Origin of the sequence: Pseudomonas gorinensis (assembly GCF_042015035.1) — a bacterium.
GTDB classification, from domain to species: Bacteria; Pseudomonadota; Gammaproteobacteria; order Pseudomonadales; family Pseudomonadaceae; genus Aquipseudomonas; species Aquipseudomonas gorinensis.
The window spans coordinates 461374-576716 of sequence record NZ_CP167125.1; the positions used below are offsets into that span (position 1 = coordinate 461374).

Sequence of the window (115343 nt, forward strand, 5' to 3'; positions counted from 1 at the left end):
TCGCGCCGAACTACGAAAGCCTGCTGCTGCTGCGCACCGTCCAGGGCCTGGCGGGTGGGGCGTTGCCGCCGATGCTGATGACCGTGGCGCTGCGCTTCCTGCCGGCCAACGTCAAGCTGTATGGCTTGGCCGGCTACGCGCTCACTGCCACGTTCGGCCCGAGCCTGGGCACGCCGTTGGCGGCGCTGTGGACCGAGTATGTCGGCTGGCAGTGGGCGTTCTGGCAGATCATCGGGCCGTGCCTGCTGGCGATGGCCGCCGTGGCCTACGGCCTGCCACAAGACCCGCTGCGCCTGGAGCGTCTCAAGCAGTTCAACTGGCGCGGCCTGCTGCTGGGGTTCCCGGCGATCTGCATGCTGGTGATCGGCCTGTTGCAGGGCAATCGCCTGGACTGGTTCGAGTCGGGCCTGATCACCTTCCTGCTGTGTGGCGGCACGGTGTTGCTGGTGCTGTTCCTGCTCAATGAATGGTCGCAGCCAATACCGTTCTTCAAATTGCAGATGCTTGGCCTGCGCAACCTGTCGTTTGCCCTGATCGTGCTGGCCGGGGTGTTGATGGTGCTGACCTCGGTGATCATCATCCCGTCGAGTTTCCTCGCCCAGGTCCAGGGTTATCGGCCCCTGCAAACCGCGCCGCTGATGCTGCTGATGGCGCTGCCGCAATTGATTGCGCTGCCGCTGGTGGCGGCGTTGTGCAACCTGCGTTGGGTCGATTGCCGCTGGGTGCTGGGCATCGGGCTGGGCATGTTGGTGCTGTCCTGCCTGGGCAGCACGCACTTGACCTCGGCGTGGATTCGCGACGACTTCTACGGCCTGTACCTGCTGCAAATCTTCGGGCAGCCCATGGCGGTGTTGCCGTTGCTGATGCTCTCTACCGGCAGCATCCAACCGGCGGATGGGCCGTTTGCCTCGGCCTGGTTCAACACCGTCAAAGGCCTGGCTGCCGTGATTGCCACCGGCGTGCTGGATGCACTGACCACCCAGCGCCTGCACTTTCACTCGACCATGCTGGTGGACCGCCTGGGCAACTCGCCCCTGGCCGATGGCGACGCGTCGGGGCTTGCCCACCGCCTGCACGAGCAGGCCGTAGTGCTCACGTCTTCGGATCTCTATTACGTCATGGCCGCTGTTGCGGCGGCGTTGATCCTGCTGATTTTCTGGATGCCCACGCGGATTTTTCCGCCTCGCGCACCGACCTAGCCACAAGGACTTCTCATGAAACGCAAAGACAAAATAGCCGTCTCTGTCATCGCCGTATTCGCCGTCGGCGTGTTGGTGTACCTGGTCGCGCCGGGGCTACTGGGCAACAAGCGCCAGGCCACCAACGACGCCTTCGTTGCCGCCGACTTCACCCTGGTGGCGCCGCGCGTGGCCGGCTTTATCAAGGAGGTGCTGGTGGAAGACAACCAGCGCGTCAAGGCCGGCCAGTTGCTGGCGCTGATCGACGACCGTGATTTTCGCGCCGCCGCCCAGGCCGCCGATGCCGACACTTTGGTCGCCCAGGCCCAGCTGAAAAACGCCAGCGCGACCCTGGAACGTCAAAGCTCGGTGATCGCCCAGGCCCAGGCCACCGTGGCCGCAGACCGTGCCGAAGTGGCCTTCGCCGAACACGAACTGAACCGTTACAACCACCTCGCCGGTGTGGGCGCGGGTACTGTGCAGAACGCCCAGCAAGCCAAGACCCGTATTGACCAGGCCAACGCACGCCTGGCCAGTGCCACGGCGGTGCTGGCGGCCGAACGCAAGCAGGTGGAAATCCTCACGGCCCAGCGCGACGCCGCCGAGGGGGGGCTCAAGCGCGCCCAGGCCGCGTTGGAAATGGCCAGCTATCAGCTGTCCTACACGCGCATCGTCGCGCCGGTGGATGGCATGGTCGGCGAGCGCGCGGTGCGGGTGGGCGCCTATGTGACGCCGGGCAGCAAGATCCTCGCGGTGGTGCCGTTGGCCGAGGCCTACGTGGTGGCCAACTTCCAGGAAACCCAGCTTTACCATATGCACGCTGGCCAAGCCGTGCAGGTACGTGTCGACAGCCTCGACGGCGAGTTGCTCAACGGCCACCTGGAAAGCCTGGCGCCTGCGACCGGGGTGACGTTCGCCTCGGTCAAACCGGATAACGCCACCGGTAACTTCACCAAGGTGGTGCAGCGCATCCCGGTGAAGATCGTCCTCGAACCGAATCAGCCGCTGACCGAGCGCCTGCGGGTCGGCATGTCGGTGGAAGCCAGCGTCGACACCCAGCCGGTCACGCAGCCGCGTGAGGTGGCCCAGCAATGAGATCGTTTGCCTGGCTCACCTTAAGCCTGCTCAGCCTGGGCGCCTGCACCGTCGGCCCGGATTTCCAACGGCCCCAGGGCCCTCACGTCACGCAATGGAATGAGCCCCAAGGTCGTCAGGCCGCCAGCCGCGCAGTCACCGGCCCGCTGGAGGAGCGCTGGTGGGACGTGTTCCACGACGAGCAACTCTCGGCCCTGACGCGTCGTGCCCTCACCGATAACCTCGACCTGAAACTGGCCAGCAGTCGCTTGCAACAAAGTCGCGCGGTGCGCCAGGTGACGACCGCCGAGCGTTACCCCCGTGTCGATGCAACAGGGGCTTACCAGCGCAAACGCAATAGCGGCGAAGGTTTGAACGACCCCTCCGGCGAGAACGGCCGTTCGGCGTTCAACCAATGGGACGCAGGCTTCTCCGCCTCCTGGGAGCTGGATTTCTGGGGGCGGGTCAAACGCGAAACCGAAGCCGCCGACGCCACCCTGCAAGTCGCCGAAAACGACCGTCGCGCCGTCTTGCTGTCGGTGCTGGCCGAGACCGCCCAGGACTACATCCAACTGCGCGGCGTGCAAAATACCCGTGCTGTCACCGAGCAAAACCTCGACGTCGCTCGCCACAGCCTCAAGCTCTCGCAACTGCGCCTGGCCGACGGCGTGGCCACCGACCTGGACGTGGCCGAAGCCGCCGCCCAGGTCGCGGCCATCGAAGCGCGCCTGCCGGATTTGCAACAGCGCCAGGACCAGTTGATCAACGCCCTCAGCCTGTTGATGGGTGAGCCGCCCCAAGCCCTGCATGCACAATTGTCCAAGGATGCTGCGGTGCCGCAGACCCAACGCCAGGTCGCCATCGGCCTGCCCTCGGAACTCGCCGAGCGCCGCCCGGACATCCGCCAGGCCGAGGCCCGCCTGCACGCCGCGACCGCCAGCATCGGAGTGGCCAAGGGCGACTTTTACCCGCGCATCACCTTGTCCGGCAGCCTCGGCTCCCAGGCCATGCAACTGTCGGATTTCGGCTCCTGGGGCTCCCGTGCGTTTGCCTTCGGCCCGCAATTGAGCCTGCCGCTGTTCAACGGCGGGCGCCTGCAAGGCATGTTGAACCTGCGCGAAGCCCAGCAACAGGAAGCGGCGCTGGCTTATCAGCAAACGGTGCTGCGCGCCTGGCATGAGATCGACGATCAACTGACCCGCTACAACGCCAGCCAACTACGCCGCGACAGCCTGGCCGAAGCCGTGCGCCAGAACCAGATCGCCCTGACCACCGCGCAGCATCAGTACGTCGAGGGCGTGGTGGATTTCGTCAACGTACTCACGGTGCAAAGTGCACTGCTGGCCACGCAGGAGCAGTGGGTGGAGAGTTCTACCGGGGTGTCGTTGGCGATGGTGGGGTTGTATAAAGCGCTGGGTGGGGGCTGGGAGTCGGTGTATCCGCTGGTGCAGGCTCAGCGCTGAAAATTGGACTATCCGATGTAGGACTGTTCGTGATTTTTGCTGCAATCATCTTTGGTAAGCCATGATCGTTAAACTTTCAGGCCGATTATTTCCTGTGAGCTTTTCTGATGTCGGTATCGAAAATCCGCGAAGCCTAGCCCCAGGGCTGATCCTCTGCGCCTTCTTGCCTTGCGTACCTGTTTCTTCTAAGACTGCAAAAGCATGAAGGTGACATCGTCTTCTGTTGAGCAACCGTCCAGGGTTTGCCCTGCAATGGCTTTGAGCTGGTCTGCGGCTGACAGTTCGGCCCAAAATCCATCTGTTGCCAGAATCCAAGTCGTCCCCCTAACCGTTTCCACGGAGTTAACCGCTGGCTCATGGGGCCTGCGATAACTCATGCAGTTGAGCAGTGTTTTGCGGGAGGAGCTTTCGGCGATGACTGCGTGGCTCAGGTCTCCTTTCCAGTTGGGGCCGCAATGGGGTGAAGTTAGCCAAATCATGCGCTGATCTTTTCCCAGATAGCCAAGGCAACAGTCACCAGCGTGGATCGTAATGGCCGTTTGACCCATCACCAGCAACACAAGGTAGCTGGTGGAGGCCAATGGAAAACCTGGGCAAAGGTTTGAGTGCGCCTCTCCCAGTGCGTGGAGTACCCATTCAGTCGCTTTGTCTGGGCATGATGTAACTGTCGGTTCTGCGCGAGAAAACGACTCAAGCAGATAATGAGTCAAGGCTCGCGCCAATTCGCCACTGGCTGGCTTGGAAGTGCCATCAGCGATCACGTGGAGATACGCTCCTGTGCTTTGAGCCGAACCGATGACATCGCGGTTTTCGGTTCTTTCAGTTCCTTGCTGACTGAGGCTCAACTGTAGGATCAAGCGGTCACTCCCAATCCCACGAGCGTCTTCAGGCGCTCGTAAATCAACGTTTCCCGATCAGCGTCCTGAGTGCTGCTTTGGATGACGTCCTGAAACGCTGACAGTCTTATCAATGCGGTGAATTGATTGCTCACGAAATGTCGGAGCTCAAAAGGCGCTCGCTTCACTTCTTCGATAAGTTCTTCCCTGCCGTCCAGCAAAGCGATGATGTCTTCGATGTCATTGGACATCAGTACGTCGTCATGACCTCGGCCCTGATACGCCTGAAGTTTTGCGGCGAGAAACCATGGTGCCGCAAATATCTTGATACGTGTTCCTTTGGGGAGTGTGTAGTCGATGGAGTTTTCTAGCCCGCCGACAAACCACGTATTGGAAAACCCCAATACTTTTGCATCGGTCGGCATGAAATCCACTTTCAAACCGCCGAGTCGTAAACGACAGGTGACGGAGTCCTGGCCGGTATTTTTGAAGCCTCTGGGTTTCAGGTTTTCTTCCAACCGATACCAGTCAGGCGTGCCTGTCAGATGAATGACCAGGTCCACGTCATCCGTGCCGCGAATTGATTCAAGGGTGTATTCGTCGGTGATGAGTAAAACAGTGGTGCATCCGCCGACAAAAGCGACTTGTTCACGCAGCTCATCACCCAACGCCTCAGCGACCTCTTCAAGCATTTGCAGCATCATGATTCTGTTGGACGTCACAAGATCCACTCCCGCAGCATGGCATCGGCCACCTTGGCTTCGCGCGGCCCGCCAATGCGGATGGCATCGACGAGTGCCAGGAAATGATAAAGCAGCTCATCTTTTTTCACTGCGCCGGGGACGGTCTTATACAAAGGCGTTATTTCTTGGCCTTTGCTCTTTCCATATGCGTCCGGCCAGACGGGAATGAGGTCGCCGCCGCTCATTACTTTTCCCGCCAGGACTGGCGCGGCGAAGGCTGTCGGAATACCGCGAACGATAGGGCCTGGTTTAACCGGGAAAATATAGCGAATGCTGTACGTGACTAAATCAAGCAGTGCCTTGCTTCTTACCAGAGGAATTCCGTCGGTGTGGCTCGTATAGATCAAGCCAATTTCCCTGCAACGATTCAGGGATGAGGAAACCTCTGTTTTGCTTAGGCCCAACGCTGAGGACAGCGATCTCACAGAATAGGTTTGTGAGCTGTGTCCTTCAAAGTCTTCGTCTATTCCATCCCAGCCCCGCCAGTCATCAATTGACGAAAGTTGAACAGTTTCGAAGTTTTGAATGTAATCCGGAAGATTTTGAAACCCGAGGCTCGCGCTCTCTTTTTCCACAGAGAACACTCGTTTTTTTACGCGCTCCCCTTTGGCCTGTAGTCCCAGGCTGATCAGTTTGAACAGGATGACGATGTCTTGACTTTTCATGGGGCTCCAAAAGCGAATGTCCTCTGTCCGCGGACAGAGGACACTTTCTTGCATAGAATTGACACCCCTGTCAACGGTTTTGCAAAAACACCACATACCCCCGAAACCACTCACTCCCCTGCAAATACCCAGGCGCCTCCCACTCCCCACCCTGTATCAAGCCGATCTTGAACGGCAGCCCCATCCGGTTCATCCGTGGCAAATACGCCGCGTAATCCGGGATGCTCTGGCGTCCCTGGTACGTCTGCACCACCACTTCGTCCACCACGCCCTTGAGCTGGGCGATGGCGGCGGGGTCGGCGTTGCTGCTCCAGTCCATCAGGCCGGTGATGCTCAGGCGCAGCTCAAAGGGCAGGCGTTGGCGCAGGTCGCGCAGGAAGTCGGCGTATTCGTGCAGGTATTGGGTGCGGGCGTCGAAGTCGATCTGGATGCCGACCACGGGGTTGCCTGCGTCGCGCCAACGTTGTACCTGGCCAAGCAGCTGGGTGTAGATCTGTTCGGGCCAGTGCAGGGTGTGGGCGCGGTAGACCACCCAGACTTCGCCGCGGGTGAGGCGCGGTACGCTGATGCCTTGGGCGATCAGTTGCACACCGCGCTGGGGTGCGCGGCGGGTGGAGTTGATCTGGCCCTGGAGGATGTACAGGGTCTTGGCCTGCTTGAGTACCGGCTGTGGCGTGACGCCGCTCCACAGCCAGAAGGCGTCATAGTCACGGGCATCGACGGCGCCGAATGCCGGGCTTGCCAGCAACAGCAGGCCCAGCCACAGGTGTTTCACCAGTAGTACTGCAGCGATTTGCCCCACTGGGTGTCGGCGAAACCACTTTTCAGCTGGCGGAACCAGGCTTTGCGCACGGCGGGTTCGACGTCCTGGCCGCCGCAGCTGTTGTAGCCGGCCGGCGCGTAGCAGTTGATGGCGCGGAACAGCGCGTAGGCCTTGTCGTTTTTGGGCGCCTTGGCGTTGCCGATGACCTGCTTGTAACCGTCGAGCCGCGAGAAGGTTTCACCCTTGAAGTCTGAGGCGGTGCTGCCCAGGCTGCCGGCCGCGCGGGCCTGCTCCAGAGGCATGCCGTCCAGGCCGTTGCGCAGGATGAATTCGCCGAAGCAGTTCAGGGCCTGGGGGTTCTTCGCCTCGGTCTGCAAGGTCGCTGCGGTTTGCGCGATGCTCGGGCAGGCGTAGCCGGATTCGGCCTTGTCGCCGTTCCACTGGAACAGCTTAAGCGTCTGGCTGGCGCTGTAGACATAACCCAGGCTGGTGCCCAGCTTGTCCTCGGGGGCCTGGGCCGGCAGTTGCTTGAGGTCCTCGGCGAACGTGGCGAACTGGCCGTGCAGCAGGTCTTTGTAGAGCAGCACGAATTGCGCGGTCTGGCGTTCCAGCGGATCGCTGGCCTGGGCGATCTGCTGGCGCAGCAGCTCAGGCCCGGCGACGTTGCGCAGCAGGATGTAGCGCACCTGCCTGGTACTGATCGGCGAATCGCTGGCGAACACCTTGGCCAACTGGCCGCTGCGCTCGTAGTTCATGGCCAGTGCCAACTCCAATTGGTCGCGTTGCAGCGGCAGTTTTGCCAGTGGCAACAGTTGCAGCCACAAGGCCTCGGCGCCTTTCCAGTCTTGCTTGGCTTCCAGGGCCAGGGCGCGCAGGGTCTGCTGGCTGAAGGCGAAGTAGTTCAGGTTCGACGGCACGCTCTGCGGCAACTGCTTCAAGGCGGCGTCCGGTTGATGCTCGATGTACAGCGCGCACACTGCCAGCAAGTACTCATAGAGCGCTGGCTCGCTGGCGAACGCGGCCTTTTGCTTCTCGAGGTCTGCGCGGCTGAGGGCCGGCTGGTTGCCGCCGCGCATCACCATCAGGTCGCTGACGAGCTGGATCATCGGGGTCTTGACGGTATCGCTGTTGACCATCAACAGCTTGAGGTCGGCTTCTTCTACCAGCTCATCCTCAGACACATTGCGCTGCTCGTCGGTGGCCGTCAGTGCCCAGGCGAACGCGTCGGCGAGCTTGGTGTTGTCGTCGGCCAGCCAGTACACCCGGCGCAGCAACCCGTGGGCCGAGGCCGCGTATTCGCCCTGTGGATAAGTCTTCAGGTAGGCGTTGAAGCCCTGCTCGGCCGTGGCCAGTGCGGGCTTATCCACACGGTCCAGGTGCGGCACGCCGTCTTCGTCATAGGTGTCGGCCTGGGCCTGGTTGAGCGCTGTGCGGGCGGTCATGTACAGCGCGGCTTCCTTCAACCACGGCGATTGGGCATTGCCGACGCCAGCAAAGCCTTGCGCGGCCTCGGCGAAGCGGCCGCTGTAGAAATCAGCGGCGGCTTGCAGGTAGGTGCGAAACAGTTGGCCGTCGGCGGACTGGATCTGCTGCGGCTCGGCGATCACCGGGCCATCCCAGGTGCAGGTGGTGAGCAGTTGCAGTCGCGCTTTGGCCAGCAGCGCGCGCTCGGTCGCCGGTATGTCGGCCTTGACCACTTGGCGGATAAACGCCGTGGCGCTGTCATCGTCGTTGCTGCGGCAGCGGCTGCCCTCGCCACTGAGGAACGCTTCGCCGGCGGTTTTGTACTCCTCGCGCTTGACCCCCAGGGAAGTCAGCAGGGTGTCGAGCTCGGCGGTAGGCGAATCGTCCGAGTCGGGCTCAGTCTCTGCGCTGGAGGCAGCGGCCAGGCGATACACCGGAAACGGCACCGGGCCGAAACCCTGGGACAGGTCATCTTCGCTCAGCGCCTTGGGCGCCAACGGCGCGGCCTTTTTGTCAGCCAGCAGCAAGCGCAGGTTGGCCCGGCTGTCATTGCCTGGGCTGAGGAACGGCAGGTTGTTGCACGGGTCCAGGCTGTCACGCGAGACCCGCCAGTCGGGGTAGCACGAATCGTCGGAGCTGGCCTGGGCCTGTAGGGAAATACCGGCCAGCAGAGCCAGTGCCAGGGGTGACAGAAAACCGATGCGCATGACGTGTCCTTGATCCTGAATCCTTGGGGGTGGCAATCATAGCGTGATCCGACAAAAGCATCGGTGAAGCCCTACACAAATTACTGACTTATCCGATTGGGGCGGTGGCAATTTAACCGTGCTGACATAGACTGCAATCATGGTCAGGGAGGATCGTATGGAGCGGTTACGAAGAGGGACGTTGAGTTTTATCTGCCTGATGGGCGTTGCGCCGATGGTCATGGCGGACGATCCGTTGTTGGACCACCCGCTTGCGGCGTCGACCAGCGCCTCCAGTGACGCCCGGGGTGTGCTGCGCGCTCGCGACCAGGCGGTGCTGGCCAGCGAATTGTCGGGGCGCATTGTTGAACTGCCTTTCAGCGAAGGTGAGTCGTTCAAGAAGGGCGACACCCTGGCGCGTTTCGATTGCTCGGCCTACCAGGCCCAATTGAACGCCGCCCAGGCTGCCAGCCGGGGTGCCAGTGAAGAACTGGCCCACAACAAACAACTGGCGGCGCTCAACTCCGTCGGGCGTTTTGAAGTGGCCCGCGCCGAAGCCAAGCTCACTGAAGCCCAGGCCCAATCCCAGGTTTACCAAGTGCAGGTCAAGCGCTGCAGCGTGCTGGCGCCGTATGACGGCCAAGTGGTGCAGCGCAAGGTCCAACGCTATGAAAGCGTCTCGGCGGGGGCGCCGTTGCTGGAAATAGTCGACAACCACAGCCTGGAAATTCACCTGCTGGTGCCGTCGCGCTGGATGGGCAAACTCAAGCCGGGCCAGACGTTCAATTTCACCCCCGATGAAACCGGCCAGGCGTTCACCGCCACGGTCAAACGCCTCGGCGCGCGCATCGATGAGGGGAGCCAGACGCTGCTGCTGGTCGCCACCTTACCCAATGCCAGCGGGCTGCTGGCGGGCATGAGTGGCACGGCCCATTTTGCGCAATTGCAATGAACGCACCGATGCCGGGCCACGCTGAGCGCGTATTTGCGCAGTTTCTCGACCTTGAACGCCAGACCCGTGCCGCGCGTACTATCGAGCAACTGGCCTACAGCCTGGTCAACGACAGCCAGCCCCTGTTCGGCTATCGCCACACCGCGCTGTTGATCGCCGGCAAAGTGAGGGCGGTGACGGCGGTGAGCAGCGTCGATTCGAATGCGCCGTTCGTGGCGTTTGTCGAGCAGGCGGTGGCGCAGTTGCACAAACTGGCGTTGAGCCAGACTGCGCGGGTGGTCCTGGCTGAGCAATTAAGTGGCGCGGTGCAAGCCGATTGGCAGAGCCTGTCCGCCGGGCACGTGTTCTGGCTGCCGTTGATGGATCCCCAGGGCCGGGTGTTCGGCGGCCTGTGGCTGGCGCGGGATACCCCGTGGAGCCCGGCCGAACAAGTGCTGCTGGCGCATTTTGGCGACACCTGCAGCCATGCCTGGCACGCGTTGCAGCCACGCCAGCCGTGGCGCCTGCGCCTGACCCGTAAACGCTGGATAGCGGTGCTGGTGGCGTTGTTGCTGATGCTGTTGATCCCGGTGCGCCAATCGGTGCTGGCGCCCGCCGAAGTGGTGCCGCAGGCCGGGCAAGTGGTGGCGGCGCCGCTGGATGGCGTCATCGCCGAGTTTTTGGTCAAGCCCAATCAGTCGGTAAAAACCGGCGACCTGTTGCTGCGCTTCGAAAGCACCACGCTGACGGCGCAGGCCGATGTGGCGGCGCGTGCTCTGGGTGTCGCTGAAGCGGAGCTCAAGGCCAATTCCCAGCGCGCCTTTGCCGATGCCGAATCCAGTTCGAAGATCGACCTGCTGGCGGCCCGCGTCGAGCAAAAACGCGCCGAACGCGACTATGCGCGTGAACTGCTCAAACGCAGCGAAGTGCGTGCCGAGCGCGACGGTATCGCTGTATTCGCTGATGCTGACCGCTGGACCGGCAAACCGGTGCAGACCGGCGAGCGCTTGTTGCAGATTGCCAACCCTGCCCAGGCGGAATTGCGCATTGAGCTGGCGGTGGGCGATGCCATTGCCTTGGCGCCCAATGCCCAGGTAGCGCTGTTCCTCGACAGTGACCCACTGCAACGCCATCTCGCCACCCTGCAACGTGCCGCCTATGAAGCGCAGCCCACGCCGGGCGGGCAATTGGCCTATCGCCTCGATGCACAATTCGATGGCGCGCCACCGCGTATCGGCCTGCGCGGTACGGCGAAGCTGTATGGCGACCGCGCGCCGTTGGCCCTGTACCTGCTGCGTCGGCCGTTGGCGGGCCTGCGCCAGAGCGTCGGCCTCTGATGAACCTGCCCACACTGCGCGAAGACCTGCAACTGTCCAGTGCCGGCGCGGCGCTGGACGGTTCGCCACGCTGGACCCTGGCCGACCCGGTGCGCGGGCGCTATTTCAAACTCGGCGCCACCGCCATTCGTTTGCTGCGCCACTGGTCCCTGGGCGATCCAGAGAAAGTCTTGCAAGCCGCCAACCGTGAACCGGGTTTGCCCTTGGGCATCAGCGAAGTGGAGGAGCTGCTGAGCTTTTTGCGCGCCCATGACCTGATCACCGGCCTTGATCCGCAGCAGCGCGCCAGTTACCTCTATAAAGCGGCCGCACAAAAGCAGAGCCTGTGGCAGGTATTGCTGCATCAGTACCTGTTTTTCCGCATTCCGCTGTGGCGTCCGGACGCTTTTCTCAACCGGACATGGCCCTGGCTGGCGCGCTTCGGTCCGGGCTTGCTGCGGTACGGCCTGCCGGCAGTTCTGGGCCTGGGCGTGTTTTTGGTCGCGCGCGACTGGCAGCGCTTTCTGGCGACGTTCCCGCACTTGTTCAGCCTCGGCGGCGCCTTGGCGTTTGGTGTGGTGTTGTGCTTCGCCAAGTTGTGCCATGAGTTCGGCCATGCCTATATGGCCAAACGCGCTGGCTGTCGGGTTCAGAGCATGGGTGTGGCGTTCATGGTGCTGTTGCCGATGTTCTACACCGATGTGAGCGACGCCTGGCGGGTCAATGATCGCCGTGCGCGGTTGATGATCGGTGCCGGCGGGGTGATGGCCGAGTTGCTGCTGGCTTGTATCGCCTTGCTTGCCTGGGCGCTGCTGCCGGATGGCCCGGCGCGCACCGCGGCGTTCATGTTGGCCAGTGCCACGTGGCTGACGACGTTGGCGATCAACCTCAACCCGTTCATGCGTTTTGATGGCTACTTCTTGATCAGCGATTTATGGGGGGTGGATAACCTGCAAGGCCGCGCCTTTGCCCTGTGCCGTTGGCGCCTGCGTGAACTGTTGTTCGGGTATGGCGAGCCGGCGCCGGAGCCGTGGTCGCCGACGATGCAACGACGCTTGTTGGCGTGGGGCTACCTGGCGTGGCTGTGGCGGGCGGCGCTGTTTCTGGGGATTGCCCTGGCGGTGTATCACCTGTTCTTCAAACTGCTCGGGATCTTCCTGATGCTGGTGGAGTTGGTCTGGTTCATCTTCCTGCCGATCTTCAAGGAATGGCGCGAATGGTGGAGTCGTCGCAGCCAGGCCCATGCGCCGCGTGTGCTGTTGAGCAGCCTGGGGTTGGTGTTGATCGGGCTGGCGCTGGTGGTGCCGTGGCGCAGCGCCGTCGAGCTGCCGGCCATGCTCGAAGCCGGGCGCGTCAGCGCGTTGCACGCGCCGGTGGCCGCGCGGGTCAAGCAGTTGCGGGTAGCGGATGGGCAAACCGTCACCCAGGGCCAGGTCTTGTACGAACTGGAGTCACCGGATTTGGACGCGCGGCAAAGCATCGTGCGCCGTGAAGTGGAGATTTTGCAGCTGCAGATGCGCCGCCAGGCCGGGCGCAGTGAAACGGCTGCGGATGCCGGGATCAACGATCAGCGTCTGTCCCAGGCCCTGGCCGAATACCGTGGGCTGGCCGCCCAGCGCGAACGCCTGCTGTTGCGCGCGCCCCATGCCGGCAGGGTGCGCGATGTGCTGCCGCAATTGAGCGTCGGCCGCTGGCTGTCGCCCAAGGACTCACTGGCCCAGGTGGTGGAAGAGGGCGCACGCCTGCGCGGTTACCTGGCCGAGGCCGAACTGTGGCGGGTGGCGCCGGGTTCCACTGGACGGTTTATCGCCGATGACCCGATGCACGTGGCCATCCCGGTGGTATTGACCGACATCGACGCCAACGGCGTGGCCTATCTGGACCAGGAGGCACTGACCTCCGATCACCATGGGCCAATTGCCGTGCGCCGCGACGAAAATCAGCGACCGGAGCCGGTGCAGGCTCAATACGGTGCGCGACTGAAAAGCGTTGAAACGATCCCTACCCCCCATCAACCGCTGCGCGGAGTGGTGATGCTGCAAGGGCGCAGTGAGTCGGTACTGGGCGTGGCCTGGCGACGGGCGGCAGCGCTGGGGGTACGGGAAAGTGGGTTCTGACAAGCGTCAGGAGGACGCCAGCCGCGTAGCGGTAAGCCGCATAAACCGTTGAAACCCCGTGTGCGCCGGGCCTTTGCGCAACATCCCGAAGAGTGTGGGCAGGCAGGATGGTCAGGTGACCCCCAGCCGGTAACACAACGCCTGGCGGGTGCAAAACAGCAAGCGAAACCGAGGCTTTTGTCCTAGAGTGGCGCTTGTTTGCGCATGCGCAGGGTTTGCCTTGAAAAGAGGCAGTTTCAGAGGAATTGAGGTGCGACGGTCCGTGGTAGAACAAGACGACAAAGTTGGGTTTTTTCCCGCAGTCAGTCGCCTCTCGGCTGCCTGGGCGGGTGCCGGTTGGCTCAGCCGGCTATGGTGGGTGCCGATTCTGGCGCTGGCCATGGCCGTACGTTTTTATGGCCTGACAGCAGCGGCGATCTGGGGTGACGAAGGTTCGAGCCTGCTGCTCAGCGAATACGCGGTGGACGACCTGTGGTTCCACGCGGCCCATGATGTGCACCCCCCGTTGTATTTTTTCATGCTGCGCGGCTGGATCGGCCTGTTTGGCGACGGCATCTGGTCGATTCGCGGCATGAGCGCGATTCCCGGCGTGGTCGCGGTGGGCCTGGGTATCTGGCTGACGCGGCTACTGTCCACCTATCGTGCCGCCGTGCTGGCGGGTGTGCTGCTGGCGCTGTACCCCACTGCCGTGCGATACAGCCAGGAAGTGCGTATGTACTCGCTGCTGGCCGTGTGGCTGCTGGCTGCGACGCTGGCGCTGGTGTATTGGGTACGCCGCCCCGAGCGCACGCGCTACCTGGCGGCCTATGTGCTGCTGATGGCGGCCGGTTTCTATACCCATTACTTCATGGCCTTGTGTGTAATGGTGCATTGGGCCTACCTGGGGTTGTTGTACTCGTCCCAGGCACCTGGCCGACGGTTGCTCCTGCGCCCAGCGTGGTGGTGCGCCAATGTCCTGATTGTGGTGCTGTACTTGCCCTGGTTGCCCAACCTGGTGGACCTGGTGCAGCACGTCGAACAGCTCAAGACCGGGGGGGATATCGGCTGGGAAGACCCGGTCACGCTGATCTCCGTCCCGTCGATGATCTGGCAGTTCATGCTCCAGGACGAGGGCATCGGTTTCTGGACACCATTGTTCTGGTCGTTCCCGCTGCTACTGATCGCCGTCGTGGGGGTGACCGCCTGGCGTGATCGCGAAGCCCATCGGCCGGCCGGCCTGCTGGCGCTATTCTTCCTGCTGCCGCTGTTGCTGGTGTATGCGGTATCGTTTATTTCCCCGGTGTTCATCGAGCGCTACCTCACGGCGTATGCCCTTGGCTTGCCGATCATGGTGGCCCTGGCCATCGACCGCCTGCCCAAACGCCTGTCACGCTGGGGCGCCGCGTTCCTGGTGCTGTTTATCAGCGTGGAACTGCTGGGGCTGAAGAGCAATGCAACCGTGGACGACCGCGATAATTTCAACGTGCCGGTGGAGTTCGTCAACCGTAACTATCAGGAAGGCGACCGCATCGTCCTTAGCGACATGCTGTGGTACTTGAGCTACGTGTATTACGACCAGACTGACGCCCAATTGCAGCTCTATACCCCGCCCAAACCGGATGGCACGTCGACCCGGCCTAACGCGTATGGCTTCGGTACGCTGGTGGACCAGGACGGCGGGCGTATCTACCTCGATAGTCTGTCGGTTTTACCGGCGGATACGCGCCGCGTCTGGCTGATCAGCAGCACTGATTTGCCGGACGATTTTGCGCCGATTCCCACCGATTGGCGCGAACTTTTGCGCCAGGATGGCGGTGGAGCCAGGGCACGACTGTTCGTGCTTTGCCGCGGGCCAGAGCCTTCGCAGCCGGAGGGCTGTCGCTAATCGCGAATTGGCATTGAGAAAATGCCGAAATAGTGGCAAATGAACACTAGTTGACCCTGCAATCCTCTACTACGCTTCCACCATAAATGGATTTGTCCTACAAAGTGGTGAAAGGATTGCAGTATCACTTTATCTCCGGTCTGCCGCGTTCCGGCTCGACCTTGCTCTCTGCAATCCTGTTGCAGAACCCACGCTTTCGCGCCGGCATGAGCAGTCCCATAGGGTCGTTGTTCAATGGTGTGCTGGCGCAGTGCAGCGCCGGCAGCGAGTTTGGCTCGGTCATTGATCCGGACACCCGCCGCCGCCTGTTGCGCGGCTTGTTCGATGCTTATTACGGCGACAAACCCTCCACCCCGGTGGTGTTCGACACCAACCGCCAGTGGTGCGCGCGCATGCCCGCCCTGCATGACCTGTTTCCCCAGGCCAAGGTCATTGCCTGTGTGCGCAACGTGGCGTGGATCATGGACAGCCTGGAACGCCTCTATCGCGCCAATCCGTTCGAGAACACCAAGCTGTTCAACGACGACATCGAGCGCAACACCGTATACAGCCGTGTCGAAACCCTGGGCCAGCGCAATCGCCTCGTGGGCTATGCCTGGTCGGCCCTCAAAGAGGCGTACTACGGTGAAAACGCCGGGTCCATGTTGATCGTCGACTACGACCTGCTATCCCAGGCGCCCGAGCGCGTGATGCGGCTGGTCTACGAATTTATTGAGCAGCCGTGGTTCGAGCATGACTTCGACAACCTCAGCTATGACGCGCCGGACTTCGACGAGGCTCTGGGCGTCAGCGGGTTGCATCGGGTCAAGCCCAAGGTCGCTTTGCAGCCTCGGCGTACGATCCTGCCGCCGGACCTCTTCGAGCAGTTTGCGCATATGGATTTCTGGCGGGATGGCAGCCTGAGCGCCGCCAATGTAATTCGCACCAAAGCCGATGCCGCGATCGGCTGATCGCGGTTTTTTTCATTGCGGGTATCAGCATTCGACAAACGGGTGAGCAGCATGTGGTGGAGCAAAGGTAAGGCACGGCAGACAACAACAGGCGCCAACCCCCTGGCGACGCCGATGATCATGTTCCTGGAACCGCGCATGTTGTTTGACGGCGCGGTGGCCGCCACTGTGGCCGATGCCGCCCAGGCGGACAGCCATGCCACTGCCGACGCGGCCGCCAAGGCGCCGACGACCGAGCACGCCACCGCCAGCAAAGACACCCATGGGCAAACCGACGCGCCGGCCACACCGGCGCCGGTTGCCGTTCCGGGGCAGACCGTAGTGTTCGTCGACGCCCGGGTCAAAGACTCCGCCAACTTGCTCAAGGGCGTCGCCCCCGGCACCGAGGTGGTGCAGCTGGATGCCAGCAAAGACGGTCTGCAGCAGATTGCCGATTATCTGGGCAGCCACCAGGGCGTGAGCTCGGTGCAGATCCTCGCCCACGGCAACACCGGCGATTTGTGGCTGGGCAGCACCTATTTGTCGGCCGACAACATCGCGGCCCGCAGCGAAGTGCTGGCGCAGATCGGCCAGGACATGAATGTGGGCGGCGACATTCTGATCTACGCGTGCAACACGGCAGGGGACAGCAAAGGGCTCAACTTCGTCGACTCCCTGGCGCAATTGACCGGCCGTGATATTGCCGCGTCCAGCAACCGCACCGGCGAGGGTGGCGATTGGACGTTGGAAATTGCCACCGGCTCCATCGAGAGCCATACCGCGTTGTCGTACCAGGCGATGTCGGCGTACCAGTACGGGTTGGCCACGATCACGGTGGTCAACAACGGTGACAGTGGCGTCGGCTCATTGCGCCAGGCTCTGAGCGATTCGGTGTCCGGCGATACCGTCACGTTCAGTACCACCATGACGGTTAACCTCAACTCGCAATTGGTCATCAGCAAAAACGTCACCATCGCCGGTGATCTGAACCACGACGGTGTGGCGGATGTGACCCTCAGCGGGCAGTACAAGACTCAGGTGCTGAGGGTGGGCAGCGGTGTGACGGCGACGCTGGATGGCTTGGTCATCACCCAAGGCCTGGCGGCGGGGAATGGCGCAGCGGCGGGTGTCGACGGCACGGCGGCAATGGGCGGCGGTATTGTCAACCTCGGCAACCTGACCTTGAACAATGTCAGGGTGACCAGCAACGCGGCCTCGGGCGGTGGCGGGGGCGGTGGGGTCACCGCGCCCTACGTTGGCGGCGCGGTGGGTGGTGGTGGCGGCGGCGGCGGTGCTCTTGGCGGCCAGGCCGGCGGCCATGGCGGCACTTCGGGCTTCGGTACCGGCGTTTATGGTGGGACGTCCGGTAGCGCCAACACCGGTGGCAATGGTGGCGGCTACAACCCGAACTATATGGGCGGCCGTGGTGGCAGCAGCAGCGGCGGCGCGGGTGGCGTGGGGGCAGCCAACTACAGCAATGGCGGTGCCGGCGGCACCGCAAACAACGGCACTATTTCCATTGGCGGCGGCGGTGGCGGTTCCGGGTGGGACAAGCCTGGCCGGGCAGGGGCTTCGGCCAGTGGCGGTATCTACAACGCCAGCTCCGGCACCCTGACGGTCGTCGGCACTTCGGTGATCTCCAATAACATCGCGGCCGGCGGAGGTGGCGGTGGTGGCGGTGGCCTGGGGGGGTCAGCAGACTCGGGCGGCGCGGCGGGCAAAGGCGTTGGTGCGATCTGGAACAAAGGCACGCTGTTGATGACGGCCGCCAACTTTGCGGCCATGAGCGGCAACGTCGGTGGCAGCGGTTCCGGTGGCCCGGCGTTGGGTGGAGGCAGCACGGGTGCCTCCGTGGCTGCCGTGAACAATATCTTCAACGACGGCGGTACAGTGAACACCGCCTACGCACCGACGCCGTCCGCGACCATCGTAGTGGCGAACGCGGCCCAGCACATTGGCAGCACTTCGCAGGTGACCATTACCTTCAACCTGGCCGTCACCGGTTTCACCAACGCCGACCTGACGGTCTCCAACGGCACCTTGAGCAGCGTCATCTCCAATGATGGCGGCCTCACCTGGACGGCGACGTTCACCCCAGATGCGAGCGTGACCAGCGCGAGCAACCATATCGTGCTGGACAATACCGGTGTCACCGGCGTGTCGAATGGTCTGGCGGGCAGCGGTACCTCCACCTCCAATAACTACGCCGTCGATACGGTACGGCCGACGGCGACAGTCGCCGTGGCCAGCCCCGGGCTGAACCTCGGTGGCTCCTCCGTGGTGAACATCACCTTCAGCGAAGCGGTGACCGGATTCAGCCTGGCCGACATGACGGCCTCCAACGGCACCCTGAGCAGCCTGACCACCAGCGATAACATCCACTGGACCGCCACCTTCACGCCGACGGCTGGCGTCACCAGCGGCACCAACGTCATTACCCTGGACAACACGCTCTACACCGACACCTCGACCAACGTGGGCACCGGTACTACCACGTCCAATAACTACACCATCGACACCGTGCGCCCGACCGCAAGCGTGGTAATAGCCAACCCTGCGCTGAACATCGGCGGTACTTCCCTGGTCACCATCACGTTCAGCGAAGCGGTCACCGGCTTCACCAATGCCGACCTGACGATTGCCAACGGTACCCTGACATCGGTGACCAGCAACGATGGCGGTATCACCTGGACAGGCACGTTCACCCCGAGCGCCAGCATCACCGACGCCACCAACCTCATCACCTTGAACAACGCCGGCATCGCCGACCTGGCGGGCAACGCCGGCAGCGGTACGACCGACTCCAACAACTACACCATCGATACCGCGCGGCCGACTGCGACCATCGTCGTTGCCAACCCTGCGCTGAAAATCGGCGACACGTCGCTGGTGACATTCACGTTCAGCGAAGCGGTCACCGGCTTTACCAACGCCGACCTGAGCGTCGCCAACGGTACGTTGAGCGCGGTGACCAGCAACGATGGCGGTATCACCTGGACAGGCACATTCACCCCGAGCGCCAGCCTCACCGACGCCACCAACCTCATCACCCTGGATAACACCGGCATCGCCGACATGGCGGGCAATGCCGGCAGCGGTACGACCGATTCCAACAACTACGCCATCGATACCGCGCGGCCGACCGCGACCATCGTCGTTGCCGACTCGGCGCTGAAAATCGGCGAGACGTCGCTGGTGACATTCACCTTCAGCGAAGCGGTCACCGGCTTCACCAATGCCGACCTGACGATTGCCAACGGCACATTGAGCGCGGTGACCAGTAACGATGGCGGTATCACCTGGACAGGCACATTCACCCCGAGCGCCAGCCTCACCGACACCACCAACCTCATCACCCTGGATAACACCGGCATCGCCGACCTGGCGGGTAATGCCGGCAGCGGTACGACCGACTCTAACAACTACGCCATCGATACCGTGCGGCCCACCGCGACCATCGTCGTCGCCGACCCTGTGCTGAGCATCGGCGGCACGTCGCTGGTGACATTCACGTTCAGCGAAGCAGTCACCGGCTTTACCAACGCCGACCTGAGCGTCGCCAACGGTACGTTGAGCGCGGTGACCAGTAACGATGGCGGTATCACCTGGACAGGCACATTCACCCCGAGCGCCAGCATCACCGACACCACCAACCTCATCACCTTGAACAACACCGGCATCGCCGACTTGGCGGGCAACGCCGGCAGCGGTACGACCGACTCCAACAACTACACCATCGATACCGCACGGCCCACCGCGACCATCGTCGTCGCCGACCCGGCGCTGAAAATCGGCGAAACGTCGCTGGTGACATTCACGTTCAGCGAAGCAGTCACCGGCTTTACCAACGCCGACCTGAGCGTCGCCAACGGTACGTTGAGCGCGGTGACCAGCAACGATGGCGGTATTACCTGGACAGGCACGTTCACCCCGAGCGCCAGCCTCACCGACGCCACCAACCTCATCACCTTGAACAACACCGGGATCGCCGACCTGGCGGGCAATGCCGGCAGCGGTACGACCGATTCCAACAACTACGCCATCGATACCGTACGGCCCACCGCGACCATTGTCGTCGCCGACCCGGCGCTGAACATCGGCGGCACTTCCCTGGTCACCATCACCTTCAGCGAAGCGGTCAGCGGCTTCACCAATGCCGACCTGACGATTGCCAACGGCACGTTGAGCGCGGTGAGCAGCAACGATGGCGGTATCACCTGGACAGGCACGTTCACCCCGAGCGCCAGCCTCACCGACACCACCAACCTCATCACTCTGGATAACACCGGCATTGCCGACCTGGCGGGCAATGCCGGCACGGGTACCACCGACTCGAACAACTACGCCATCGATACCGTGCGGCCCACTGCGACCATCGTCGTCGCCGACCCGGTGCTGAACATCGGCGGCACGTCACTGGTCACCATCACCTTCAGTGAAGCGGTCAGCGGCTTCACCAATGCCGACCTGAGCGTCCCCAACGGTACGTTGAGCGCGGTGACCAGCAACGATGGTGGTATCACCTGGACAGGCACGTTCACCCCGAGTGCCAGCATCGCCGACGCCACCAACCTCATCACCTTGAACAACACCGGCATCGCCGACCTGGCGGGCAACGCCGGCAGCGGTACGACCGACTCCAACAACTACACCATCGATACCGCGCAGCCGACCGCGACCATCGTCGTTGCCGACCCGGCGCTGAACATCGGCGGCACGTCCCTGGTGACCATCACGTTCAGCGAAGCGGTCAGCGGTTTCACCAACGCCGACCTGAGCGTCGCCAACGGTACGTTGAGCGCGGTGAGCAGCAACGACGGCGGTATCACCTGGACGGCGACTTTCACGCCGACCAGCAACGTCACCGACGCCACCAACCTCATCACGCTGAACAACACGGGCGTCAACGACCTGGCCGGTAACGTCGGTACGGGCACCACGGATTCGAACAACTACGCCATCGATACCCAGCGCCCAACCGCCACCCTTGTGGTTACCGATTCAGCCCTCGGCATCGGCCAGACCTCACTGGTGACCATCACCTTCAGCGAGGCGGTCAGCGGCTTTACCAATGCCGACCTGACGATTGCCAACGGCACATTGAGCGCGGTGAGCAGCAACGATGGTGGCATCACCTGGACCGCGACGCTGACCCCTGTGAACGGGGTGACTCATGCAAACAACGTCATCACCTTGGATAACACCGGCGTCACCGATTTGGCGGGCAATGCCGGCAGCGGTACGACCGACTCGAACAACTACGCCGTCGACAGCCAGCGGCCGACCGCGACCATCGTGCTCGCTGATACGGCGTTGGTCGCCGGTGAAACGTCACTGGTGACCATCACGTTCAGCGAGGCGGTCACCGGTTTCACCAACAGTGACCTGAACGTGCCCAATGGCACCCTCACGGCGGTGAGCAGTGCCGATGGGGGTGTGACCTGGACCGCCACCTTTACTCCGACCGCTGGTATCAAGGACACCACCAACCTGATCACCCTGAACAACACGGGCATCGCCGACCTGGCAGGTAACGTCGGCACAGGCACCACCAACTCGGTCAATTTCACCGTCGACACCGTACGCCCAACCGCGACCATCGTGGTGGCGGACAATGCGTTAAATATCGGCGAGACCTCATTGGTCACCATCACGTTCAGCGAAGCGGTCAGCGGCTTCACCAACGCCGACCTGACGATTGCCAACGGCACCTTGACGACTGTGAGCAGCAGCGACGGCGGTGTTACCTGGACGGCGACTTTCACGCCGACCAGCAACGTCACCGACGCCACCAACCTGATTACCCTCGACAACAGCGGCGTTCAGAACGGCTCGGGCAATACCGGCAGCGGCAGCACCGATTCCAACAACTACGCCATCGATACCCAGCGGCCGACGGCAACCATAGTCGTTACCAACGACAGCCTGAACATCGGTGCCACTTCGCTGGTGACCATCACCTTCAGCGAGGCCGTCACCGGGTTTGATCTTTCGGACCTGAGTGTCGCCAATGCCGTGCTATCCAACCTGGCGAGCAATGATGGCGGCAAAACCTGGACCGCGACCCTGACGCCGACCGCCGCCATCACCGATGCGACCAACCTGATCGTGCTGGATGCCGGCCAGGTTAACGACACGGCGGGTAACGTTGGCACCGGCATCGCGATCTCGAATAACTACGCGATCGATGGCGAGCGCCCTACCGCGACCATCAGTATCGCCAACCCGAACTTGACCGTCGGCCAGACGACTACCGTGACGTTCACCTTCAGCGAGAAAGTCAGCGGCTTTAATCTGGATGCCCTGAGCGTGGCCAACGGCAGCTTGTCCAACCTGGTCACCGGTGACGGTGGCAAGACCTGGACTGCGACCTTGACGCCAACGGCCAACCTCAATGACCCGAGCAATTTCATCACCCTCGATAACCGCTTGGTGAATGACCTGTCGGGCAACGCGGGCAGCGGCTATGCCAACTCCAACAATTATGCGATCAACACGGTAGCGCTGACCGGCGACCCATTGTTCCGCGTCACCGATCCGGCACCGCCTCAAGACGCACCGAACCCACCCTTGCAACCGATCGTGTTTGGCCGGCCGACGGGCGTCCTCGGTTCACCCATCGGCTTCCCGCCGTTGTTCGAGCAACGTGAGCTGGGGGCGGGCTTGCCGCCGGTGGGCAGCATCTTTCTGCGCAACGGTGCCTTGGCTCCCAGCTATATCGCCCAGGTATTCGGCACCGATAGGGCCGGTGACAGCAGCGCCAGCGGCTTTTTGGGCTTGGGCGGCGGCGATGGCGGGGTGTTTGGTTCAAGCACCTTGTCGAGCCTGTTCAATCGCGAAACCCACGGTGACGATAGCCCCCTCAAGGCGTCCGACAACCAATCGATCAAAGGCCCGGGCGATCCGGTCCAGGGGGCGCGCGGCATGTTTGGCGCGCCGAGCCTCGGCCAGCAATTGCAGCTGCTCAAAGACACAGAACAGCGCCAAGTGATGGACCTGGCGCACGCACTGCAACAAGTCGGCATCAGCGAAATGCAGGCTTGAACACACTTAACTCCAGGCGTAGTAACAGGGGCATTACAAGGATGAAGACACGTCATATGTTGTTCGGTGCCAGTGTGCTGGCGCTGGCGATCAGCGGTTGTGCAGTCACCAGCGAACCGATTGAGCGCAGTGTCAGCGAGCAGCGAGCCCGCAACGACCTGCACGGCATGTACAAGGATCAGGAGCCGTTGAGCGGCGCGTTGACGCTGCACCAGGCCATGGCCCGCGCCGTCAAATACAACCTCGAAGGTCGTTTGAAGGTGATGGAAGAGGCCCTGGCCAAACGCCAATCGGATCTCTCCAGCTTCGACATGCTGCCGCGCATGGCCTTGTCCGCAGGCTATGCCGGACGCAATAACACCAACGCTTCCAGCAGCCAGAGCGTGCTCACCGGTACCCAGTCCCTGGAGCCGTCGACCTCCCAGGACCGCGATCGTCGCGTGGCGGACCTGACCATGGTGTGGAACGTACTCGACTTTGGTGTCAGCTACATCAGCGCCAAGCAGCAAGGTGACCAGCGCCTGATCATCCAGGAACGTCGGCGCAAGGTCATCAACACCATCGTCCAGGACGTGCGCTCGGCCTATTGGCGAGCCGTGGCGGCCGAGCGCTTGCTGACCCAGATCGATAGCCTGATGGCGCGGGTCGACAAAGCCCAGGTCGATAGCCAAAGCATGAGCGAGCAGCGCATCGGCGACCCGGTCCAGGCCCTTGGCTACCAACGCTCGCTGATCGAAGCCACACGCCAATTACAGGAACAGCGCCGTGCCTTGTCCCTGGCCAAGACCGAGCTGGCGACCCTGATCAACTTGCCCATGGGGACTGAGTTGAGGCTGGCCACGCCGGACGACTACACCGTGCCCCAGCTCAAGGTCAACCTGGCCAGCCTGGAACAGGAAGCCCTGGCCAATCGGCCGGAATTGCGCGAGCAGGATTACCAGAGCCGCATCAGCGCCGCCGAAACCCGCAAGGCCATGTTGCGCCTGCTGCCGGGCCTGGAGTTCTCCGCCGGTGGCCACTACGACAGCAACTCGTTCCTGGTGGACAATCGCTGGGCCGACTACGGCGCCAAAATCACCTGGAACCTGTTTAACGTGATGTCCGCGCCCGCCGCCATCGACGTGGCCAAGGCCGGTGAAGAAGTCGCCACCGCAAGGCGCCAGGCCATGTCTATCGCGGTGCTGGCGCAGATCTATGTGGCCAACGCCAACTTCCAGGACGCCGTGCGCCAGTTCAAGACCAGCGAGCAACTGGCCAATATTGACGGGCAAATCCTCACCCAGCTGCGCAATCGACACGAAGCGGCTGGCCTGGGCGAACTCGACCTGATCCAGGGCGAGCTCAGTACCTTGCAAGCCGACCTGCGCCGCGACCTGGCTTACGCCGACCTGCGCAACGCCTACGGCCAGATCTTCGCCAGCGCCGGTCTCGACCCGCTGCCGGAGCAACTGGACTCCGACCGCGTGCAAAGCATCGCCACCGCCCTGGCCAGCCGTGAATCGGCCTGGGCCGCCGGCAACATCAGCGTACCGGTGCCGCGTGCCGTCGCCCAATAACCTGGTAGCGCCCACGGCGAGCATCACCCGCCGTCAACGCGAGGCGCGCAATGGCCATCGGGGTGTGGCGATCCTGCTCACCGGCCTGCCCGCCTCGGGCAAGTCGACCCTGGCCCAGGGCCTCCAGGCCGCGTTCTTCGAACAAGGCCGCCAGAGCATCGTGCTCGACGGCGACGCCTTGCGCGTCGGGCTCAACAAAGACCTGGGCTTTGCCGACGGCGACCGTCTGGAAAACATCCGCCGCGCCAGCGAACTGGCGGCGCTGCTGGTGGACAACGGGCAAATCGTGATCCTGGCGATGATTGCGCCCCTGGTGCAATTGCGCGCGGTCTTCGCCCAACGCCTGGGGGCCGATTATCGGGAAGTGTGGTGCAGTGCCTCGCTGGCGGTTTGTGAGCGGCGCGACCCCAAAGGTCATTACGCCCGCGCCCGCAGGGGTGAGCTACCGGGGTTTACCGGCATTGGTTCGCCCTACGAGCCACCGCCCCACGCTTCGCTGGTACTGGACACCGGCGTGCTGTCGACACAACAGAGCGTCGAACGGTTGTTGGCCTGGCTGGCGCCTGAACTAGACTCTGGGGAATTGTCTTCTTAGGAGCCCGCCATGGAATCGCCTGTGCACAGCTTGCCGTCACTGTTCAAACAGCTTGGGCTGGCCGATGACCGGGTCAGTATCGAACAGTTTGTGGCGGCTCATTCACCGCTTAAGCCGGAGCTGCATCTGGCGGATGCGTTTTTTTGGACGGACAGCCAGAGAGCGTTTTTGCGCGATGAAATCTGCGAGGACGCGGATTGGGCGGAAGTGGTGGATGAGTTGAATCTGATGTTGCGGAGTGGGCGAGGAGGGTAAAAAAATCTTTTGAAAGTTGTCTGAAGCCGACACCGATCCAAATGTGGGAGGGGGGCAATCCCCCTCCCACATGGCTTATGCGATTGCTGAACATCCAACCCTCCCACCACCTATCCGCTAAATTGTTTCAAAACTTGACGCAATTTGATCTCTCCGCCATATTGATAGTTAGCAAACTAACAGTGTGCGAACTATCCAGTGCCTCAATCCCTCGAACAACTCCAGATGAACCTCAGCAGCAGCATGGTGGTGGGCGCCCGTAACTGGCGCAAAATCTGCCAGAACACGCTGGTGAGCTACGGTATTTCAGAAGCCTGCGCCGTGCCGTTGCTGATGATCGGTCGCCTGGGCGATGGTGTGCACCAAGTGAAAGTGGCCCAGGCGTCAGGGATGGAAAGCCCGTCGCTGGTGCGCCTGCTCGATCAGTTGTGCAGCAGCGGCTATGTGTGCCGCACCGAAGACGTCCACGATCGCCGTGCCAAGGCCCTGAGCCTGACCGAGCGCGGTCGCGAGCTGGTGCAGGCGGTGGAGGTGCAACTGGTGCGCCTGCGGCGCGAAGTGCTGGCCGAGATTGCCCCTGCGGACATGGAGGCTGCGTTGCGTGTACTGCGTGCTTTTGAAGCGGCCCATCAACACCCTGCCGGTGTGACATCTTGAGCGGTTTTTTCACCGGCCTGCCGCCGGCGAAGGACTGGTTCTACGGCGTACGCACTTTCGCGGCGTCGATGATCGCGCTGTACATCGCCATGCTCATGCAAATGCCGCGTCCCTATTGGGCAATGGCCACGGTGTATATCGTCTCCAGCCCGTTTGTCGGCCCCACCAGTTCCAAGGCGCTTTACCGTGCCATTGGTACCTTCATGGGCGCGGCGGCGGCGGTGGTGTTCGTGCCGATGTTCGTACAGTCACCCTACCTGCTGGTGGTGGTGATTGCCTTGTGGACGGGCACCTTGTTGTTTCTCTCCATGCACCTGCGTACCGCCAACAACTACGCGCTGATGCTGGCCGGCTACACCTTGCCGCTGATCGCCCTGCCGCTGGTGGATAACCCGCTCGCGGTGTGGGACGTGGCTGAAGCGCGCACCGAGGAAATATTCCTCGGCATCGCGGTCGCCGCGGTGGTCGGCGCGATGTTCTGGCCCCGGCGCCTGATGCCGGTGTTCGATGGCTCGGTCGCCAAGTGGTTCAGCGATGCGCAGGTCTACAGCCAGCGCTTTCTCACCCGCAACATAACGCCGGAAGAAGTCAGCACTTTGCGCGGTGGCATGGTCGCCACCTTCAACACCCTCGAATTGATGATCGGCCAGTTGCCCCATGAAGGCGCGCGGCCGCAGACGGTACGCAACACCAAGGAACTGCGCGGGCGGATGATTCATCTGCTGCCGGTGGTGGATGCGCTCGACGATGCGCTGTACGCCATCGAGCACCGAGCGCCGGAGTTTCTCGCCGCGCTCGCGCCGTTGCTGGAGGCGACGGAACAATGGTTGCTAAGTACCACCGAGTCCGCGCCGTTGGACCGCTGGCGCGCCCTGCGCGACCAGGTCGACGCCCTGCAACCCCACGGTGAAGCGCTGGACGACCGCCATACGCTGCTGTTTTCCAACGCCCTGTACCGCCTGGGCGAGTGGATCGACCTGTGGCAAGACTGTCGCAGCCTGCAAGCGGCCATCCAGTGTGAAAGCCAGGACACCTGGCGCGCCGTCTACCGCCACTGGCGCCTGGGCCGGCTGACGCCGTTCCTCGACCGTGGGCTGATGCTCTATTCGGCGTTCTCCACTGTGACCGCGATCATCGTCGCCTCGGTGCTGTGGATACTGCTGGGCTGGACCGACGGCGGCAGTGCGGTGATCCTGGCCGCCGTCGCCTGCAGCTTCTTCGCCTCGATGGACGACCCGGCACCGCAGATCTACCGGTTCTTTTTCTGGACCGCCATGTCGGTGCTGTTCGCCAGCCTGTACCTGTTCCTGGTGTTGCCCAACCTGCACGATTTCCCGATGCTGGTGCTGGCGTTCGCCGTGCCCTTTATCTGCATCGGCACACTCACGGTACAGCCACGTTTTTACCTGGGCATGCTGTTGACGCTGGTGAATACCTCATCGTTCATCAGCATCCAGGGTGCCTACGACGCGGACTTCCTCAACTTCGCCAACGTCAACCTGGCCGGGCCCGTGGGCCTGCTGTTCGCCTTTGTATGGACCCTGGTTTCCCGGCCCTTCGGCGCCGAACTGGCGGCCAAGCGCCTGACCCGTTTCAGCTGGAACGACATCGTCGGCATGACCGAGCCCTCGACCCTGAACGAGCAACGTTACCTGGCCGCGCAAATGCTCGACCGCCTGATGCAGCACCTGCCGCGCCTGGCCATCATCGGCCAGGACACCGGCATCGCCCTGCGTGATCTGCGCGTGGCGCTGAACCTGCTCGACCTGCTGGCCTATTCGCCGCGCATCCTCGGCGTGCCTCGGGTGCTGCTCAACCAGGTGGTGGACGGCGTGGGTGGTTACTTCAAGGCCTGCCTCAAGGCGGGTGAACGCTTGCCCGCGCCCAGCGGTCTGCTGATGACCCTCGACCGCACACGTCGTGCCCTCAACGGGCAAGGCCTGCAAGACGAAGACGACACCCGCCTGCATCTGTTGCATGCACTGGCTGGCCTGCGCCTGGCGCTGTTGCCCGGCGTGGAATTTATTGGCGGCACGGAGATGGAAGCTCCGTTGCCCGATGGAGCGCCTCTATGATCGGTGATCTGGATATCAGCGGGGTGTTCCTGCCCACGTTGCTGGTGCTGATGGGCATTACCTACGTGTTGTTCCTGGTGGTGCACGGTTTGCTGACGCGCATTCACTTTTATCGCCTGGTCTGGCACCGGGCATTATTCAATGTGGGGCTCTACGCGCTGTTGCTGGGCGCGGTGGACTCACTCAGTCGATACCTGATGACATGAAAAAACCTTTTTTGACCATCGGCCGTGTAGTCCTGACGTTATTGATCGTGACCTTTGCGGTCGTCGTCGTGTGGCGCATGGTCATGTACTACATGTTTGCCCCCTGGACCCGTGACGGCCACATCCGCGCCGACATCGTGCAGATCGCCCCGGACGTGTCCGGGCTGATCCAGCGGGTCGACGTGCGTGACAACCAGTTGGTCAGCAAAGGCCAGGTGCTGTTCGCCGTCGACCAGGACCGTTTCAAGCTGGCGCTGCGCCAGGCCCAGGCTGCCGTGGCCGACCGCCAGGAAACCCTGGCCCAGGCCCAGCGCGAGTACAAGCGTAACCGGGGCCTGGGCAACCTGGTGCCCAGCGAGCAGCTGGAAGAAAGCCAGTCCCGTGTCGCCCGTGCCCAATCGGCCCTGGCCGAGGCGCAAGTCACGGTGGATTCGGCCCAACTCAACCTCGACCGCTCGGTGATCCGCAGCCCGGTCGACGGCTACGTCAACGACCGCGCGCCGCGTACCCAGGAGTTCGTCACTGCCGGCCGCCCGGTGTTGTCGGTGGTGGACAGTAACTCGTTCCATATCGACGGCTATTTCGAAGAGACCAAGCTCGACGGTATCCACGTCGGCATGGGCGTCGACATCCGCGTGATCGGCGATAACGCGCGCCTGCACGGCCACGTGCAGAGCATTGTTGCCGGGATCGAGGACCGAGACCGCAGCAGCGGCTCCAACCTGCTGCCTAACGTCAACCCGGCATTCAGCTGGGTGCGCCTGGCCCAGCGGATTCCGGTGCGTATTGCGTTCGATGACGTGCCGGCGGACTTCCGCATGATCGCCGGGCGCACGGCGACGGTGTCGATCATCGGCGACAAGCCCGCGGCCAAGGCGCAGCAGGGAGAACAACCATGAAACCGGCGGCGCTGTTGGCCACCGCGGGGCTGGGTGTATTGCTGTCGGCGTGCCAGGTGGTCGGCCCGGATTACCAACTGCCGGACAAGGCCGCCATCAACCGTGGTGACCTGCAAGGGCAACTGTTGGGGGAGGGCAACAACGTGGTGTCGGCGCCGGTGCCGGCGGACTGGTGGAAGCTGTACCAAGACCCGCGCCTGGATGAGTTGGTGCGCCAGGCCATGGCCTCCAACACCGACCTGCGCGTGGCTGCCGCCAACCTGCAGCGTTCGCGTTATCAGACCCAACAGGCTGAGTCCGCCGGCGGCTGGAGTGCCGGCGCCAAGGCCGAGGTGCAGCGCCTGCAGGAATCCGGCGAAGCGTTTTTGCAGGCGGACAAAGTGCCGGTGGATAACATCGGCAGCGTAGGCATTACCACCTCGTATCAATTCGATCTGTTCGGCACCTTGCAACGTGGCATCGAAAGCGCCCAGGCCAGCGCCGATGCGGCCCAGGCCGCCGTGGATATTGCGCGCATCACCCTGGTGGCCGATGTGGTGCGCTCCTACACCCAGGTCTGCGCGGCCAACGAAGAGCTGGCGATTGCCAACGAGTCCCTGGACCTGCAAGCCCAGAGCACCCAGCTGACCCAACGCCTGCGCGACGCGGGCCGTGGCGATGAAACCCAGGTCACCCGTTCGCAAACCGAGTACAAATCCTTGCGCGCCGACATGCCGCGCTACGAAGCGGCGCGCCAGGCCGGGCTGTTCCGCCTGTCGATGCTGCTGGCCAAGCCCGTGGACCAACTGCCGGCGGGTACCGGCACCTGCGCCCAGCTGCCGCACATCGCTCAATTGTTACCGGTGGGCGATGGTGCGGCACTGCTTAAGCGTCGCCCCGACGTGCGCCAGGCCGAACGCCAACTGGCCGCCGCCACCGCGCGTATCGGTGTGGCCACCGGCGCGTTGTACCCGGACATCGCCATCGGCGCCACGGTGGGCACCGTGGGCCTGCTCGACAACCTCGGCCAGCCCGCGACCAACCGCTGGGGCTTCGGCCCGATGATCAGCTGGACGGTGCCGACCAACGGCGCCCGTGCGCGCATCCACGAGGCCGAAGCCGCGACCCAGGGCGCCCTGGCGCATTTCGACGGCGTGGTGCTCAACGCCATCCGTGAAACCCAGACCGGCCTGGCGCAATACACCGCCGTCTTGCAGCGGCGCGAGGCGTTGGCTGACGCCGAGCACTCTGCCCAAGAGGCTGCGGACCAGACCCACCGGTTCTTCAAGGCCGGCCGCGAATCGTTCCTCGCCGACCTGCAAGCCACCCGCACCTACACCGCGATGCGCGCGCAACTGGCGGCGGCGAACACCCAGGTTGCCATGAGCCAGATCGATCTGTTCCTGGCCTTGGGCGGCGGCTGGGAAAGCGGACGAACGCAAGCCTCACAGGCCAGCAAACCCTGAGCGAATGACTATGCTTTGTCAGGTGGAGCGCGGTGACGCTCCCCTGACACTGCTCGCGTTTGCTCATGGGGATTCCAATAATGAAAAACCCTTATGCTCCCGCTTTCTGGTGCGTGCTTTTCGCACTGGTGTTGTTATCGGCCGCGTATTTCTACGGCGTCATGCTCGCCCATCAACTCGACAAGGCCATGGTGTTTCTCGACAGTGCCTGCCTGGTCATCGGCACCTTGTCCATCGGCGTGGTGGCCTGGGCGTCCTACCAGAACCAACGAGTGAAAAAAAAGCTCCTCGAACAGGGCAAGACCCGGGTTGCAATCTGGGACACCAAGGTCGCCCTGCGCCGTGTCGAAACCGTGTTCGACCGCTATTTCTGGGGCAGCTACTGGCAGCCCGGGCGTACTTTCCAGGAAGTCATGGGGGACCTCACCGGCACGCCTCTGGAAAAAAGCCTCGAAATCCTGAAGAAACAATGCGTGCTGCTCGACCGGCAGGTAGACGAGGGTAGGCACTGGCTGAATAACGCGCGGGAATTGTCCGATGTCGCCACGCAGATGGCCCGGGAGCGCTATCAGTTGGACTTCTGCGACCCCAAGTCCGACACCCCCGGCAATGCGGTGATTCACCGTGAATTCGAGGTGCTGGTGTACACCTGGACAGCGCGCCTGAGGAGTTTTGACCACCAGTTGGATGAAATCGAGTTGGAGTACTCGTGAACCAAGTGCCGACCTTACCCCTCTGAAAAGCTGGGCCGTTCGCGGCCGCCAGTGCTAATCTTCCCCCCGCTTTTCGGCGGGCTTGAGCCAACCTCACTCGGGGTTCAAGGAAGACAGCCCACTTCTCACAGGATTTGATCAGGTCACTTCATGAATAAGCCAGCAGTCGTTCTTTTGGGTTTTGTGGTCGCCGTTGGCGTCGTCAGTGCAGGCGGCGCCTGGTACACCGGTAAACAGTTGGAGCCGGTGCTGCAAACGGCGGTGCAGGACGCCAACAAGGAACTGCAGCGCTCCATGGCTGGCGTCGACGGCACCGTGGCCCTGGAGCTGGTGTCCCTGGAGCGTGGCGTGTTCAGCAGCACCGCGCACTACCGCCTGAAGGGCCAAGGCTCGGTGTTTGGCGAAGAAAACCCCAACCCCGAATTGCTCTTCGTCGACCATATCGAACACGGCCCGCTGCCGATCTCGCGCCTGGTCACGCTCAAATGGCTGCCGGTCATGGCCACCAGTCACTACGAACTGGAAAAGAACGCCACCACCGAGAAATGGTTCGCCGCCGCCAAAGACGTGTCGCCGCTTAAAGGCGTGGCCAATATCGGCTACAGCCGCTCGGTCAACGGCAACATCGAATTGCTGCCCCTGGCGTTCAAGGACGACAAGTCTTCGGTGAGCTTCTCCGGCGCCAACATGAATTTCGACAGCACCGCCGAAGGCCAGAAGGTCAAGGCCGACGGCTTCATGAACAGCCTCAAAATCGCAGCGGTCGATGCCAAGGGTGACGCCTTCGAGGCCGAACTGGCTGGCCTGACCATCGCCAGCAACCTGGAAAAATCCACCTTTGGCTTCTACACCGGGCAAAACACCGTTGAGCTGACCGACAGCAAGTTCACCTTCGGCCCGCAGAAAGCCGTGCTGACCGTCAAAGGCTTCGAGCAGAAAGACTCCAGCGAAACCAAGGACAACAACCTGGCCGGCCGTGTCGACTACAAGATCGACGAGATCGGTTACCAGGGCAAACCCGTGGGCTCGGCGGCCATGGCCCTGAGCATGAAGAATGTCGACATCCCGGCCATGCTGGCGCTGACCAAGCTCTACCAGGACAAGATGCAGCCGGTGCAAGCCGCTGCCGCAGCGGGCCAACCCACACCTGAGCTGCAACTGAGCGAAGCCGAGCAGGCCCTGGCCGAGGCGAACGTCAACCAGGTACTGGCCGCCAAGCCCCATCTCGCGTTGGAAAACCTGTCCCTGAAAACCACCCATGGCGAAAGCAAATTCAACCTGGTGCTGGACCTGGCCAAGCCTTCCTCCATGGAGCTGCCACCGGTTGAGCTGGGCAAGCAGATGGTCTCGCAGCTGGATGCCAACCTGACCTTGTCCAAGCCGATGATCGCCGACGTTTCCGCGTTGCAGGCGCAGTTGGGTGGCGTGACCGATCCTCAAGCCATCGAGCAGCAATCCCAGATGGCGTCCGAGATGGTCAGCGGCATGGCGGTTGGCACTCAGCTCGCCACCCTGGTAGGCAGCGACGTGGTGTCCAAGCTGCACTACGCCAACAATGAAGTGACCTTCAACGGCCAGAAAATGACCGTCGAACAATTCATCGGGTTTGTGATGGCAAAAGTCGGCGCGATGAGCGGCGCGCAGTAAGTATTTTTTACACCAGCCTGAAATAAACAGTGTGGGAGCGGGAGTGCCCGCGGCAGGGAGTCAAGCAGCCGGCGTAGATGCCGGTTGATACCTCCTTTTCGCAGGTAAGTCCGCTCCCACATTCACATTTACGCCGGGCATGGCAATTCTGAACAATTGTTCTGAATTGACCTTTTTCGTACGCACCTCGGCGATAGTTGCGACAGGAAAGCTAGGCCGGGTCATAAGACGCCGACAACCTGAAGCAAATCGCTCAGGACCACCTATCGTTAAAGCTTTCCGTGTGTAAGGAAGCTCACGATATGTTGCGAAACCTCCCTCTCAGTGCATCAGGCCGGTTGCGACTGCTCATCGGGGTCGCCTTGTGCAGCCAATTGCTGATGCCCACCCTCGCCATGGCCGATCCGGCCTATGACGCCCTGATCATCCAGGCGCGCAACGGCAACTTCAGCCCCGCCCTCACCCAACTGCGTCAATTGTCCTCCGAGCGCCAGACGCCGGGCCAGGTCAGCGACCACCTGGTGATCGCCGGTTGGGCCGGCCAGGACGCCGAAGTGCTGCAGGTGTATGAGGCTCAGGGGCAACATCGCAACCTGACCACCCAGGCATTGGCCACCGTCGCCCGCACTTATCGCAACCAGCGGCAGTGGGCACAGGCCGAAGCGGTGTATCGCCAAGCGCTGCTGCGTGAACCGAACAATATCGACCTGCAACTGGGCCTGGCCCTGACCCAGGCCGACGGCGGCCAAGCCAGTGAGGCCGTGCAACGCATTCGCGCGCTGGTGGCCGCCAAACCCGACGACCCCACCCGACGCATGGCCCTGGGTTACGCGTTGGCTCGCGCGGGGCTGAATTACGACGCGTTGTTTGAGTTCGACCAGGCTTTTATCCGCGCCAGCGACAAACCTGACGTCGCCCGCGAGTACATCGTCGCCCTGCAAAAGGCCCGTCTGCCTGAACCCGCCTTACGCCTGTCGGCCCAACGCCCCGGCCTGCTCGACGCGGTAACCCAGCGTCGCCTGGAGGGCGACCTTGCCGCTGAACGCGTGCGCATGGCCGAGTTCGCCACTCGCTCCGAACAAGAGCGCTACGTCATCGCAGACCGTGCGCTCCAGGATTACGACAAGCTACTCACACGCTGGACCCCTGACCCCACTGCCCACGACGACGTGGTGCGCTGGCGCATCGACCGCCTGGGCGCACTCAAGGCGCGGGCACGCACCGCCGAGGCGATTCGCGAATACGAAACCCTTAAAGGCGAAGGCGTGCAATTGCCGACCTACGCCGTGCGTTGGGTGGCCGCCTCTTACCTTGACCAGCGCGAGCCGGAAAAGGCCGAGCCGCTGTATCGCCAGGCGCTGGCCGCGCCGGATGCTGACCCGGCCGACCGCGTTGAAGACAGTACGGCGCTGTTCTATGCCCTGGTGGAAAGCGACAGAGCGCTGGATGCGCGTGACGTCGCCGACAATCTGGCCAAGAGCGAGAACCCCCGTGAAGAACTCAAGGGCTTGCCCATCGGCAACCCCAACGACAGCTGGATGGACGCGCAGCAACTGGCGGCCCAGGCGGGCACCTACAGCAATGACCTGCCTGGCAGCGAAGCCGGCCTTGAAGCGCTGGTGCGAAAAGCCCCGGGCAACGTCAGCCTTCAACTGGCCCAAGCCAATATGTACCGGGCCCGGGATTGGCCGCGCCGGTCCGAGAGTGCCCTCAAGGAAACCGAGGCCCAGGCGCCGCGAGATATCAGCCTGGAAGTGTCCCAGGCCTATACCGCCATGGACCTGCAAGAGTGGCGGCAGATGGATGTGCTGACCGATGACGTGCTGGCCCGCAACCCGGACAGCCGCCAGGTGCAACGCCTCAGCCGCCTGCGGGATGTGCACGACATGGCTGAGCTGCGGGTCGAGGCCTACACCGGGAAAAGCTACGGCGGCGGCAACAACCAAGACGCCGGCGCGGTGTCCGGCAGCCGTGACTGGGGCATTGAAAGTGTGATCTACACCCCGCCCATCGACGAAGACTGGCGCCTGTTCGCCGGCGCCGGCTATGCCACCGCCGACTTCAGCGAAGGCACTGGCCAGCACCGTTGGCAGCGCGTGGGGGTAGAGCGGCGTACCCGTGACATGACCATCGAAGCCGAGGTTTCCAACCATTCCTACGGCGATGGTTCCAAACAAGGCGCCGCGATCTCGATTGCCCGCGACATCAACGACAATTGGCAATACGGCGGCAGCCTCGGCTACCTGCTGAGCACCACGCCGTTGCGCGCGTTGAATGACGGGGTCACGGCCAATGGCGGCAGCGGGTTTATCCGCTGGCGCGCCAACGAAAGCCGCGAATGGAAACTGACCCTCAGCCCGTCCCATTTCAGCGACGGCAACGACCGGGTCGAAGCCTTGCTCAGCGGCCGCGAAGGCCTCTACAGCTCGCCAAAAGTGCAAGTGGACCTGGGCCTGGAAGTCGGCGCCAGCCGCAACAGCAAGGAAGACACGGTGTACTTCAACCCGAAGTCGGATTTCACCGTGTTGCCCGTCCTCAACATCAACCATGTGCTCTATCACCGCTACGAGACCCAGTGGAGTCAGCAGTTCCAGGTCGGTGCGGGTACGTATAGCCAGCGGGATTATTCCACCGGTGGCATCGGTCTGGTGGGCTATGGCCAACGCTTTCGCTGGAACGATGTCCTGGAAGCCGGCGCCAACCTGAGCCTGATCAGCCGCCCTTACGACGGTGAGCGCGAACGCGATCTGCGCCTGCTCGTCGACCTCACTTACCGTTTCTAGAAGAGCCTGACCATGACCGTCCTCAGCCGTTGCTTGTTGGTCCTGGGTGTATTGCTGGCCAGTGCCTGCGCCCAGCAACCCGCGCCATTCACTCCACCCGCCGAGCGGCCGACCCCGGCCAATGAAGCGCCGTGGCCGAAAAACCATTTCCTGGGCATCGCCTACCACGACGTCGAGGATCGCGACCCCGACCAGGCGGTGGTCGCGGTGCGCACCGAGCGTTTGATCGAACAGTTGGCCTGGCTGCGCGAGAACGGCTACCAGGCGGTCAGCGTCGACCAGATCCTGACTGCCCGCCGTGGTGGAACACCGTTGCCGCCCAAAGCCATCATGCTCAGTTTCGATGACGGCTATTCCAGCTTCTACACCCGCGTGATGCCGATCCTGCGCGCCTATCGCTGGCCGGCCTTGCTGGCGCCGGTGGGCTATTGGATCGACACACCGATGAACAAGCCGGTGGACTTCGCCGGCTCACCACGCCCACGGGGCGAGTTCCTCACCTGGCAGCAGATCCGCGAAGTGTCGCAATCGGGCCTGGTGGAAATCGCCGCGCATACCGATGCCAGTCACACCGGGATCCTGGCCAACCCCCAGGGCAACCTGGAACCGGCGGCGACCTCGCTACGCTATGACCCGGCCACGGGCCGCTATGAAACCCCAGCGCAGTTCGAGGCGCGGATGCGGGCGGATGTGGTGGCGATCTCCAACAAGATCCAGACCGTGACCGGCAAGAAACCACGGGTATGGGTATGGCCGTATGGTGCGGCCAAGGGCACCTCGCTGGCGGTCGTTGGCGAGCAGGGTTACCAGATGGCGCTGACCCTGGACGATGGCCTCGACGACCTCGGCAAGCTGATGAACAGCCCGCGCTTCCTGGTGGCCTCCGACCCGGACGGCGAACATTTCGCCAACAGCATCGTCGCGGTACAGGCCCCTGCGCCGCTGCGGGTGCTGCATGTGGACTTGGACAACGTCTACGACCCGGACCCGGCCCAACAGGCGCGCAACCTCGACCAGTTGGTGCAGCGTGTAGTGGACATGGGCGCGGGGACGGTGTTCCTGCAAGCCTTCGCCGACCCCAAGGGTGATGGCCTGGTGCACGAGCTGTATTTCCCCAACCGTCACTTGCCGGTGCGCGCCGACCTGTTCAACCGCGTCTCCTGGCAGTTGCACACCCGTGCCCATGCCGCCGTGTATGCGTGGATGCCGGTGTTGAGTTTTGCCCTCGATCCCAAGCTGCCCCGCGTAACGCGCTGGGACCCGGAAACCGGCAAGGTGGGCACAGACCCGGATCAATACCAACGCCTGTCGCCGTTCGACCCGCAGGTGCGCAAGATCATTGGTGAGCTCTATGAAGACCTGGCGCGCAACAATGCCATCGACGGCGTGCTGTACCACGACGACGCGGTGCTGTCGGACTTCGAAGACGCCAGCCCCGCCGCGCTTAAGGCCTATGCCGCCAATGGCCTGCCCGGCACCATCGCCGCGCTGCGGGCCGACCCGGCCGTGATGCAACGCTGGACGCGCTTCAAGAGCCGCTACCTGATCGACTTCACCAACGAACTGACCGCCAAGGTCCGCGCCGTCGGTGGGCCGCAGGTACTGACCGCACGCAATATCTTCGCCGAGCCGATGCTCAACCCCGGCAGCGAAGCCTGGTTCGCGCAGAACCTGGATGATTTCCTCCAGACCTACGACTGGACCGCGCCCATGGCCATGCCACTGATGGAAGGCCAGACGCTGAAGAACTCCAACGCCTGGCTGGAAAAACTGGTCGCCACGGTCAAGGCGCGCCCCGGAGCACTGGAGCGCACCGTGTTCGAACTGCAAGCCAAAGACTGGCGCACCAAGGCTGCTCCCGATATCGACGGGGCGCAGATGGCTGAATGGATGGGTGTGCTCAAACGCCAGGGGGTCACGAGTTTTGGTTACTACCCGGACAACTTCCTGGAGAACTCCCCGGACCTGAACACCGTGCGTCCGGCCCTTTCCAACCAATGGAACCCTTGACCATGTTCGACAGAATCCTGGCGTTATTCGTACTGGCACTGGTGTTGGGTGTGCCCCTGGGCCTGATCTTCCTGGTCACCGGGCAGTTCCTGATGGACTTCGTGTTTTTCTACCCGCTGTTCATGTCGGCGCTGTGGATCGCCGGCGGCTTGTATTTCTGGCTGCACTGGGAGCGCCACTGGCCGTGGGAAGAAGACACACCGGCGCCGATCCTGGCCGGCAACCCGCTGATCTCGATCATCATTCCTTGCTACAACGAAGGCGACAACGCCGCCGAAACCATCCATGCGGCGCTGGGCCAGTTGTACCCGAACATCGAAGTGATCGCCGTCAACGACGGCTCCAAGGACAACACCGCCGCGGTGCTTGACGCCCTGGCGCTGGAGCACCCCCGCCTGCGAGTGCTGCACCTGGCGCAGAACCAAGGCAAGGCCGTGGCCCTGCGCATGGGCGCGGTGGCCGCGCGCAGCGAGTACCTGGTGTGCATCGACGGCGACGCGCTGCTCGATAAAAATGCGGCGGCCTATATGGTCGCGCCGATGCTCGACAACCCGCGCCTGGGGGCGGTGACCGGCAACCCGCGTATCCGCACGCGCTCGACCTTGATCGGCCGCGTGCAGGTCGGCGAGTTCTCCTCGATCATCGGCTTGATCAAGCGTACGCAACGGGTGTTCGGGCGGATCTTCACGGTGTCCGGCGTGGTGGTGGCGTTTCGCAAGAAAGCCCTGGACCGCATCGACTACTGGAGCACCGACATGATCACCGAGGACATCGATGTCAGTTGGAAGCTGCAACTCGATCACTGGAGCATCTTCTACGAGCCGCGCGCACTGTGCTGGATCCTCATGCCCGAAACCGTCGGTGGCCTGTGGAAGCAGCGTCTGCGCTGGGCTCAGGGCGGCGCCGAAGTGCTGTTCAAGAACATCCGGGGCATCTGGCAGTGGCGGCATCGCTACCTGTGGCCGCTGTTGTTCGAATACTGCCTGTCCACTGGCTGGGCCTTCACCTTCCTGCTCTCGGTGGTCTTCTGGGTCGTGGGTAAATTCATCGTGCTGCCCCCGGCGATCGCGGTGGAATCCCTGGTGCCCCCGGCGTTTACCGGCCTGGTCCTGGCGATGGTGTGCCTGGTGCAGTTTGCGGTGAGCATCATGATTGACCGGCGCTACGAAAAGGACCTGTGGAAAACCCTGTTCTGGACCGTGTGGTACCCGATGGTGTTCTGGCTGGTCAGCCTGTTCACCACGCTGGTCAGCTTTCCCAAGGTGCTGTTCAACCAGCACCAGAAGCGTGCGCGCTGGGTCAGCCCGGATCGCGGTATCAAACCTGCCAATGAGGACGCGTAATCATGAAACTGGTGCGAACTCGTCAACACCCGGTGATGTGGGTCATCGATGTGCTGTTGACCCTGCTGGCCTGGGCCGGGCTGATCTGGCTGCTGGCGCGCGGGATCACATCGATGCTTGAGACCCATGGCGGCCCGCGTATCGAGGCGCCGATCTTCGCGGCGCTCAATACCCTGCAGATCTACCTCTGGATCGCGTTGTTCAACGCGGTGATCCTGATCAGCTGGGCGCGTTACCAGCAACGCAAGGGGCGCAAGTTCGCCCAGCGCCGTGCCGAGGCCAATGCGCTCAGTGATAAAAGCCTCAGTGAAAGCTTCAAGCTGGGGGAGGGCGACTTGGAGCAATTGCGCAGGCCGGGTGTGCTGGTTATCCACAACGACGAGGACGGCGGCGTGGAAGAAGTGAAATCCCATGTCTCCCGCGACGTGGAAAAACCAGGGTTGACCCTGGTGCCGGGCAAGGACCAGAACAAAGACGCCGGCTAGTGTTGTCAACCCGATCCAAGGGGGGAGCAACACTGTAACTGTGGCGAGCGGGCTTGCCCTAATGCCATTCAGTTAAGCGTACATCGCCTTTTGTAGGAGCGAGCTTGCTCGCGAAAAACGTCAACGATAACGCGTGTCTCCTGAATGAACGCGGCGCCTGTGAGTTTTTCGCGAGCAAGAACTAGGCGTCCCCCTCGCTCCTACAAAAAAGCCTTAACTGAGCGGCATTAGGGCTTGCCCACTCCCACACGGGTGTCTCACCCTGCGGATCCCGACAAATGGGATCCAATTCACAAAACCCCCGCGAACTTTTCGATCTTTTCCGGTACTAACCTAACTCGACGCCAACTTGATGGCCAATTAGTGGCCGTTATTAAGTTGTGCTCGAATAACTATCAAAAGAGTTGCCGTTTGTCGGAATAATAGTTCCGACGATAGATCGCTCATCTTTTTGACAATTTTTTATTGTTATTAATCAAGCGGTTGCAGGATTAATTAGCCAAAGTATTCGACTAAGCCAGTTTCTTGGATCAGTCGACGCTCGATGTTAGTTTGCGGCCCCTTGATTTTCGACGGATCGAACATGTCTCTGTTATTGCCACGGACTCGGTTATTGCTGTGTACTTTCCTGCTCACTTACTTGAGCCTGAACAGTGCCACTGCCGCCCCCACGCCTGGGGATCAGGACCTGATCCGTGACCGGCAAAGCCGTCTTCTCGAAGAGCAGCGCCGCCGCCTCGAAGAGCTGCAGGATCTGCCGGGTAAGGGCACCCGGCCCCAGGCCCCGGCCACGCCCGCGGACACGCGTTGCTTCCCGATCAAAACCATCGAACTCAAAGGCGCCGACAGCCTGTCAGCCGCCGATCGCGCGCGCCTGCTCAAGCCCTATATCGGCCAGTGCCTGGGCGTCGCGCAGCTCAATGAACTGCTCAAGGCCATCACCGATGACTACATCGGCAAAGGCCGCGTCACCAGCCGCGCCTACCTGCCACAACAGGACCTTTCCAGCGGCCACCTCCAAGTACTGGTGGTGGAAGGCAAACTCGAAGGCTTGAAGGGCGCCGAAGGCAGCACGGTCACCGACCGCGAGCTGGCCATGGCGTTTCCGGGCAAGGTCGGCGAGTCGCTCAACCTGCGTGAAGTCGAACAACTGGTCGACCAGTTGAGCCGCTTGCCGTCCAAGCAGGCGCAAATGGAACTGACCCCCGGCACCCAGATCGGTGGCAGCGAAGTGCTGGTCAAGAACCAGCCGCAAAAGCCCTGGCGCGCCAGCCTGTCGCGCAACAACGACGGCCAGAAAAGCACCGGCGAACAGCAGTGGGGCGCGGGCCTGGAATGGGACAGCCCGCTGGGCCTGGCCGATCAACTGATCCTGCGCGGCGGCCACGATGCCCTCAGCGACCACCAGAAAACCTCGAAAAACAGCATGCTCTACTACAACGTGCCGTGGGGCTGGTGGAACTTCAGTTACACCTACAGCGAGAGCGACTACCGCACCCTGGCCGACCTCGATGGCTACAAGCTCAAGCAGTACGGCGACAGCCAGAACCACCAACTGCGGGCCGAGCGCGTGATCCATCGTGACGACGTGAGCAAGACGTCGGTCAACGTCGGTCTTGCCCATTTGCGCACCAACAACTACCTGCTCGATGCGCGACTGGACACCAGCAGCAACCGCCTCAGCGAATTCCAGGTGGGGATCAACCACGGGCGCCGTATCGGCAGTGCCTTCGTCAACGTGGACCTGGGCATGCAAAACGGTATCGGCGCGTTCGATGCGCAGAGCAACGACCAGGAACGCGATCGCGAGGGCAACCTCACGCCCACGCCGAACTACCGCAAATACACCGCCACCGTCAGCTACCTGCAGCCGTTCACGCTGTGGGGCGAGTCGTTCAGTTTTTCCAGCCTGGCCACCGGGCAGCGCAGTGAAGACGTGCTGTTCAGCCCGCAGCGCATCAGCCTCGGCGGGTCGGCGTCGGTCCGCGGTTTCAAGGACCAGCAATTGACCGGCGACAGCGGCGGTTACTGGCGCAATGACGTGCGCTGGGCGCGCCCGGTGACTTGGGACTGGATGCGCCCGGCGTTCCTGGAGTACGGCGCCAGCGTCGGCTACGACCAGGGTGTGATCCGCAATGATCGCTACAACGACAACCTCCATGGGCGCGTTTCGAGCAACTCCCTCGAGCTGTTCGCCCGCGGCAAAAACGTCAGCACCAGCGTGACCTTTGCCCACTCCCTGGAACGACCGACGGTGATGAGCGAGCGTGAAGCGCCGATCTATTTCCGCCTGGATTTCTACCTGTAATTCAATGCCCGCAACCTTGAGATTTTGAATATGGACGTTCGCCCCGTTTCTGCCCTGAAAAGCCTGAGCCAACGCGGCCTGGCGCTGATCCTGGCCAACGCGCTGTTCTGGCAGCCGCTGCTGGCCCAGGCCGACGGCATCGTGGTCAGTGGCCCGGGCACCACGCTCGGCCAGGCGGGCAACGGCGTACCGGTGGTGAACATTGCCACGCCCAATGGCAGTGGCCTGTCCCATAACCAATTCAAGGACTACAACGTCGGCCCCAACGGCGTGATCCTCAACAACGCCAGCGGCGCGCTGCAAAACACGCAACTGGGCGGGATCATCGTCGGCAACCCGAACCTCAAGGGCGGCGCGGCGAATGTCATCCTCAACGAAGTCAAAGGCGGTAGCCCCAGCCAGTTGCGCGGCTACACCGAAGTGGCGGGCCAGTCGGCCAAGGTCATCGTCGCCAACCCCTACGGCATCAGCTGCAACGGTTGCGGGTTCATCAACACCCCTAACGTCACCCTGACCACCGGCAAACCGGTGATCGATCAGGCCGGGCAACTGAAAAGCTATCAGGTCGACGGCGGCACCGTGACCATCGATGGCAAAGGCTTGAACGCGAGCAATGTCGACCGCTTCGAAATCATCACCCGCTCGGCCAAGATCAATGCGCAGATCAACGCGCGCCAGCTGACAGTGATCGCCGGGCGCAATGACGTCGATGCGCAAAGCCTGAAAACCACCGCGCGTGCCGACGACGGCAGCGCCAAGCCTGAGTTGGCCATCGACTCGTCGGCCTTGGGCGGCATGTATGCCGGTGCGATCAAACTGGTGGGCACCGAAGCCGGCGTGGGCGTGAAGCTCGATGGCACGCTGGCCGCCAGTGGTGGCGATATTCAGCTCGACGCCAACGGCCACCTGAGCATGGCCCAGGCCGCCGCCAGCGGTGCGGTGGACATCAAGGCCGCGAGCCTGGAGACCACCGGCGCCGTGTACGCGGGCACCACCCTCAAGGCACAGACCAAGGGCACACTGAAAAACAGCAAGACCCTCGCCGCGCGCGACAGCATCACCCTGGCCAGCAACGGCCAACTGACCAACAGCGGCATCATCGAAGCCGGGGTCAACGCCGACAACACCCGCAATGCTAACGGCGACGTCACGCTCGACGCGCAACACATCACCAATACCGGCACGGTAATCGCCAATCGCAGCCTCACCGCCACCGCGCAAAGCCTGGATAACCAGGGCGCTACCTTGAGCGCCAAACAGGCGCTGAACGTCACCGCCGCCAGCGTCGACAACCGCAACAAAGGTCGCCTGCTCAGCGACGGCGCACAGACCCTCAACGTCAACGGCCTGCTGGACAACAGCCAGGGCGGCATCATCGACAGCACCGGTGCGTTCACCCTGAACGGCAATACCCTGGATAACAGCGCCGGCAGCCTGACCGCTGGCGGGGCGATCACCCTGGATCTGATCGGCGACCTGATCAACCGCAACGGCAAGCTGGCAAGCGTCGGGCCGTTGCTGATCCAGCGCGCCGCGCATCTCGATAACCAGGGCGGCAAGCTGGCCAGCCAGGGCTTGCTGACGGTATTCGCCAACAGCATCGACAACCGTAACACCGGCACCCTGGCCGCCAACGATGGCCTGGCCCTGACCACCAGCGGCCTGTTGCAAAACAGCGGCAACGGCCTGATCCACAGTGAAAAGTCGGGCGTGACCCTCACCGCCGGTACCCTCGACAACAGCGGTGGCCGCATCGCCGCCAAAGCCGGTGATGCGCGGATCGACGCCACTGACTTCAACAACGGCAGCGGCGCGCTGTTTGCTCGGGATCGCGTGCACCTGACCGGTATGAATGTGGATAACGGCGGCGAGATCGCCGGCAACCGGGTCGACGTCAGCCTCAATGGCGCACTGACCAACCGTGGCCTGATCGAAAGCGCCACGGCCTTCGATGTCCAGACCGCCAGCCTGAACAACAGTGGGCAAATGCGTGCCTTGGGCTCCGGCGGCAAAACCCGCTACGCCATCGGCGGCCTGCTCAACAACAGCGGCAGCCTGGAGACCGCCAACGACCAATTGAGCCTGGCCGCCACCCGCTTCCAGAACACCGGCGGCAAGGTGTTGCATGTGGGCACCGGTGTACTCGACCTCAATGGCATCAGCCTTGACGATGTCGGCGGCAGCCTGGTGACCAACGGCGACCTGACCCTCGATAAAGCCAACTGGACCAATAGCACCGCGATCCAGGCCGGGCGCCTGACCGTCAATGTCGGAACCCTGAACCAGACCGCCACCGGCAAATTGCTCGGCACCCGTGCGCTGGTCGGCAGCGGCCAGGACTGGACCGTGGGCGGTAGCGTCGCCAGCCAGGGCAGCCTGGATCTTTCGGTGGGCAGCCTGCTCAACGACCACGGCCTGATCTTCAGCGGCGGCGACATGAGCCTCAAGGTCGACCGCCTGAAAAACCTCGGTGCCGCGATCTATGCCATGGGCAGCCTGCGCGTCGACCGTGATGGCCAGGGAGGCCTGGCCACCAGCATCATCAACAGCTCGGGGACCATCGAGAGTGAGCGCAACCTGATCCTGGCAGCCAGTACGATCCAGAACATCCGTACTGTGCTCACCACCGAATCCGGCATCTACAGCGCCTCCATCACGCCCGCCGCCTGCATCGAAGGGGTGACCGGCGGTGACTGTGACGGCGGCAAGCAAAACCGGCCGTTCCAGATTACCCAGCGTGACCGCTTCATCGTCAGCGACGCCACGGCGGGCTCCAGCATCACCTCGGGCGGCAACATGCTGCTCACCGGCGGCGAGCTACTCAACAGCAGCAGTAGCATCGCAGCCGGTGGCAACCTCACGGCCATCGTCAACCAACTCACCAACGTCGGCGTCGTGACCCACGACACCCAGTACGACCGCATCTTCACCTCCGAGCGCGAGCGCAACCCTGAAGGCTGGTATCGCGAGGCCGCGGCGTTCACCCAACGCTATGCCGCAGGCGGGGACATGAGCGGTGTCGAAGCCGCGATGGCCGCGTTCATCGGCAAGATGGAAAGCGAGCAGACCGGCCTGCGCAAGACAACCCAGTTAAGCGCACCAGACCAAAGTTACGCCGCCGTGATCCAAGCCGGCGGCAGCGTGGATGTGAAGGCCCAGGCCGGCATCGACAACAGTGTCGTGCGCGGTGGCTACACCTACGTCGGCAGCGGCGCCAACACCCATGCGCCGGGCTACTCGACCCTGGTCAGCCTCAACCCGCAACTGCCACCGGACGTTGCCCAGCAACAGGTCAACCCGCTGGGCCTGCCAGGCTTCGACCTGCCCACCGGCCAGAACGGCCTGTTCCACCTCAACGACAGCGATGGCGCCAAAGGCCTGCCCACCAGCCAGTTCGCGGCCAACCCGCATAAGTACCTGATCGAAACCAACCCGCTGCTCACGGATATGCGTCAGTTCCTGGGCTCGGACTACCTGCTGACCAAGCTCGGCTATGACCCCGACACCGCGCAAAAGCGCCTGGGCGATGGTTTCTACGAACAGCGCCTGATCCAGCAAGCCGTACTCGCCCGCACCGGCCAGCGCTTCATTGACGGCCAGACCAGCGATGCCGACCTGTTCAAGCACCTGATGGACAACGCCATCGGCAGCAAGACCGCGCTTAACCTGTCGGTGGGCGTGAGCCTCACCGCCGAACAAGTCGCGGCCCTGACCCACGATATCGTCTGGCTGGAAAACGCCACCGTCGCCGGCCAACAAGTGCTGGTACCGGTGTTGTACCTCGCTCAGGCCAGCAACCGCCTGGCGCCCAACGGCGCGTTGATTTCCGGCACTGACATCAACCTGATCACCGGCAGCCACCTCAACAACGCCGGCACCCTGCGCGCCACCGGCAGCCTGCTGGCGAACGTCGGCGGCAACCTCAGCAACAGTGGGTTGATGCAAGCCGGTGGTCGCCTTGACTTACTGGCCGGCAACAACCTGAGCAACCGCGCTGGCGGTGTGATCAGCGCGGGCAACGTCAACCTCGCGGCTGGCGCCGACCTGCTCAACGAGCGCAGCGTCACCACCCACGAAAGCGCCAGCAGCTACCGCACCGAACGCAGCGACTTCGTCGACAGCGCCGCGCGCATCGAATCGGCCAACGATTTGGCCCTGCAGGCTGGTGGCAACGTCAACAACCTCGGCGGTGTGCTCAAGAGCGGTGCCGACACCACGGTCAAGGCCGTGGGCGACGTGAACATCACCGCCTCGAAAACCCTGGACAGCGGCAACATCGGCAGCCGCTCGAACTTCATGACCATCGCCCAACAAGGCTCCGTGGTCGATGCGGGGCGCGACCTGCATGTGGTTGCCGGGCGTGACATCAGCATCGGTGCCAGCCAGGTCGAAGCCAAGCGCGATCTCAACCTGATCGCCACGCGCGACTTCAACGCCGTCTCGGCTGCCAACGAGCAGCATTCGGCGTCGAGTTCGAAGAAGGTCAAAAGCATTGAGGACCACGTCCAGCAAGTGTCCAGCGTGATCAAGGCCGGCGGCGACGCCACCCTGAGCGCCGGGCAGAACCTGCAACTGGTCGCCAGCCAGGTGAATGCCGGCAACGAGGCGTACCTGGTGTCCGGCAAAAACCTCAGCCTGCGCAGCGCTGAAGACCAGGACTACAGCTTCTACAGCAAGACCAAGAAAACCTCCCAGGGCAAAAAATTCCGCCTGGATGAAACCGACGTCGTGAACAACGTCGGCAGCTTGGTCAGCGCGGGGACGAACAACACCGTCGTCGCTGGTGCGGACCTGTTGCTGGCCGGCAGTGCTGTCACTGCCGAAAAAGGCGCCACGCAACTGGTGGCCGGCCAGGACGTGAACATCCTCGCCGTCAGCAACGCCGACAGCGCCCGTCACGAACGCAAGGAAAGCAAAAGCAGCTGGGGCGGCCTGAAGTCGAGCAAAGTCCAAGACAAAGTCGACGAAAAACGCACCACCGCCATGGGCAGCATGGTCTCCGGCGAAACCGTCACCGTCGCCGCCAAACGCGATGCCACGGTCACCGGCTCGTCCCTGGTCAGCACCGGCGACCTCGCCGTCCAGGCCGGCCGCGACCTGACCATCGACGCGGCGCAGAACACCTTCGCCCGCACCGACATGCACAAGGAAAAGAATCGCGACCTCACCGGCGTGCTGACCGGCAACAAGCTCGGTCTGGACGACATGACCGGCAACCAGAAGCTGTACATCAACAGCTCGAAGCACAACGGCACCGCCAATGAAATGACCTTGACCGGCAGCACCATTGGCTCGAGTGCGGGCAATGTGTCGTTGACGGCGGGGCGTGAGTTGAAGGTGGTGGCCAGTGATCTGGTGAGCACCAAGAACATGGAGTTGAGTGGGGCTGACGTCACCGTTACTTCGGGGATGGAGACGGCCAGTCAGACCAGTAAGGACAGTTCCAAGAGTTTGGCGGTAGGGCGCGTGATCGCGGGCTCGGTAGTGGACACCGCCACCAGCATGCGCGACGCCGTCAAAGCGGCACGTAGTGCTGATGACCCACGACTCAAGGCAGTCAAAATCGCCCAGGCAGCCCTCGCCGCCTACAACCTGAATGGCCAGGCTTCGGACGCCAATGCGCAAAGCTCCGGCTTCAAAAACAAAACCGGCGGCACGCCCGGCAACGGTTCGCTGATCAAAATCGGCACCGAACTGGCCAATAACCGCAGCAAGAACAGCAGCGAATTCAACAGCGTCACCGCCAAGCAGAGCACGCTCAACGCAGGGCAAGACTTGTCGATCGTTGCCACGGGCGCAGCGGCGGGTACTCAGGGTGATATCCAGATCACCGGCAGCAGCTTGAAAGCCGCCAACACCTTGTTGTTAGCCAAAAACGATGTGCTGATGCAAAGCGCACAAAACACCACCGACCGCAAAAACGAAGGGTCGAAAAATAAAACCGCTATTGGCGCCAGCTTCAATATTGGCGAGCAAAACGGCTTCACCCTCGACCTCGGAGCGCAGGGTGCCAAGAACAATGGCAACGGTAACTCCGTCACTCAGGTCAATAGCACCCTCGATACAGGCAGCCTGTTGTTACAAAGCGGTGGCGATACCACCCTCAAAGGCGCCCAGGTTCGTGCGGACCGTATCAAGGCAGATATTGGCGGCAACCTTAATATCATCTCCCTACAGGACACCGAGTCGTCGCGCAGCAAACAGAGCAGCGCAGGCTTCGGCGCCAGTATCTGCGTCCCGCCGTTCTGCTACGGCTCTACCGTAGCGGGCTCGGCGAACCTTGCCGCCGCCAATATGAACAGCGACTACAAGGGCGTGACCGACCAGAGTGGTTTGTATGCGGGCACGGGCGGCTACGACATCAATGTCGGCAAGAACACCACCCTGCAAGGCGCGGTGATTGCCAGTGAAGCGTCAGCTGATAAGAACCGGCTCAGCACGGATCGGCTGATCGTCAGCGATATCAAGAATGTCAGCGAGATCAAAAGTCAGTCTGCCGGTATTTCGGTGTCTTCCAGCAGTACCAGCGGTGCGTCGATGGGCGGCAGCATCCCGATAGCGCTCAAGGAGAAAGACCATAGCTACACCCGTAGCGCGGTCAGCGAAGGCACGATTGTGGTTCGCAATGCCGAAGGCGCCAATGACCTGGTGGGGCTGAACCGTGACACCGCCAATGCCAATCAGAAACTTGACCGGCCTGATGAAAAGGCCATGCAGGAGCGTATTGATCTGATCCAAAGCTCGGCGCAGTTGGCCAGTGGGGTGATCAGTGCGGTAGGCAAGGCGAAGGCGGATGAAGCGAAAGCTCTGGCCGATAAAGCCAAAACCCAAACCGAAACCGGTTCGCCGGATGCCGCTGGAACGGTGCTTGCAGCGAATGCCGCTTATACGGAAGCCCAGCGCTGGCAGGTCGGTGGCGACAAACGCTTAATGGCCGATATCGCGTCCGGACTAATCGCCGCAGGGCTGGGTGGCGCGCCTGTAGGAACGACGGTTGGTATTGTCGCCAACACGGCCTCCAGCGATATCTTCAACAAGATTGGCGATTATGCCCAGTCGCGTGCTACTGATCCGAAGTCGGATGCGGCCACCCGGGCGGCTTGGGCTGAAGGCGGTGCGGCACGTGTGATGTTGCACGCGTTGGCGGGGGCGGCTATTGGGTTGTCCAGTGGCAATGTGCAGAGTGGTGCGCTGGGTGCGGGAACATCGGCTGCATTGATGCCGACCATTGCCGACGCGTTGGGGAAAAATGGCATCAAGGGTGTGGATCAAGATGCAATGGCCGCCTTGATCGCGGCAGGCGCCGGGGCCGTGGTTGGCTCTGGGAGAGGTACCTCAGGTGCTGTTGTCGCGGGAGGAAACGCGATGTCGGTGGACGTCTATAATCGAGCAGCTCATGAGTCGGAGGTGGCGGCGATCAAGGCTGAGGCGCAGAAAGGTGACTTCACGGAAGCGAACCTGGAGAAGGCCATGTGTTACATCATCAAGTGCTGGGCTCATCTGGAGCGAGGGACTAAGGAGTATCACGATGCATACTTGAGTGAAGCCGATATGGTCGGGCTGAGTAATGAGCTTGAATGGGCAGATGCGCAAAGGGATAAAGGTCTGTTTAACTATTCGCTCACTGACTCGGTTTTTGATGCGGGAACGCGTGATGTCATTCCTGTGGTAGCTAACACCGCCAAGACTGTCACGGGAGGGGCAAGTGTTTACTCGGGGGGCACATTATGCGGCACAGTGGCCGGGTGCTTTTTCGGTGGGCCTATGATTGTATTCGGATTGGGGAATATTGAGGAGGGCACCTCAGCACTTTATAACCATGTTAATAATGAAGAGGGCAGTTATAATCATGTTAAACAGACTTTTGATCAGATTCCTGGCGGATATGGGCCGGTGATATATAGTGCCGCAGATTTCGCGTTGTCAATTGGTTCGGGGTTTGTAAAAGTGCCTCTGAAGATGGGGGTGGCTGATGGTTTGAACAAGAAAAAATCAATATTTGATGTGACGGTCAGAAAGTTTGATAATAACCAATTTATTCTTGGTAAAAAGGCGCCGTATGGTGGTGCAATGTTGCTATATTTTCTGTCCGTGGGCGCGAAAGGCAATAGCCTTTACAATGAGGCGGTCGATGCGAGCAAGTAAACTTATAAATACCCTGCTGCTGATAGTTTCATTGTTGGCGGTGGTGTGTGGGGTGAGTACGTTTTTCGGCATGATGGTCGCCATAGTGATTGGTATACTGCTTCGCACAGATTCGAACTGGGTGTTCATCTGGATTGGATTTCCCTTGTCAGCAATATTTGCTGTGTACTGGATAGTTACACGGTGGGATTATGTGAAATCTTTTATGTCCGGGCGTGATGGGTGGTAGAGCGGGTAATCGAGGTCAGATAACGTTTGTTTGAGTGTCTATGGAATTGAGCTTGCAATATTACGATCTTTAAAAATTAGTTTTTATTTTTATCTATTTGAAATTTTTAAATAAGGCGGTTATGAAAATAACCGCCCATTTTTACTTATGAAATTTGTGAATTCAACTTCCGCCCAATCACATCGAGCAAATCACAACCATCTCTCAGCGGAATGGCCAGCAACAGCGCAAAGTCGTGAAGCACTATCGCATCACTGCTGATATCCTCCCGAAATGCGAGGTTCTCCAAAAACTGAGTCACCGCACGAATGCGATACGCGGCGGCGTCAAAGAGAACATCAAGGGGCGCTTGTGTGTCGATCCCCAGAGGGAAATAGGGGGCAGACCACGATTAGTGCACCAATGTATATTGGTGGTCTGACCCCTATTTCTCGGGGGCAGCAATGAGCATGGAAGACATAGTGGCTGACAGACTTGGAAGAGTAGTTGCTGATGGATTTGATATTTTTAAAATATCAAAAGAGGCACTTGATATTTACCAAGATCCAAAACTTTCTCTCACAAAAGCTTTAGACATTGCGTTGTTGTCACTAATGGCAATGGTCGAAGGGCCAGAGTTTGAGGTGACAGAAAAAGAATTTTATGATTTTTTATCTGATACTCGATAGATGTAATTTTCATATACCAAACTTGATCAAGCGGTAATCGGGGTCAGACCACATTTTTATAAAGCCCCCAAATAAGCGGGGCGAATTTCTCTTGGTTGCGTGGCGCACGTAATGGTTTCGGTTGGCAATGAAAAGAAATGAGTCTTGGTGGATCGCCATCTATCTTCCTTGTGCCTGTGCGTTCGGCCTGTTGTTTATGTGTGTGTTCTTTCAGGTTTCCGGGTATTGGTTGAGTGGTGGTGAAGACGTTGTCGGGCTTCTAAAAGAGTATATGACGCTCTATCTGGAAATAGCTGGGGCTGGCTTTATTCTAGGTCTCGTTCTTTGGTTTTTTAATGTTCGTTGATCCGCCAAGAATTGGGGACAGACCACGATTAGTGCACCAATGGATATTGGTGGTCTGACCCCTATTTCTGCTCCCGACCAATTTATGAGCAGATTGAGAAAGATCTTTATCTTCGAGATACAGTGAAGGGTTATCAACCCAGGTGGATATTTTTAGAAGCGCCCCCGGCAGAAAATCTTTCGAGATTGCTGGAGCTGAACAAGATTGATGTAATTATTCATAATTAGTTTTTGAGGTAGACAATGGCGAATACTGGCGAAACGCCCGATATGCTGCTGGCCCGACGCGCTGCTGAATTCCCGGCATTCAGATCTGAGCGTCTGCCGGTACTGCATAAGTTTTGTGAAAGTCTCGGATTTGATCAGCCACATGAAGTATTGATTGAGCCAAAAAGGTTTTTATTCCAGCTGGACAGTGGTTTTCAACGCGCTGACATCAATGAGGAAGATCGGGTTTGGTTTGTTACCCGTATTGGCTACTACATCGGCGAATACCTGATCTCCCTGTTTGGTGGCTATTGGCTACTTGATGATGACCAGTCGTCCCCCTCTTTTGCCAGATACGTGGTCGGCGACTTTTCAAAACCAGGTGTTAAAACTAAAATCGTCGACCCATTCGAAATAGCACAACGCTATGCAACTACGTCGGCTCCGCGCTTTTTAAGACAAGAGATCGAAACAGTTCTGGACTAAATGGAACGGGGAATCGGAAAAATAGGGGTCAGACCACGGTTTTGCGCTTTTTAGAGTTCAGCAGAATTGCTCTTTTAAAATATTATTTATTTTTTGTAATTATTCGATTTTGTTGGCCTAGTGATGGAGAAAAGTGGACAGATTTATTTAATACCGACCAGCGCCAAACCTAAATAAATCCGTCCCCTTTTTTGCTGGCTGGACATGGGAGCATGCGTCGTCGTCGACTGCTTTCAGTCAGGAAGGAATCATGCGATTAGTACCGACCGCCCAACACACACCTGGTTCTCCTTGGTGGCGCGTACTGCATCCCGATGCGGGGGCTGCGGGTGGATATTCTGAATGGGCAATTCCAAGAGGCGCCCCAAAAAATTAGGTGGAAGAATGAATATTGCTGAGTTGAACATCAATGTCGGGGGACGCCCCAGCGTGGGTTTCAGTGGTGATGACTCAAGCGTGCGCGCCCTTGAGGCTCGGCTGGGCCGTAGGCTTCCAGAAACCTACCTTCAATTCATCCGAAGTGCCAACGGTGGGCATCCTGAAGCCGGAAGTTTCTTTTTGAACGCATCACCAGATGCTAGCGTCAGCGTTGATTGGTTTTATTCACTAGGAGACGCAGGTATCGACAGCCTGGATAAGGCTCTTGATGACTGGGCTCAAGTGTTGGGGCCATTCATGTTGCCCATTGGGCGCGACGGAGGTGGCAGCCAGTTTTATATTTCGCTGGATTCGCCATCCGGTTCTGTTTGGTATTACTCACATGAAGGCTCAGAACGCACCCAACTTGCCGAAAGCTTCGATGAGTTTTTGCAGCAGTTGCAAGTTCACCTGGATTTTATTTGAGAGCCGTTATGAATCGATATGAGGGGAAGCCTTTTCTCCGGCTACTGGAATGCTACGTGCTTTCGGCTATTGATGAGCTGACAGACGAGCAGTGTGCGGCGTTAAGTGCGCTGGAGCCCAAGTTGCACGAGCTGTACGGGGTGCAAGGCAGTTGGAGTGATGTCGTCGCGTCTCAGATGGATTTTCCGGAATCCCTGGTGGAGAAAATAAAAGAAGTGTGGCGCGTGAATTCGGAAAAATTTGCGCGAGCTGGTGTAAAAATAAACGCAGAAGATTTTGCTAGAGACTTTGTGGATACCAATTTTCCTTGATGATGATAAAAGGGACAGATTTGAATGGCACTTACTTAGCAGCTAACTAGCTAGTGTGACTGGAAAAAAGAAAAAACAGAAAATAGGGGGCAGACCCTGAGGAGTCCCCACCGACCGGCGCCACGATTGAGAAAGGGAAAGGCTGGGAGCAAATCTGCGCCCGTTCACATTCAGCGGAGAAAAGTGGACAGATTTATTTAATACCGACCAACGCCAAACCTAAATAAATCCGTCCCATTTTTTTGCAATTCTAATCTCAGAGATAAAGTGTGTTCAGGTGTTTGCTTTATGTTTAGCATCGCTGGGAATCAAAGAGCATGCTTCCTCGATATGGCTTGAGCTGGTAAATGAGGAATTTTACTAGGGGGAAGAGCTCAGATTACTTTCTTGCAGTGGGAATTCCAGCGACGTGCTATATGCTTTCGATGCCTATAATAACTGGCAGGTCGTCGGAATTAGTTCTGAAGTTGATGTGTTATTTAAATAAATCTGTCCCCTTTTTTACTCCTTTTTTACTGAAGTCCAACCGATTCCGCCAATAAAGTTATCGCTGCCTCGCGATGTTCATCGGTAGCAGGTAACTCCTTGGTGGAACCAATTGCAGAAAGACTTAGGAAAATAGCTATGGAATATCATCTAACAGAGGGGCAGCTCAATGGCCCGGCTGAAATTTCGGCTGTTGATGGTCTGTCAACACACTTGGGAGTCGAACTTCCTCAGAGTTATATTGAATTCCTTAAGACGCACGACGGTGGCGAAGGACTCATTGGCGACAGCTACATTATTTTTTGGAAGGTAGAAGAGCTAGTCGCATTCAATCGTGAATATGAGGTCGAGACATATGCGCCAGGTATATTTTTGTTCGCTTCTAACGGCGGAGGGGAGGGGTATGGGTTTGACACATTGGATGCAGCAATGTCGGTAGTTCGAATTCCGTTTATAGGTATGAATCGTCAGTATGCTATATCGGTAGCGAGCGACCTTCCCGATCTATTTGCTCGATTGGCAGACCAAAATGAGTGAGCTTAATAAGCACTCACGCCCTAAAGGCATGGAGCTATTCGAGATTAAACCCGCTATCGCTGGTGGTGATCCAACCAGTCCTGAGAACAAAACTTGGTTGACGAGACAGCGGCACTTTGAGGCTGTACGCTACTGGAATCGGATTATCAGCAGTCTGCGTAATGAACGGAAGTAACTAGGGAGAAAAGCGGAGAAAAGGAGACGGAGAAAAGGGGACAGATTTATTTAATACCGCATTTCCTTACGGGGCAGCGCTGGGAGCGCTGCCTGAAGTCTGTGGTTGATCAAGGGTATACGTTTTACGAGGAGGCTTCGGGTGAGAAGAAATAAATGGATCGGTGGGTTTTTCTTATCGATCTCACTGTTTTCCATGATTCTGGCGGCTAGCCTGCTACTCGCGATGATCATCGCTGCGGTGATTTCACTTGTCCTGCACACTGACTCGCCTTGGGTATACAACTGGATCGGCTTTCCTCTTACGTTTGTATTCTCGGCGTATTGGATCCTCACTCGATGGACGTATGTGAAGTCTTACATATCTGACAGAAAAGGGGACAGATTTATTTAGTACCGACCAGCGCCAAACCTAAATAAATCCGTCCCCTTTTTTGCAATGCCAACCGGTGTAACGTTGTCTGCTAGTGGGTAAGGCGGTTTTACTCTTGATGTATCAATTCCGAACGTGAGTGGAGTTAAGTAAGAATGATAAATAAACTGATTGCTCTCCTTTCGCCACCCTCTCAGCGAATCTTTGATAATGCGGCTTGGGCGACCTTTGAATCTGAGGGAGGTCTGCGATTACCGTCCGATTTTAAACAGTTCATATCAATTTACGGGTGTGGAGCAGTAGACGATTTCGTATGGGTGTTAGACCCATTTTCAGAAAATTCAAATTTGAATTTTGAAAAAAGCCAATATTTTATAGACGCATACGCTGTAATGAGGCAAGAATTTTTATCGGACTATCCAAGACCAGATTACCCTGCGGAAGGCTCTTTTCTTCCCTGGGCGGTAACGGATAATGGAGAAACTTTTGTTTGGTTGGTTGATGGAGAACCAGACTCATGGAAAGTTGCTATTCATAGCTCGGATCAGGGGGAAGAGGAAGTCTACAACTTCGGCTGTGTTGAGTTCATTTTAAAGCTGCTTAGCAGAGATATTTCGTCAAAAATTCTACCTGGTCAGTTTACTCCTGTTGATCTAGATAAGCATTTTTTTACAGCTGCTGATTAGGTGCAAAAGCAACCACAAGCTGGCAGGGTTCAGGCCCTGCACCTGGAGTATTGGGCTTGGAGCCGGGTTCGGTATCATCTAAGGCTATACAGAATTACTTTCCTAGCACAAAAAATGGTTCCGTTGAGTTTGTTTTTTATCCTAAAACGAATACTTTCGCTGTCGGTAAGCCGACCAATAACCTCGGAGGCTCTCCTCATCAACAGTTGGCAGAGACAATAAAGTCCGGTGGGTCGACTCTAGTTGGTGGTATGTTTCGGCGAGGGCCCAACGGGGAGGTAATCACTAATGAGTTTAGGGGAGAAAAGGGGGCAGATTTATTTAATACCGACCAGCGCCAAACCTAAATAAATCCGTCCCCTTTTTTACTAACCTACAAATCAGGATGGACGGACGCGCAGCGCGCAGCGGCAGATGCAAAAGTTAATATTTTAAACGATGCAGATACCGTCCTAACAACGCCAGTCCGCTCTGGAACATCGGCTGCAAGTCGTTATAGGCAGGCCGGCAACACAGTGCCGCCGGGCTCCGATGTCGATCACATGGTTGACTTACCGCTCGGCGGTAATGACACTACTCCTAACATGAGTCCGTTAGATAAGAGTGTTAATCGTAGTCTTGGTGCTCAAATTTATCAGCAAGCAAAGGGTTTGCCGCCTGGAACAAAAATCAACAATGTGAAAATTGGAGATTGATAAATGTATGATATTTTTCGCAGTTGTTTTCTTGTCGATTACCTTGTTAACAGTGAAAATATGCCTGTTTTCGATGCTAAAGGTGATTGTTATGGATTGGTTGAGTTGATATTGGAGTTTGGAGGGTGTTCATTTGATAACGCGTTATATCGAGTGATGACGCCTAGTTTGATTAATGAGTGGAACAAAAAGATCGAATATGCGTTCCCCGATTTTTATGGGCGCGTGCAATGTTTTGGATTCGATTGGCTAGGACGCATTTTTGCAGTTGACTCAGGCAGATTGGAAGAAGGGTATTCTGGAGTCGTTATGTTTGAGCCTGGAACTGGACAGGCTCTCGAGATTCCTTGCAATATCGTGACTTTCCATAATAACGAATTGGTTGAGTACAGCGAAGAGGCTTTAGCCGTTAGCTTCCGGTTCCAGTGGCTAATTCGAGGCGCTGCACCTAGCTACGAAGAGTGTGTCGGATACAGAATACCATTATTTCTCGGCGGTAAAGATGTTATGGATAATTTGGAAACTTCAAATCTTGATGTCTACTGGACATTAATGGCTCAACTGATTAGGAAAGCTAGGGGGCTTCCTATAGGTACAGTTTTTGGAAAAATTACTTCTGTTGATGGAACCTTGCCAGAATAACTTGGTGCAAAAGCAACCACAAGCTGGCAGGGTTCAGGCCCTGCACCTGGAGTATTAGGCTTGGAGCCGGGTTCGGTATCATCTAAGGCTATACAGAATTACTTTCCTAGCACAAAAAACGGTTCCGTTGAGTTTGTTTTTTATCCTAAAACGAATACTTTCGCTGTCGGTAAGCCGACCAATAACCTCGGAGGCTCTCCTCATCAACAGTTGGCAGAGACAATAAAGTCCGGTGGGTCGACTCTAGTTGGTGGTATGTTTCGGCGAGGGCCCAACGGGGAGGTAATCACTAATGAGTTTAGGGGAGAAAAGGGACGGAGAAAAGGGGACAGATTTATTTAATACCGACCAGCGCCAAACCTAAATAAATCCGTCCCCTTTTTTGCTCTTTTTTGCTGGCTGGACATGGGAGCATGCGTCGTCGTCGACTGCTTTCAATCAGGAAGGAATCATGCGATTAGTACCGACCGCCCAACACACACCTGGTTCTCCTTGGTGGCGCGTACTGCATCCCGATGCGGGGGCTGCGGGTGGATATTCTGAATGGGCAATTCCAAGAGGCGCCCCAAAAAATTAGGTGGAAGAATGAATATTGCTGAGTTGAACATCAATGTCGGGGGACGCCCCAGCGTGGGTTTCAGTGGTGATGACTCAAGCGTGCGCGCCCTTGAGGCTCGGCTGGGCCGTAGGCTTCCAGAAACCTACCTTCAATTCATCCGAAGTGCCAACGGTGGGCATCCTGAAGCCGGAAGTTTCTTTCTGAACGCATCACCAGATGCTAGCGTCAGCGTTGATTGGTTTTATTCACTAGGAGACGCGGGTATCTACAGCCTGGATAAGGCTCTTGATGACTGGGCTCAAGTATTGGGGCCATTCATGTTGCCCATTGGGCGCGACGGAGGTGGCAGCCAGTTTTATATTTCGCTGGATTCGCCATCCGGTTCTGTTTGGTATTACTCACATGAAGGCTCAGAACGCACCCAACTTGCCGAAAGCTTCGATGAGTTTCTGCAGCAGTTGCAAGTTCACCCGGATTTTATTTGAGAGCCGTTATGAATCGATATGAGGGGAAGCCTTTTCTCCGGCTACTGGAATGCTACGTGCTTTCGGCTATTGATGAGCTGACAGACGAGCAGTGTGCGGCGTTAAGTGCGCTGGAGCCCAAGTTGCACGAGCTGTACGGGGTGCAAGGCAGTTGGAGTGATGTCGTCGCGTCTCAGATGGGTTTTCCGGAATCCCTCGTGGAGAAAATAAAAGAAGTGTGGCGCGTGAATTCGGAAAAATTCGCGCGAGCTGGTGCAAAAATAAACGCAGAAGATTTTGCTAGAAACTTTGTGGATACCAATTTTCCTTGATGATGATAAAAGGAACAGATTTGAATGGCACTTACTTAGCAGCTAACTAGCTAGTGTGACTGAAAAAACAGAAAATAGTGGGCAGACCCTGAGGATTCCCACAAATCTACCCTAGCCTCTGAGCTTGCCGGTGTACTTCATCGCGCACCAATAGCTCCATATCCGCCAATCTCGAGCAGGACAATCCGGTGGGTATTCCTCAGGGTCTGACACCAGCAGAAAAGGGGACAGATTTATTTAATACTGACCAGCGCCAAACCTAAATAAATCCGTCCCCTTTTTCGTCACTTTTTCCACAGAACAGCCACAAACACCATGACGTTAAAGCCACAGCGTATGGACGCGAACGGGCACGTACAACATGTGCCGGCCTCAATGACATCTCTTCGACTTTTGGATAAATGACTGTATGAGCGAATCAGTATCGACCGCAGGCACCTGGAACCTCGCCAGCCCAGGCAAGCGCCTGCTCGGCTATTTCATCGATATAGCGGTGGTGCTTTTCCTGCTGTTTTTGAACAGAAACCTGGACTACGCCTATTTCTATCTGGGTTCTGCAGGAGGCCCGGCATTGTTTGATGGCCTCCACTATGTGCTGCTGTTTTCAGCCTTCGGGTACTACTTGTTTTGCGATGCCTTGCCCAATGGCCAGAGCCTGGGCAAGCGGGTGTGCCGCACGGCCGTGGTGGGTTACCCGTACCCCACGAACTGCACGCTGTTCCAGTCGTTCCTGCGCAATTTTCCGAAGATGCTGTTCATAGTGCTGGACGGTCTTTTTGTACTGTTCGGCCTGCGCCGTCGCTTGGGCGATATGTTGGCCAAGACGATCGTGATCAATCTCTGAGATTTACCGTCTACTGCATCCCGTTGACTGTATGGAAACCTGTCTATGACGCTGAAGTCCCTCGCCTTGATCAGTTCACTTTTGCTGTTGGGCGCTTGTAATCGTCAACCCTGGGTGGCCTATGTCGAGCCTGCCAGCGGTACTGACACCGCCCGGTTACGCGTGATCACCAACGGCGAAGTGCGTGGCGGCAGCTATGTGGGGTGTGTGGGCAATGAGCAAGGCTTGGCCAAGGCCGGGCGTTTTTATGACGGTGACAAGCCGAGCATCAACTACCCACAGTCACCCCTGATACCGCCTCGGTTAGGCATGGCGCCGCGCGTGCTGCCGAAGATGGCCGAGTACCTGGGGATGACCCGCATGGCCGAAGGGGTGTATGCCGAGATCGTGGCCGAGTACCGGGTGCCTGCGGGCAAGCCGTTCCTGTTGGTACGCGAAGAATTGGGGGTGGGCAGCTACGGCAGCACCTACAGCAAATGCCCGGCGCTGTCGCGGGTGTACACCTTTGAAAAGGGCAGGCAGTACGAGGCCTATGTCGGCATGGTCTACGGCGGTGATGTCGAGGGCAAGATGGGCGTGCGTTGCCCGTTCTTTGTCTACGAGTTGCAGGCGCCGAACCAAGCCATCCCCCAGGCGATGCAGTCGACACCGGCGGCGGATCGTCCTTGTCGTTGAGAGGCGGGTCAATTTCGTAAACGTGCATTAACCCGAACCGCCCTAAGCTTGCGTCTGACCTTGTGAACGGATTATTCATTCACGAGGTTCAGCTCATGTCCCACACTCTGCTGTTGTTGCGTCCTGCGGCCCAGGGCTTTGCCGTTACCTTGCTGGTTACACTGGCCGGGTGCGGGCTGTCGTCAGCCCCTGAGGTCGCCCAGCCGATTGAGCCTGCGCCCATCGCCGAGCTGCACAGTGCGCAGGTCCAGGGCGCTTTGGTCAAGCGCGTGGCGATGCCTGCGCCGATGCTCGTGCAGGAATCCGCCGTGCTGGACTATCGCAGCGAGCCCCGTGAGCAATACGAAAACCTGCCGGACAACCCCGTGCACCGTGTGGCGGAAACGCCCGTCTCGACGTTCAGCGTCGATGTCGACACCGGCAGCTACGCCAACGTACGACGTTTCCTCAATCAAGGCAGCCTACCGCCCGAAGGCGCTGTGCGATTGGAGGAAATGGTCAACTATTTCCCCTACAGCTACGCGTTGCCCACCGACGGCTCACCCTTTGGCGTGACCACCGAAGTCGCCGCCAGCCCATGGAACCCCCGCACTCAACTGCTGCGCATTGGCATCAAGGCCTCTGACCGCGCTGTGGCCGACCTGGCGCCGGCCAATCTGGTGTTTCTGGTGGATGTGTCCGGCTCCATGGACCGCCGCGAAGGTTTGCCTCTGGTGAAAAGCACCCTGAAAGTGCTGGTAGATCAACTGCGCGACCAGGACCGTGTGTCGTTGGTGGTCTACGCCGGCGAGTCCCGCGTGGTGCTCGAACCGACTTCCGGTCGCGACAAGGCCAAGATCCGCAGTGCTATCGACCAGCTCACTGCCGGTGGTGCCACCGCCGGCGCATCCGGCATCGAACTGGCCTACCAGATGGCCCGCAAGGGGTTTATCGACAAGGGCATCAACCGCATCCTGCTGGCCACCGACGGTGACTTCAACGTGGGCGTCAGCGACTTCGACAGCCTCAAGCAAATGGCCGTCGACCAGCGTAAAAGCGGCGTTTCGCTGACCACCCTGGGCTTCGGTGTGGATAACTACAACGAACACTTGATGGAACAACTGGCCGATGCGGGCGATGGTAACTACGCCTACATCGACAACCTGCGTGAAGCCCGCAAAGTGCTGGTGGATCAACTCAGTTCGACCCTGTCGGTGGTGGCGCGGGATGTGAAGTTGCAGGTGGAATTCAACCCGGCGCGTGTCAGTGAATATCGCCTGCTGGGCTATGAAAACCGTGCGCTGAAGCGTGAGGATTTCAACAACGACAAAGTCGACGCCGGCGAAATCGGCGCGGGGCACACGGTTACCGCGCTGTACGAAATTGTGCCGAAGGGCGAGAAAGGTTGGTTGGAGCCTTTGCGTTACACCCGCGAGCCGAAGGCTGAACACAACACGGGCGAACTGGCCATGGTGCGTGTGCGCTACAAGCCTGCTGCGGGAGGTGACAGCCAACTGATCGAACGGCCCGTCAGCAACGTAACCACCAAGGCCAGTGACGACCTGCGCTTCTCCGCGGCCGTGGCGGCCTTCGCCCAACAGCTCAAGGGCGATGGCCGCTACACTGGCAGCATGAGTTTGCAGGACACTGCCGCACTGGCGCGCTCGGCCCGTGGCGATGACCCGTTCGGGCTGCGCAACGAGTTCGTGCAACTGGTGGAACTGGCCCAAGGTCTCAAACCCTGATCTCGAACATGACACTGATCAAATGTGGCAGGTCCCGATAAATCTCCGGCTTGGCGCTGTGGCGCAGCAAACTGGAATCGCCTGTGGCGAGCGGGCTTGCCCTAATGCCATTCAGTTAAGGCTTTTTTGTAGGAGCGAGGGGGACGCCTAGTTCTTGCTCGCGAAAAACGTCAACGGTAACGCGTGTTTCCTGAGAGAACGCGGCGCCTGTGAGTTTTTCGCGAGCAAGCTCGCTCCTACAGAAGGCGATGTACGCTGAACTGAACGGCATCGGGGCAAGCCCGCTCGCCACAAAAAATGCGGTTGTTTAAGGAAAAGTTTTGATCCTTCCACATTTAGATCGGGTTCAACTTTAAAAAGGAGTTCGCCCCCTACATGGCTGTTCCAGATGATTCACCCAGCGACGAATCGCTGCTGGCCCGCTACCGAACCGGTGACGCCGCCGCATTCGAAGCCTTGTACGCGCGGCACCGCCAAGGTCTCTATCGCTTCCTCGTGTCCCTGAGCAACAAGGCCGAGCTGGCCGAGGAAATCTATCAGGACACCTGGCTCAGCCTGATCCGCAGCACCACCCAGCCACAAGGCCGGGCGAGTTTTCGTACATGGCTGTTTCAGATCGCCCGCAACCGCCTCATTGACCATTGGCGCAAGCACGGCATCCACAACCCGTTGCACGACAGCTACGATGAGCAGTTGCACGCTCAGCCCGACGACACGGCCGGCCCCGAGCAGCAACTGAGCCTGAGCCGCGACCAGGCGCGCCTCGAAGCCGCGCTGCAAGACCTGCCCGAAGACCAGCGCGAAGTCTTCCTGCTGCGCTTGCACGGCGACCTCGAAGTGCCGCAAATCGCTGCCCTCACCAAAGCCCCGCTGGAAACCGTAAAAAGCCGCCTGCGTTACGCCCAGCAGAAACTCCGGCGCCTGCTGGCCGAGGAGATACCCGCATGACCGACTCCCGACACACCCCGGATCCCGACGACTTGCTGCTCCAGCATTTTCGTCAGCACAGCGGCGGCGAACCGCCAGCGTCCATCGACGCCTTCATCCTCAACGCCGTGCGCCGCGAGGCCCCAGCGCCGCAACCGAGCTTGTGGCAACGTTGGTTGCAAGCCTGCCAACGCCCGCGCTGGCAGATGGCATTCGCCACCGTGGCCGGCCTGGCGCTGATGATCGGTGTGGTGATGCGCTCGCCAGTGCCGCAACCCGAAATCTCCACGGCGACCTTTTCCGCCTTGCACGAAGAAGCTGCCCGTCCTGCGCCGCAAGCGTTGCCTGCACCTGCGCCGATGGCTCGAATCGCCGCCGCCCCCCAGGCTGAGCGTGCACCGGTTCAGGCTGAGATTGCCGGAGCGCTGGCGGATCAGTCGGCGGTGAGGCTGAGCAAGCGCGCGCCGGTGGCAGTGCCTTCGTTGGAGGAAGGGTTGCAGGAGATTGTGAACCTGCGTCTGGCAGGGGAAACCAAGGCGGCGGATGAGAAGCTGCTGGCCTTGCATGAGCGATTCCCCGAGGAAGACCTGCCGGCGCGGTTGGAGGCGTTGCGCAAGCGTTGATCCAAAAATAATGCCAGCCAGTTAAGCGTACATCGTCTTCTGTAGGAGCGAGCTTGCTCGCGAAAAACTCACAGGCGCCGCGTTGATTCAGGAAGCACGCGTTATCGTTGACGTTTTTCGCGAGCAAGCTCGCTCCTACAAAAACGCTTTAACTGACTGGCGTTGGGCTTTTTGGCCTGGTTTTTACCCCCTGCCGTGTTGCTGGTACCAAGCCACCGTGTCGGTGAGGGTCTGTTCCAAGGCACGAAAACTCAGGCCCAGCTCATCTTCACTCTTACGGTGGTTAAAGCAGGTGCGGTGCTCTTCTCGTATCAATAGTCGCAAGGTCGCCATGCTCAGCAAAATGGGCTTGCCGGTCAGGTAGGCATAGGTCTCTTGCACGGCGGCCAACAGGTAAAGCGCCGGCAGGGGCAGTTGCCGGGAAGGTGTCTTGACGCCCGCGATACGCCCCAGCAGCGGGATTAATTGGCGCATGGTCAAGTTGCGGCCAGCCGCGAGATAACGTTCGCCTCGTCGCCCGTTCTGGGCGGCGGCAATGAGTGCCCAGGCCACATCGCGGGCGTCGACCAACGAAAAAGTGCCGGGGATCAGCCCCGGAAGCTTGCCGTTGATGACGTCCTTGACCAATTGTCCCGAGGACGTCGGCCCGAGGTCGCCAGGCCCCCACATCCAGCCGGGCAGCACCATGCACGCGTGCATCTGCGGATGGGTTTGAAGAAACGCCAGCACCTCGCGGTCAGCGAGGATCTTGCTGCGGTAGTAGGCGTCCGCATCGGCTTCGGCCCGCAGGCACGTTTCATCGATAAGCGTATCCGGCGCACCGTCGAGCACGGCAATCGAAGAGGTATGCACAAACCTTCTGACACCCGCGTCATAGGCATGCTGGAGCAGCGCTCGGGTGCCGACTACGTTGATCCTTTCGAGGGCTTGCCAATGGCTGCCGCCCTTGTAGTTATCGCGAAAGAACGCCGCGCAATGGAACACCGTGTCGCAGCCTTGCAGGGCCGCCGCGAACGTATCGACGTCAGCCATGTCACCCACCACCCGTTCCACGCTCGGCAGGTCGTTGAACTGCTGTTCGCCCTTGGCCTGCGAGCGCACCAGCGCCTTGACCGCATAGCCGCGTGCGACCAGCTCCCTGACCAGGTTGTTGCCCAGCAAGCCGGTGGCACCTGTCACAAAGGTGCTGCGCAAGCGGTTGGGGTTCGTGTTCATACAGGCCATATCCATGGTTTGAAAGGCCGCTAGATATACCGCTGAGACCGCGCTCGGAAAACGGCGACTGCTGCATAATGGCTTTGCACATTTGCAGACCAGGGAAGAGCAAGGATATGGCGCTGCAAGCAAATTGGGATGATCTGCGCCTGCTGTTGGCGGTCTCGCGGCGGGGCAGCTTTCTGCAGGCAGGCCAGTTGCTCGGTGTCGCTGCGTCGACCGTTTCCCGACGCCTGAGCCAACTGGAAGCGGCCTTGGGTGAGCCATTGGTCGAGCGCGGGGTCGAGGGCTGCTGGCTGACCTCGCGGGGGCAATCCCTGGTGGCCGTGGCGTTGGCGGCCGAAGCCGGCCTGCGCCGCCAGACGACGGTGGAAGGGGGCGGGGCGCAGGCAGCGCTAAGCGGCACGGTGCTGATCAGTGCGGGAGAAGGGTTTGCGACCTGCATACTGGAGGCCGCGAATCGTTTTACCGCGTTGCACCCTGGCTGCTCGGTGGAACTGCAGATCACCACCGACTTTCACAAGATCGTACGTGGCGTGGCCGACATCGCCGTGCGCACAGCGCACCTGGGGGAGCCCTCGCTGATTTATCGAGCGCTGGGCACGCTGGCCTATGGCGTCTTCGCCGATGCCGGTTACCTGCAACGTTTTCCGGCGATGACGCCGGCCACGACGGCCTGTATCGCCTTGCTCCCGCCGTTGGACCTGCTGCCGCAAATGCGCGCGGCAAAGGCCGCCGGCCTGGACCATGCGCCGATCCGCGTGAACTCATTTGCCGTGCAGCTGGAATCGGTGAGGCGCGGCATGGGCGTGGCGGTGCTGCCGCGTATCCTGGCCGAGGGCCTGAGCGAAGTGTTCCAGGAGATTGAACTGCCGCCGATGGAGGTCTACCTGGTCACCCGGCCCCAGGCGTTGAAACAGGCGCATATCCACGCATTCTTTACCCAGCTTGAACAGGTGCTGCGCGCGACATTGCAGGACACGCCAACCGAGTGAACGCGTCGTTGCGCTGGTTGGCTGCGCCTGATGGTCGGGCGGGGGCAGGGCGCGCGGTAGACCGGGGTGGGCTGACAAAACGTCATAGCGGTGGCTTGGCCTGATCGAGCGCCGCTCGTGGACGCCGGGGCTGGCGATGAGACGCAACGTCTCACGGTCTCGTCGCTATCGCGTGCTGTCTGGCATGGCGCGTCTCATTTGAACGCGATGGCGGCCCTCCGTGGTTTCCATTGGGCCGCTCTAAAAAAGGGCTGTGCAGGCGTTCTTGCGGAGCTGGCACCGGCCTTGCTCTGGCTCTGGCAAACCGTCCGGCGCGTCAGTGCCAACCGTATCAAGGAGCCTTCGCTATGACCCTTTCGCTCAACTCGCAACGCAGCATGCGTGCCGCTGTCTGGCACGGTCGTAACGATATCCGCGTCGAAGACGTTCCACTGCCCGTTTCGCCGCCTGCCGGTTGGGTGCAGATCCGAGTGCAATGGTGCGGCATTTGCGGCTCGGATTTGCATGAGTACGTGGCCGGCCCGGTGTTCATACCGGTTGACGCCCCGCACCCGCTGACCGGGATAAAAGGCCAGTGCATTCTCGGTCACGAGTTTTGTGGCGAGATCGTCGAACTCGGTGCCGGCGTGCAGGGCTTCAGCGTCGGCGAGCCGGTGGCGGCCGATGCGTGCCAACATTGCGGCACCTGCTACTACTGCACCCACGGGCTATACAACATTTGCGAGAACCTGGCCTTCACCGGCCTGATGAACAACGGCGCCTTCGCCGAACTGGTCAACGTACCAGCCAACCTGCTGTACAAGTTGCCGGCGAACTTTCCGGCTGAAGCCGGCGCACTGATCGAGCCTCTGGCGGTGGGCATGCACGCGGTGAAAAAGGCCGGAAGCCTGCTGGGGCAAAACGTGGTGGTGGTCGGCGCGGGCACCATTGGCCTGTGCACCATCATGTGCGCCAAGGCGGCGGGTGCGGCTCAGGTGATCGCCCTGGAGATGTCCGGAGCGCGCAAGGCCAAGGCCCGGGAAGTGGGGGCGACCCATGTGCTCGATCCCAATCAATGCGATGCCCTGGCCGAGGTACGACGCCTGACGGGCGGGCTCGGCGCGGATGTCAGTTTCGAATGCATCGGCAACAAACACACGGCCAAGCTCGCGATCGACCTGATCCGCAAGGCCGGCAAGTGCGTACTGGTGGGCATCTTCGAGGAGCCCAGTGAGTTCAACTTTTTCGAGTTGGTGGCGACGGAAAAACAGGTACTCGGCGCGCTGGCCTATAACGGTGAATTCGCTGACGTGATCGCTTTTATCGCCGATGGTCGGCTGGACATCACGCCACTGGTGACGGGGCGCATTCAGTTGGAACAGATCGTGGGCCAGGGCTTCGAGGAACTGGTCAAAAACAAGGAACACAACGTGAAAATCATCGTGTCACCCGCTCGGGTCTGAAGCGAAGGATGAGCGTTGCGGTCTTTGCCCCGCCTCTACAAAAGCCCCAGGTTCTTTGACCTGGGGCTTTTTCGTGTGTAAGTGATGAGCTTGCCGCTGAATCGATGCTCAGGGTGACAGTGCTGTCGATCGCGCGATTTTGGCAAACAATTTGCCTATGCTATGCCAGCATGCCAAGACGGTTTTCAAATGCATTGCCTTTAGAACCAGGAACGGACACCCATGACGAATGCTGCGCCCGCCATCAGACTCAGCACACTCAGGCAAGTCGCCCCCTATCTGAGTATGCGAGGGGTGTCGCCACTGGAGTTCTTTCGACGGTTCGGTATTTCCCCGCATGTTTTTCAAAACCCAGAAGCTTGGGTACCGCGAGCGGCCTGCTTTCATATCGCCAATGAAATGGCCGCTATCGCACAGGACCCCTTCGGCGGGGCGATGATAGGGCACCTCACCGATATGCGCTCAACCGGCATGTGGGGCGAATTGATATTGGGCTCGACCAACCTTGCTCAGGCGTGTGCGGCGGCGGCGGTGCACACGGATTTGCTGCATCAGGGAAGCGAAGTAAAGATCGTCACCGAAGGGCGCACGACGAAACTGATCCAACACTTTACCGGGCACCACGGGGCTGATCCGAAGCAGGTCATTTTCGGCACCCTTGCGGTGCTGAGAAAAGTGCCGCTCATGTCCGGCGCGCCAGGCGCTATACGCGTACATTTAAAAAATCCGCGAGAACGAGGCGACGAGGCGCTTGAAGAGCACCTGGGGCCGAACCTGGTAATGAACGCTGAGCACAACATGATCGAATTTGATCGTGAGTTGCTCGAGATCTCCCTGCAGCCTTTCCGAGATGTTGCCTGGAAAACCACCCAAGCCTTGAAGTCGACCGCTGACGCAGCTGACGTGCTCGCCCAGCAGATAGCCGATCAGGAGCTTTCCAAACTTGCCTCTATTTCAAGAAAAATTGGGCTGTCTGCTCGAACGCTACAGCGGCGTCTCGAACATTGCGGCATAGACTTCGACGCTTTACGTGACGAGACACGTCGCAGTGAAGCCCTTCAGTTGATTGCCAGCGGCAGATACAGCGCGACCGAAATTGCCTATATGGTCGGCTACAGCGACCCTGCGCACTTTACCCGCGCCTTCAAGCGTTGGACTGGGAGCCCGCCGTCGCACTATCGCGCGCTCTTGAAACAGGATCGTTAACACCCTCTTCTAACACCCACCCCCTCAAACACTTCACCCCTTTCCGGGGCGGCCTTCGCGTACGCGCTCACCTTGCTTTTGGCACCAAATGGCAAGTTTGCGCCTAGGCGTTCTTATACAGTCAAAAAATTAACGCCAACTAATAAAACCAAGAGGTTTAAATGTCCCATTCATCCACGGCCTGTGCCCTTGCGATGGCGCTGGTGGTTTTTGGAAGTGCGAATGCTCAGTCATCCCCGGAGGTGGCGATACCGGTAGGTGTAGATAACTTTGTCCGCGCCGAGTCCGACCTCTACTTGGGAAAAATGGTCGCAAGTGGCAGTTTGGGCCGCTTTGTTCATAGCCGCGAAGCGGTGGCCATTGACGCCCAGAATGTGGTCCGGATGAATCGCGACACGCTCTATTCGTCAGCCGTGTTCGATCTCGAAGCAGGCCCCGTCACGATCACCTTGCCTGAGGCCGGTGGGCGGTTCATGTCCATGGCGGTGATCAATGAAGATCACTACGTGCCCCTCGTCACTTATGGCGCCGGCCGCCAGACACTGACGAAAGAGGCCATCGGCACACGCTATGTGTTTGTCGCTGTGCGCACGTTCTTCGATCCCGCGGATCGCAAAGACCTTGAAAAGGTCCATGCACTGCAGGACTCCATCGCGGTCAGCCAGGCCAAGGTTGGCGAGTTTGTAGTACCTAAGTGGGACCCGGCGAGCCAGGCCAAGGTGCGTGAGGCGCTGGAGGTCCTGGGTTCGACGATTCCTGACTACAACCAATCCTTTGGCCCCAAGGGCGCGGTCAATCCCATCCATCACTTGATCGGTACCGCGACGGGCTGGGGTGGGAACCCCGCCAAGGACGCTATCTACCTCGGCGGTGTGATGCCTGAGAACGATGGGAAAACCATTTACCGGCTCAAAGTCGGAGAGGTCCCGGTCAATAGTTTTTGGTCTGTCAGTGTTTATAACGCCGACGGTTACTTCCAGAAGAACCCCTATGACGCCTATTCGTTGAACAACCTCACCGCGAGGAAAAGTGAGGATGGCTCGATTGTCATCCAGTTCGGCGGTTGCGACGGGAAGATTGCGAATTGCCTGCCTACCACGCCTGGCTGGAACTACACGGTCAGGCTTTATCAGCCGAAAGAACAAATTCTGAATGGAAAGTGGAGTTTCCCGAAGCCGCAGGCCGTCGAGCTCTAACTCATAACGTTCGACTTTTATAACTGGGCACCCACGCCAATAAGTTTGGTTTTACACCCAAGGAAAGAAGCAATGACAACCATCGGTGGTTCAAACTTTTTCAAATATAAAGCGGCGCTCATGACCAGTGCGACCCTCGCCTTTGCGATGGCGTTGCCTGCACACGCAGACGACTCAAGTGAGCCCTCGGTGACCGTCGGTGGTGGACTCGCCGTCGGCCCCTTGTATGAAGGTTCTTCACACTACGCCGCGTTCCCGTCACTGAAACTCAAAGCGGTTTTGCCTACCGAAAACTGGGGCAAGTTTACTGCCGCGTTCCCCGATGGTCTGCGTTGGGACTTGCCGGGGTTGTCGCCTTTTGGAGTGGCCCTGCTGATTGGCTACGACCAGGGCCGCAAGGAAAGAATCCACACCCTGGGCGGTCGTGATGACTACCTCAAAGGCATGGGTAACCTGGACAGCACTGCCCTGGTCGGGGCGGAAGCGTACTGGGTGCTGCCGGCCGGCCGCCTGTTTGTTCGTGGGCTGCAAGCCAGCCAGAGCCGCGATTACGGTGGCGAGAGCCTGGGGCGTACCGCGTTCCTGGAGGCCGGTTTCGCCACAGCCTACGCGCTGTCTTCCACCTTGACCCTGGACTCGACCCTGTACGGCACCTGGAGCAATGAGAAAGACATGATGGCGCGCTTCGGCGTCACCGCCCAACAAGCCGCGCGTACCGGCTTCGAGGAATATCACCCAGGTGTCGGGATGCGCGACGTGACCCTGAGGCTGGGCCTCACCTGGCAATGGCAGCCACAGCTGGCGTTGGAAGGCGGCATCAAGACCTACGCCCTGGTCTCCGACGCCCGCAACAGCCCGCTGACGGGTGAGAACGTGGGCGCAGGCGCCTATCTGAATGCCCTTTACCGGTTTTGATAAGGGAACACCCGATGAAAACAGTACATAAGCAGTTGGGGCTGGCGGGCCTGCTCTGGTCGGGGCTGGTGCTTGCCGACGATGCTGCGCCCAAGGTCACGGACCCTCACTTCAAGCTGGCCCCCGGCTATCTGAACTCGGCAGACTTGCCATTGCGCCTGGCGTTGCTGGGCGCCCCACCAAAGCCTGATTCTGCGGCGCTGGCACGGGATGAGGAAGCACGGCGAGCAGCGCTGTCTCTACGCGGCACGGCTCGGGAGAAACTCGCCGCGGCGGATGCGGAGCTGGCATTCCCAGGCCCGGCCAACGCATTCGCCTGTGCGCTGGGCACGCCGATCACCGAGAAAAATACACCGCATCTTTATACCTTGATGCAGCGCACCCTGTCGGATGCGGGCGGTTCCACCTATGCCGGGAAGAATGCCTACAACCGCACTCGACCCTTCGTGGCACATAACGAAGGGACCTGTCGCAAAGACATGGAACCGCTGCTGCGCACGGATGGTTCCTGGCCTTCCGGCCACTCCGCCGCCGGTTGGGCCTGGGGGCTGTTGCTGGCCGAGATTCAGCCTGCCCGTGCAACCGAGTTGATGACCCGAGGGTTGTCATTCGGCCAGAGCCGCGTCATCTGCGACGCCCACTGGCAGAGCGACGTCGATGCGGGCCGCATCATGGGCGCTGCGACGGTTGCGAGCTTGCATAGCAATCCGGCGTTCCTGGCGGATCTGGCGGCGGCGAAGGAAGAGGTCAAGGCCGCACAAAAAGCTGGCTTGAAGCCCACACAGGACTGTGCGGCCGAGGGCGTGGCGCTCTCGCTGACTCAGCACTGATCGGGGACACACCATCATGCACAGTGACAACCCCCGCTCGGCTTTGTGGCGCAAGCACGCCCATCTGGCGCTGCTGGCTGGCGCCTTTGTCGCCGCCGGGCCCGCCATGGCGGCAGACAACGATGACTGGACGTTCAACGGCGGCCCTTACGTATGGGGCGCCGGCATTCGTGGGCACGTGGGTCATAGCAGCACGGGCACCCAGTTCATAAAGTCCGACTTCTCCGACTTCTCCGACATCGCCAAGACGGTCGATATGTCGGTGATGCTGATGGGGGAGGCGCGTCGGGGCCCCTACAGCGTGCTCGCCGACCTGATGTACATCGACACCGACACCCGCAACCGCCTGCCGGGGGGCGCCAAGCTTGAGGTCGAAAGCAAGACAGCCTCCGGGTTCCTGGGGGGCGGCTACACAGTGCTGGGTGATGAAAACCGCCGACTGGATGTCGCCGGCGGCGTACGTGTCTGGTACAGCGGCACCACCCTCACCTTCCATGGCGGACCACTCGGTGGCTTATCCGGCTCTGACAACGCCACATGGGTAGACGCCATGGCAGGCCTGCGTGGGCACTATGCCGTGAACGATCGATTCTGGCTGTCATCCTGGGGGATGGCGGGTGCCGGGCAGTCTCGGGAAGACTGGGACCTGGCAGCGCTGGCCGGCTGGGAGTTTTGGCCCGGGTTTTCAGCAGTGGCCGGTTACCGGGCGATGGGGGTGAATTATCGCCATGATGGCTTCGTCTACGACATCGTCCAGAAGGGGCCTTTGCTGGGTATCAGTGGGCGATTCTGAAGCTTGCACCGTCAAGCTCCCCAACAGCCCAAGCGGCTGTCTTCCCACCTGAAAACAGGACGGATGCCCGCTATTCGGGGAGGCCCCTCGGCCACCCCGAAAAGCGAATGCCCCGACAAGTCGGGCACTTACTTTGAGCTGCGCCTGAGCGCGTTCCACACAGCCTGGAACGCGGGCTTTTTTGCTGCCTGGAATTGACCCTGGCCGCCAATAGCCGTCGGGCCAAGCCGTAACATCGTTTTGATTTCACTCGAAAGGACTGTCGTGGAGACCCGGCCTATGGTTCAAGAATTCAATCACCATCGTGAATGGGTAGCGGCGCTTGATAAGTACGAGAAACGCCTGATTGAAAACCCCGACCTCCGCTGGGAAGGGCAGCCGCGCGATCAACACACCCGCATGGCACTCGGGCTATACAAACTCAAGTGTTTCGCCGAGCGCATGCGCAAGGACAGCACGGCAATCTGGACCAGACTGGAAGCCATGGACGAACTTCGGCTCCATCTGATCAGCGAACATCACTGGACCCTACAGGACGTGCGGCGAATACAGGACGAAGAGGATTTTGTGTTCCTTCTTCATGATGAATTGCAGCAGATGAAACTCACCGAGCAAGAGGCCGAACCTGTCCGGCAGTGGACGGATCATCTTGGGTCAAGGGGGGAGTTCCAGCAGCACTACCGGGATTGCGTTTTATAGGGCGGGGGCAGGGGATTCGTGGAGAGAAGATGGGGCGGCGGCGGTAGCGGTAAGTTGTCATGGGCAGCGAGGAGATAATCGACGGCAAGGCATCTCCGGCCCTTAGCCCATGCCGTCCCGAGCGCTGCTTTCAAACCTGGGTCAGCCCGGCACTGGTGATCAGCAACTTGAGTTGGAGTCTGCCCTTTACAAGCGTCCGATTTTTGGCCGATAGCTGCCTGTGTTATGAGGAGCAAAGGCGCTCTGCGCGGTCAGAGCCAGGGCTATCAATCAGCAACTGGAACAAACTAAATGTCGTGTTGGTCTCAAGTGTGCCTCCTGGCAACGAACTGTTCTTACGTGGGGGGCAGTCCGCAACGTTGGGGTATTTTTTCCATAGGAGGTTTAGCGTGCCCTGGAAGTCAAATCTGGTAGTGCTCGCCCTATCTGCCGTTGCCGTTTCGGCGCAGGCCCAATCCGATCTTGAAGTGGTCGAGGCGATGGTTACTCGCTCGGCCAATGTCTGCCCAGGCCACAGCACCGAACGCACCAAGCCCACGGTGAAGGCGGTACCTGTTGGCGCGTTGCGGGTTATGCTTGACCGCGGTTTGGTCATGTGCCCCGACCGGCGCCTCGATAACGACGCGCCGGCTGTGTTCTACGGCAGAGTTGGCGTATTCGAATGGAACCCGGAAGTGCCTGCAAGCTCAGAGGTGATCGCCAAGCAGATCGACACCATGACCCGCAAGGACGAGTACCCATCGGACACCTTGGTTTGGGATGCCAAGGGTATGCCACTGCAGCAACGCACTGTACCGGCTTTCGAACCCAAGCCAGGGGCTGCTGTGCTGTACCAGATACGGTAAGCCCAGTGTTCGGGGATCGGGGGGGTCATTAACGTTGTGCTGGGCTTTGGCTTGAATCGCCAGGTCCACGCCGAGGGTGGGCGCCATCCGTTCTTTTTCGTGCCCATGCCTGAGGTACGAGAGGGTTGTTAGGCTCAACCTGAAGCTGATGGCAGGTTGATGTGGGTACCTTCGATGTATCTGTGAGGTTGGCTTAGGTCGGGGCTGCTATTTGGAAGCTTCGGGGAGTTCAAATTGAATGCTCATGATGAGCTGTCCACGCCGTTAATCTCACTGCTTTGATGTGATTTGCTCCGTCGAAAAACGCATCAGCCAATCGCCCACGAAAAAGCCCCGGATCTTTTGATCTGGGGCTTTTTCATTTCTATATATGGTGCCCCGGCGTCGTTTGAACTGGGCGGTAAGATGCCCGGTTTATAAGGGTTCTTGTGGTGGTATTTCGGTTAGGCATACACGAGGGCATACACGGCCTCCCGTGCTGGGTGTGCATCTAGCTTGAAATACGCCTGTATGCCCAGGTCTAGCACTGGTACCGATCCTTGATCATCCTATCGAAATAAGTACCTTTCGAGCCGGCCCCCATGAGGCCCTGATGGATGTTAGGTGGGACGCGGCAGTAGTCGTAAGTACGCCCTTGCTTGAACGTGATTTTCATCCTGCCTGTAGCGGGGTCATAGCCGACAGCTGTGATAGCCGTCGAGTTGACACGAACCATATCCATAGCGCTTTCCCTACTCCTGATTGATCACGTTCTCTGTTCTGATACTAGTCGGTGTTTCGTTCGGCGGTGCCATTGCGTCCGTGAAAAAGGTGGGAGGGGCTGAAAAGCTGCTGGGGACCCTGAGGTTTTTCTTCCAGCACGCGGCATGAAACCCGCGGGATCGAGTTAGTGGGAGGTGCCGGAAGTTACTGAAATTTCAATCGTTGAAATTGAAAGGATCTTGAAGAAAAAGGGCCATCGTTACAGCTTCGGTAAAGGTGGCCGTATCTGTTGCTGATAGTGAACACCTGTATGGCGTCAACCATGTCGATGGGTGTCAACCACGTCAACCTGTCAACCAACTTAAAAAATCCATCCGCTAACACGAACGCGCGGGTTCTATGCCCCGTGTCTATCCGAAATGCCCAGGGTCCCAAGCGGCTTTTCGATTCATAGGACAAATGCACTGGTGAACAGCAGTTCACCAAGCTGGGCACCTTTCCGCTGACACGATCACGCGGGTTTCCTACCCCGTGACAAACCAACATGCGCAGGGACCCCGCTGTCTAATCAAAGCCAAGAACATGATCGATCTCCTTTCGCTGGAGGAGCAATACTGATGGGGCTAGGGGGATACCCTAATAAAACCGTGTTACGGGTGTTACGATATTTATTAAGTATATGTTTTTAAATGATTTATTTTGCGTTACACAGCTGTGTTTCGTTTGCCGATAGACGTGTTACAGGGCAAATAGGTGTTACATCAAGAACTGCTCTGCGAGGAGCGGCTTATGATGATCGGACTACAGTCTTTAACTTAGAAGGGGGGCTACCGGCCAAAAGCGGACTTTGATGGCGTGTTCGCTCAAGATAGCCTACGCAAGCTGGTACTGGCAGAATGCATCCACGTTTTGACAAGGACAGGTCCTATGCAAGTTACCAAGCAGTCGTCCCCCAGCTGGCACGCTTCACCCAGGTGCGAAACAATCCGCTTCGTCTGTCTTCACCGATAGTCCTGGCGATCGGGCCGTTTTCGCCGCGGAAGGCATCTGAATATGTAGCCAAGAGCTAGAAAACATTACAAACAGCATGCTCTTGCATCACTACAGGACACCAAGCCAGCATCACCCGCTAACTGGAGGGAATCATCGATGAACAACCTAATTCCAAAACCACAAATGCAGCTAGTTGATCCACAAGCACAGATGATCGTTGAGGTCCTGCAAAGCATTGGGCTCCCACATGACAATATTATTGCGTCCGCTGAAGACAGAGCCATTATTGGGCATAGCTTGCTGGCACTTATCGAGTCACTTCCTCCCGAAGCGAAGCAAGGAGCTAGATATCTCTCAAAATTTGTGGTGGGCGCAGGATTCGGTCTTTTCGATTACTCCCTCAATGCGATCTGGAATGAAGTAGTCCTAGACCTTCACAAAAAAGTCGTAGCTTACGGTCTTGATATATTCTACGACGCAGCTATTGGCGGGAAAAACAGAGAGTTTTATCAAACAGAGGAGGATCTTCGCTCCGTAAAAGATTCAACCCTACTTGATACCTGTCGTAAGCTTGAACTAATCAGCGAGACCACATCAAAAAAATTAAAGCATATGCTCGATATGCGAAATGACATAGGTATCTCGCACCCCACTAATTACACCATCAATGCTTACGAACTATTAGGCTGGCTAACAAACTGCATCAAAGACGTCCTGAAAGACCGACCTACAGAGTCTGCACTACAGGTTCAGGCATTTATTCAAAATTTACGCAGCTATACGCAACCATTAGACGCCGCCAATCTTGCAGGAATAACCGGAAAAATCAACGAGCTCGCTTCTCACCACTGCGGGAACGTACTGAGAACAATGTTTGGGATATACGTCGCTCAGGATACGGATCCACAGGTCCGAAAAAACATTTCACTTTTATCTGTATCTGTTTGGCAAGCGAGCAATGACGATTTCAAATACCGCTTAGGCTTAACATTAGAAGGATATAATACAAATCTTCACAAGGATAAATATGATCTCGGTGCTCAGTTTTTCCAAGTCGTCAACGGTAATGCCTTCCGCTCCAACGCAGAGCGGGCAATAATAGTTGATGGTTTGGTCGATACATTGCTAGAAAAACATCATGCTTGGGATAACTATCATCATGAAGCACCCGTAGCTGCCGAAATCATGTCGTATATCCACAACCAGCAAGATATCCTGCAAAACTTTGGCCCTAAACTCATAAAAACTTTTCTCATGTGCCGTATCGGGAATGGGCGAGCCTATTACAACGGAGTTTCACCAAGAGGTGCAGGGTATTACGACCAGCTTCTTGTTTTACTAGGCGACACGTGGGCTCCATCGGCACTGGTTGCTTTAACCTCCTACGAAATACAGCTTCAGCTAAGCCAAGAAGTTTGCAGAAAACAAGCATGCATCGCGCTAGAAAAGCTAAAATCAGGTGTAGTCAATCAGCGATTACTTGAATGCATCGACTTCCTCATCGCCAATCTGCCTGGTAATGGCAAAGCTCCACTTGATAGCCGGTTCAAGCAGCTGACTGCGGGATACCTAACTTGGTCATAATGCTGTGTCATATAAACAGCGCACTCACCTAGATAAAGCAATTTCAAGCGTCTCAACACATCGATTGTGCTTTCGAGTCACCGGGAAAAGCCTCTCAATCCATTGAAAACTGGTGCGAGAGGCTTTTTTTCCACCATCACATGCGGGCTCCGATTTGGCATGGGTTGGTCTTGCCATAACTGTTTAACGACCGAATCTGTTCTACCATCTCTGATGGCCGAACATCGCAACACTGCGTCTGAAGTGATCATAAGTTCATCGCCCGTTTTTGGCCGTGATCTGTCATTGTGCTAGGTGACTTTCTCGCCGCGAACATGGGGGGCTTGGACAAGATGACGGCCATTTACTACTGTCACCTCTTGAAAAGGTGATCTCTGCCAACGAACGCGTTCAAGGAGGGGCTAATGAAGTCAGCCATTGCGGCAGCTACGATCCTGCTTGCTGCCAGCGTGCAAGCACAAGACTGGGGAAGATTCTCGGAACCACTGAACGTGGAGCTTTTGAACGAAAAAAACCATGCCAGGCTCTTGATAGACTTCACATACAAGGGGCCGGGGCCGGAGGAACTTTTCTGGTTGGCGCCTAAGGACACTATCACTGACGGAGCTTCGATCCCTCGCGTTGCTTGGAGTGTAATAGGGGCGCCGTTCGAAGGTCAGTATCGAAAAGCTGCCATCATTCATGATGTCGCATGTGTGGAACGAACCAGGGATTGGCGAGCCACACATCGGGCGTTCTATACCGCCATGCGGGCTGCTGGGGTGGGTGAAACTCAGGCAAAGATCATGTACGCAGCGGTGTACCATTTCGGCCCTAGATGGGCAGAGCCGAAAAGCATAATGCTACCTCGCACTGAGGCGGCGTTGATTGCGCCGAAGCTGGAAAAGCTGAAAGCAGAACTTCCTGTTGGTATGGAGGCCGTTCTCGCAAGCGACGGAAGGCTCGTTTCGAGGACAATTTCAACTGGTTTGCTGAAGCGCGAGAAGGTGGAAGAAGTTGTAGGTGCGGTCTTCGAGGTACGCGTGGTCCAACCCTCATCATCAGAGGCAGAGTTCCAGCGGATGAAGGCTACGATTGAACAGAAGAACCTGAGTCTCGCAGAGATCGAAGATATCCAAGTCGCCGAACTGAGCGAAATCAGATAGCGTGGACCTGTGACGCTATGCACCGACGTTGTCCATTTATAGTTAGGCGCTAAATATGATCGAGTCCTATTACTGGCGCGCAGAGCTTAGAAATGATCTCATTTGGCTCCGCAAGAAACGTAAGTACAAACGCTGGTCTGAAAAACAGCATGTTCTCTATGAGAGAAAACTGATGATAGTTGCTTTCCAGGTTCGCTCGCTCCTGGAACGACCAAAAGTAAATGATCAAGCCCGCGGAACTTGCCTCCCAGTACTACGTTACAAAAAGATCGGAAATCGACCGTTTACAATCACGGGTGCGGGCTGGCCTGAAGAACGATTCGAAATGGAGCATCCGGAGCCTCATACCCTCTCTGCACTTGAGGTGTGCAACCAGCTAATTCATTACTACTGGATGCAAACAATTACTGAAGGTACATCCTTTGCATCGATGCTAGTTTTCTCAGACTATCAGCGGCATAAATGGGCATATGAGATTAGAATCGACGCTCTTTTGAGTTTCTTTGGTGTATTCTGTGAAGAGTCATCTGCGATAACTAGCGCCTCATTTAAGTGGTGCGAAAAAAAGCAGCCTGAATTCATAGAATAAGCGCAACGCTTGAAACGAGAGGCAGAGAGCCAGCCACCGGTAGAATCCAGGCTCTCACACCGAAGGATTCAAGCGCAGATGACTACGCATTACCGGCAGCTGACTCAGGGACAACGTTACCAGATTGAGGCTGGCTTGAGCGCCGCAGAGAGCCAGGCGAGCATTGCAAAGCGGGTCGGCGTGCATCCCTCGACGATCAGTCGCGAGGTTCGCCGCAACAGCACCCAGAATATCTACAAGGCTGTTTCTGCGGCCCATGAAAGTGATGCTCGTCGAGCGGGTGCGCGCAAGTTTTGCAAGCCGGCGACATGGCTCAGCCATCATCTCCCGGTGTGGCTCAAGCATGGCATGAGTCCGGAGCAGATCGCCCAGCGGTTGAAGCAGGAGCAGCCAAGCCGGGCGGTCAGCCATGAGTGGATTTATCGGTTCATTGCCGCCGAACAGCGCGCCGGTGGTGAGCTTTATACCTATCTGCGACATCGCCGAAAGCGCTACCGGAAACGCTATGGAAGCCACGATCGGCGCGGGCAGCTGCGTAATCGCGTGTCAATCAGTGAACGCCCAGCCGAGGTCGAAAGCCGCGAGCGCCTGGGGGACTGGGAGGGCGATACGGTACATGGACTGGGCGGTAACCTGGTGACCCTGGTTGATCGCAAAAGCGGCTATCTGAGCGCCTATCCGGTCAAGCGCAGAACGCGCCGGCAGGTAACGCGGGCGATCAATCTGATGCTTCAGGGCCATGCCGCTCACACGCTGACGCTGGATAACGGAAGGGAGTTTGCCGGGCATGAACGCATCGCGCTACGGAGCCAGTGCCAGGTCTTTTTTGCAGACCCCTATTCATCCTGGCAACGTGGCACCAATGAAAACACCAACGGTCTGCTCCGCCAGTATTTCCCCAAGGGCAGCGACTTCAGCAAGCTGACCGTCGAAGCCGTCAATCGGACAGTAGCGAGGATCAATCTACGCCCGCGCAAGCGCTTGGGCTGGAAGACGCCGTACGAAGTGCATACAGGGGTGAGCGTTGCACTTATGTGTTGAATTCAGGCAGGATTACTTACTGGTGGAAGCAAGCGGTCCTGGGTAACAACAGCCTAACAAATAGTTTAAACCGTTCGCTTCACTTAACGGGACAGCCTGGAGCCCGTTCCTAAACGATCTCGTCTTGGCAGGCGATAGTTATTTGCTTTGCGCTCGTTTTTGCCTCTGTTGACCGGCCGCTTCTGGCCGATTCTGTTGAAAAAGTCGGACGCGGTTCTTAGGGCAGAAAAGTAAGCGCGTGAGATTGAAATCTTAAATGGTCGCACAAGTATTCGGACAAAGATTTCACGTAGCCGCGCGAAAAACAGGCTCCTACAACGCTCAGATTCCGGGCAATCCGGGAGAACCGACTTTTGCAACAGAATCGGCCGATTGCTGCCCGTCACAAACGGCAAAAATCGGCCAAAAGCTACCACTCTGTCTCTGATAATCGCGACGAGTTATTCGCCTATTTCGACCGGCATAAGTCGTTGGCAGCGAGTAGCTTTTTTTGCATTTCGGCTCCATCCGCATGGGGTCAGATATCCCTGAGAAGCCCTTGGGATTCATGTGCTGACTGGTTAGCCAAGTCTGTGGCTGATGCTGCCTTCTGTCGAAAAGCACGCGGTGGGCAATTGCACTCTTGGCTGTTCATCCACACAGTAGTATGTGTGACTCGAATGCAAGGCCGAAAACAATCAGCTTGAGGCAGATTGACATCATGAGGTAAATTCGGTGACTTAACTAGGTTATTTGTCGAAAACAAGGAAGTATATATGGACGTAAAGGTAAATTTCGCGGTTGTTCATGAATTAATCAAAGAACAATTTAAAGATATTCAAAAATCCGATATTCGTGAGGTAGTGCTAAAGAAAGATAAGCCGGCTGTAAATAAGCTGATAATTGGTGCGACGTCTATTTACGGCAAAAAGAACAATGCTACTCACTACGGGATATTTGCAAAAAAGACCGTTAGTGATTTTCCTAAGGAAACTCTGAAAAAGACTTTCTGATTTGGCAAAATACCGCGACCCCACCCACCGAGTTTCCCGATGAAGCAGATGACCTTCGCCGACGCCGAGTACGCTGGCAAGCGCAAGCAAACCCGCAAGGAGTTGTTCCTGATCGAGATGGATCGGGTGGTGCCGTGGAAGGGCTTGATTGCTTTGATCGAGCCACATTATCCGAAAGGTGAAGGTGGCCGTCCGGCCTACCCGTTGATGGCGATGCTGCGTGTGCATCTGCTGCAGAACTGGTTCGGCTACAGCGATCCAGCGATGGAGGAAGCGCTGTACGAAACCACGATCCTGCGCCAGTTTGCCGGGCTGAACCTGGAGCGCATCCCCGACGAAACCACCATTCTCAACTTCCGCCGCTTGCTGGAGAAACACGAGCTGGCGGCCGGCATCCTCGCTGTCATCAATGGCTATCTGGGCGACCGCGGCCTGTCGCTGCGCCAGGGCACCATCGTCGATGCAACGCTGATCAATGCGCCCAGTTCGACCAAGAACAAGGACGGCAAGCGCGACCCGGAAATGCACCAGACCAAGAAGGGAAACCAGTATTATTTTGGCATGAAGGCCCACATCGGCGCCGATGACGAATCGGGTCTGGTGCACAGCGTAGTGGGCACGGCGGCCAATGTGGCGGATGTCACCCAGGTGGACAAATTGCTGCATGGCGACGAAAACGTGGTCTGCGCCGATGCAGGCTACACCGGTGTCGAAAAGCGGCCCGAGCATGAAGGACGTGAAGTTATCTGGCAGGTGGCGGCACGCCGCAGCACCTACAAAAAACTCGATAAGCGCAGCGTGCTGTACAAAGCCAAGCGCAAGATTGAAAAGGCCAAGGCTCAGGTGCGCGCCAAGGTCGAGCATCCGTTCCGGGTAATCAAGCGCCAGTTCGGTTACACCAAGGTGCGCTTTCGCGGCTTGGCCAAAAACACGGCGCAACTGGTGACACTGTTCGCTCTGTCGAACCTGTGGATGGCGCGCCGACATTTACTGACGAATGCAGGAGAGGTGCGCCTGTAATGCGGGAAATGGCCACCGGAGTGGGGTCCGGGTGGCGAAAACGTAAGAAATACTCGTCGAATTGATTGTTTTTTGATCATTTGGCGAGTTTAAAAGTTGCGCTAGGTGGTATGCCGGGGAAATACATGGCTACTTCAGACCATCCCTAAAGATTTTGATGCCTATTCAAAGATCGAGATTTCGGAAAAATCTTTTTTGGAGATTACTGAGTCGGCAATGGTAGAGCTTTTCGCCGCAGCAAAAAAAACGACAGCGTCTTCTGGTGGTTATATTTTGTTTGTAGATTACGAGAATAGCCAAGGGCGGTTCTTGCTAATTGCAATGCTTAAAAAGCGTGATGGTTTAAGGCTGAACGAGCACCTCGAACCTGAAGAGTTAATTGAGTTAGATCTGAGCAGCCTGTATCACGCAGCTCGCATTAATTTCAACAAATATAATGAGCACGCTGCAGCCGATGATGAGGCTAAACAGGAGCTAAACTACCTTAGCTTTTTGAGTCAAAGCGCAGGTCGGTCTGCTGCTGGATATTTTGTAACGGCGCTTGGATGTGCAGTAGGCACCGCTTCAGCAGCAGCCACAAAAAATCTTATTCTGGAGAGTGTAAAGTTTTTCAGAGAGCGTCCCAATCTCCGTGACAAGCGTATTCAGTTCAAGGATGAGGTTCTGAGGTACTTGGAGCGCCAACGAGACTCTGGACAATCTGTGAAACTGTCGGAAGTGGAGGCCATCGCTCGTCAGTTCTTTCCTGCGGAGATGGAAGGTGAGGCTGATGATTTAGCAAGTGAGTTTATAGGGCATCTAAATAGTGAGGCAGTAGGGATTCCCGTCGAGTTTCCTATTAGTAAAGCCACACTTGATAAGTACACCCATGTGGTCTATAAGGCAGACAACTGGCAGCTAAAATTTGATCGTAACTCTTTAGGTGAGGGGATTGATGCTGAAATTCGCTTTGTTGAAAAAGATCGCAAGCTAATCATCAACAACCTTTCTGAAAACGCTATCGAAGTTATACGTCAAGCTATTGCAGATAAGCGAGACTCAGCCGAGATAGGGTAAAACGATATGGTGGATGTGCTTATATTTGCCGAGGCGTACCGGTCACTTGGACGTCCTGTGCTTGCAACGGGCAACGCTTTTGATTTCAGAGCGTCTTGTTTTGATCCTAAAATAAACACTGCAATTGAAGCATTGGCAATTTCTAAAACTGGACGGTTTGATGAATTAGTTGTTGATGGGCACGACATCAGTTCATCTGTTATGGAACTCCCTAAGCAGTGGTCCTCAATTGAGCTAACGTTCGTGCTTGATACTTCAGGAATGGTGCCGATTTTCAAAAACTTTGATCAGCTTATGGCTCGTTCAAAAAGCTTTGTGCGCGCGCAACTCCCAGAAGTCTTCTACCTTCTGGAGGAAGATATTCTTTCCTCGGAAGAACCGTTTGATAAACGGATAATAACTCTCCAATCATTATGGAAACTCTGAAAAAGACTTTCTGATTTGGCAAAATACCGCGACCCCACCCACCGAGTTTCCCGATGAAGCAGATGACCTTCGCCGACGCCGAGTACGCTGGCAAGCGCAAGCAAACCCGCAAGGAGTTGTTCCTGATCGAGATGGATCGGGTGGTGCCGTGGAAGGGCTTGATTGCTTTGATCGAGCCACATTATCCGAAAGGTGAAGGTGGCCGTCCGGCCTACCCGTTGATGGCGATGCTGCGTGTGCATCTGCTGCAGAACTGGTTCGGCTACAGCGATCCAGCGATGGAGGAAGCGCTGTACGAAACCACGATCCTGCGCCAGTTTGCCGGGCTGAACCTGGAGCGCATCCCCGACGAAACCACCATTCTCAACTTCCGCCGCTTGCTGGAGAAACACGAGCTGGCGGCCGGCATCCTCGCTGTCATCAATGGCTATCTGGGCGACCGCGGCCTGTCGCTGCGCCAGGGCACCATCGTCGATGCAACGCTGATCAATGCGCCCAGTTCGACCAAGAACAAGGACGGCAAGCGCGACCCGGAAATGCACCAGACCAAGAAGGGAAACCAGTATTATTTTGGCATGAAGGCCCACATCGGCGCCGATGACGAATCGGGTCTGGTGCACAGCGTAGTGGGCACGGCGGCCAATGTGGCGGATGTCACCCAGGTGGACAAATTGCTGCATGGCGACGAAAACGTGGTCTGCGCCGATGCAGGCTACACCGGTGTCGAAAAGCGGCCCGAGCATGAAGGACGTGAAGTTATCTGGCAGGTGGCGGCACGCCGCAGCACCTACAAAAAACTCGATAAGCGCAGCGTGCTGTACAAAGCCAAGCGCAAGATTGAAAAGGCCAAGGCTCAGGTGCGCGCCAAGGTCGAGCATCCGTTCCGGGTAATCAAGCGCCAGTTCGGTTACACCAAGGTGCGCTTTCGCGGCTTGGCCAAAAACACGGCGCAACTGGTGACACTGTTCGCTCTGTCGAACCTGTGGATGGCGCGCCGACATTTACTGACGAATGCAGGAGAGGTGCGCCTGTAATGCGGGAAATGGCCACCGGAGTGGGGTCCGGGTGGCGAAAACGTAAGAAATACTCGTCGAATTGATTGTTTTTTGATCATTTGGCGAGTTTAAAAGTTGCGCTAGGTGGTATGCCGGGGAAATACATGGCTACTTCAGACCATCCTTATGTAGGCTTATTGTTTACTTGGCCGACCTGGCGCACTTTCATGATGAAAAGGAGTCCAGCGATGAATACAAGCTAGTATTCGTTGCAGAAGATATCGCCAAAGGCGAACGCGCCATAACACTTTATCCTTATTTGGATCGTGAGCTTCTAACTTTTGAGGTTGGAACAGACCTAGTCGACAGTCTTCAAATGAATAGCTTGGATAAGAGTCCGCATCTCTTTAAGGAACGGTCGATTTTTCGTGCGACTTTGATTGAGTATTTATCTGGGTATCACGGAGGAAAAGAGCGATTTAAAGCTTTAGTTGCCACTTGGTCGCAATTTTTGAGTTTGTATGGGAATAATCTTTCTACTTATCTTAGCGGCTTCTCTTTTCACAAGGCAAAACAAGAAGTGGCAGCCGCACAACTAACTATCGCGGATCAAATGTCAAAAGTGGTAAGTGATATTAGTGGGAAAATACTTGGCGTCCCGATTTCTTTGATTGCTGTTATTGCAATTTCAAAAGCCGATAATGCTTTGGAGAGCTCGATTCTAGTTGTGGGGATTTTAATGGCCTCTGCCTTATTGGCGGAGACTCTAGCTGCTCAAAAACTACAATATGACAGGATCAAGCATTCGCGCCTAATTTTGTTCTCATCCCATCAACAGAAATTAATTCAATATCCGACAGATCTTCGTAACTATATACACGAGTCTGTGGTTGCTCTAGTTGCGAATGAGACAAAGCTCAAGCGCTCGCTACTGATACTGCGATGTCTATCATGGTTTCCCGCGATGACTGCAGCAAGCGTGCATGCATATATCTATCGAAAGGATTTGACTGAGGGTGTGATGATGATTGCTAATTTTGCGTGCGGGGTAATTCATCGCTTTTGCGCATAGCCTTAAGCGGTCATAAGTCTAGGTCTGTCGTAGACCAGAAGTCAAAAAAATACTGAAATTTTGGTTTGTAAGGATAGTATCTAGCGAAGCGGAAGCTGTTTAGGCTTCCACCTCTTCATTACCCGTTCTTTCTTTTCAGCTGGAGGTCAATGAAATCAAGCTCCGCCTTAATTGCATTAATCGTGAGCGTCTCAACTTTGGTGTCTTTGTTTTCTCTAGCGTTGCGCTTTTTCATGCCAGCCAGGACGACAATTATCCCGTTTAAATGAAGCTTTCGGGCCTTCAGGTAATCAGGCATCTGTGCGCTGTTTTGTGGTGGTTTGTTCATGATTGGACCGATGGTAGGCCCGAAGCCACCAGCTCTCGCCGGTTGCTTCGGGGTAGGCTGGTTTAGGCAGCCAGCAGGTCATGCAGGCTGTGTTGGCGCGAGCGATCTGCGAGTTCTCGCCAGGTCCAGCTTCCAAAGTGCTCGCCCAGTTCAGGGATATCCAGCTTCATTAGTGCAACTGGGTCACGACTAATCAGGTTGCGTGCGGCCCACAGCTTGCCGCCGGTCTCCAGCAGTGTTTTGGCGGCCTCATTCCACTGTTCTTCCAGCACAGTGTTCGCCAGGTGAGCCGCTTTATTCTCGATCTCGGTGCGTTCCTTTTGTGCCTCAGTGGTATGCAGATCAATCGTCACCAGCTCTTGTTCCAGCGCGGTGATCAGCAGTTGTTGGCGGCGGTGATGCTCAGCCGCAGCCGTGAGGTTTTTTGCTGCCTTTTGAGCTTCTGCGTTAGCCGCTTTTTCGCCCTCTACATCGCCCCAGGCGACAGCCTGCGCATAGGCGGTGGCCGCGTCCGTTTCAGCTTGTCGAGCTTTTGCCATGTCTTCCTGATCGCTCTGGCGGACCTGCTGCAACCGAGTCTCGATGCTGCTGCGCTTTTCGTTGAGTTCCATCTCGTCGGCTTTCCAGTTCGCCATATCGCTGAGATATCCCGCAGCCAAGCTCTCACGGTTTGCCAATCTCTCAAGGCGATGAATCTTTTGATTCAGGTTGCTGATCTCCAGATTTCGCGAGTCGATGCGTCTTTTGTGATCGTTGATTTCATCCTGCACGGCTCGTTGACGGCCCTGCTGGATAACCTCCGGGCTTTCCAGCGCCTCTTCGAAGGGAGCCAGGTCACCCTGAATGCTCTCCACTTCGAGGGTCAGTTGGTCGCGGCGGTCTTTCAATTCTTGGATAGTGTTCATCTGTATTTTCTCTGGGTACTGCGGTTAATAGGGATGGTTGTCGAATGGCTGGTAATGCCGGTAATGAGCCGGCGCTACCTCGATCAGCAGGCTCGCCGTCAGGCGGCCTTGGCCTCGCCTTCATCGTTCCCGGAACCGTCTTCACCACATAGCAGCGTTGACGTCCTAACCCTGGCAGGCGAATCGAGCTGTACGCCTTGCCATCACTTCCCGGCTCAAGCACACCCCGTTGCAGCAGCTCCTTGTTCACCGCACTGATGTTCATGCCCTTGAAGATCTCGGCCCTCCAAGCTTCCGGCAGTACGTAATAGGTGTTGGTGGTGTGCATGTCATCGCCCATGCCGTGTTCCAGCGTCTTGCGAAAGCCCAACCGATCAATCGTGCGTGGGCCGTGCTCATCGATCTTGGCGGCGGCAGACTCCCACCAGGTAAAGCGGCTTTCTCCAAAGCGCTCGATGACCTGTCTCAGTCGCGCCAAAATCGCATCGCCCTCGAAATTTCCGGCGCCGCCACGCTCGGCCAGCCACCCATGCAGGCATACGCGTGTAGCGGTTGTGGTGGTGCCGTTCGCCAGCCGGTGACGCCGAACGCGGTGGCTAGCTCGCCAGCAACTGCGGCGAGGCCAAAGTGAAGGGCGGCGCACTGGGCTTGTCCACTGGCGGAGGCGGGCAGGTTTTGCGTGATGAACTGTTCAACCGTGTGGAGAACAATCACCGACCATCCGAGCATTTCCCCAGGCGCGCACAGTGCGTGCAGGAAGGCGATGAGGGGTATGTGGTTACATGCGCCTTGACCACACCAGATGCGGTCTGCCATGGGCTGAGGTGGGGGGCGCGTGAGCTGTCGGCGTAGAGGCGTGAGCTGCTCGACTCTCGTCTGGGCACGTTCAGTAGTAGTCCTGTAAACGCCACTGAGATCACAAATGCCAAGCGGTAATTACGCTGTACGGATAGCCAGAAACAAGAAAGCCCGCACAGGGCGGGCTTCTTGGGGTGTTTCGTAGACTGTCTGAGACAGCCAGAAACTAGTATGTGGTGCACCCGGCGGGATTCGAACCCACGACCCCTGCCTTCGGAGGGCAGTACTCTATCCAGCTGAGCTACGGATGCTTGTGCGGGCGACATCATACCCATGTCGACCTTGGGCGTCCATGCTGGTCTTTGGCCGTTCAAACGTAGGATTTTGCCGCGCAGAGGCCCTGCGCCGTGCGGTAGGGATCAACCCGGTGGAGTACGGGCCGATCACGCTGATCAGAAAAATCCGGTAAATGCGCGGTTTTCGTTCTTTTTTTCGAACAGACTATTGCCCTGCACCCCCATTGATCCTAGGATTCGTTTGAGATTTCAAACGCTCTGTCTCCCGTGCGCTCTTTCACTTCCCGCGCGTGCTGGGGCTGATTTCCCTGACGGCAGCCCACAAGGCGCCTTTCAACAACTCTAATTCGCTCCGCGCGCGCGCGGTGCTGTTAAGGAAAGCCGACATGCAGCTCAAAGATACCCAGTTGTTCCGCCAACAAGCCTTTATCGATGGCGCTTGGGTGGACGCGGACAATGGTCAAACCATCAAGGTCAACAACCCGGCCACGGGTGAGATTATCGGCACCGTGCCGAAGATGGGCGCCGCTGAAACCCGCCGCGCCATCGAAGCCGCCGACAAGGCCTTGCCGGCCTGGCGTGCGCTGACCGCCAAGGAGCGCGCCAATAAGCTGCGCCGTTGGTTCGAACTGCTGATCGAAAACCAGGACGACCTCGGTCGCCTGATGACCCTCGAGCAAGGCAAGCCGTTGACCGAAGCCAAGGGTGAGATCGTCTACGCCGCTTCCTTTATCGAGTGGTTCGCCGAAGAAGCCAAGCGCATCTACGGTGACGTGATCCCTGGCCACCAGCCCGACAAGCGTTTGATCGTGATCAAGCAGCCGATCGGCGTGACTGCCGCGATCACGCCGTGGAACTTCCCGGCCGCGATGATCACCCGTAAAGCCGGCCCGGCCCTGGCCGCCGGTTGCACCATGGTGATCAAGCCTGCCTCGCAAACCCCGTTCTCGGCCCTGGCCCTGGTTGAGCTGGCGCACCGTGCCGGTATCCCTAAAGGCGTGCTGAGCGTGGTCACCGGCAGCGCCGGCGACGTCGGCGGCGAGCTGACCAGCAACCCGATCGTGCGTAAATTGTCCTTCACCGGCTCGACCGAAATCGGTCGCCAACTGATGGCCGAATGCGCCAAGGACATCAAGAAAGTTTCCCTGGAGCTGGGTGGCAACGCGCCGTTCATCGTGTTCGACGACGCTGACCTGGATAAGGCCGTCGAAGGCGCGATCATCTCCAAGTACCGCAATAACGGGCAGACCTGCGTCTGTGCCAACCGCCTGTACATCCAGGATTCGGTGTACGACGCGTTCGCTGAAAAGCTCAAGGTGGCCGTGGCCAAGCTCAAGATCGGCAACGGTCTGGAAGAAGGCACCACCACGGGCCCGCTGATCGACGGAAAAGCCGTGGCCAAGGTTCAGGAGCACATTGCCGATGCCCTGAGCAAAGGCGCCAAGCTGTTGGCCGGTGGCAAGGTGATGGAAGGCAACTTCTTCGAACCGACCATCCTGGTCGACGTGCCGAAGAACGCTGCCGTGGCCAAGGAAGAAACCTTTGGCCCGCTGGCGCCGCTGTTCCGTTTCAAGGACGAAGCCGAAGTGATCGCGATGTCCAACGACACCGAGTTCGGCCTGGCGTCCTACTTCTATGCGCGTGACCTGGGCCGTGTGTTCCGTGTGGCTGAAGCCCTGGAATACGGCATGGTTGGCGTCAACACCGGGTTGATCTCCAACGAAGTGGCGCCGTTCGGCGGCATCAAGGCCTCGGGCCTGGGCCGTGAAGGCTCCAAGTACGGGATCGAGGACTACCTGGAAATCAAATACCTCTGCCTGGGCATCTAAGTTCTGTAAGGGATAAGCCCGGCAAGGGATTGCAGTAAACGCAAAGGGCACGAGAGCGCTGACCCTTTGCGTGTTTCACATCGTTATTCGTAGTGGCCGGGAAAGCTGTGGCAGTCGATCATCGCATGCTGCCGTAGTTGCCTCCCCGCCACGTATTCCTTGGACCACGCCACCCGATGAGTGGCGAATGAGGACTTTATGAGCAAGACCAACGCTTCCCTGATGAAACGCCGCGAAGCCGCTGTACCGCGCGGTGTTGGCCAGATTCACCCGATCTTCGCCGAATCCGCGAAGAACGCCACCGTGACCGACGTTGAAGGTCGCGAGTTCATCGATTTCGCTGGTGGTATCGCCGTGCTGAACACCGGCCACGTGCACCCGAAAATCATCGCGGCCGTGACCGAGCAGCTGAACAAGCTGACCCACACTTGCTTCCAGGTATTGGCCTACGAGCCCTACGTAGAGCTGTGCGAAAAAATCAACGCCAAGGTCCCAGGTGATTTCGCCAAGAAAACCCTGCTGGTCACTACCGGTTCCGAAGCGGTAGAAAACGCGGTGAAAATCGCCCGCGCCGCCACTGGCCGTGCCGGTGTCATCGCGTTCACTGGCGCCTACCACGGTCGTACCATGATGACCCTGGGCCTTACCGGTAAAGTCGTGCCTTACTCGGCCGGCATGGGCCTGATGCCAGGTGGCATCTTCCGCGCGCTGTACCCGAACGAGCTGCACGGCGTGAGCGTCGACGACTCCATCGCCAGCATCGAGCGCATCTTCAAGAACGATGCCGAGCCGCGTGACATCGCTGCGATCATCATCGAGCCAGTGCAGGGCGAAGGCGGTTTCTACGTCGCGCCTAAAGCCTTCATGAAGCGCCTGCGTGAACTGTGCGACAAGCACGGCATCCTGCTGATCGCCGACGAAGTGCAAACCGGTGCCGGCCGTACCGGTACTTTCTTCGCCATGGAACAGATGGGCGTCACTGCCGACCTGACCACCTTCGCCAAATCCATCGCCGGCGGTTTCCCGCTGGCCGGTGTGTGTGGCAAGGCCGAGTACATGGACGCCATCGCCCCAGGTGGCCTGGGTGGCACCTACGCGGGTAGCCCGATCGCCTGCGCCGCGGCCCTGGCCGTGCTGGAAGTGTTCGAAGAAGAGCACCTGCTGGATCGCTGCAAAGCCCTTGGCGAACGTCTGGTCACCGGCCTCAAGGCCATCCAGGCCAAGTACCCGGTGATCGGCGACGTGCGTGCCCTGGGCGCCATGATCGCGATCGAGCTGTTCGAAGGTGGCGACACCCACAAGCCAAACGCCGCTGCCGTCTCCGCCGTGGTGGCCAAGGCGCGTGAGAAGGGCTTGATCCTGCTGTCCTGCGGCCCTTACGGCAACGTGTTGCGCATCCTGGTGCCGCTGACCGCGCCGGACGAGCAACTGGACAAAGGCTTGGCGATCATCGAAGAGTGCTTCTCCGAGCTGTAATCGGAAGCTGGCCTGTTCGTAAAGAAACCCGCTTCGGCGGGTTTTTTTGTGCCCGAGGCAGCACATTCAGGCGTTGTTCATTGTACGCAGGCGGCGGCATTGACTAAGGTTGCAGGCATTGCCGATGGAGCGTGCAGATGACTGCTGTTGTTTTACCCGCTGTACCCCGTGTGCTGATTGCCGAGGCGGACCCTTGGTCGCGGGATCTGCTCAAGCAAGTCTTGCTGAATGTGCGCTGTGACGCGCGGCTGGATGTGTGTGCCGATGGGCAGCACGCGGCCACGTTGCTGCGCGAAAAACACTACGACCTGATCCTGGCGGATTGGGAACTGCCGGGCATCGATGGCCTGAGCCTGCTGCGCGACGTACGCCAGCAGCGCCGCTCGCCCGTGCTGCCCTTCATTCTGCTGAGCAGTCGCAATGACAGCGCCAGCGTACGCGAAGCCTTGCCCCTGGCGCCCACGGCCTATCTCACCAAGCCCCTGAACTTGGACGGCCTGACCCAGCGCCTGCAAGACCTGCTGCTCAACGAAGGCGAAAGCGTGTATTGCGAAGTGCCGGCGCTGACGCCGGGCATGACCTTGCCGGCGTTCCTCGAACGTCGCCGCGACGCCTGCGAGGGTGCGCCGTTGCGGGTCGATGTGAGGGCGGCCGTGCAGCACAGCCTTGGGCCTGAGGGCCTGGACCTCAAGCAACTGGAAGACCAGGTGCGCATGGACCCGCAGATTACCGCCGTACTGATCGCCGCCGCCAACAGTGCCGGCCATCACGGCACGCCCGTGCAAACCCTGGCGGCAGCCCTGCACAAACTGGCGGCCGGGCAAAGCATGAACCTGATCCTCGGCCTGGCGCTCAAGCACAATGTGGTATTGGGCGACCCAGCCCTGGTGGCCTACGCCGAGCGCTACTGGCAGGTGTCCCAGGACACCGCCGACTACGCCCGGCGCCTGGCGCGCATGTTGGAACTGGACCACGAGCGTTGCTACAGCGCCGGTACCCTGCATCGGCTGGGCGACCTGGCCTTGCTGCGCTGCCTGGAAGACTGGCGCCAGGGCGGCGGAGCCCTGGATGACGAAGCCATCGGCGAGTCCCTGTACACGTTTGGTGCCGCCTATGGCTCGGCACTGCGCGCACGTTGGCGCTTGCCGTTGGAGCTGCGCCAACTGATCGCCGCGATCTATTCCCTGGAGGGTGGGGTGTATGCCCGGGATGCGCTGGTGGTGCACCTGGCCGCGCAAATGGCGCGCTTGACCGAGCGAGAAGGGTTGGAAGAGTTGGCCAGGAGTAAAACGGCACGCTTGCTGAAAGTGGGGTTGTCGGAGCTGATGCGGTTGCGCAAGGCCTAGAGAGCGATGACATTCAAGTGTGGGAGGTCCTGCTGAATAGCTGACTGAGTGCTGTCGCGCAGCAAACTGAACCCCCTGTGGCGAGCGGGCTTGCCCCGCGTTGGGCTGCGCAGCAGCCCCAATAAGGCCACCGCATTTCTTCTGGTAGAACCGGGAGACTGGTTTTAGGGCCGCTACGCGCCCCAACGCGGGGCAAGCCCGCTCGCCACAACAGCCCGCTTGCCACAACAGCTCGCGCGCCACAAAAATACGCTCGTTTAAGGAAAGGTTTTAATCCTTGATCTGATCTTCTAACCCGCAACCACGCGATTCTTGCCCTGCCGCTTGGCTTCGTACATCGCCGCATCGGCGCGGGCGAACAGGCTGTCCAGGGTTGAATCTTCGTCGGTGAGGCTGGCCAGGCCCTGGCTGACGGTCACGGTGAACGCCTGGCCTTCGTAGCTGAAATTCAGGGCCTGGATCTCTTTGCCCAGGCGTTCGGCCACTTGCAACGCCATCTCCGGTGCGCATCCAGGCAGTACGGCGGCAAACTCTTCACCGCCAATGCGCCCGAACAGGTCGCCACGGCGCAATACGCCTCGACCGCTCTCGGCGATGCGGCGCAGCACCTGGTCGCCCTCCAGGTGGCCGTAGGTGTCGTTGACGTCCTTGAAATCATCGATGTCCAGCAACAGGAACGCCAGCGGCGCGCCTTGGGCGCGGGCGCTGTCGAAGGCCTGCTTGGCACATTCGAAAAAGTGCCGGCGGTTGCTGCTCTGGGTCAGCACGTCGGTGGTGGCCAGCCGGTGCAATTCCATCTCCAGCTGCTTCTTTTCGGTGATGTCTTCGGCTATGCCCACCACGATCACCGGTTCGCCCGGTCCGACCTGCTGGTTGATGTAGCATTTGTCGCTCAACCAGCGAATTTGCCCGTCGGCGGTGATGATGCGGTACTCACGGTCTTCCACGGCGCCGTGGTCCAGCACGCGGGCCAGGCTGTATTCGGCGTAGTCGAGGTCTTCGGGGTGAATGCTGTTGCGCCATTCCCGATAGTCGGCGAGCAGCAGGCCGGCCGGGCGTCCAAATATCCGCTCATAGGCCGGGCTGACGTACAGCACGCGGCGCGTCTGCCAATCGACGGCCCACAGCACGGCGTTTACGCTGACCAGCAGTGAACTCAGTAATTGCTCGCGCTCACTGAGCCGTTCGACTTCGCCCTGGGCATGCATGAGCGCCAGCAAGGTCGCCGCCGCTGTGGGTCGGGGCGGCTCTGTGGTGGGCGGATCGGACAGGTAGGGTTTTTCGTGGACCATCGGCACAACTCTCTCTGGGCGCGCCGCAGGATTCAGCAGCGGTCACAACAAGGGGCCACCATGATGGCGAAGTGTTGTTTGAGAGGGACGAATTGCAGCGAAGTTCCGTCATCAGGGGCGATTAGGACGGATTAGCGCGTGTCTGGAGAATGACGTCAAAAAAGTGATTGCGGGGCAGGGCAAGCCCCTCCCCCCGCATCATCAGACCGCCGCAGGGCGAAGCGAATAGGTTTTCAGCTGGTGGGCAAAATCGCGCAGGGACTGGATACCACTGGCCTCTGCCTCATGCACCCATTCCTTGATTGCCGCCAGCATGTCGTGGCCATTGGAGCTGGTCTTGAGCCAGATCTGCTGCAGTGCCAGGCGTTTTTCGTAGATCACGGTCAGCGCGTGGCTGTGTTCCAGCATGCTCTGGATACGCAGGTGATGGCGGTCATCCAGCAAGCTGGTTTCCCGCGACAGCAGGCGCTTGGCGCGGTGGAACTGGTGGCGCACCGAGTGATCGACCTTTTCCAGCTCCTGCTTGACCAGTGGGCCGATCACCAGCTTGCGGTACTGGGCCATGATCTGGAAGCGGTTGTTGAGGATCGCCATGGCGGTGTCCATGTCCAGGTGGCCCTTGCCTTCCACGCGGTGGGCAATCGGTGCCACGCGCTGTACCTTGGCCAGGCGCAGGAAGCTGAACACCTTGATCCATGCCCAACCCAGGTCGAACTCCCACTTTTTCACCGACAATTTGGCGGAATTGGGATAGGTGTGGTGGTTGTTGTGCAGCTCTTCGCCACCGACGATGATGCCCCATGGCACCAGGTTGGTCGCCGCATCGCGGCATTCGAAGTTACGGTACCCGATGGCATGGCCGAGGCCGTTGATCACGCCGGCGGCCCAGAACGGAATCCACATCATCTGGATCGCCCAGATGGTGATGCCGATGGTGCCGAACAGCAGCAGGTCGATCACGCCCATGATCGCCACGCCCAGCAACGGGTACGGCGTGTAGAGCTTGCGTTCAAGCCAGTCGTCCGGGCAGTTCTTGCCGTAGATGCGCAGGGTCTCGGGGTTTTCCGCCTCGGCCCGGTACAGCTCGGCACCTTTGCGCAGTACGGTGGACAGGCCTTTGATCACCGGGCTGTGGGGGTCGTCGACGGTTTCGCATTTGGCGTGGTGCTTGCGGTGGATAGCGGTCCACTCGCGGGTGTTCTGCGCCGTGGTCAGCCACAGCCAGAAGCGGAAGAAGTGTTTCAGGCCGGCATTGAGCTCCAGGGAGCGATGGGCTGAATAGCGGTGCAGATAGACGGTGACCGCAACGATGGTCACGTGGGTCATCAACAGAGTGACTGCCACCAGTTGCCAGGCCGACAAGTCAAGAAAACCGTTGTACCACATAGGCTGTATGGCCCTCAGATAAAGAAAAAAACAGCTCACGCATTATCACTAAGCCTACAGAGAAAACCAGCCACCCTTTCAGATAGGAGTGACTGGATGTTTCTTATTCTATAATCCGCAGCCTTTGTAGGGCGAATCTGGCTTTTTAGTAAGGACTACTAACCATATGCTGTTTTCATACCGAGGCGCCCGCCGTGCCGGGTTGGTATATCTGCTGGTTTCGATGCTGTGGGTTGGGCTCACTCAACGGGTATTGATCGAGTTTCTCGATAATCCCAGCGAGCTGAACCAATGGCTGCAGGTGCGCGGCTATGTGTGGGTGGCGCTCAGTGCCCTGGCGATCTACCTGATTTGCGCACGCTTTGCCCGGGCCAATCTGCTTGCCCAGCCCCTGAAAGAAAACCGCGAGCGCCTGCGCCAGGCGGCTGCTGTATTCGATTGCACCCGTGAAGGCGTACTGGTCACCGACGCCCGTGGGCTGATCGTGCATGTGAACCGCGCCTTTATGGCGATCACCGGCTATCGGCGCGAAGACGTCATGGGCCAGCAACCGAGCCTGTTCAAGTCCGGGCGCCATTCGTCGAGTTTTTATCAACAGATGTTCCAGACCCTGGAGCGAACCGGCGAATGGAGTGGCGAAATCTGGAACCGGCGCAAAAGCGGCGAAATTTATCCACAGTGGCAAACCATCCGTGTGATCCATGATGATCACGGCCAGCTCAGCCATTACGTCGCGGTGTTTTCCGATATCACCGCGATCAAGGATTCCGAGCACGAACTGGCCCACCTCGCCCACCACGACCCCCTGACCGGCCTGCCCAACCGCCTGTTGTTCACCGACCGCGCCGAGCAGGCACTGGCCTCGGCGCAAGTCCACAAGCGCGGCTGCGCCTTGCTGTTGCTTGACCTGGACCACTTCAAGATCATCAACGACAGCCTCGGCCATAACGTCGGCGACCAACTGCTCAAGCAGGTCAGTGAACGCCTTGCAGGTCTGTTTGGCCCGGGTGTCACCCTGGCACGCCTGGGTGGGGATGAGTTCGCCGTATTGGTGGAAAGTTGTCCACAGGTGGTGCAGGCCGCCGCGCTGGCGCAACGCATACTCGATGCCATGCGGGAGCCGTTCATCTTCGACGGCCATCAGTTGTTTATCAGTGCAAGCATCGGTATCAGCCTGTTCCCCAGTGATGCCCTGAGCGCCGAACAGTTACTGCGCAACGCCGATTCCGCGCTGTTCAAGGCCAAGAGCGTGGGCCGCGAAGGTTACGCCCTGTACACCGAAGAGCTGACCGCCCACGCGCAGAACCGGGTGGAAATCGCCAGCGAACTGCGCCGCGCGCTCGAACAGCAAGAGCTGCGCGTCTACTACCAGCCGGTGCATGATCTGCACAGCAGCCGCCTGATCGGTGTCGAAGCGCTGGTGCGCTGGCAACACCCGGAGCGCGGCCTGGTGCCGCCGGTCGAGTTCATCCCCATCGCCGAACGGACCGGGCTGATCGCCGATATCGACGCCTGGGTCATGGACCAGGCCTGTCGCCAAATGTGCCAGTGGCTGGCCGATGGCGTGCAACTGAGCTTTATCGCCATCAATGTCTCCAGCCGCCTGTTCGCCCGACGCGAGTTGTATGAGCAAGTGGCGCAGGTGCTGCACACCACTGGCCTGGACCCCGCCTTTCTGGAGCTGGAAGTCACCGAGAGCGCAGTGATGGAAGACCCTGAAGTGGCGCTGGAACAACTGCACCGCCTGCGCGAACTGGGCTTGCGCCTGGCCATCGACGACTTTGGTACTGGCTATTCCTCGTTGTTGCGCCTCAAGCGCCTGCCGGTGCAGAAGCTCAAGATCGACCAGGGGTTTGTTGCCGGGTTGCCGTGGGACGAAGATGACGCCGCGATTGTGCGGGTGGTCATCGCCCTGGCCAAAAGCATGGGCATGCAGGTGCATGCCGAGGGCATTGAACAGGTGGAGCAGGCCCGGTTCTTGTTGGAGCAAGGCTGCGATATGGGGCAGGGGTATTGGTTTGGGCGGCCAATGCCGGCGCAGGATATTGATTGGCAGCGCGCCCCGCCAATCCAGACCTGAAATGCAGTCAAATGTGGGAGGGGGCTTGCCCCCGATGGCGGTGTGTGACAGTCAGCTTATCTGTACCTGACCCACCTATATCGGGGGGCAAGCCCCCTCCCACATTCGGAACTTCACAAGGCGTTATTTCGGCGCTCGGGCGCAAAACCCTCGCGCAACCCCGCGTCCTGTCAGAAAATTCTTTCTGGTTATATAAACATTCTTAAATAGTATTTTTAAGAATATCCGCGCTTATCTACTATCGCCCTCACGCCGCAAGCAGTGCCGCCACTGCGAGGCACTATTCATTTCAGGAGCGAGACCATGAGCGCATCTCTACGTAGCGTCGACGGCCAGGACGAAGCAGCCATTTTGCGTGAGATCCAGAGCGCCCTGCGCGATCTGCGGTTTGGCGCGGTGGAAATCACGGTGCACAACGCCCAAGTGGTACAGATCGAACGCAAGGAAAAATTCCGTCTGCAGAACCCGGGGAACAAACCGAGCTAGGCAAGAACGGCGATAGACCCGCAACTATAAGAAAAAGCCAACACCCCCAGAATTTCAGGAGCTTCTATGTCGTCGATTCGCCGTTATGCCCTGGCCGCCTTGGCCAGTGCCGTGTTTGCCGGTTCCGCCGTTGCCAAGGACTACGAGTTGCTCAACGTCTCGTATGACCCTACCCGTGAGCTGTACCAGGACTACAACGCTGAGTTCACCACCTTCTGGAAACAGTCCCACCCCGGCGACAACGTCAAGATCCAGCAATCCCACGGTGGTTCGGGCAAGCAAGGCCGGGCCGTGATCGACGGCCTGCGCGCCGACGTGGTGACCCTGGCCCTGGCCGGTGACATCGACGAAATCGCCAAGCTGGGCAAGACCCTGCCGGAGAATTGGCAGACTCGCCTGCCGGACGCCAGCACCCCATACACCTCGACCATCGTGTTCCTGGTGCGCAAGGGCAACCCCAAAGGCATCAAGGACTGGGGCGACCTGATCAAGAAAGATGTGTCGGTGATCACTCCGAACCCGAAAACCTCCGGCGGTGCGCGCTGGAACTTCCTCGCCGCCTGGGCCTATGGCCTCAAGGCCGGTGGCAGCGAAGCCAAGGCCCAGGAATACGTGAAAGAGCTGTTCAAGCACGTACCGGTTCTGGACACGGGGGCTCGCGGTTCGACCATTACCTTCGTCAACAACGGTCAGGGTGACGTGTTGCTGGCCTGGGAAAACGAGGCGTTCCTGGCGCTGAAAGAAGACGGCGGCGCCGACAAGTTCGATATCGTCGTGCCTTCCCTGTCGATCCTCGCCGAGCCGCCAGTGGCCGTGGTCGACAAGAACGCCGAGAAAAAGGGCAACACCGAAATCGCCACTGAATATCTGAAGCACCTGTACAGCCCAGCTGGCCAGGAGATTGCAGCCAAGAATTTCTACCGCCCACGCGATGCAAAAGTGGCTGCCAAATACGCCCAGCAGTTCCCGAAACTGGACCTGGTGACTATCGACAAAGACTTCGGCGGCTGGAAAACTGCCCAACCGAAATTCTTTAACGACGGTGGCGTGTTCGACCAGATCTACACGGCGCAGTAAGCCAAAGTACCTGTAGGAGCGGGCTTGCTCGCGAAGATCGTCAATGATGACGCGGGCATTCTGAATGAACGCGGTGCCCTTGAGTTCTTCGCGAGCAAGCTCGCTCCTACAGTGGTTTCTACCTTTAACCAAGGACTCTTATGTCGCGTCGTATTTCCCCCGTCATACCCGGCTTCGGGCTGACGCTGGGCTACACCGTGGTGTACCTCAGCCTGATCGTACTCATCCCCCTCGCGGCGATGTTTGTACATGCCGCTCAACTCACCTGGGATCAGTTCTGGAACATCATCTCCGCACCCCGTGTGCTGGCGGCGTTGAAACTGAGCTTCAGCACCGCGTTGTACGCCGCGCTGATCAACGGTGTGATCGGCACGCTGCTGGCCTGGGTGCTGGTGCGCTACACCTTCCCCGGCCGCAAGATCATCGACGCGATGATCGACCTGCCGTTCGCCCTGCCCACCGCCGTGGCCGGTATTGCGCTGACCGCGCTGTACACGCCGACTGGCCTGGTCGGTCAGTTCGCCGCCGACCTGGGTTTCAAGATCGCCTACAGCCCGTTGGGCATCACCCTGGCGCTGACCTTCGTCACGCTGCCTTTCGTGGTGCGCACGGTGCAGCCGGTGCTCGCCGATATCCCCCGGGAAGTCGAAGAGGCCGCCGCCTGCCTGGGCGCCAAGCCGTTGCAGGTGTTCCGCTACATCCTCGTGCCCGCGTTGCTGCCCGCCTGGCTGACCGGCTTCGCCCTGGCGTTTGCCCGGGGTGTCGGTGAGTATGGTTCGGTGATTTTCATCGCCGGCAACATGCCGATGAAGACTGAGATCCTGCCGCTGCTGATCATGGTCAAGCTCGACCAATACGACTACCGCGGCGCCACGTCCATCGGCGTGCTGATGCTGGTGGTTTCCTTTGTCCTGTTGCTGCTGATCAACTTGTTGCAGCGGCGCATCGAACGTCCATAAGGAGGCGCGGAACATGTCCCAATCGTCTATTTCCGCTGCAGCCTCGGCCAACGCAGCCCGCCGTGGCAGCGCTGTTTCCCGGCGCATCCTGATCGGCCTGGGCTGGCTGGTGTTCTTCCTGTTCCTGTTGCTGCCGCTGTTTATCGTGGTATCCCAGGGCTTGAAGAACGGCCTCGGTGCGTTTTTCACCGCGATCCTTGAACCGGACGCGTTGTCCGCGTTGAAACTCACGGTGATCGCCGTGTTGATTTCGGTGCCGCTCAACCTGGTATTCGGCGTCAGTGCCGCCTGGTGCGTGAGCAAGTACTCGTTCCGTGGCAAAAGCATCCTGGTGACGCTGATCGACCTGCCGTTCTCGGTCTCGCCGGTGATTGCGGGCCTGGTCTACGTATTGATGTTCGGCGCCCAGGGCCTCTTCGGGCCCTGGTTGCAGGCGCATGACATCCAGATCGTGTTCGCCTTGCCCGGCATCGTGTTGGCGACCATCTTCGTGACCGTGCCCTTTGTCGCCCGTGAACTGATCCCGCTGATGCAGGAACAGGGCACCCAGGAAGAAGAGGCCGCGCGCCTGCTGGGCGCCAATGGCTGGCAGATGTTCTGGCATGTGACCGTGCCGAACATCAAATGGGGCCTGATCTACGGCGTGGTGTTGTGTACCGCGCGGGCCATGGGTGAGTTCGGCGCGGTGTCGGTGGTGTCCGGCCACATTCGTGGGGTCACCAACACCTTGCCGCTGCACGTCGAGATTCTCTACAACGAATACAACCACGTCGCCGCCTTTGCGGTGGCGAGCCTGCTGCTGATCCTGGCGCTCTTCATCCTGCTGCTCAAGCAGTGGAGCGAGAACCGTATTAACCGCCTGCGCGCCGCAGCGGCTGAGGAATAAGTCATGTCGATCGAAGTCCGTAATGTCAGCAAGAACTTCAACGCTTTCAAGGCCCTGGACAGCATCAATCTGGATATCCAGAGTGGCGAGCTGGTGGCGTTGCTGGGCCCCTCCGGCTGTGGCAAGACAACGTTGCTGCGCATCATCGCCGGCCTCGAAACCCCGGATGCCGGCAGCATCGTGTTCCACGGTGAAGATGTCTCCGGCCACGACGTGCGTGATCGCAATGTCGGGTTTGTGTTCCAGCACTACGCGCTGTTCCGCCACATGACCGTGTTCGACAACGTTGCCTTCGGCCTGCGCATGAAGCCGAAGAACCAGCGCCCGAACGAAAGCCAGATCGCGGCCAAAGTCCACGAACTGCTGAACATGGTGCAGTTGGACTGGTTGGCCGACCGTTACCCGGAACAACTCTCCGGCGGCCAACGCCAGCGTATCGCCCTGGCCCGCGCCCTGGCGGTAGAGCCCAAAGTGCTGTTGCTGGATGAACCGTTCGGCGCCCTCGACGCCAAGGTGCGTAAAGAGCTGCGCCGCTGGCTGGCGCGCCTGCACGAAGACATCAACCTGACGTCGGTGTTCGTGACCCACGACCAGGAAGAGGCCATGGAAGTCGCCGACCGCATCGTGGTGATGAACAAGGGGGTGATCGAGCAGATCGGCTCACCGGGCGACGTCTACGAAAACCCGGCCAGCGATTTTGTGTACCACTTCCTCGGCGACTCCAACCGCCTGCACTTGGGTGAAGACCAGCATGTGCTGTTTCGCCCCCATGAAGTGTCGCTGTCACGTCATGAGCTGGAAGACCACCACGCCGCCGAAGTGCGCGATATCCGCCCCTTGGGCGCGACCACGCGGGTGACGTTGAAGGTTGAAGGCCAAAGCGAGCTGATCGAAGCCGAAGTGGTGAAAGACCACGACAGCCTGACCGGCCTGGCCCGTGGCGAGACCCTGTTCTTCAAGCCCAAGGTCTGGCAAAAAGCGTGATAACTCCGCACTACCCAATGTGAAAATGGAACCAAATGTGGGAGGGGGCTTGCCCCCGATAGCGGTGTGTCAGCTAACGAATACTTGGCTGAAGGACCGCAATCGGGGGCAAGCCCCCTCCCACATTTAGATTTCTCTCGGCTTTAGATCGCGGCGCGCCACCGGGCCCGAGCGTTGCTCAATGTCCGCCTTCAGGTCATGCCGCAACCCCAGCAGAAACGCCAACTCCGCCACCACAAACAGCGGCCCGACAATCAACCCCGACACATCATCCACAAACGCCGGTTTCTTGCCTTCGTAGTAGTGCCCGACGAACTGAATCACCCAGCCCACCACGAACATGCCGATGCCGCTGCCGAGCCACACCTGCGTGCTGTGCGCGGCCAGCTCATGCCCGGCCCACACTGACAGCCCCATCAGTACCGTCATCAACACACCCAGGGCCAGTTCCAGGCGCAGGTAAAACCACGCCGCCAGCAGCGCGACCAAGACGGCCGGCGATAGCCAGAACCCGGCCAGCGGCCATTCCGGGCGTGAAAGCAGCACCGCGACGGCCACCACGATCAGCGGGATGCCGATAAAGTGGCTGGCGATATTGCGCGGGTCGCGGTGGTAGGCGGCGTATTGACTGAGGTGGTCGACGAGGCTTTTCATTGTTGTTCCTCCTGTAGGATGTTTGATCATGCCCTGTCAGCCTGCGACTAACTGTCAGTTGGGCGACAATCTTCGGAGTTCCCATGGATGCGACGCAATGGCACGCCCGGCTGGCCGTCGGTCACTGGTTCAGTCACTTGCCTGTACCTTTCCAGCATAGTCTGCTGGCCCGTGCCCGGCTGCGGCAGCTGACGGCGGGACAATACCTGTTCAAGCGCGGTGATCCGCCCTGTGGCTTGTATGCGGTGCTTGAAGGCACCTTGCGTGTCAGTGCGGTGAACGAGCACGGCAAGGAAGCGCTGTTGAGCCTGGTGGGCGCGCCCTATTGGTTCGGCGAAATCTGCCTGTTCGACGGCTTGCCGCGCACCCACGACGCCTGTGCCACGGGGCCGTGCACGCTGGTGCAGGTGCCGCAGCAGGCGTTGCTGAAGATCCTCGAGGAGTCCCCCCAGTACTGGCGTGACCTGGCCTTGTTGATGAGCCAGAAGCTGCGCCTGAGTTTTATCGGCCTTGAACAGCTCAGCCTGATGCCTGCCTCGGTCCGCCTGGCCCACCGGCTGTTGATGATCGTTGAGGGTTACGGCGACATGGAACCGTCAAAACGCGTGCTGCAACTGCCCCAGGAAGACCTGGCGGCGATGTTGAGCCTGTCGCGCCAGACCACCAATGCCTTGCTCAAGGACCTGCAAGCCCAGGGCATCGTGCGCCTGGGCTACGGCGAGATCGAAATCCTCGACGCACAGCGGCTACGAGAGGCGGCGCACACCTGAGGGTGTTAGCCTGCAACCCTGATCAATCGAGGTGTGTTATGCGCGTGCTGTTAGTGGAACATGAATCCGAAGAGGCACAGCGGATGGCCCAGGGCTTGAACGAGGCGGGCTACACCGTGGAAGTCGCGGCCAACGGCATGGCGGCGCAGCGGTTTGTCGAAAGCGCGGAGTACGACCTGGTGATCCTGGATGTCATGCTGCCGGGCTTGAATGCCTGGAAGTTGCAGCAGGCGATTCGGCAGAAGGGCGAAACGCCGGTGTTGTTCCTGACCACGCCGGGTGGGATTGAAGATCGCCTGCGCGGGCTGGAATTGCACGAGGATGATTACCTGCTCAAGCCGTTTGCGGCCAAGGCACTGGTGATGCGGGTCAAGAAACTGTTGCGGCGGGATCGGAGCCGCTGAATGATCCCGTGACGGTAGTGCCCGAACGATCGCCATCGGGGGCAAGTCGAATCGTCGCACCGCCCCTCCCACAGTTGAAATGCGTCCCCCTGTGGGAGGGGGCTTGCCCCCGATGAGGCCTTCAGCCACCCCGCAAATCCACCTACCGCAACCCATCCCGAAACTGCCCCGGCGTCATCCCCGTCCAGCGCTTGAACGCGCGGTTAAAGCTGCTGGTATCAGCAAACCCGAGCAGATGACTGATCTCCGCCAATGAGCACTGCGGATCACGCAAGTGCAGCAGCGCCAGGTTTTCCCGGCATTCATTGAGCAACGCATCAAAGCGACACCCCTCGTCCGCCAGATGCCGTTGCAAACTGCGCAAACTCAAATGCAACGCCTGGGCAATCCGCTCGGCATTCGGCTCGCCATCGGGCAGTTGCGCCTCGATGGCCGCGCGCACCTTGCGTTCCCAGGTCAGCGGTTGCAGTTGGGCGAGGGTGCGTTTGAGCACGGTTTCGTTGTGTTCGGCCAGTTCCGGGTTGGCATCGTCCAGGTGGCTGTCGAAATCCCTGGCGGCGAATTCGAGGCGGTCTTCCTCGGCGCCGAAAAACACCGGGGCGCGGAACACCGTGTGCCAGGGCTTGGGGTCGGCGGGTTCCGGGCGCCGTAGGTAAACCGCCAACGGCGCATAGTCGCGGCCCAGGCGATTGCGGCAGGTGCGCACATAGATCGCGGCAAACGCATCGATGGCTTCCAGCGCCGGCGCCGGGCTGCCCGGCGGTTGCAGGAGGCGAAAGCGGTAGCGCTCGCCTTCCCGGCTCAGCTCCAGCGTCAGGGCATCGCTGACCACCTGGTGATAACGCACGATGCGTTCGAACACCTCGCGCAGGCTGCCGCTGGCCACCAACGCATAGCCCAACGCATGAAAGGTGGTCGGGCTGACAAACCGCGACACCCGCAAGCCGATCGCCGGGTCGTTGCTGGCCTGCACCGCCAGTTCCCATAGCCGGGTGGTGGCCGACAACGGGTAGCGCGCATTGGGGTCGTCCATCTGCTGGGGGTCGAGACCGGCCTGGGCGCACAGGGCGGCGCTGTCGAGGCCCAGGGCGTCGAGCTGCTTGCGCAGTGCGCGGGTCCAGCTGGCGAGGGAAGTCGGTTCGGTCATGGCGATTGGCGCTTGCGGTCAACAGGTTGGCGTCCGGGGCTAGCGTCCTGCCGGATCGCTTGGGGCAGGATGGACACATCAGTAAACAAGAGGATGGAAGCATGGACGGTACTTCTGCAAGTCCCCAGCAGATGAACGCACAACAGCGTTCGGCGCATATCCGTGAGGTGGTGCTGGCCGAAGGCGTGCGCTTGCGCCAGCAGCACCCCTGGCTGTTGCATCAAGACGCATTGGGCGCGGGCATACTGGCGTTTGCCTTGGCCGGCATGATCGGCTCGGCGGCGCTCTACATCACCGGGGTCATGGCCTGGTGGGTGTGCCTGTTGCTGAACGCGTTCCTGGCCTCATTGACCCACGAGCTGGAACACGACCTGATCCACAGCATGTATTTTCGCAAGCAGCGCCTGCCGCACAACTTGATGATGGGCCTGGTCTGGCTGGCGCGGCCGAGCACCATCAACCCGTGGATTCGCCGGCACCTGCACCTCAATCATCACAAGGTCTCCGGCACCGAGACCGATATGGAGGAACGCGCCATCACCAACGGCGAGCCCTGGGGCTTGGCGCGGTTGCTGATGGTGGGCGATAACGTGATGTCGGCGTTTATCCGCATGCTGCGCGCCAAGACCTGGGACCACAAACTCAAGATCCTCAAGCGTTCGCTGCTGGTGTATGCGCCGCTGGCGTTGCTGCATTGGGGCGCGTGGTACGTATTCCTCGGTTTCCACGCGGCCAACGGCATCGCCAGCCTGCTGGGCACGCCGATCGCCTGGTCCGCCGGTACCTTGCAGGTGATGCACGTGATCGATATCGCGGCCGTGGTGATCATCGGCCCCAACGTGCTGCGCACCTTTTGCCTGCACTTCGTCAGTTCCAACATGCACTACTACGGCGATGTTGAGCTGGGCAATGTGATCCAGCAGACCCAAGTACTCAACCCCTGGTGGATGTGGCCATTGCAGGCGTTCTGCTTCAACTTCGGCAGCACCCACGGGATTCACCATTTTGTGGTCAAGGAACCGTTCTACATCCGCCAGATGACGGCCAAGGTGGCGCATAAGGTCATGGCTGAGATGGGCGTGCGGTTCAATGATTTCGGTACGTTTGCGCGGGCCAATCGGCTTGAACCCGCCACGCGGCCGCAGGCCCGCCTCAATCCGGCTGAAACGGCGATGCGCTGAGCACCACGCCGGTTTCGTCCACATACTGTTGCCAGTGGCCGATTAAGGTGGCGAGTTTGTCCGGATGACTCAAGGCCAGGTCGTGGATTTCTCCAGGGTCCTGGCCCAGGTCATACAGCTGCCAGGTCGCCGGGCCCACGGGGCCGGGGATGTATACGGCCTTCCACTGGCCCTGGCGAATCGCGCGGCGGCCAAACAGTTCCCAGCCGGTCACCGTGTTGTCGTCGTGCACCTGGGCGGTTTCGCCAGAGAGGAAGCCCAGCCACGACTTGCCCCGCAGCGGCGCCACCGGCTTGCCGCGCCATTGTTTGCCCGGATGACGCACGCCGGCCAGGTCCAGGATGGTCGGCGTGATGTCCATCACCGTACCGAACCCGTGGCTGATACGACCTTTGAGCGACAACTGCGGATAGTGCACCAGCGCCGGTACGCGAATCCCGCCTTCGGTGGTGAACGCCTTGAACAACCGCGACGGCGCCGTCGCCACCTGCGCCCATGACGGGCCATACCAGACATAGGAGTTGGCGCGGCCAATGTTGTCCAGGCTGTTGTCGTAATGTTGGTTGAGGTAGGTGAGCAACTGCGGTCCGAACTTGGGGAACGCCTCCAACAGCGCACCTTCGGCGCCGTTGTCGGACATGAACACAATGAACGTATTGTCCAACTGCCCCTGCTGGCGCAGGTAATCCACGACCCGGCCGATGTTCCAGTCCATGCGCTCGACCATCGCCGCATACACCTCCATGGCCCGCGCCGATACCTGGCGCTGCTCGTCGGTCAAGGCGGCCCACTGGGTGGTCAGCTCGATCAACGGGTGGGGTTCGACTTCAGCGTCGATCAGCCCCAGTGCCTTGAGTTTTTCCAGGCGTTCCAGGCGCAGCACTTCGGGGCCGGCGTCGTAGCGGCCACGGTACTTCTCGACGATGTCCGCAGGCGCTTGCAACGGCCAGTGCGGCGCCGAAAACGGCAGGTAAGCGAAGAACGGCCGGGTCTGGTCGCGCTCCTTGAGGTAGTGCAGCAGCTTGTCGCCGAAGGCATCCGAGGAATAGAAATCCTTGGGCAACTGCTCGACGAACCGGTCGTCTTCGATGTACAGCGCCGGGGTGGATTTGAGCAGGCCTGGGGTGTCGTCGTTATAGGTCGGTTCGAAGCCGTAGTGGTTGGCCGCCCCCGGCAGCAGTGAGAACGAACGCTCGAAACCGCGGGCGTGAGGCGCCAGTTCGGCGGTCAGGCCCAGGTGCCACTTGCCGCTCATCAGCGTCTGGTAACCGGCCTCGCGCAGCAGCTCTGGCAGCGCCACCACCTTGTCATTCAAGTAGCCCTCGTAGCCGGGCTTGCCGATCAGCTCCGGGGTCAGCGCCTCGGCCATGGTGCCGATACCGGCGATATGGTGGTCGGTGCCGGTCAGCAGCATCGAACGGGTGGGCGAGCAGGTGGGGGCGGTGTGGAAGTCGGTCAGGCGCAGGCCGTTCAGCGCCAGGGCGTCCAGGTGCGGCGTGGAAATTTCCCCGCCAAAGGCGCCGAGGTCGGAGAAGCCCATGTCATCGGCCAGGATCACGAGAAAATTGGGACGTTGCGGCATCAAGGCACTCCTCATTAACAGGCGGTTTTTTCAGCAGGCGATAAAGGCCAGTGGCAGGTCGCGGATCTGTTCGCGCGCGGGCGGCTGGTAATGGCCGTCGCTGGTCAGTTCGTGCAGCAGCTCTTCACGCAGTTGGTGGAATTCGAAACTGCTGCGCTGGCGCGGGTGAGGCAGGGCAATATCCACCACCTGCTTGATTCGCCCAGGCCGGGGCTCCATCACCACCACGCGGTCGGCGAGGAAAATCGCTTCCTCCACATCGTGGGTCACCAATACCGTGGTGATTTTGGCGCGGGCGCGGATCGCCAGGAGTTCGTCCTGCATTTGCTGGCGGGTCAGGGCGTCGAGGGCGCCGAACGGTTCGTCCAGCAGCAGGATGCGCGGGCTGGCCACCAGGCCGCGGGCAATCGCCACCCGTTGCGCCATGCCGCCGGACAGTTGGTGCGGATAGGCGCGGGTGAAGTCGGTGAGGCCGACCAGTTCGATAAAGTCAGCAATGCGCCGGTTTCGCTCGGCCTCGCTCAACGGCTCGTTGACCAGGCCCAGGCCGATGTTTTCCGCCACGGTCAGCCAGGGGAACAAACGGTGCTCCTGGAACACGATGCCGCGTTCGCCGCCGATGCCGTTGACCGCTTTGCCGTCGACGCGGATCTCGCCGCGAAACTGCGTATCCAGCCCCACCAGCAGGCGCAACAGGGTGGATTTGCCGCAGCCGCTGGAGCCGACAATCGCGACGAATTCGCCTTCGGCAATCTCCAGGTTGAATTCGCGGATGGCTTCCAGCTCGAAGCCGTCGACGTCAAAGGTCTTGCCCACATGGTTGAAGCTGACGATAGGTGCGTTCATGCGTGTCTCCAGCGGGTGGCGCGGGTTTCGATGCGCTGGCCGATCAGGTTGAGGGCCGCGCCGGTGAGGCCGACCAGGAGCATGCCGCTCATGATCAGGTCCATGCGCAGCAGTTGTTGGGCGCCGATCATCAGGCTGCCGATACCGCCGTTGGACGGCATGAAATATTCCGCACCGATGGTGCCCAGCCAGGCGTAGATCAGGCTCAGGCGCAGGCCGGCGAAAATACCGGCTGCGGCGCCTGGCAGCACCAGGCGTCGTAACCGTTGGAGCAGGTTCAGGCGCAACACCTGCGCCGCTTCGTTGAGCTGCGGCGACAGATTCAGCACGCTGCGTTGGGTGGCGATAAACAGCGGGAAGAAGGCGGCGAGGGCGATGAACACCCACTTGGCCAACTCACCCAGGCCAAACCAGGCAGTGAGCAACGGCACCCAGGCGAAAATCGCGATCTGGCGCAAGGCGGCCAGGGTCGGCCCGAGGACCCGCTCGCTGCGCCGGGACAGCCCCAGCCACAGGCCCATGGCAAAGCCAAGGCCGCCACCGAGTAGCAACCCGCCCAGGCTTCGCCCCAGGCTGGTGCCCAGTGCAGCGCTCAGGTTGCCATCCACGACCCCGGCGACGGCGGTGTGCAACACCACCCATGGGCTGACCAGAATGTTCGGGTCTACCCAGCCTTGTTGCGTCGCGACCTGCCACAGCGCCAGTAACAACAAGGGCAGCAACCACGGTTGCAAACGCTGCCAGCCTTGATAGCGCGGCCCGCGACGAATCTGCGCCGTGGCCGGATGGGGCCAGTGCACCCATTTGCGATCCAGCCAGCCAATGCCACGGTCCATCGCCACGCCGAATACGCCGATGACCACGATGCACACGAAGACAATATCGAGCATGAACAGCTGGCGCGCCCACACCATCAGGTAGCCGATGCCTTCGCTGGAGGCCAGCAATTCCACCGCCAGCAGCGAGGTCCAGCCGGCCGCCAGGGCCAGGCGTACACCGGCCATGAATGCCGGCAGCGCGGCGGGCAGGATCAGGCGACGGATCAACAGATACGTGGGCAGGCGCAATACACGGGCGGCTTCACGCAACTGGGGTTGGGCGTCGCGTACGCCGACCAGGGTATGCAGGGTCACGGGCACCACGATCGCCTTCACCAGCACCACCAGTTTGAGGGTTTCGCCAATGCCGAAGAACACCATGAACAGGGGAATCCAGGCCAGCGTCGGTACTTGCGACAATGCGCTGAACGTCGGAAACACCAGGCGCTCGGCGCGCGCACTGAAACCCAGCAAAGCCCCCAGCAGCGCCCCGGCGCCAATGCCCGCCAGCAGCCCCCAGAACAGGCGTTGCAGGCTGATTGCCAGGTGGCTCCACAACTCGCCGCCGGCCAGTTCCACGGCGCTGCTCCACACCAGGGACGGTGGCGGCAGGATCTGCTCGCTCATCCAGTGATTGCGGCTGGCCAGCCACCACAGCGCCAACAGCGTCACCGGCAGCAACCATGGCAATAGCCGTTCACTGCGCAGCGGCCAGCGTGGCGTGGCGCCGGGGGCCGCGAGCGGGAGGCTCAAAAGTGAAATTCGGGCCATGGAGGACCTCCGTTGTCGCCGATGTCGTTATGTGTTTTTGATCTTATAAAAACGCAATCAAGATGATTGAGGGATAAGAAAAATCATTTAAAGCTTCTGCCCGGCACGCATCCAATGCATTCGAAGAATATTTTCGATGCTGTTTATGCATAGTCCTCTGGGGCCGGCGTTTTTACTTGTATAGATCTAAAAGCTATTAAATTGTGAATTTATAGTATTTAAAGTTTTTATCCGCCTGTGCCTACTTTCTGCTCCCCAGGCGACCCTCGCCCACAAGGAGCTGCGCTTATGAAACTGCCTTTCAAACGTCTGATCACCCTGGTCGCAGGCACCGCACTGGCGGGCCTGGTACAGGCTGCCGACCTCAAGGAAATCCGCATCGCCGTGCCCGACCTCAGCGCCGGCAGCCAGCACAGTGGTGGGGGCATAACGGACGTGCTGCGCGAGCAGCAGATCTTCGAAAAAGCCTTCGCCGACCAAGGCATCAAGATCCAGTGGAACTACTTCAAGGGCGCCGGCCCCGTGATCAATGAAGCCTTCGCCAACGGGCAGGTGGACCTGGCTTACCTGGGCGACCTGGCGGCGATCATCGGCCGCTCCAATGGCCTGGAGACGCGCTTGCTCAGTGCCAGCGCGCGCGACGTCAAGCAGTACCTCGGCGTGGTGCCGGGCTCAGGCATCAAGACCTTGCAGGACCTCAAGGGCAAGCGCGTCGCGGTGTTCCGTGGTACGGCCAGCCAGTTGTCGTTCGATGCCGCATTGGCCAGCCAGGGCTTGAGTGAAAAAGACCTGAAGGTCATCAACCTGGACTTCAACGCCGCCGGTGCGGCGCTGGCCGCCAAGCAGATCGACGCCACCTGGGGCGGTTCGAACCTGACGGCGTTGCAAGCCAAGGGGCTGGCTGAAATACCCCTGACCACCAAGGATCTCGGCGGCGCCGGCAGCGTCCAGGCGGTGCTGGTGGGCAGCAAACAGTTTGTCGACGAGCATCCCGACGCCGTGGCCAAGCTGCTCAAGGCCCAGCAGCAGGCGGTGCAATGGTTGACCGATGACAACAACAAGCAAGCCTACATTGCGCTGGTGTCCGGGCTGGCCAGCTACCCGCCGCTGATCCTCACCAATGACTTGAAAGACCAGACCCTCAGCGAGGTCTTCCCGTCGACCCTGGACCCGGTGTTCCTGGCTAAATTGCAGGGCGCGGTGGACCTGGCCTCCCAAGAGAAGCTGATTCGCAAGTCGTTCCAGGTGAGTGACTGGGTGGCGCCGAATCTGGCGGCGGCGGGGCTCTGAGTTGGGTGGTGTCCAGGCGATGAGGCCCTTCAAACCGCCACACTCATCTCCTGGCTGTCCACCTCCACCAAGGTCTCGATCATCGCCTTCGCCGCCGGCGACAACCGCGAACCGGTGCGGCTGACGATGCCGCAGCGGGCGCTCATGGTCTCCATGTTCTGTGGCAGGTTGCGCCAGTGCAGCAGCTTCAACGTGCCCTGGGCGATGTCGTCGGCGAACGCCTCCTCGGTGCCCACGCCGATGGCATTGGACTGCAGCACAATCTTCACCAGCGCCGGGAAATGTTCGGTCTGGATGCTCGGGGAAAAATCCATGCGCCCACTCAGGTTCGCCAACAGTTTGCGAATGCCCTGGGAGATCAGCGGCGACGCCAGCGGGTAGTCGAACATGTCGTTGGTCGACAGGCTGTCCTTGTCCAGCAGCGGGTGCCCCGGGCGGCAGAAAAATACCCCGCGCTTGGGCGTCAGTGCACGGGTCTGGAAATTCGGATCAGCTTCGAACTGACGGATGTCGGCGATAAAGAATTCGATCTCTTCGCGGCTCAGGGCGCGGCTGAGTTTTTCCCAGTTATCCACCTGGAAGCTGGTGCGGATTTTCGGGTGGGCGCTGATAAAACGCGCCACCGCATCCGGCACCAGTTTCACCGCTGGCGCGGGGCCGCAGCCAAAGCGCAGGTCGCCGGCGTCGAGCTTGGTCATGCGCGTCACTTCACTGCTCAGCAGGTTGGCGCCATGCACCAGGGTCAGCGCGTGTTGCAGTACCACCTGGCCTTCCGGCGTGGGGCGCAGATCCTTGTGGCCGCGGTCGACCAGCACACAGCCGAATTCCTGTTCCAGCCCCTGGATGCTGCGGCTGAACGCCGGTTGGGTGATGCCCATGGCGTCCGCCGCACGCACGAAACTGCGGTGTTCGTTGAGGGCGATGAAGTACCGCAGTTGGCGAAGATCCATATGCTTTCCCTGCATCTTAAAAATAGGTCGAAGGCATTTGCGACCACGGGAGCAGAGGTTTTAAATGCAAGCTCTTATTCCGTCAATGAAGCATTGGTTCATTTGCTAGATCTAAATTGCATATGAATAGAGCGTTGTCGGAAAGCTCCCCACCATCAGTAGGCACAAGAGGGTCATCACAATGAGCAACGCCGCATTAGCTGTTCAACCCGTCGCCCAGGCACTGGATATTCACCCGGTCGCTGGCCGCATCGGCGCCGAGATCCGTGGCATTAGGCTGTCCGGCGATCTGGATGCCGCCACGGTCGACGCCATCCAGCAGGCGCTGGTGCAATACAAGGTGATCTTCTTCCGTCAGCAGACCCACCTCGATGACCAGAGCCAGGAAGCTTTCGCCCACTTGCTCGGCGAGCCGATTGCCCACCCGACGGTGCCGGTGCGCGACGGTACGCGCTTCCTGATGGAACTGGACGGTACCCGTGGCCAGCGCGCCAATTCCTGGCACACCGACGTGACCTTCGTCGACGCCTACCCGAAAGCCTCGATCCTGCGTTCGGTACTCGCCCCCAAGTCCGGTGGCGACACGGTGTGGGCCAACACCTCAAGCGCCTACAACGACCTCAGCGTCGAACTGCGCGCATTGGCTGATAACTTGTGGGCGGTGCACAGCAACGAATACGACTACGCCGCGCTCAAGCCGGATGTGTCGGCAGAGCGGCTTGAGGCATACCGCAAGGTGTTCACCTCGACGGTGTACGAAACCGAGCACCCGGTGGTGCGCGTACACCCGGTCAGTGGTGAGAAGACCCTGTTGCTGGGGCACTTCGTCAAGCGCCTGAAAGGCTATTCCCAGGCAGATTCGACCCAGTTGTTCAACCTCTTGCAAAGCCACGTCACCCGCCTGGAAAACACCGTGCGCTGGCGTTGGAATACCGGCGACGTGGCGATCTGGGACAACCGCGCGACCCAGCATTACGCGGTGGACGACTACGGCACCCAGGAACGCATCGTGCGCCGGGTGACGCTCAAGGGCGATGTGCCGGTGGGTGTGCAGGGGCAGCGCAGCCAGACCACCAAAGGTCTCTGAGCTGACAACGCTTCACCTGTGGGAGGGGGCAAGCCCTGATGCCATTCAGTTAAGGCTTTTTTGTAGGAGCGAGCTTGCTCGCGAAAAACGTCAACGATAACGCGTGTCTCCTGAATGAACGCGGCGCCTGTGAGTTTTTCGCGAGCAAGCTCGCTCCTACAAAAGGCGATGTACGCTTAACTGAACGGCATTAGGGCAAGCCCGCTCGCCACGGGTTACTGTTTGCCCGTTCTATCTCTTAACTGATCGGCATCAGGGCTTGCCACGGAGGTACCCATTTGCTGCGCGACAGCGGCACCTCCCACATTCGATTTGTGGTTTACCAGACGCCGATTTTCACCACTTTCTCCGCCTCCGGCTCACCGTAACGAAACCGTTGGCCACGCAGATCGATCTCTGTGTGGCTGATGGTGGTGCGCCGCTTCAACCCGCGCAGCCATTCGAACAGATACCCCAAATGAATGTCGCGCACTTGGGCATAGGCCGGGTCGCTGCCCAGGTCGTGCAGCTCCTGCGGGTCGTTTTCCAGGTCGAACAGTTGTGCGCGAAAGCCGTCGTACGCCAGGTATTTCCAGCGCTCGCTGCGTACCATCGTCATCCGGCAACGGTCGATGGGTTGCGCCAGGCGTTCGCGGGCCGGGGCCTGGAAGGCATAGTCGTACTCGGCGATGGCGTAGCGGCGCCAGCTCGTTTCTTGGCAATGCAGCAGCGGGATCAGCGAGCGGCCTTCCAGGCGATGGTCGGCGGCGGGCAGGCCCAAGGCCTCGAGGAAGGTCGGCAGCGCATCGATGGTTTCCACCAGCCGCGCGTCCACTGTGCCACGGCTGATATCGGCCGCGGCGCGTGGGTCGCGCACGATCAGCGGAATGCCCACGGCCGGCTCCAGCAAAAATTCTTTTTCGCCGAGGAAGTGATCGCCGAGAAAGTCGCCGTGGTCGCTGGTGAACACAATCAGGGTGTCGTCCCAACGGCCGTTGCTTTGCAGGAAATCGAACAGTCGCCCCAGTTGGTCGTCGACTTGTTTGATCAAGCCCATGTAGGTGGGAATCACCGTGAGCCGTACCTCGTCACGGGAAAAGTTCAGGCTCTCCTGGTGTTGGCGGAACGCCTGGTACACCGGGTGATCGCTGGTTTCTCCAGGCTGGATCGGTGCCTGGATATGCTCGGCGCCATACAGCGCGTGATAGGGCGCCGGTGCGATGTAGGGCCAGTGTGGCTTGATATAGGACAAGTGCAGGCACCACGGTTGTTCGGCCTGCTCGCGGATAAAGTCGATAGCGCGGTCGGTGGTGTAGACGGTTTCCGAATGTTCCTCGGCCACGCGCGCGGGCAGGCTGGCATTGCGCATGTGCCAACCGCTGAGCACTTCGCCGTTTTCACCTGCTGCGGCATTGGCCCATTCGTGCCACGGGTTGGTGCCGCTGTAGCCCTGTTCGCGCAGGTAATGGGTGTAGGGCGCGGACTCGCGTTTGTCATCGAACAGCGGGCTGTCGGGGTAGATGCCGTCGTGACGCAAGTACGCCTCGAAGCCGACCTCGTTCAATGGCTCGGCCTGCTCGCTCCCAGGGTCGATATTCAGGCGCTGCAAGGCTTCGACATTGGGCGTGGCGTGGGTCTTGCCGACCAGCGCCGTGCGGATACCGTGGGGGCGCAGATAGTCGCCGATGGTCAGTTCTTCCAGGGGCAACGGCACTGCGTTCCACGCCACCTGGTGGCTGCTGACGTAGCGCCCGGTATAGGCCGACATGCGCGAGGGCCCGCAGATGGTGCCTTGGGTATAGGCGCGGCTGAAGCGCACACCGGCGGCTGCCAGGCGATCGATGTTCGGCGTGTGCAGGTGAGCGTGGCCGTAGCACGACAGGTAATCGCGGCGCAGTTGGTCGCACATGATGTACAGCACGTTGCGCACGGGTTGGGAGTGGGGCATGGGGTTTCACCAGACGGAGGACAGGTGAGGTTTTTCGCCGTTCGGGTGGGGGGCTGGCAAGTGCATTTGGGGACTGGATTTCATGCAGTGGATGCATGGCCTAAACCGCGACATTCTCCAGTGCACACACATCCTCATCCAACTCATCGATCTGTTTGATCTGCTCGATCATCGCTTGCGCCAGCGGCGACAAGCGATACCCGGCCCGGCTGACGATGCCGTAGCGGGTGTAACGCTCCTCCAGATCCTCGGCCAGGCCCTCGATCTTCAAGCACACCAACTCGCCCCGGGCCATGTGCAGCACATCGCTGTTGGCGCTGACGATGCCGATAGCGTCGGAGCGCAGCACCACACCCATCAGGCTATAGCCGTTCTCGCATTCGACATTGGGCTGGTAATCGGGGCGGCCGCTGAGGTCGACGATGACCTTGCGCAGGTTGGGCGGGCGGATGGTCACGGCCAGCGGGTAACTCATCAGCTCGGCGGCGCTCACGCTGTCGCGCAGGGCCAGCGGGTGGCCGGCGCGGCAGCAGAAATACCAGCGGCGCGGGCGCAGGCGGTGAGTGTGATAGTCCGGGTTGGCTTCGAAGTGGCGGGTGTCGGCGACGAAAAACTCGAACTCTTCACTGAGCAGGCGTTTGCTCAGGCTTTGCCAGTCGTCGACCTGGTACTGCACCCGTGCCTTAGGGTAGCGCCCGATAAAACTGCCGATGGCGCGGGGCACCAAGCCACCCGCTGGCGCCGGGCCGCAACCGAAGCGCAACTCCCCTGCCTCCAGGCCATTGAACTGGTCGATCTCGTTGGCCAGTTGCTGCGCACCGCTGACCAGGCGCCGGGCGTGCTCCAGCAATACCTGGCCTTGTTTGGTCGGTGCCAGGTCTTTACGGCCACGGTCAATCAGCTGGCAGCCGGCGCTGTGCTCCAGGGCCTGGATACTGCGACTGAACGCTGACTGCGACAGGTTCACCGTCAACGCGGCTGCGACAAAACTGCGTTGTTCGGCAAGGGCGAT

At 59.5% G+C, this 115343-nt stretch carries 93 protein-coding genes, 1 tRNA gene and 3 pseudogenes (2 of these 97 only partly in view); 75 read left to right on the forward strand and 22 right to left on the reverse strand.

Annotated features, from left to right (window positions below):
• The 3 genes in view from AB7933_RS02105 to AB7933_RS02115 are tightly spaced (at most 15 nt apart) and all read left to right on the forward strand, a layout consistent with a single transcriptional unit that may run on beyond the window.
• Positions 1 to 1199 carry the 3' portion of an MFS transporter gene (locus AB7933_RS02105; protein ID WP_024072671.1) on the forward strand. The gene continues 337 nt to the left of window position 1, outside the view, so 1199 of the gene's 1536 nt are visible here — the last part of the coding sequence; the start codon falls outside the window, past its left edge; it ends in the stop codon at positions 1197 to 1199.
• Positions 1200 to 1214: 15 nt separating this feature from the next.
• On the forward strand, positions 1215 to 2273 hold the full coding sequence (locus AB7933_RS02110) for an HlyD family secretion protein (RefSeq protein ID WP_024072672.1): 1059 nt from the start codon (positions 1215 to 1217) through the stop codon (positions 2271 to 2273).
• On the forward strand, positions 2270 to 3715 hold the full coding sequence (locus tag AB7933_RS02115; RefSeq protein WP_024072673.1) for an efflux transporter outer membrane subunit: 1446 nt from the start codon (positions 2270 to 2272) through the stop codon (positions 3713 to 3715). The genes AB7933_RS02110 and AB7933_RS02115 overlap by 4 nt, the downstream gene beginning before the upstream one ends.
• A 185-nt stretch (positions 3716 to 3900) precedes the next feature.
• Here AB7933_RS02115 and AB7933_RS02120 read toward each other — a convergent pair whose 3' ends face one another.
• The 5 genes from AB7933_RS02120 to AB7933_RS02140 all read right to left on the reverse strand — a co-directional run bounded on the left by AB7933_RS02120 (position 3901) and on the right by AB7933_RS02140 (position 8893).
• Complete coding sequence (locus tag AB7933_RS02120; RefSeq protein ID WP_081730312.1) at positions 3901 to 4572, reverse strand: PP2C family protein-serine/threonine phosphatase; 672 nt, start codon at positions 4570 to 4572, stop codon at positions 3901 to 3903.
• Positions 4569 to 5252, reverse strand: a complete 684-nt coding sequence (locus tag AB7933_RS02125) for a hypothetical protein (protein WP_081730372.1) — start codon at positions 5250 to 5252, stop codon at positions 4569 to 4571. The genes AB7933_RS02120 and AB7933_RS02125 overlap by 4 nt, the downstream gene beginning before the upstream one ends.
• A 17-nt stretch (positions 5253 to 5269) precedes the next feature.
• Positions 5270 to 5959, reverse strand: coding sequence for a hypothetical protein (locus AB7933_RS02130; protein WP_024072676.1), 690 nt, complete (start codon positions 5957 to 5959; stop codon positions 5270 to 5272).
• Positions 5960 to 6029: 70 nt separating this feature from the next.
• Positions 6030 to 6734: a DUF3142 domain-containing protein gene (locus tag AB7933_RS02135; RefSeq protein ID WP_024072677.1), complete on the reverse strand. Its 705-nt coding sequence runs from the start codon at positions 6732 to 6734 to the stop codon at positions 6030 to 6032.
• Complete coding sequence (locus tag AB7933_RS02140) at positions 6731 to 8893, reverse strand: hypothetical protein (RefSeq protein WP_024072678.1); 2163 nt, start codon at positions 8891 to 8893, stop codon at positions 6731 to 6733. Before AB7933_RS02140 ends, AB7933_RS02135 begins: the two co-directional genes overlap by 4 nt.
• Positions 8894 to 9092: 199 nt before the next feature.
• Between AB7933_RS02140 and AB7933_RS02145 the strand changes: the two genes are divergently transcribed.
• The 22 genes from AB7933_RS02145 (at position 9093) to AB7933_RS02250 (ending at position 50195) form a co-directional block, all read left to right on the forward strand.
• Positions 9093 to 9824 carry an efflux RND transporter periplasmic adaptor subunit gene (locus tag AB7933_RS02145; protein WP_236646006.1) on the forward strand — a complete coding sequence of 244 codons (732 nt, stop codon included), beginning with the start codon at positions 9093 to 9095 and terminating at the stop codon, positions 9822 to 9824.
• Positions 9821 to 11140, forward strand: coding sequence for an efflux RND transporter periplasmic adaptor subunit (locus AB7933_RS02150; RefSeq protein WP_024072680.1), 1320 nt, complete (start codon positions 9821 to 9823; stop codon positions 11138 to 11140). The genes AB7933_RS02145 and AB7933_RS02150 overlap by 4 nt, the downstream gene beginning before the upstream one ends.
• Entirely contained in the window at positions 11140 to 13236 is a 2097-nt protein-coding gene (locus tag AB7933_RS02155) for an efflux RND transporter periplasmic adaptor subunit (protein ID WP_024072681.1), read from the forward strand. The genes AB7933_RS02150 and AB7933_RS02155 overlap by 1 nt, the downstream gene beginning before the upstream one ends.
• 250 nt (positions 13237 to 13486) lie before the next feature.
• Positions 13487 to 15100 carry a glycosyltransferase family 39 protein gene (locus AB7933_RS02160; protein ID WP_041160808.1) on the forward strand — a complete coding sequence of 538 codons (1614 nt, stop codon included), beginning with the start codon at positions 13487 to 13489 and terminating at the stop codon, positions 15098 to 15100.
• Between the two features lie 86 nt (positions 15101 to 15186).
• Positions 15187 to 16050, forward strand: a complete 864-nt coding sequence (locus AB7933_RS02165; RefSeq protein WP_024072683.1) for a sulfotransferase family protein — start codon at positions 15187 to 15189, stop codon at positions 16048 to 16050.
• 51 nt (positions 16051 to 16101) lie between these two features.
• Positions 16102 to 23073 carry an Ig-like domain-containing protein gene (locus AB7933_RS02170; protein WP_041160809.1) on the forward strand — a complete coding sequence of 2324 codons (6972 nt, stop codon included), beginning with the start codon at positions 16102 to 16104 and terminating at the stop codon, positions 23071 to 23073.
• Positions 23074 to 23114: 41 nt separating this feature from the next.
• Positions 23115 to 24629: a TolC family protein gene (locus AB7933_RS02175; protein WP_041160810.1), complete on the forward strand. Its 1515-nt coding sequence runs from the start codon at positions 23115 to 23117 to the stop codon at positions 24627 to 24629.
• Complete coding sequence (gene cysC / locus AB7933_RS02180; protein WP_024072686.1) at positions 24613 to 25224, forward strand: adenylyl-sulfate kinase; 612 nt, start codon at positions 24613 to 24615, stop codon at positions 25222 to 25224. The genes AB7933_RS02175 and cysC overlap by 17 nt, the downstream gene beginning before the upstream one ends.
• A 9-nt stretch (positions 25225 to 25233) precedes the next feature.
• The gene (locus tag AB7933_RS02185) at positions 25234 to 25479 is read left to right on the forward strand and encodes a DUF2789 domain-containing protein (protein WP_024072687.1); all 246 of its coding nucleotides are present in this window, start codon (positions 25234 to 25236) and stop codon (positions 25477 to 25479) included.
• A gap of 225 nt (positions 25480 to 25704) precedes the next feature.
• On the forward strand, positions 25705 to 26136 hold the full coding sequence (locus AB7933_RS02190) for a MarR family winged helix-turn-helix transcriptional regulator (protein ID WP_024072688.1): 432 nt from the start codon (positions 25705 to 25707) through the stop codon (positions 26134 to 26136).
• Positions 26133 to 28211, forward strand: a complete 2079-nt coding sequence (locus tag AB7933_RS02195) for an FUSC family protein (protein WP_024072689.1) — start codon at positions 26133 to 26135, stop codon at positions 28209 to 28211. Before AB7933_RS02190 ends, AB7933_RS02195 begins: the two co-directional genes overlap by 4 nt.
• On the forward strand, positions 28208 to 28417 hold the full coding sequence (locus AB7933_RS02200) for a DUF1656 domain-containing protein (protein WP_016969155.1): 210 nt from the start codon (positions 28208 to 28210) through the stop codon (positions 28415 to 28417). The genes AB7933_RS02195 and AB7933_RS02200 overlap by 4 nt, the downstream gene beginning before the upstream one ends.
• Positions 28414 to 29316, forward strand: a complete 903-nt coding sequence (locus tag AB7933_RS02205) for an efflux RND transporter periplasmic adaptor subunit (RefSeq protein WP_024072690.1) — start codon at positions 28414 to 28416, stop codon at positions 29314 to 29316. Before AB7933_RS02200 ends, AB7933_RS02205 begins: the two co-directional genes overlap by 4 nt.
• Positions 29313 to 30761: an efflux transporter outer membrane subunit gene (locus AB7933_RS02210; protein WP_024072691.1), complete on the forward strand. Its 1449-nt coding sequence runs from the start codon at positions 29313 to 29315 to the stop codon at positions 30759 to 30761. The genes AB7933_RS02205 and AB7933_RS02210 overlap by 4 nt, the downstream gene beginning before the upstream one ends.
• Positions 30762 to 30841: 80 nt before the next feature.
• On the forward strand, positions 30842 to 31474 hold the full coding sequence (locus AB7933_RS02215; RefSeq protein WP_041160811.1) for a hypothetical protein: 633 nt from the start codon (positions 30842 to 30844) through the stop codon (positions 31472 to 31474).
• 150 nt (positions 31475 to 31624) lie between these two features.
• Positions 31625 to 33121 (forward strand): YdgA family protein, encoded by a 1497-nt coding sequence (locus AB7933_RS02220; protein WP_024072693.1) that lies wholly within the window; start codon positions 31625 to 31627, stop codon positions 33119 to 33121.
• A gap of 302 nt (positions 33122 to 33423) precedes the next feature.
• The gene (gene pgaA, locus AB7933_RS02225) at positions 33424 to 35904 is read left to right on the forward strand and encodes a poly-beta-1,6 N-acetyl-D-glucosamine export porin PgaA (protein ID WP_024072694.1); all 2481 of its coding nucleotides are present in this window, start codon (positions 33424 to 33426) and stop codon (positions 35902 to 35904) included.
• A gap of 12 nt (positions 35905 to 35916) precedes the next feature.
• Positions 35917 to 37914 carry a poly-beta-1,6-N-acetyl-D-glucosamine N-deacetylase PgaB gene (pgaB, locus tag AB7933_RS02230; RefSeq protein ID WP_024072695.1) on the forward strand — a complete coding sequence of 666 codons (1998 nt, stop codon included), beginning with the start codon at positions 35917 to 35919 and terminating at the stop codon, positions 37912 to 37914.
• A 2-nt stretch (positions 37915 to 37916) separates the two neighbouring features.
• Positions 37917 to 39257, forward strand: coding sequence for a poly-beta-1,6-N-acetyl-D-glucosamine synthase (gene pgaC / locus AB7933_RS02235; RefSeq protein ID WP_024072696.1), 1341 nt, complete (start codon positions 37917 to 37919; stop codon positions 39255 to 39257).
• Positions 39258 to 39259: 2 nt separating this feature from the next.
• Complete coding sequence (gene pgaD, locus AB7933_RS02240; protein WP_024072697.1) at positions 39260 to 39742, forward strand: poly-beta-1,6-N-acetyl-D-glucosamine biosynthesis protein PgaD; 483 nt, start codon at positions 39260 to 39262, stop codon at positions 39740 to 39742.
• 583 nt (positions 39743 to 40325) lie between these two features.
• Complete coding sequence (locus AB7933_RS02245; RefSeq protein ID WP_024072698.1) at positions 40326 to 42050, forward strand: ShlB/FhaC/HecB family hemolysin secretion/activation protein; 1725 nt, start codon at positions 40326 to 40328, stop codon at positions 42048 to 42050.
• A 30-nt stretch (positions 42051 to 42080) separates the two neighbouring features.
• A complete protein-coding gene (locus AB7933_RS02250) occupies positions 42081 to 50195 on the forward strand; it encodes a hemagglutinin repeat-containing protein (protein ID WP_024072699.1) in 8115 nt (2704 codons plus the stop codon).
• 374 nt (positions 50196 to 50569) lie between these two features.
• On the opposite strand, the gene AB7933_RS02255 is transcribed toward AB7933_RS02250, so the two are convergent.
• Positions 50570 to 50791, reverse strand: coding sequence for a hypothetical protein (locus AB7933_RS02255; RefSeq protein ID WP_081329137.1), 222 nt, complete (start codon positions 50789 to 50791; stop codon positions 50570 to 50572).
• A gap of 76 nt (positions 50792 to 50867) precedes the next feature.
• Between AB7933_RS02255 and AB7933_RS02260 the strand changes: the two genes are divergently transcribed.
• The 17 genes and pseudogenes from AB7933_RS02260 (at position 50868) to AB7933_RS02340 (ending at position 63025) form a co-directional block, all read left to right on the forward strand.
• On the forward strand, positions 50868 to 51092 hold the full coding sequence (locus tag AB7933_RS02260) for a hypothetical protein (RefSeq protein WP_024072701.1): 225 nt from the start codon (positions 50868 to 50870) through the stop codon (positions 51090 to 51092).
• A gap of 127 nt (positions 51093 to 51219) precedes the next feature.
• Positions 51220 to 51438 carry a hypothetical protein gene (locus tag AB7933_RS02265; protein WP_143036975.1) on the forward strand — a complete coding sequence of 73 codons (219 nt, stop codon included), beginning with the start codon at positions 51220 to 51222 and terminating at the stop codon, positions 51436 to 51438.
• Between the two features lie 242 nt (positions 51439 to 51680).
• Entirely contained in the window at positions 51681 to 52130 is a 450-nt protein-coding gene (locus tag AB7933_RS02270) for a hypothetical protein (RefSeq protein ID WP_024072703.1), read from the forward strand.
• 384 nt (positions 52131 to 52514) lie between these two features.
• The gene (locus AB7933_RS02275) at positions 52515 to 52973 is read left to right on the forward strand and encodes an SMI1/KNR4 family protein (protein WP_024072704.1); all 459 of its coding nucleotides are present in this window, start codon (positions 52515 to 52517) and stop codon (positions 52971 to 52973) included.
• Between the two features lie 8 nt (positions 52974 to 52981).
• Entirely contained in the window at positions 52982 to 53284 is a 303-nt protein-coding gene (locus AB7933_RS02280) for a hypothetical protein (protein WP_024072705.1), read from the forward strand.
• A gap of 624 nt (positions 53285 to 53908) precedes the next feature.
• Complete coding sequence (locus tag AB7933_RS02285) at positions 53909 to 54307, forward strand: SMI1/KNR4 family protein (protein WP_024072706.1); 399 nt, start codon at positions 53909 to 53911, stop codon at positions 54305 to 54307.
• A gap of 702 nt (positions 54308 to 55009) precedes the next feature.
• Positions 55010 to 55540, forward strand: coding sequence for an SMI1/KNR4 family protein (locus AB7933_RS02290; RefSeq protein ID WP_024072708.1), 531 nt, complete (start codon positions 55010 to 55012; stop codon positions 55538 to 55540).
• A gap of 29 nt (positions 55541 to 55569) precedes the next feature.
• Positions 55570 to 55887: pseudogene (locus AB7933_RS02295) on the forward strand (polymorphic toxin type 43 domain-containing protein); the annotation flags it as partial.
• 351 nt (positions 55888 to 56238) lie between these two features.
• Positions 56239 to 56877, forward strand: coding sequence for a T6SS immunity protein Tdi1 domain-containing protein (locus AB7933_RS02300; RefSeq protein WP_024072709.1), 639 nt, complete (start codon positions 56239 to 56241; stop codon positions 56875 to 56877).
• Positions 56878 to 56910: 33 nt separating this feature from the next.
• A pseudogene (locus tag AB7933_RS02305) lies at positions 56911 to 57219 on the forward strand (polymorphic toxin type 43 domain-containing protein); the annotation flags it as partial.
• A gap of 201 nt (positions 57220 to 57420) precedes the next feature.
• Positions 57421 to 57921 (forward strand): SMI1/KNR4 family protein, encoded by a 501-nt coding sequence (locus tag AB7933_RS02310; protein WP_093235851.1) that lies wholly within the window; start codon positions 57421 to 57423, stop codon positions 57919 to 57921.
• 8 nt (positions 57922 to 57929) lie between these two features.
• Positions 57930 to 58232, forward strand: coding sequence for a hypothetical protein (locus AB7933_RS02315; protein ID WP_024072711.1), 303 nt, complete (start codon positions 57930 to 57932; stop codon positions 58230 to 58232).
• Between the two features lie 409 nt (positions 58233 to 58641).
• On the forward strand, positions 58642 to 59076 hold the full coding sequence (locus AB7933_RS02320) for an RDD family protein (RefSeq protein WP_024072712.1): 435 nt from the start codon (positions 58642 to 58644) through the stop codon (positions 59074 to 59076).
• Between the two features lie 45 nt (positions 59077 to 59121).
• Positions 59122 to 59751, forward strand: coding sequence for a hypothetical protein (locus tag AB7933_RS02325; protein WP_024072713.1), 630 nt, complete (start codon positions 59122 to 59124; stop codon positions 59749 to 59751).
• 95 nt (positions 59752 to 59846) lie between these two features.
• Positions 59847 to 61475 (forward strand): vWA domain-containing protein, encoded by a 1629-nt coding sequence (locus tag AB7933_RS02330; RefSeq protein ID WP_024072714.1) that lies wholly within the window; start codon positions 59847 to 59849, stop codon positions 61473 to 61475.
• A 375-nt stretch (positions 61476 to 61850) separates the two neighbouring features.
• Positions 61851 to 62423, forward strand: coding sequence for an RNA polymerase sigma factor (locus AB7933_RS02335; RefSeq protein WP_024072715.1), 573 nt, complete (start codon positions 61851 to 61853; stop codon positions 62421 to 62423).
• Positions 62420 to 63025, forward strand: a complete 606-nt coding sequence (locus tag AB7933_RS02340) for a hypothetical protein (protein WP_024072716.1) — start codon at positions 62420 to 62422, stop codon at positions 63023 to 63025. The genes AB7933_RS02335 and AB7933_RS02340 overlap by 4 nt, the downstream gene beginning before the upstream one ends.
• 183 nt (positions 63026 to 63208) lie before the next feature.
• On the opposite strand, the gene AB7933_RS02345 is transcribed toward AB7933_RS02340, so the two are convergent.
• Positions 63209 to 64240 (reverse strand): SDR family oxidoreductase, encoded by a 1032-nt coding sequence (locus AB7933_RS02345; protein ID WP_024072717.1) that lies wholly within the window; start codon positions 64238 to 64240, stop codon positions 63209 to 63211.
• Positions 64241 to 64356: 116 nt separating this feature from the next.
• Between AB7933_RS02345 and AB7933_RS02350 the strand changes: the two genes are divergently transcribed.
• The 9 genes from AB7933_RS02350 (at position 64357) to AB7933_RS02390 (ending at position 73161) form a co-directional block, all read left to right on the forward strand.
• The gene (locus tag AB7933_RS02350; protein ID WP_024072718.1) at positions 64357 to 65235 is read left to right on the forward strand and encodes a LysR family transcriptional regulator; all 879 of its coding nucleotides are present in this window, start codon (positions 64357 to 64359) and stop codon (positions 65233 to 65235) included.
• Between the two features lie 377 nt (positions 65236 to 65612).
• Positions 65613 to 66677 carry a 2,3-butanediol dehydrogenase gene (locus tag AB7933_RS02355; RefSeq protein ID WP_223817903.1) on the forward strand — a complete coding sequence of 355 codons (1065 nt, stop codon included), beginning with the start codon at positions 65613 to 65615 and terminating at the stop codon, positions 66675 to 66677.
• A 222-nt stretch (positions 66678 to 66899) separates the two neighbouring features.
• The gene (locus AB7933_RS02360) at positions 66900 to 67883 is read left to right on the forward strand and encodes a helix-turn-helix domain-containing protein (protein ID WP_024072720.1); all 984 of its coding nucleotides are present in this window, start codon (positions 66900 to 66902) and stop codon (positions 67881 to 67883) included.
• Between the two features lie 161 nt (positions 67884 to 68044).
• Positions 68045 to 69079, forward strand: a complete 1035-nt coding sequence (locus tag AB7933_RS02365; RefSeq protein ID WP_024072721.1) for a DUF1254 domain-containing protein — start codon at positions 68045 to 68047, stop codon at positions 69077 to 69079.
• 72 nt (positions 69080 to 69151) lie between these two features.
• Entirely contained in the window at positions 69152 to 69994 is an 843-nt protein-coding gene (locus AB7933_RS02370; protein ID WP_024072722.1) for a MipA/OmpV family protein, read from the forward strand.
• Positions 69995 to 70008: 14 nt separating this feature from the next.
• Positions 70009 to 70824, forward strand: a complete 816-nt coding sequence (locus AB7933_RS02375; RefSeq protein WP_024072723.1) for an acid phosphatase — start codon at positions 70009 to 70011, stop codon at positions 70822 to 70824.
• A 13-nt stretch (positions 70825 to 70837) separates the two neighbouring features.
• Entirely contained in the window at positions 70838 to 71617 is a 780-nt protein-coding gene (locus tag AB7933_RS02380) for a hypothetical protein (protein WP_041160812.1), read from the forward strand.
• A 279-nt stretch (positions 71618 to 71896) separates the two neighbouring features.
• Entirely contained in the window at positions 71897 to 72316 is a 420-nt protein-coding gene (locus AB7933_RS02385) for a hypothetical protein (protein ID WP_024072725.1), read from the forward strand.
• Positions 72317 to 72705: 389 nt separating this feature from the next.
• Complete coding sequence (locus AB7933_RS02390; protein WP_024072726.1) at positions 72706 to 73161, forward strand: hypothetical protein; 456 nt, start codon at positions 72706 to 72708, stop codon at positions 73159 to 73161.
• 520 nt (positions 73162 to 73681) lie between these two features.
• Here AB7933_RS02390 and AB7933_RS02395 read toward each other — a convergent pair.
• Positions 73682 to 73882 carry a KTSC domain-containing protein gene (locus AB7933_RS02395; protein ID WP_024072727.1) on the reverse strand — a complete coding sequence of 67 codons (201 nt, stop codon included), beginning with the start codon at positions 73880 to 73882 and terminating at the stop codon, positions 73682 to 73684.
• Between the two features lie 1130 nt (positions 73883 to 75012).
• Between AB7933_RS02395 and AB7933_RS02400 the strand changes: the two genes are divergently transcribed.
• The 10 genes from AB7933_RS02400 to AB7933_RS02445 all read left to right on the forward strand — a co-directional run bounded on the left by AB7933_RS02400 (position 75013) and on the right by AB7933_RS02445 (position 84776).
• Positions 75013 to 76440, forward strand: a complete 1428-nt coding sequence (locus AB7933_RS02400; protein ID WP_024072728.1) for a hypothetical protein — start codon at positions 75013 to 75015, stop codon at positions 76438 to 76440.
• A 404-nt stretch (positions 76441 to 76844) separates the two neighbouring features.
• The gene (locus AB7933_RS02405) at positions 76845 to 77585 is read left to right on the forward strand and encodes a DUF1353 domain-containing protein (RefSeq protein ID WP_024072729.1); all 741 of its coding nucleotides are present in this window, start codon (positions 76845 to 76847) and stop codon (positions 77583 to 77585) included.
• Positions 77586 to 77640: 55 nt separating this feature from the next.
• Positions 77641 to 78174: a hypothetical protein gene (locus tag AB7933_RS02410; protein ID WP_305452776.1), complete on the forward strand. Its 534-nt coding sequence runs from the start codon at positions 77641 to 77643 to the stop codon at positions 78172 to 78174.
• Between the two features lie 78 nt (positions 78175 to 78252).
• Positions 78253 to 79215: an IS30-like element ISPpu17 family transposase gene (locus AB7933_RS02415; RefSeq protein ID WP_004577240.1), complete on the forward strand. Its 963-nt coding sequence runs from the start codon at positions 78253 to 78255 to the stop codon at positions 79213 to 79215.
• 755 nt (positions 79216 to 79970) lie between these two features.
• Positions 79971 to 80207, forward strand: a complete 237-nt coding sequence (locus AB7933_RS02420; protein ID WP_305452778.1) for a hypothetical protein — start codon at positions 79971 to 79973, stop codon at positions 80205 to 80207.
• Between the two features lie 39 nt (positions 80208 to 80246).
• Positions 80247 to 81227, forward strand: coding sequence for an IS5-like element IS1384 family transposase (locus AB7933_RS02425; protein ID WP_010466230.1), 981 nt, complete (start codon positions 80247 to 80249; stop codon positions 81225 to 81227).
• 105 nt (positions 81228 to 81332) lie between these two features.
• Positions 81333 to 82283, forward strand: a complete 951-nt coding sequence (locus AB7933_RS02430; RefSeq protein ID WP_375156312.1) for a nucleoid-associated protein — start codon at positions 81333 to 81335, stop codon at positions 82281 to 82283.
• Positions 82284 to 82289: 6 nt separating this feature from the next.
• Positions 82290 to 82709: a hypothetical protein gene (locus AB7933_RS02435; protein WP_305452783.1), complete on the forward strand. Its 420-nt coding sequence runs from the start codon at positions 82290 to 82292 to the stop codon at positions 82707 to 82709.
• A 53-nt stretch (positions 82710 to 82762) separates the two neighbouring features.
• Positions 82763 to 83743, forward strand: coding sequence for an IS5-like element IS1384 family transposase (locus AB7933_RS02440; RefSeq protein ID WP_010466230.1), 981 nt, complete (start codon positions 82763 to 82765; stop codon positions 83741 to 83743).
• A gap of 166 nt (positions 83744 to 83909) precedes the next feature.
• Positions 83910 to 84776 (forward strand): hypothetical protein, encoded by an 867-nt coding sequence (locus tag AB7933_RS02445; RefSeq protein WP_305452784.1) that lies wholly within the window; start codon positions 83910 to 83912, stop codon positions 84774 to 84776.
• 118 nt (positions 84777 to 84894) lie between these two features.
• Here AB7933_RS02445 and AB7933_RS02450 read toward each other — a convergent pair whose 3' ends face one another.
• The 4 genes and pseudogenes from AB7933_RS02450 to AB7933_RS02465 form a co-directional block, all read right to left on the reverse strand.
• The gene (locus AB7933_RS02450; protein WP_024072733.1) at positions 84895 to 85104 is read right to left on the reverse strand and encodes a hypothetical protein; all 210 of its coding nucleotides are present in this window, start codon (positions 85102 to 85104) and stop codon (positions 84895 to 84897) included.
• A gap of 62 nt (positions 85105 to 85166) precedes the next feature.
• A complete protein-coding gene (locus AB7933_RS02455) occupies positions 85167 to 86009 on the reverse strand; it encodes a hypothetical protein (protein WP_024072734.1) in 843 nt (280 codons plus the stop codon).
• Positions 86010 to 86107: 98 nt separating this feature from the next.
• Positions 86108 to 86780, reverse strand: a pseudogene (locus tag AB7933_RS02460) (DNA/RNA helicase, superfamily II protein); the annotation flags it as partial.
• A 261-nt stretch (positions 86781 to 87041) separates the two neighbouring features.
• Positions 87042 to 87118 (reverse strand) — tRNA-Arg (locus tag AB7933_RS02465).
• Positions 87119 to 87489: 371 nt separating this feature from the next.
• On the opposite strand from AB7933_RS02465, the gene gabD reads away from it, so the two are divergent.
• The 3 genes from gabD (at position 87490) to AB7933_RS02480 (ending at position 91754) form a co-directional block, all read left to right on the forward strand.
• On the forward strand, positions 87490 to 88932 hold the full coding sequence (gabD, locus tag AB7933_RS02470) for an NADP-dependent succinate-semialdehyde dehydrogenase (RefSeq protein WP_024072735.1): 1443 nt from the start codon (positions 87490 to 87492) through the stop codon (positions 88930 to 88932).
• A gap of 198 nt (positions 88933 to 89130) precedes the next feature.
• A complete protein-coding gene (gene gabT, locus AB7933_RS02475) occupies positions 89131 to 90408 on the forward strand; it encodes a 4-aminobutyrate--2-oxoglutarate transaminase (protein WP_024072736.1) in 1278 nt (425 codons plus the stop codon).
• 137 nt (positions 90409 to 90545) lie between these two features.
• Complete coding sequence (locus AB7933_RS02480) at positions 90546 to 91754, forward strand: HDOD domain-containing protein (RefSeq protein ID WP_024072737.1); 1209 nt, start codon at positions 90546 to 90548, stop codon at positions 91752 to 91754.
• A 290-nt stretch (positions 91755 to 92044) separates the two neighbouring features.
• Here the strand turns inward: AB7933_RS02480 and AB7933_RS02485 are convergent, their stop codons facing one another.
• Together AB7933_RS02485 and desA are read right to left on the reverse strand one after the other, a co-directional pair.
• Entirely contained in the window at positions 92045 to 93046 is a 1002-nt protein-coding gene (locus AB7933_RS02485) for a GGDEF domain-containing protein (protein ID WP_024072738.1), read from the reverse strand.
• A gap of 201 nt (positions 93047 to 93247) precedes the next feature.
• Positions 93248 to 94432 (reverse strand): delta-9 fatty acid desaturase DesA, encoded by a 1185-nt coding sequence (desA, locus tag AB7933_RS02490; RefSeq protein WP_024072739.1) that lies wholly within the window; start codon positions 94430 to 94432, stop codon positions 93248 to 93250.
• Positions 94433 to 94598: 166 nt separating this feature from the next.
• Here desA and dibA point away from each other — a divergent pair, with 166 nt between their 5' ends.
• From dibA to AB7933_RS02520, 6 genes are all read left to right on the forward strand, one after another.
• Complete coding sequence (dibA, locus tag AB7933_RS02495; RefSeq protein WP_024072740.1) at positions 94599 to 96512, forward strand: phosphodiesterase DibA; 1914 nt, start codon at positions 94599 to 94601, stop codon at positions 96510 to 96512.
• 303 nt (positions 96513 to 96815) lie between these two features.
• The gene (gene oscA / locus AB7933_RS02500) at positions 96816 to 96998 is read left to right on the forward strand and encodes a sulfur starvation response protein OscA (protein WP_003170956.1); all 183 of its coding nucleotides are present in this window, start codon (positions 96816 to 96818) and stop codon (positions 96996 to 96998) included.
• A gap of 66 nt (positions 96999 to 97064) precedes the next feature.
• Positions 97065 to 98075 carry a sulfate ABC transporter substrate-binding protein gene (locus AB7933_RS02505; RefSeq protein ID WP_024072741.1) on the forward strand — a complete coding sequence of 337 codons (1011 nt, stop codon included), beginning with the start codon at positions 97065 to 97067 and terminating at the stop codon, positions 98073 to 98075.
• 140 nt (positions 98076 to 98215) lie between these two features.
• Entirely contained in the window at positions 98216 to 99034 is an 819-nt protein-coding gene (gene cysT, locus AB7933_RS02510; protein ID WP_024072742.1) for a sulfate ABC transporter permease subunit CysT, read from the forward strand.
• Between the two features lie 13 nt (positions 99035 to 99047).
• Positions 99048 to 99920: a sulfate ABC transporter permease subunit CysW gene (gene cysW, locus AB7933_RS02515; protein WP_024072743.1), complete on the forward strand. Its 873-nt coding sequence runs from the start codon at positions 99048 to 99050 to the stop codon at positions 99918 to 99920.
• A gap of 3 nt (positions 99921 to 99923) precedes the next feature.
• Positions 99924 to 100904 (forward strand): sulfate/molybdate ABC transporter ATP-binding protein, encoded by a 981-nt coding sequence (locus AB7933_RS02520; protein ID WP_024072744.1) that lies wholly within the window; start codon positions 99924 to 99926, stop codon positions 100902 to 100904.
• 126 nt (positions 100905 to 101030) lie between these two features.
• Here the strand turns inward: AB7933_RS02520 and AB7933_RS02525 are convergent, their stop codons facing one another.
• Positions 101031 to 101558 (reverse strand): DUF962 domain-containing protein, encoded by a 528-nt coding sequence (locus AB7933_RS02525; RefSeq protein WP_024072745.1) that lies wholly within the window; start codon positions 101556 to 101558, stop codon positions 101031 to 101033.
• An 83-nt stretch (positions 101559 to 101641) separates the two neighbouring features.
• Between AB7933_RS02525 and AB7933_RS02530 the strand changes: the two genes are divergently transcribed.
• Complete coding sequence (locus tag AB7933_RS02530) at positions 101642 to 102328, forward strand: Crp/Fnr family transcriptional regulator (protein WP_024072746.1); 687 nt, start codon at positions 101642 to 101644, stop codon at positions 102326 to 102328.
• 38 nt (positions 102329 to 102366) lie between these two features.
• Complete coding sequence (locus tag AB7933_RS02535; protein WP_024072747.1) at positions 102367 to 102732, forward strand: response regulator; 366 nt, start codon at positions 102367 to 102369, stop codon at positions 102730 to 102732.
• A 142-nt stretch (positions 102733 to 102874) separates the two neighbouring features.
• Here the strand turns inward: AB7933_RS02535 and AB7933_RS02540 are convergent, their stop codons facing one another.
• A complete protein-coding gene (locus AB7933_RS02540; protein WP_024072748.1) occupies positions 102875 to 103879 on the reverse strand; it encodes an AraC family transcriptional regulator in 1005 nt (334 codons plus the stop codon).
• Between the two features lie 101 nt (positions 103880 to 103980).
• Here AB7933_RS02540 and AB7933_RS02545 point away from each other — a divergent pair, with 101 nt between their 5' ends.
• Positions 103981 to 105060: a fatty acid desaturase gene (locus AB7933_RS02545; protein ID WP_024072749.1), complete on the forward strand. Its 1080-nt coding sequence runs from the start codon at positions 103981 to 103983 to the stop codon at positions 105058 to 105060.
• Here the strand turns inward: AB7933_RS02545 and AB7933_RS02550 are convergent.
• Genes AB7933_RS02550 through AB7933_RS02560 form a run of 3 tightly spaced genes read right to left on the reverse strand, consistent with a single transcriptional unit; the run spans position 105032 to position 109077 of the window.
• Positions 105032 to 106642, reverse strand: coding sequence for an arylsulfatase (locus AB7933_RS02550; protein ID WP_024072750.1), 1611 nt, complete (start codon positions 106640 to 106642; stop codon positions 105032 to 105034). The genes AB7933_RS02545 and AB7933_RS02550 overlap by 29 nt on opposite strands.
• 30 nt (positions 106643 to 106672) lie before the next feature.
• On the reverse strand, positions 106673 to 107488 hold the full coding sequence (locus AB7933_RS02555) for an ABC transporter ATP-binding protein (protein ID WP_024072751.1): 816 nt from the start codon (positions 107486 to 107488) through the stop codon (positions 106673 to 106675).
• Positions 107485 to 109077 (reverse strand): ABC transporter permease, encoded by a 1593-nt coding sequence (locus AB7933_RS02560; RefSeq protein WP_093235402.1) that lies wholly within the window; start codon positions 109075 to 109077, stop codon positions 107485 to 107487. Before AB7933_RS02560 ends, AB7933_RS02555 begins: the two co-directional genes overlap by 4 nt.
• A 288-nt stretch (positions 109078 to 109365) precedes the next feature.
• On the opposite strand from AB7933_RS02560, the gene AB7933_RS02565 reads away from it, so the two are divergent.
• Complete coding sequence (locus tag AB7933_RS02565; protein WP_024072752.1) at positions 109366 to 110367, forward strand: ABC transporter substrate-binding protein; 1002 nt, start codon at positions 109366 to 109368, stop codon at positions 110365 to 110367.
• A 29-nt stretch (positions 110368 to 110396) separates the two neighbouring features.
• On the opposite strand, the gene AB7933_RS02570 is transcribed toward AB7933_RS02565, so the two are convergent.
• Complete coding sequence (locus AB7933_RS02570; protein WP_024072753.1) at positions 110397 to 111317, reverse strand: LysR family transcriptional regulator; 921 nt, start codon at positions 111315 to 111317, stop codon at positions 110397 to 110399.
• A gap of 181 nt (positions 111318 to 111498) precedes the next feature.
• Between AB7933_RS02570 and AB7933_RS02575 the strand changes: the two genes are divergently transcribed.
• Positions 111499 to 112404: a TauD/TfdA dioxygenase family protein gene (locus tag AB7933_RS02575; protein WP_024072754.1), complete on the forward strand. Its 906-nt coding sequence runs from the start codon at positions 111499 to 111501 to the stop codon at positions 112402 to 112404.
• 319 nt (positions 112405 to 112723) lie between these two features.
• Here AB7933_RS02575 and AB7933_RS02580 read toward each other — a convergent pair whose 3' ends face one another.
• The gene (locus AB7933_RS02580; protein WP_024072755.1) at positions 112724 to 114331 is read right to left on the reverse strand and encodes an alkaline phosphatase family protein; all 1608 of its coding nucleotides are present in this window, start codon (positions 114329 to 114331) and stop codon (positions 112724 to 112726) included.
• Positions 114332 to 114431: 100 nt separating this feature from the next.
• On the reverse strand, positions 114432 to 115343 hold the 3' portion of the coding sequence (locus AB7933_RS02585; protein WP_024072756.1) for a LysR family transcriptional regulator. The gene runs 33 nt beyond the window's last position; 912 of the gene's 945 nt are visible here — the last part of the coding sequence; its start codon lies beyond the right edge, outside the window; the stop codon is at positions 114432 to 114434.

Coding starts and splice junctions, on each gene's coding strand:
- AB7933_RS02365 (WP_024072721.1), top strand. CDS start 68,045: ATGTCCCATTCATCCACGGCCTGTGCCCTTGCGATGGCGCTGGTGGTT.
- pgaB (WP_024072695.1), top strand. CDS start 35,917: ATGACCGTCCTCAGCCGTTGCTTGTTGGTCCTGGGTGTATTGCTGGCC.
- pgaD (WP_024072697.1), top strand. CDS start 39,260: ATGAAACTGGTGCGAACTCGTCAACACCCGGTGATGTGGGTCATCGAT.
- AB7933_RS02575 (WP_024072754.1), top strand. CDS start 111,499: ATGAGCAACGCCGCATTAGCTGTTCAACCCGTCGCCCAGGCACTGGAT.
- AB7933_RS02525 (WP_024072745.1), bottom strand. CDS start 101,558: ATGAAAAGCCTCGTCGACCACCTCAGTCAATACGCCGCCTACCACCGC.
- AB7933_RS02395 (WP_024072727.1), bottom strand. CDS start 73,882: ATGGATATGGTTCGTGTCAACTCGACGGCTATCACAGCTGTCGGCTAT.
- AB7933_RS02520 (WP_024072744.1), top strand. CDS start 99,924: ATGTCGATCGAAGTCCGTAATGTCAGCAAGAACTTCAACGCTTTCAAG.
- AB7933_RS02290 (WP_024072708.1), top strand. CDS start 55,010: ATGATAAATAAACTGATTGCTCTCCTTTCGCCACCCTCTCAGCGAATC.
- AB7933_RS02540 (WP_024072748.1), bottom strand. CDS start 103,879: ATGACCGAACCGACTTCCCTCGCCAGCTGGACCCGCGCACTGCGCAAG.
- AB7933_RS02275 (WP_024072704.1), top strand. CDS start 52,515: ATGAATATTGCTGAGTTGAACATCAATGTCGGGGGACGCCCCAGCGTG.
- AB7933_RS02115 (WP_024072673.1), top strand. CDS start 2,270: ATGAGATCGTTTGCCTGGCTCACCTTAAGCCTGCTCAGCCTGGGCGCC.
- AB7933_RS02300 (WP_024072709.1), top strand. CDS start 56,239: ATGTATGATATTTTTCGCAGTTGTTTTCTTGTCGATTACCTTGTTAAC.
- AB7933_RS02155 (WP_024072681.1), top strand. CDS start 11,140: ATGAACCTGCCCACACTGCGCGAAGACCTGCAACTGTCCAGTGCCGGC.
- dibA (WP_024072740.1), top strand. CDS start 94,599: ATGCTGTTTTCATACCGAGGCGCCCGCCGTGCCGGGTTGGTATATCTG.
- AB7933_RS02425 (WP_010466230.1), top strand. CDS start 80,247: ATGAAGCAGATGACCTTCGCCGACGCCGAGTACGCTGGCAAGCGCAAG.
- AB7933_RS02580 (WP_024072755.1), bottom strand. CDS start 114,331: ATGCCCCACTCCCAACCCGTGCGCAACGTGCTGTACATCATGTGCGAC.
- pgaA (WP_024072694.1), top strand. CDS start 33,424: ATGTTGCGAAACCTCCCTCTCAGTGCATCAGGCCGGTTGCGACTGCTC.
- AB7933_RS02535 (WP_024072747.1), top strand. CDS start 102,367: ATGCGCGTGCTGTTAGTGGAACATGAATCCGAAGAGGCACAGCGGATG.
- oscA (WP_003170956.1), top strand. CDS start 96,816: ATGAGCGCATCTCTACGTAGCGTCGACGGCCAGGACGAAGCAGCCATT.
- AB7933_RS02125 (WP_081730372.1), bottom strand. CDS start 5,252: ATGCTGCAAATGCTTGAAGAGGTCGCTGAGGCGTTGGGTGATGAGCTG.
- AB7933_RS02270 (WP_024072703.1), top strand. CDS start 51,681: ATGGCGAATACTGGCGAAACGCCCGATATGCTGCTGGCCCGACGCGCT.
- AB7933_RS02405 (WP_024072729.1), top strand. CDS start 76,845: ATGAAGTCAGCCATTGCGGCAGCTACGATCCTGCTTGCTGCCAGCGTG.
- gabD (WP_024072735.1), top strand. CDS start 87,490: ATGCAGCTCAAAGATACCCAGTTGTTCCGCCAACAAGCCTTTATCGAT.
- desA (WP_024072739.1), bottom strand. CDS start 94,432: ATGTGGTACAACGGTTTTCTTGACTTGTCGGCCTGGCAACTGGTGGCA.
- AB7933_RS02355 (WP_223817903.1), top strand. CDS start 65,613: ATGCGTGCCGCTGTCTGGCACGGTCGTAACGATATCCGCGTCGAAGAC.
- AB7933_RS02260 (WP_024072701.1), top strand. CDS start 50,868: ATGAGCATGGAAGACATAGTGGCTGACAGACTTGGAAGAGTAGTTGCT.
- AB7933_RS02415 (WP_004577240.1), top strand. CDS start 78,253: ATGACTACGCATTACCGGCAGCTGACTCAGGGACAACGTTACCAGATT.
- AB7933_RS02200 (WP_016969155.1), top strand. CDS start 28,208: ATGATCGGTGATCTGGATATCAGCGGGGTGTTCCTGCCCACGTTGCTG.
- AB7933_RS02110 (WP_024072672.1), top strand. CDS start 1,215: ATGAAACGCAAAGACAAAATAGCCGTCTCTGTCATCGCCGTATTCGCC.
- AB7933_RS02420 (WP_305452778.1), top strand. CDS start 79,971: ATGGACGTAAAGGTAAATTTCGCGGTTGTTCATGAATTAATCAAAGAA.
- AB7933_RS02550 (WP_024072750.1), bottom strand. CDS start 106,642: ATGCCGCAACGTCCCAATTTTCTCGTGATCCTGGCCGATGACATGGGC.
- AB7933_RS02385 (WP_024072725.1), top strand. CDS start 71,897: ATGGTTCAAGAATTCAATCACCATCGTGAATGGGTAGCGGCGCTTGAT.
- AB7933_RS02150 (WP_024072680.1), top strand. CDS start 9,821: ATGAACGCACCGATGCCGGGCCACGCTGAGCGCGTATTTGCGCAGTTT.
- AB7933_RS02450 (WP_024072733.1), bottom strand. CDS start 85,104: ATGAACAAACCACCACAAAACAGCGCACAGATGCCTGATTACCTGAAG.
- AB7933_RS02175 (WP_041160810.1), top strand. CDS start 23,115: ATGAAGACACGTCATATGTTGTTCGGTGCCAGTGTGCTGGCGCTGGCG.
- AB7933_RS02185 (WP_024072687.1), top strand. CDS start 25,234: ATGGAATCGCCTGTGCACAGCTTGCCGTCACTGTTCAAACAGCTTGGG.
- cysT (WP_024072742.1), top strand. CDS start 98,216: ATGTCGCGTCGTATTTCCCCCGTCATACCCGGCTTCGGGCTGACGCTG.
- AB7933_RS02530 (WP_024072746.1), top strand. CDS start 101,642: ATGGATGCGACGCAATGGCACGCCCGGCTGGCCGTCGGTCACTGGTTC.
- cysW (WP_024072743.1), top strand. CDS start 99,048: ATGTCCCAATCGTCTATTTCCGCTGCAGCCTCGGCCAACGCAGCCCGC.
- AB7933_RS02320 (WP_024072712.1), top strand. CDS start 58,642: ATGAGCGAATCAGTATCGACCGCAGGCACCTGGAACCTCGCCAGCCCA.
- AB7933_RS02165 (WP_024072683.1), top strand. CDS start 15,187: ATGGATTTGTCCTACAAAGTGGTGAAAGGATTGCAGTATCACTTTATC.
- AB7933_RS02570 (WP_024072753.1), bottom strand. CDS start 111,317: ATGGATCTTCGCCAACTGCGGTACTTCATCGCCCTCAACGAACACCGC.
- AB7933_RS02310 (WP_093235851.1), top strand. CDS start 57,421: ATGGGCAATTCCAAGAGGCGCCCCAAAAAATTAGGTGGAAGAATGAAT.
- AB7933_RS02335 (WP_024072715.1), top strand. CDS start 61,851: ATGGCTGTTCCAGATGATTCACCCAGCGACGAATCGCTGCTGGCCCGC.
- AB7933_RS02400 (WP_024072728.1), top strand. CDS start 75,013: ATGAACAACCTAATTCCAAAACCACAAATGCAGCTAGTTGATCCACAA.
- pgaC (WP_024072696.1), top strand. CDS start 37,917: ATGTTCGACAGAATCCTGGCGTTATTCGTACTGGCACTGGTGTTGGGT.
- AB7933_RS02345 (WP_024072717.1), bottom strand. CDS start 64,240: ATGAACACGAACCCCAACCGCTTGCGCAGCACCTTTGTGACAGGTGCC.
- AB7933_RS02285 (WP_024072706.1), top strand. CDS start 53,909: ATGGAATATCATCTAACAGAGGGGCAGCTCAATGGCCCGGCTGAAATT.
- AB7933_RS02375 (WP_024072723.1), top strand. CDS start 70,009: ATGAAAACAGTACATAAGCAGTTGGGGCTGGCGGGCCTGCTCTGGTCG.
- AB7933_RS02440 (WP_010466230.1), top strand. CDS start 82,763: ATGAAGCAGATGACCTTCGCCGACGCCGAGTACGCTGGCAAGCGCAAG.
- AB7933_RS02545 (WP_024072749.1), top strand. CDS start 103,981: ATGGACGGTACTTCTGCAAGTCCCCAGCAGATGAACGCACAACAGCGT.
- AB7933_RS02340 (WP_024072716.1), top strand. CDS start 62,420: ATGACCGACTCCCGACACACCCCGGATCCCGACGACTTGCTGCTCCAG.
- AB7933_RS02350 (WP_024072718.1), top strand. CDS start 64,357: ATGGCGCTGCAAGCAAATTGGGATGATCTGCGCCTGCTGTTGGCGGTC.
- AB7933_RS02220 (WP_024072693.1), top strand. CDS start 31,625: ATGAATAAGCCAGCAGTCGTTCTTTTGGGTTTTGTGGTCGCCGTTGGC.
- AB7933_RS02210 (WP_024072691.1), top strand. CDS start 29,313: ATGAAACCGGCGGCGCTGTTGGCCACCGCGGGGCTGGGTGTATTGCTG.
- AB7933_RS02325 (WP_024072713.1), top strand. CDS start 59,122: ATGACGCTGAAGTCCCTCGCCTTGATCAGTTCACTTTTGCTGTTGGGC.
- AB7933_RS02330 (WP_024072714.1), top strand. CDS start 59,847: ATGTCCCACACTCTGCTGTTGTTGCGTCCTGCGGCCCAGGGCTTTGCC.
- AB7933_RS02205 (WP_024072690.1), top strand. CDS start 28,414: ATGAAAAAACCTTTTTTGACCATCGGCCGTGTAGTCCTGACGTTATTG.
- AB7933_RS02140 (WP_024072678.1), bottom strand. CDS start 8,893: ATGCGCATCGGTTTTCTGTCACCCCTGGCACTGGCTCTGCTGGCCGGT.
- AB7933_RS02410 (WP_305452776.1), top strand. CDS start 77,641: ATGATCGAGTCCTATTACTGGCGCGCAGAGCTTAGAAATGATCTCATT.
- AB7933_RS02560 (WP_093235402.1), bottom strand. CDS start 109,077: ATGGCCCGAATTTCACTTTTGAGCCTCCCGCTCGCGGCCCCCGGCGCC.
- AB7933_RS02555 (WP_024072751.1), bottom strand. CDS start 107,488: ATGAACGCACCTATCGTCAGCTTCAACCATGTGGGCAAGACCTTTGAC.
- AB7933_RS02360 (WP_024072720.1), top strand. CDS start 66,900: ATGACGAATGCTGCGCCCGCCATCAGACTCAGCACACTCAGGCAAGTC.
- AB7933_RS02215 (WP_041160811.1), top strand. CDS start 30,842: ATGAAAAACCCTTATGCTCCCGCTTTCTGGTGCGTGCTTTTCGCACTG.
- AB7933_RS02190 (WP_024072688.1), top strand. CDS start 25,705: ATGAACCTCAGCAGCAGCATGGTGGTGGGCGCCCGTAACTGGCGCAAA.
- AB7933_RS02250 (WP_024072699.1), top strand. CDS start 42,081: ATGGACGTTCGCCCCGTTTCTGCCCTGAAAAGCCTGAGCCAACGCGGC.
- AB7933_RS02265 (WP_143036975.1), top strand. CDS start 51,220: ATGAAAAGAAATGAGTCTTGGTGGATCGCCATCTATCTTCCTTGTGCC.
- AB7933_RS02145 (WP_236646006.1), top strand. CDS start 9,093: ATGGGCGTTGCGCCGATGGTCATGGCGGACGATCCGTTGTTGGACCAC.
- gabT (WP_024072736.1), top strand. CDS start 89,131: ATGAGCAAGACCAACGCTTCCCTGATGAAACGCCGCGAAGCCGCTGTA.
- AB7933_RS02455 (WP_024072734.1), bottom strand. CDS start 86,009: ATGAACACTATCCAAGAATTGAAAGACCGCCGCGACCAACTGACCCTC.
- AB7933_RS02435 (WP_305452783.1), top strand. CDS start 82,290: ATGGTGGATGTGCTTATATTTGCCGAGGCGTACCGGTCACTTGGACGT.
- AB7933_RS02505 (WP_024072741.1), top strand. CDS start 97,065: ATGTCGTCGATTCGCCGTTATGCCCTGGCCGCCTTGGCCAGTGCCGTG.
- AB7933_RS02485 (WP_024072738.1), bottom strand. CDS start 93,046: ATGGTCCACGAAAAACCCTACCTGTCCGATCCGCCCACCACAGAGCCG.
- AB7933_RS02280 (WP_024072705.1), top strand. CDS start 52,982: ATGAATCGATATGAGGGGAAGCCTTTTCTCCGGCTACTGGAATGCTAC.
- AB7933_RS02370 (WP_024072722.1), top strand. CDS start 69,152: ATGACAACCATCGGTGGTTCAAACTTTTTCAAATATAAAGCGGCGCTC.
- AB7933_RS02565 (WP_024072752.1), top strand. CDS start 109,366: ATGAAACTGCCTTTCAAACGTCTGATCACCCTGGTCGCAGGCACCGCA.
- AB7933_RS02480 (WP_024072737.1), top strand. CDS start 90,546: ATGACTGCTGTTGTTTTACCCGCTGTACCCCGTGTGCTGATTGCCGAG.
- AB7933_RS02245 (WP_024072698.1), top strand. CDS start 40,326: ATGTCTCTGTTATTGCCACGGACTCGGTTATTGCTGTGTACTTTCCTG.
- AB7933_RS02170 (WP_041160809.1), top strand. CDS start 16,102: ATGTGGTGGAGCAAAGGTAAGGCACGGCAGACAACAACAGGCGCCAAC.
- AB7933_RS02315 (WP_024072711.1), top strand. CDS start 57,930: ATGAATCGATATGAGGGGAAGCCTTTTCTCCGGCTACTGGAATGCTAC.
- AB7933_RS02130 (WP_024072676.1), bottom strand. CDS start 5,959: ATGAAAAGTCAAGACATCGTCATCCTGTTCAAACTGATCAGCCTGGGA.